102 protein-coding genes and 1 tRNA gene (2 of these 103 cut by a window edge) are annotated in these 115,343 nt (G+C 67.5%); 65 read left to right on the top strand and 38 right to left on the bottom strand.

The window, feature by feature from the left end; all coding sequences use genetic code 11:
* From G3T36_RS18490 to G3T36_RS18545, 12 genes are all read left to right on the top strand, one after another.
* Positions 1–254 carry the 3' portion of a DUF3892 domain-containing protein gene (locus G3T36_RS18490; RefSeq protein WP_163291333.1) on the top strand. Its footprint begins 7 nt before the window's first position, so only the last 254 of its 261 coding nucleotides appear in the window; its start codon lies off the left edge, out of view; the stop codon is at positions 252–254.
* Entirely contained in the window at positions 232–747 is a 516-nt protein-coding gene (locus G3T36_RS18495) for a hypothetical protein (RefSeq protein ID WP_163291334.1), read from the top strand. The genes G3T36_RS18490 and G3T36_RS18495 overlap by 23 nt, the downstream gene beginning before the upstream one ends.
* A 219-nt stretch (positions 748–966) precedes the next feature.
* Positions 967–1,461 carry a hypothetical protein gene (locus G3T36_RS18500; RefSeq protein ID WP_163291335.1) on the top strand — a complete coding sequence of 165 codons (495 nt, stop codon included), beginning with the start codon at positions 967–969 and terminating at the stop codon, positions 1,459–1,461.
* A gap of 192 nt (positions 1,462–1,653) precedes the next feature.
* Positions 1,654–2,529, top strand: coding sequence for a hypothetical protein (locus G3T36_RS18505; protein WP_163291336.1), 876 nt, complete (start codon positions 1,654–1,656; stop codon positions 2,527–2,529).
* A gap of 212 nt (positions 2,530–2,741) precedes the next feature.
* The gene (locus G3T36_RS18510; protein WP_163291337.1) at positions 2,742–3,941 is read left to right on the top strand and encodes an ABC-three component system protein; all 1,200 of its coding nucleotides are present in this window, start codon (positions 2,742–2,744) and stop codon (positions 3,939–3,941) included.
* Entirely contained in the window at positions 3,887–4,432 is a 546-nt protein-coding gene (locus G3T36_RS20275; protein WP_420811059.1) for a three component ABC system middle component, read from the top strand. Before G3T36_RS18510 ends, G3T36_RS20275 begins: the two co-directional genes overlap by 55 nt.
* Entirely contained in the window at positions 4,433–6,445 is a 2,013-nt protein-coding gene (locus G3T36_RS18515; protein WP_163291338.1) for a DUF3732 domain-containing protein, read from the top strand.
* 726 nt (positions 6,446–7,171) lie between these two features.
* Complete coding sequence (locus G3T36_RS18525) at positions 7,172–7,618, top strand: FAS1-like dehydratase domain-containing protein (protein ID WP_163291339.1); 447 nt, start codon at positions 7,172–7,174, stop codon at positions 7,616–7,618.
* The gene (locus tag G3T36_RS18530; RefSeq protein ID WP_163291340.1) at positions 7,618–8,040 is read left to right on the top strand and encodes a MaoC family dehydratase; all 423 of its coding nucleotides are present in this window, start codon (positions 7,618–7,620) and stop codon (positions 8,038–8,040) included. Before G3T36_RS18525 ends, G3T36_RS18530 begins: the two co-directional genes overlap by 1 nt.
* 1 nt (position 8,041) lies before the next feature.
* Positions 8,042–9,190 (top strand): UDP-N-acetylmuramate dehydrogenase, encoded by a 1,149-nt coding sequence (locus G3T36_RS18535; RefSeq protein ID WP_163291341.1) that lies wholly within the window; start codon positions 8,042–8,044, stop codon positions 9,188–9,190.
* A gap of 99 nt (positions 9,191–9,289) precedes the next feature.
* Positions 9,290–10,255 (top strand): ATP-binding cassette domain-containing protein, encoded by a 966-nt coding sequence (locus G3T36_RS18540; RefSeq protein ID WP_163291342.1) that lies wholly within the window; start codon positions 9,290–9,292, stop codon positions 10,253–10,255.
* Positions 10,256–10,295: 40 nt separating this feature from the next.
* Positions 10,296–11,060, top strand: coding sequence for an ABC transporter permease (locus tag G3T36_RS18545; protein WP_163291343.1), 765 nt, complete (start codon positions 10,296–10,298; stop codon positions 11,058–11,060).
* A gap of 23 nt (positions 11,061–11,083) precedes the next feature.
* On the opposite strand, the gene G3T36_RS18550 is transcribed toward G3T36_RS18545, so the two are convergent.
* The 4 genes from G3T36_RS18550 to G3T36_RS18565 form a co-directional block, all read right to left on the bottom strand.
* Complete coding sequence (locus G3T36_RS18550; protein WP_163291344.1) at positions 11,084–11,896, bottom strand: ABC transporter permease; 813 nt, start codon at positions 11,894–11,896, stop codon at positions 11,084–11,086.
* Positions 11,893–12,786: an ABC transporter ATP-binding protein gene (locus G3T36_RS18555; protein ID WP_163291345.1), complete on the bottom strand. Its 894-nt coding sequence runs from the start codon at positions 12,784–12,786 to the stop codon at positions 11,893–11,895. The genes G3T36_RS18550 and G3T36_RS18555 overlap by 4 nt, the downstream gene beginning before the upstream one ends.
* A gap of 153 nt (positions 12,787–12,939) precedes the next feature.
* Complete coding sequence (locus G3T36_RS18560; RefSeq protein ID WP_163291346.1) at positions 12,940–13,329, bottom strand: hypothetical protein; 390 nt, start codon at positions 13,327–13,329, stop codon at positions 12,940–12,942.
* On the bottom strand, positions 13,326–14,915 hold the full coding sequence (locus G3T36_RS18565) for a PspC domain-containing protein (RefSeq protein WP_163291347.1): 1,590 nt from the start codon (positions 14,913–14,915) through the stop codon (positions 13,326–13,328). Before G3T36_RS18565 ends, G3T36_RS18560 begins: the two co-directional genes overlap by 4 nt.
* A gap of 113 nt (positions 14,916–15,028) precedes the next feature.
* Between G3T36_RS18565 and G3T36_RS18570 the strand changes: the two genes are divergently transcribed.
* Both G3T36_RS18570 and G3T36_RS18575 read left to right on the top strand, forming a co-directional pair.
* Positions 15,029–16,231: a PspC domain-containing protein gene (locus tag G3T36_RS18570; RefSeq protein ID WP_338031636.1), complete on the top strand. Its 1,203-nt coding sequence runs from the start codon at positions 15,029–15,031 to the stop codon at positions 16,229–16,231.
* On the top strand, positions 16,228–17,013 hold the full coding sequence (locus G3T36_RS18575) for a LuxR C-terminal-related transcriptional regulator (protein WP_163291349.1): 786 nt from the start codon (positions 16,228–16,230) through the stop codon (positions 17,011–17,013). Before G3T36_RS18570 ends, G3T36_RS18575 begins: the two co-directional genes overlap by 4 nt.
* 56 nt (positions 17,014–17,069) lie before the next feature.
* On the opposite strand, the gene G3T36_RS18580 is transcribed toward G3T36_RS18575, so the two are convergent.
* Together G3T36_RS18580 and G3T36_RS18585 are read right to left on the bottom strand one after the other, a co-directional pair.
* Positions 17,070–18,011 carry an endonuclease domain-containing protein gene (locus tag G3T36_RS18580; protein ID WP_163291350.1) on the bottom strand — a complete coding sequence of 314 codons (942 nt, stop codon included), beginning with the start codon at positions 18,009–18,011 and terminating at the stop codon, positions 17,070–17,072.
* A gap of 129 nt (positions 18,012–18,140) precedes the next feature.
* Complete coding sequence (locus G3T36_RS18585) at positions 18,141–19,343, bottom strand: aminotransferase class I/II-fold pyridoxal phosphate-dependent enzyme (protein ID WP_163291351.1); 1,203 nt, start codon at positions 19,341–19,343, stop codon at positions 18,141–18,143.
* 219 nt (positions 19,344–19,562) lie between these two features.
* Between G3T36_RS18585 and G3T36_RS18590 the strand changes: the two genes are divergently transcribed.
* The 7 genes from G3T36_RS18590 (at position 19,563) to G3T36_RS18620 (ending at position 23,934) form a co-directional block, all read left to right on the top strand.
* Positions 19,563–19,635: transfer RNA gene (locus G3T36_RS18590), tRNA-Trp, on the top strand.
* Between the two features lie 41 nt (positions 19,636–19,676).
* Positions 19,677–19,949 (top strand): preprotein translocase subunit SecE, encoded by a 273-nt coding sequence (gene secE / locus G3T36_RS18595; protein ID WP_163291352.1) that lies wholly within the window; start codon positions 19,677–19,679, stop codon positions 19,947–19,949.
* Between the two features lie 32 nt (positions 19,950–19,981).
* Positions 19,982–20,908: a transcription termination/antitermination protein NusG gene (gene nusG, locus G3T36_RS18600; protein WP_163291353.1), complete on the top strand. Its 927-nt coding sequence runs from the start codon at positions 19,982–19,984 to the stop codon at positions 20,906–20,908.
* A gap of 99 nt (positions 20,909–21,007) precedes the next feature.
* On the top strand, positions 21,008–21,439 hold the full coding sequence (gene rplK / locus G3T36_RS18605; RefSeq protein ID WP_163291354.1) for a 50S ribosomal protein L11: 432 nt from the start codon (positions 21,008–21,010) through the stop codon (positions 21,437–21,439).
* 87 nt (positions 21,440–21,526) lie between these two features.
* On the top strand, positions 21,527–22,216 hold the full coding sequence (rplA, locus tag G3T36_RS18610; protein WP_163291355.1) for a 50S ribosomal protein L1: 690 nt from the start codon (positions 21,527–21,529) through the stop codon (positions 22,214–22,216).
* Between the two features lie 102 nt (positions 22,217–22,318).
* On the top strand, positions 22,319–22,945 hold the full coding sequence (locus G3T36_RS18615; protein WP_163291356.1) for a MerR family transcriptional regulator: 627 nt from the start codon (positions 22,319–22,321) through the stop codon (positions 22,943–22,945).
* Complete coding sequence (locus tag G3T36_RS18620; RefSeq protein ID WP_163291357.1) at positions 22,942–23,934, top strand: hypothetical protein; 993 nt, start codon at positions 22,942–22,944, stop codon at positions 23,932–23,934. Before G3T36_RS18615 ends, G3T36_RS18620 begins: the two co-directional genes overlap by 4 nt.
* Before the next feature lie 50 nt (positions 23,935–23,984).
* Here G3T36_RS18620 and G3T36_RS18625 read toward each other — a convergent pair whose 3' ends face one another.
* From G3T36_RS18625 to G3T36_RS18640, 4 genes are all read right to left on the bottom strand, one after another.
* Entirely contained in the window at positions 23,985–25,481 is a 1,497-nt protein-coding gene (locus G3T36_RS18625; RefSeq protein WP_163291358.1) for an APC family permease, read from the bottom strand.
* Positions 25,482–25,733: 252 nt separating this feature from the next.
* Positions 25,734–27,104, bottom strand: coding sequence for an NAD-dependent succinate-semialdehyde dehydrogenase (locus tag G3T36_RS18630; protein WP_163291359.1), 1,371 nt, complete (start codon positions 27,102–27,104; stop codon positions 25,734–25,736).
* 89 nt (positions 27,105–27,193) lie between these two features.
* Complete coding sequence (locus G3T36_RS18635; protein ID WP_163291360.1) at positions 27,194–27,943, bottom strand: cache domain-containing protein; 750 nt, start codon at positions 27,941–27,943, stop codon at positions 27,194–27,196.
* Positions 27,936–28,709, bottom strand: coding sequence for a FadR/GntR family transcriptional regulator (locus tag G3T36_RS18640; protein WP_163291361.1), 774 nt, complete (start codon positions 28,707–28,709; stop codon positions 27,936–27,938). The genes G3T36_RS18635 and G3T36_RS18640 overlap by 8 nt, the downstream gene beginning before the upstream one ends.
* A 108-nt stretch (positions 28,710–28,817) precedes the next feature.
* Between G3T36_RS18640 and G3T36_RS18645 the strand changes: the two genes are divergently transcribed.
* From G3T36_RS18645 to G3T36_RS18655, 3 genes are read left to right on the top strand one after another with little or no spacing between them, the layout of a single operon-like run.
* The gene (locus G3T36_RS18645; RefSeq protein ID WP_163291362.1) at positions 28,818–30,041 is read left to right on the top strand and encodes a CaiB/BaiF CoA transferase family protein; all 1,224 of its coding nucleotides are present in this window, start codon (positions 28,818–28,820) and stop codon (positions 30,039–30,041) included.
* A gap of 18 nt (positions 30,042–30,059) precedes the next feature.
* Positions 30,060–31,223, top strand: coding sequence for an acyl-CoA dehydrogenase family protein (locus G3T36_RS18650; RefSeq protein WP_163291363.1), 1,164 nt, complete (start codon positions 30,060–30,062; stop codon positions 31,221–31,223).
* Complete coding sequence (locus G3T36_RS18655) at positions 31,220–32,680, top strand: aldehyde dehydrogenase family protein (protein WP_163291364.1); 1,461 nt, start codon at positions 31,220–31,222, stop codon at positions 32,678–32,680. Before G3T36_RS18650 ends, G3T36_RS18655 begins: the two co-directional genes overlap by 4 nt.
* A gap of 84 nt (positions 32,681–32,764) precedes the next feature.
* On the opposite strand, the gene G3T36_RS18660 is transcribed toward G3T36_RS18655, so the two are convergent.
* Both G3T36_RS18660 and G3T36_RS18665 read right to left on the bottom strand, forming a co-directional pair.
* Entirely contained in the window at positions 32,765–34,150 is a 1,386-nt protein-coding gene (locus G3T36_RS18660) for an aspartate aminotransferase family protein (RefSeq protein WP_338031650.1), read from the bottom strand.
* Positions 34,151–34,245: 95 nt separating this feature from the next.
* Positions 34,246–35,730, bottom strand: coding sequence for a CoA-acylating methylmalonate-semialdehyde dehydrogenase (locus G3T36_RS18665; RefSeq protein ID WP_163291365.1), 1,485 nt, complete (start codon positions 35,728–35,730; stop codon positions 34,246–34,248).
* Between the two features lie 219 nt (positions 35,731–35,949).
* Between G3T36_RS18665 and G3T36_RS18670 the strand changes: the two genes are divergently transcribed.
* Positions 35,950–37,515 carry a PucR family transcriptional regulator gene (locus tag G3T36_RS18670; protein WP_338031637.1) on the top strand — a complete coding sequence of 522 codons (1,566 nt, stop codon included), beginning with the start codon at positions 35,950–35,952 and terminating at the stop codon, positions 37,513–37,515.
* Between the two features lie 112 nt (positions 37,516–37,627).
* Here G3T36_RS18670 and G3T36_RS18675 read toward each other — a convergent pair whose 3' ends face one another.
* The 3 genes from G3T36_RS18675 to G3T36_RS18685 all read right to left on the bottom strand — a co-directional run bounded on the left by G3T36_RS18675 (position 37,628) and on the right by G3T36_RS18685 (position 41,090).
* Complete coding sequence (locus G3T36_RS18675) at positions 37,628–37,972, bottom strand: cupin domain-containing protein (protein ID WP_163291367.1); 345 nt, start codon at positions 37,970–37,972, stop codon at positions 37,628–37,630.
* A 40-nt stretch (positions 37,973–38,012) separates the two neighbouring features.
* On the bottom strand, positions 38,013–39,440 hold the full coding sequence (locus tag G3T36_RS18680) for an NAD(P)/FAD-dependent oxidoreductase (protein ID WP_338031638.1): 1,428 nt from the start codon (positions 39,438–39,440) through the stop codon (positions 38,013–38,015).
* Between the two features lie 183 nt (positions 39,441–39,623).
* A complete protein-coding gene (locus G3T36_RS18685; RefSeq protein WP_240148649.1) occupies positions 39,624–41,090 on the bottom strand; it encodes a helix-turn-helix domain-containing protein in 1,467 nt (488 codons plus the stop codon).
* 127 nt (positions 41,091–41,217) lie between these two features.
* On the opposite strand from G3T36_RS18685, the gene aceA reads away from it, so the two are divergent.
* From aceA to G3T36_RS18700, 3 genes are all read left to right on the top strand, one after another.
* Positions 41,218–42,534, top strand: coding sequence for an isocitrate lyase (gene aceA / locus G3T36_RS18690; protein ID WP_163291369.1), 1,317 nt, complete (start codon positions 41,218–41,220; stop codon positions 42,532–42,534).
* A 23-nt stretch (positions 42,535–42,557) separates the two neighbouring features.
* Positions 42,558–44,183 carry a malate synthase A gene (gene aceB, locus G3T36_RS18695; RefSeq protein WP_163291370.1) on the top strand — a complete coding sequence of 542 codons (1,626 nt, stop codon included), beginning with the start codon at positions 42,558–42,560 and terminating at the stop codon, positions 44,181–44,183.
* 107 nt (positions 44,184–44,290) lie between these two features.
* Complete coding sequence (locus tag G3T36_RS18700) at positions 44,291–44,824, top strand: GNAT family N-acetyltransferase (protein WP_163291371.1); 534 nt, start codon at positions 44,291–44,293, stop codon at positions 44,822–44,824.
* Between the two features lie 7 nt (positions 44,825–44,831).
* On the opposite strand, the gene G3T36_RS18705 is transcribed toward G3T36_RS18700, so the two are convergent.
* On the bottom strand, positions 44,832–45,800 hold the full coding sequence (locus tag G3T36_RS18705; protein WP_163291372.1) for an NADP-dependent oxidoreductase: 969 nt from the start codon (positions 45,798–45,800) through the stop codon (positions 44,832–44,834).
* Positions 45,801–46,042: 242 nt separating this feature from the next.
* Between G3T36_RS18705 and G3T36_RS18710 the strand changes: the two genes are divergently transcribed.
* The gene (locus tag G3T36_RS18710; RefSeq protein WP_163291373.1) at positions 46,043–46,798 is read left to right on the top strand and encodes a DUF998 domain-containing protein; all 756 of its coding nucleotides are present in this window, start codon (positions 46,043–46,045) and stop codon (positions 46,796–46,798) included.
* On the opposite strand, the gene G3T36_RS18715 is transcribed toward G3T36_RS18710, so the two are convergent.
* Positions 46,782–47,414: a YqaJ viral recombinase family protein gene (locus tag G3T36_RS18715; protein WP_338031640.1), complete on the bottom strand. Its 633-nt coding sequence runs from the start codon at positions 47,412–47,414 to the stop codon at positions 46,782–46,784. The two genes, G3T36_RS18710 and G3T36_RS18715, sit on opposite strands and share 17 nt — an antisense overlap.
* Positions 47,415–47,418: 4 nt before the next feature.
* Positions 47,419–48,468 (bottom strand): Gfo/Idh/MocA family protein, encoded by a 1,050-nt coding sequence (locus G3T36_RS18720; protein WP_163291374.1) that lies wholly within the window; start codon positions 48,466–48,468, stop codon positions 47,419–47,421.
* 298 nt (positions 48,469–48,766) lie between these two features.
* Between G3T36_RS18720 and G3T36_RS18725 the strand changes: the two genes are divergently transcribed.
* Positions 48,767–49,318, top strand: a complete 552-nt coding sequence (locus tag G3T36_RS18725) for a hypothetical protein (protein WP_163291375.1) — start codon at positions 48,767–48,769, stop codon at positions 49,316–49,318.
* Here G3T36_RS18725 and G3T36_RS18730 read toward each other — a convergent pair.
* From G3T36_RS18730 to G3T36_RS18740, 3 genes are read right to left on the bottom strand one after another with little or no spacing between them, the layout of a single operon-like run.
* Complete coding sequence (locus tag G3T36_RS18730; RefSeq protein WP_163291376.1) at positions 49,284–50,018, bottom strand: ThuA domain-containing protein; 735 nt, start codon at positions 50,016–50,018, stop codon at positions 49,284–49,286. The two genes, G3T36_RS18725 and G3T36_RS18730, sit on opposite strands and share 35 nt — an antisense overlap.
* Positions 50,015–51,142, bottom strand: coding sequence for a Gfo/Idh/MocA family oxidoreductase (locus tag G3T36_RS18735; protein ID WP_163291377.1), 1,128 nt, complete (start codon positions 51,140–51,142; stop codon positions 50,015–50,017). The genes G3T36_RS18730 and G3T36_RS18735 overlap by 4 nt, the downstream gene beginning before the upstream one ends.
* Before the next feature lie 51 nt (positions 51,143–51,193).
* Positions 51,194–52,387 (bottom strand): ROK family transcriptional regulator, encoded by a 1,194-nt coding sequence (locus G3T36_RS18740; RefSeq protein ID WP_163291378.1) that lies wholly within the window; start codon positions 52,385–52,387, stop codon positions 51,194–51,196.
* A gap of 139 nt (positions 52,388–52,526) precedes the next feature.
* Here G3T36_RS18740 and G3T36_RS18745 point away from each other — a divergent pair, with 139 nt between their 5' ends.
* From G3T36_RS18745 to G3T36_RS18765, 5 genes are all read left to right on the top strand, one after another.
* Positions 52,527–53,270 carry a sugar phosphate isomerase/epimerase family protein gene (locus G3T36_RS18745; RefSeq protein WP_338031641.1) on the top strand — a complete coding sequence of 248 codons (744 nt, stop codon included), beginning with the start codon at positions 52,527–52,529 and terminating at the stop codon, positions 53,268–53,270.
* A complete protein-coding gene (locus G3T36_RS18750) occupies positions 53,267–54,391 on the top strand; it encodes a Gfo/Idh/MocA family protein (protein ID WP_163291380.1) in 1,125 nt (374 codons plus the stop codon). Before G3T36_RS18745 ends, G3T36_RS18750 begins: the two co-directional genes overlap by 4 nt.
* Positions 54,392–54,396: 5 nt before the next feature.
* Complete coding sequence (locus G3T36_RS18755; protein ID WP_163291381.1) at positions 54,397–55,476, top strand: Gfo/Idh/MocA family protein; 1,080 nt, start codon at positions 54,397–54,399, stop codon at positions 55,474–55,476.
* Positions 55,477–55,487: 11 nt separating this feature from the next.
* Positions 55,488–56,525 carry a sugar phosphate isomerase/epimerase family protein gene (locus G3T36_RS18760; RefSeq protein ID WP_163291382.1) on the top strand — a complete coding sequence of 346 codons (1,038 nt, stop codon included), beginning with the start codon at positions 55,488–55,490 and terminating at the stop codon, positions 56,523–56,525.
* 98 nt (positions 56,526–56,623) lie between these two features.
* Positions 56,624–57,211, top strand: a complete 588-nt coding sequence (locus G3T36_RS18765; protein WP_163291383.1) for a pentapeptide repeat-containing protein — start codon at positions 56,624–56,626, stop codon at positions 57,209–57,211.
* A gap of 140 nt (positions 57,212–57,351) precedes the next feature.
* Here G3T36_RS18765 and G3T36_RS18770 read toward each other — a convergent pair whose 3' ends face one another.
* Positions 57,352–58,023: an ATP-binding cassette domain-containing protein gene (locus G3T36_RS18770; RefSeq protein ID WP_163291454.1), complete on the bottom strand. Its 672-nt coding sequence runs from the start codon at positions 58,021–58,023 to the stop codon at positions 57,352–57,354.
* Between the two features lie 32 nt (positions 58,024–58,055).
* Entirely contained in the window at positions 58,056–59,624 is a 1,569-nt protein-coding gene (locus G3T36_RS18775; protein ID WP_163291384.1) for an ABC transporter permease, read from the bottom strand.
* Between the two features lie 207 nt (positions 59,625–59,831).
* On the opposite strand from G3T36_RS18775, the gene G3T36_RS18780 reads away from it, so the two are divergent.
* Positions 59,832–60,593: a response regulator gene (locus G3T36_RS18780; protein ID WP_163291385.1), complete on the top strand. Its 762-nt coding sequence runs from the start codon at positions 59,832–59,834 to the stop codon at positions 60,591–60,593.
* Positions 60,590–62,236 carry a sensor histidine kinase gene (locus G3T36_RS18785; protein ID WP_338031642.1) on the top strand — a complete coding sequence of 549 codons (1,647 nt, stop codon included), beginning with the start codon at positions 60,590–60,592 and terminating at the stop codon, positions 62,234–62,236. Before G3T36_RS18780 ends, G3T36_RS18785 begins: the two co-directional genes overlap by 4 nt.
* Positions 62,237–62,250: 14 nt before the next feature.
* Here G3T36_RS18785 and G3T36_RS18790 read toward each other — a convergent pair whose 3' ends face one another.
* The 3 genes from G3T36_RS18790 to G3T36_RS18800 all read right to left on the bottom strand — a co-directional run bounded on the left by G3T36_RS18790 (position 62,251) and on the right by G3T36_RS18800 (position 66,138).
* Positions 62,251–64,041, bottom strand: a complete 1,791-nt coding sequence (locus G3T36_RS18790; protein ID WP_338031643.1) for a class I mannose-6-phosphate isomerase — start codon at positions 64,039–64,041, stop codon at positions 62,251–62,253.
* Positions 64,038–64,997 carry an ROK family protein gene (locus tag G3T36_RS18795; RefSeq protein WP_163291386.1) on the bottom strand — a complete coding sequence of 320 codons (960 nt, stop codon included), beginning with the start codon at positions 64,995–64,997 and terminating at the stop codon, positions 64,038–64,040. The genes G3T36_RS18790 and G3T36_RS18795 overlap by 4 nt, the downstream gene beginning before the upstream one ends.
* A 100-nt stretch (positions 64,998–65,097) precedes the next feature.
* On the bottom strand, positions 65,098–66,138 hold the full coding sequence (locus G3T36_RS18800; protein ID WP_163291387.1) for a LacI family DNA-binding transcriptional regulator: 1,041 nt from the start codon (positions 66,136–66,138) through the stop codon (positions 65,098–65,100).
* Positions 66,139–66,514: 376 nt separating this feature from the next.
* Here G3T36_RS18800 and rplJ point away from each other — a divergent pair, with 376 nt between their 5' ends.
* The 3 genes from rplJ (at position 66,515) to G3T36_RS18815 (ending at position 67,880) form a co-directional block, all read left to right on the top strand.
* Entirely contained in the window at positions 66,515–67,030 is a 516-nt protein-coding gene (rplJ, locus tag G3T36_RS18805; RefSeq protein ID WP_163291388.1) for a 50S ribosomal protein L10, read from the top strand.
* A 61-nt stretch (positions 67,031–67,091) separates the two neighbouring features.
* A complete protein-coding gene (rplL, locus tag G3T36_RS18810; RefSeq protein ID WP_163291389.1) occupies positions 67,092–67,478 on the top strand; it encodes a 50S ribosomal protein L7/L12 in 387 nt (128 codons plus the stop codon).
* A gap of 252 nt (positions 67,479–67,730) precedes the next feature.
* Positions 67,731–67,880: a hypothetical protein gene (locus G3T36_RS18815; protein WP_163291390.1), complete on the top strand. Its 150-nt coding sequence runs from the start codon at positions 67,731–67,733 to the stop codon at positions 67,878–67,880.
* Between the two features lie 123 nt (positions 67,881–68,003).
* Here G3T36_RS18815 and G3T36_RS18820 read toward each other — a convergent pair whose 3' ends face one another.
* Positions 68,004–68,831 (bottom strand): hypothetical protein, encoded by an 828-nt coding sequence (locus tag G3T36_RS18820; RefSeq protein WP_163291391.1) that lies wholly within the window; start codon positions 68,829–68,831, stop codon positions 68,004–68,006.
* Positions 68,832–68,852: 21 nt separating this feature from the next.
* Positions 68,853–70,802 (bottom strand): S8 family serine peptidase, encoded by a 1,950-nt coding sequence (locus G3T36_RS18825; protein WP_163291392.1) that lies wholly within the window; start codon positions 70,800–70,802, stop codon positions 68,853–68,855.
* A gap of 275 nt (positions 70,803–71,077) precedes the next feature.
* Here G3T36_RS18825 and G3T36_RS18830 point away from each other — a divergent pair, with 275 nt between their 5' ends.
* Both G3T36_RS18830 and G3T36_RS18835 read left to right on the top strand, forming a co-directional pair.
* The gene (locus G3T36_RS18830; protein WP_163291393.1) at positions 71,078–71,545 is read left to right on the top strand and encodes a MarR family winged helix-turn-helix transcriptional regulator; all 468 of its coding nucleotides are present in this window, start codon (positions 71,078–71,080) and stop codon (positions 71,543–71,545) included.
* A gap of 4 nt (positions 71,546–71,549) precedes the next feature.
* Complete coding sequence (locus G3T36_RS18835; RefSeq protein WP_163291394.1) at positions 71,550–72,788, top strand: MFS transporter; 1,239 nt, start codon at positions 71,550–71,552, stop codon at positions 72,786–72,788.
* A gap of 86 nt (positions 72,789–72,874) precedes the next feature.
* Here G3T36_RS18835 and G3T36_RS18840 read toward each other — a convergent pair whose 3' ends face one another.
* The 5 genes from G3T36_RS18840 to G3T36_RS18860 all read right to left on the bottom strand — a co-directional run bounded on the left by G3T36_RS18840 (position 72,875) and on the right by G3T36_RS18860 (position 77,478).
* Positions 72,875–73,888, bottom strand: coding sequence for a substrate-binding domain-containing protein (locus G3T36_RS18840; RefSeq protein WP_163291395.1), 1,014 nt, complete (start codon positions 73,886–73,888; stop codon positions 72,875–72,877).
* A gap of 19 nt (positions 73,889–73,907) precedes the next feature.
* Positions 73,908–74,141, bottom strand: coding sequence for a hypothetical protein (locus G3T36_RS18845; RefSeq protein ID WP_163291396.1), 234 nt, complete (start codon positions 74,139–74,141; stop codon positions 73,908–73,910).
* A gap of 3 nt (positions 74,142–74,144) precedes the next feature.
* Positions 74,145–75,065 carry a carbohydrate ABC transporter permease gene (locus G3T36_RS18850; protein WP_163291397.1) on the bottom strand — a complete coding sequence of 307 codons (921 nt, stop codon included), beginning with the start codon at positions 75,063–75,065 and terminating at the stop codon, positions 74,145–74,147.
* Positions 75,062–76,099 carry a carbohydrate ABC transporter permease gene (locus G3T36_RS18855; protein ID WP_163291398.1) on the bottom strand — a complete coding sequence of 346 codons (1,038 nt, stop codon included), beginning with the start codon at positions 76,097–76,099 and terminating at the stop codon, positions 75,062–75,064. The genes G3T36_RS18850 and G3T36_RS18855 overlap by 4 nt, the downstream gene beginning before the upstream one ends.
* 95 nt (positions 76,100–76,194) lie before the next feature.
* The gene (locus G3T36_RS18860; RefSeq protein ID WP_163291399.1) at positions 76,195–77,478 is read right to left on the bottom strand and encodes an ABC transporter substrate-binding protein; all 1,284 of its coding nucleotides are present in this window, start codon (positions 77,476–77,478) and stop codon (positions 76,195–76,197) included.
* 121 nt (positions 77,479–77,599) lie between these two features.
* Here G3T36_RS18860 and G3T36_RS18865 point away from each other — a divergent pair, with 121 nt between their 5' ends.
* The 3 genes from G3T36_RS18865 to G3T36_RS18875 all read left to right on the top strand — a co-directional run bounded on the left by G3T36_RS18865 (position 77,600) and on the right by G3T36_RS18875 (position 82,668).
* Complete coding sequence (locus G3T36_RS18865; protein WP_163291400.1) at positions 77,600–79,297, top strand: glycoside hydrolase family 13 protein; 1,698 nt, start codon at positions 77,600–77,602, stop codon at positions 79,295–79,297.
* 145 nt (positions 79,298–79,442) lie between these two features.
* On the top strand, positions 79,443–81,305 hold the full coding sequence (locus G3T36_RS18870; protein ID WP_163291457.1) for an ABC transporter ATP-binding protein: 1,863 nt from the start codon (positions 79,443–79,445) through the stop codon (positions 81,303–81,305).
* A 97-nt stretch (positions 81,306–81,402) separates the two neighbouring features.
* Positions 81,403–82,668 (top strand): Nramp family divalent metal transporter, encoded by a 1,266-nt coding sequence (locus tag G3T36_RS18875; RefSeq protein ID WP_163291401.1) that lies wholly within the window; start codon positions 81,403–81,405, stop codon positions 82,666–82,668.
* Positions 82,669–82,760: 92 nt separating this feature from the next.
* Here G3T36_RS18875 and G3T36_RS18880 read toward each other — a convergent pair whose 3' ends face one another.
* Entirely contained in the window at positions 82,761–83,438 is a 678-nt protein-coding gene (locus G3T36_RS18880; RefSeq protein WP_163291402.1) for a metal-dependent transcriptional regulator, read from the bottom strand.
* 72 nt (positions 83,439–83,510) lie between these two features.
* On the opposite strand from G3T36_RS18880, the gene G3T36_RS18885 reads away from it, so the two are divergent.
* The 11 genes from G3T36_RS18885 to G3T36_RS18935 all read left to right on the top strand — a co-directional run bounded on the left by G3T36_RS18885 (position 83,511) and on the right by G3T36_RS18935 (position 99,690).
* A complete protein-coding gene (locus G3T36_RS18885) occupies positions 83,511–84,875 on the top strand; it encodes a cystathionine beta-synthase (protein WP_163291403.1) in 1,365 nt (454 codons plus the stop codon).
* A gap of 32 nt (positions 84,876–84,907) precedes the next feature.
* Positions 84,908–86,062, top strand: coding sequence for a cystathionine gamma-synthase (locus G3T36_RS18890; protein ID WP_193571369.1), 1,155 nt, complete (start codon positions 84,908–84,910; stop codon positions 86,060–86,062).
* A gap of 65 nt (positions 86,063–86,127) precedes the next feature.
* On the top strand, positions 86,128–87,471 hold the full coding sequence (locus G3T36_RS18895) for a bifunctional glycosyltransferase family 2/GtrA family protein (protein WP_163291404.1): 1,344 nt from the start codon (positions 86,128–86,130) through the stop codon (positions 87,469–87,471).
* Positions 87,468–89,609 carry a glycosyltransferase family 39 protein gene (locus G3T36_RS18900; RefSeq protein ID WP_163291405.1) on the top strand — a complete coding sequence of 714 codons (2,142 nt, stop codon included), beginning with the start codon at positions 87,468–87,470 and terminating at the stop codon, positions 89,607–89,609. Before G3T36_RS18895 ends, G3T36_RS18900 begins: the two co-directional genes overlap by 4 nt.
* Before the next feature lie 42 nt (positions 89,610–89,651).
* Positions 89,652–91,079, top strand: coding sequence for an APC family permease (locus tag G3T36_RS18905; RefSeq protein ID WP_163291406.1), 1,428 nt, complete (start codon positions 89,652–89,654; stop codon positions 91,077–91,079).
* 194 nt (positions 91,080–91,273) lie between these two features.
* On the top strand, positions 91,274–92,263 hold the full coding sequence (locus tag G3T36_RS18910) for a LacI family DNA-binding transcriptional regulator (RefSeq protein WP_163291459.1): 990 nt from the start codon (positions 91,274–91,276) through the stop codon (positions 92,261–92,263).
* Between the two features lie 451 nt (positions 92,264–92,714).
* The gene (araB, locus tag G3T36_RS18915) at positions 92,715–94,541 is read left to right on the top strand and encodes a ribulokinase (protein WP_338031644.1); all 1,827 of its coding nucleotides are present in this window, start codon (positions 92,715–92,717) and stop codon (positions 94,539–94,541) included.
* Positions 94,538–95,275 (top strand): L-ribulose-5-phosphate 4-epimerase, encoded by a 738-nt coding sequence (locus tag G3T36_RS18920; RefSeq protein WP_163291408.1) that lies wholly within the window; start codon positions 94,538–94,540, stop codon positions 95,273–95,275. The genes araB and G3T36_RS18920 overlap by 4 nt, the downstream gene beginning before the upstream one ends.
* Positions 95,275–96,792: an L-arabinose isomerase gene (araA, locus tag G3T36_RS18925; protein WP_163291409.1), complete on the top strand. Its 1,518-nt coding sequence runs from the start codon at positions 95,275–95,277 to the stop codon at positions 96,790–96,792. The genes G3T36_RS18920 and araA overlap by 1 nt, the downstream gene beginning before the upstream one ends.
* Positions 96,793–96,943: 151 nt before the next feature.
* Positions 96,944–98,359, top strand: coding sequence for an MFS transporter (locus G3T36_RS18930; protein WP_163291410.1), 1,416 nt, complete (start codon positions 96,944–96,946; stop codon positions 98,357–98,359).
* A 203-nt stretch (positions 98,360–98,562) separates the two neighbouring features.
* Positions 98,563–99,690, top strand: a complete 1,128-nt coding sequence (locus tag G3T36_RS18935) for a glycerate kinase (protein WP_163291411.1) — start codon at positions 98,563–98,565, stop codon at positions 99,688–99,690.
* A gap of 142 nt (positions 99,691–99,832) precedes the next feature.
* Here the strand turns inward: G3T36_RS18935 and G3T36_RS18940 are convergent, their stop codons facing one another.
* From G3T36_RS18940 to G3T36_RS18950, 3 genes are all read right to left on the bottom strand, one after another.
* Positions 99,833–101,275, bottom strand: coding sequence for a xylulokinase (locus G3T36_RS18940; RefSeq protein ID WP_163291412.1), 1,443 nt, complete (start codon positions 101,273–101,275; stop codon positions 99,833–99,835).
* A gap of 101 nt (positions 101,276–101,376) precedes the next feature.
* On the bottom strand, positions 101,377–102,573 hold the full coding sequence (gene xylA, locus G3T36_RS18945; RefSeq protein WP_163291413.1) for a xylose isomerase: 1,197 nt from the start codon (positions 102,571–102,573) through the stop codon (positions 101,377–101,379).
* Between the two features lie 83 nt (positions 102,574–102,656).
* Positions 102,657–103,655: a LacI family DNA-binding transcriptional regulator gene (locus tag G3T36_RS18950; RefSeq protein WP_163291414.1), complete on the bottom strand. Its 999-nt coding sequence runs from the start codon at positions 103,653–103,655 to the stop codon at positions 102,657–102,659.
* A gap of 227 nt (positions 103,656–103,882) precedes the next feature.
* Between G3T36_RS18950 and G3T36_RS18955 the strand changes: the two genes are divergently transcribed.
* The 7 genes from G3T36_RS18955 (at position 103,883) to G3T36_RS18985 (ending at position 112,476) form a co-directional block, all read left to right on the top strand.
* A complete protein-coding gene (locus G3T36_RS18955; RefSeq protein WP_163291415.1) occupies positions 103,883–105,169 on the top strand; it encodes an ABC transporter substrate-binding protein in 1,287 nt (428 codons plus the stop codon).
* An 11-nt stretch (positions 105,170–105,180) separates the two neighbouring features.
* Entirely contained in the window at positions 105,181–106,206 is a 1,026-nt protein-coding gene (locus tag G3T36_RS18960) for a carbohydrate ABC transporter permease (protein WP_163291416.1), read from the top strand.
* Entirely contained in the window at positions 106,203–107,078 is an 876-nt protein-coding gene (locus G3T36_RS18965; RefSeq protein ID WP_163291417.1) for a carbohydrate ABC transporter permease, read from the top strand. Before G3T36_RS18960 ends, G3T36_RS18965 begins: the two co-directional genes overlap by 4 nt.
* 35 nt (positions 107,079–107,113) lie before the next feature.
* Positions 107,114–109,444 carry a beta-xylosidase/alpha-l-arabinosidase gene (locus tag G3T36_RS18970; protein ID WP_163291418.1) on the top strand — a complete coding sequence of 777 codons (2,331 nt, stop codon included), beginning with the start codon at positions 107,114–107,116 and terminating at the stop codon, positions 109,442–109,444.
* 70 nt (positions 109,445–109,514) lie between these two features.
* Positions 109,515–110,699, top strand: coding sequence for a Gfo/Idh/MocA family protein (locus G3T36_RS18975; RefSeq protein WP_163291419.1), 1,185 nt, complete (start codon positions 109,515–109,517; stop codon positions 110,697–110,699).
* The gene (locus G3T36_RS18980; protein ID WP_163291420.1) at positions 110,696–111,394 is read left to right on the top strand and encodes a ThuA domain-containing protein; all 699 of its coding nucleotides are present in this window, start codon (positions 110,696–110,698) and stop codon (positions 111,392–111,394) included. The genes G3T36_RS18975 and G3T36_RS18980 overlap by 4 nt, the downstream gene beginning before the upstream one ends.
* Positions 111,379–112,476 (top strand): Gfo/Idh/MocA family protein, encoded by a 1,098-nt coding sequence (locus tag G3T36_RS18985; RefSeq protein WP_163291421.1) that lies wholly within the window; start codon positions 111,379–111,381, stop codon positions 112,474–112,476. Before G3T36_RS18980 ends, G3T36_RS18985 begins: the two co-directional genes overlap by 16 nt.
* 10 nt (positions 112,477–112,486) lie before the next feature.
* Here the strand turns inward: G3T36_RS18985 and G3T36_RS18990 are convergent, their stop codons facing one another.
* Positions 112,487–113,452 carry an acetylxylan esterase gene (locus G3T36_RS18990; protein WP_163291422.1) on the bottom strand — a complete coding sequence of 322 codons (966 nt, stop codon included), beginning with the start codon at positions 113,450–113,452 and terminating at the stop codon, positions 112,487–112,489.
* Between the two features lie 129 nt (positions 113,453–113,581).
* On the opposite strand from G3T36_RS18990, the gene G3T36_RS18995 reads away from it, so the two are divergent.
* Both G3T36_RS18995 and G3T36_RS19000 read left to right on the top strand, forming a co-directional pair.
* Positions 113,582–114,838 carry an ROK family protein gene (locus G3T36_RS18995; RefSeq protein ID WP_193571371.1) on the top strand — a complete coding sequence of 419 codons (1,257 nt, stop codon included), beginning with the start codon at positions 113,582–113,584 and terminating at the stop codon, positions 114,836–114,838.
* Between the two features lie 221 nt (positions 114,839–115,059).
* A protein-coding gene (locus G3T36_RS19000) for a Bcr/CflA family efflux MFS transporter (protein ID WP_163291423.1) crosses the window boundary here: on the top strand, positions 115,060–115,343 show its 5' end (the start). 946 nt of this gene lie beyond the right edge of the window; the window shows 284 of its 1,230 coding nt (coding positions 1–284); it begins with the start codon at positions 115,060–115,062; the stop codon falls past the right edge of the window.

Raw genomic sequence — 115,343 nt, forward strand, 5'->3', positions numbered from 1 at the left:
CCCGAGCTGTAACCCACACCCGAAAAGACCAGGCCGGCAACATCATCGGGCTGGGCAAACCGGGCGAATACTGGTCCGTCCGTTCCTCAGCTGACGCGATAAGCGACATCACCGCGGGGACGCACAGCTACTACGTCCCGTGGGCCACCGGATCAACCTGGATCGAGGTCGTCCGGGGCCATTACGGCCCCTACTTGCGGACGGACGCCGACAACACGACCCGGAACAACCTTGACGACCTCCCCAACATCTGACAGGTCGTGGCTTCGCCGACGGAAGGAGACTCCGTCGGCGAAGCCGGTTGAACAGCAGCGCCTGATCCTCGACGAGCTGGCCAGGCAGATCGACGTCATCAACGCAAAGCAATCCGCGATTGTCGACCGGGCGGCGATCGTTGTTGCTGGCGACGTAGTCGTTTCTGTGCTCGTTGTCACCCAACAGGGACTCGGATGGCTGGCCATCCCGATCCTGCTATCGGTCGTGAGTGCGGTCTTTGCGCTGATCGGTATCCGGCTTTGGAAGTCGACGGGTTCCCGGCTGAACAAGTCGACGATAGACACCCTCTTGACCAGTCCGCCCTACTCCGTTGGATATGGCTTCATCCGGGACCGACTTGCCGAGTTGGACGCAGCCGTCCGGGACCTTGAACGGAAACAGAGATACATCAAACCTGCAACCTGGTGGCTCATCAGCGCGTGGGCGGCTGCCCTCGCCGTCGGCGTCCTGCAACACCTACATCTCGTATAGAAAGGACTACCCAAATTGGGAAACGAGAAACCGACCGGCGAATGGGACCCCACGCCGGAAGTTGAAACCCCATCAATGACCGCTAACGTCCTCACTCACGGTGCGAACACGACTTCATTCGCGACCCGGATCGTCGAACAGGGGGAAACTCGCGACCGCTGAACGACCACGCACGCGCCGGAGGTCAAAGCTCCTGTGGGCTCCCAATAGGCTTCGAGCATGGATTTCTGGTCGCAGTTCTGGGCAACGATGTGGGGTGCCCTAGCCGGGGCTGTCGTGGCGGGCGTGCTCTCTTGGTGGGTAGCGACGAGCACTCTGAAGTCACAGGCCTCACAGCGCTACGAGGACAACTTGGACACTGCGCTGGCGAAACTGTTCGAAGCGATCGCGCGCCACATTTCTGACATCGAACGTTGGCTTCGTAGCGGCATGCGCGACATCACAATGGCGCCCTTCGTCTCCCGGCTGCAGGTTGACGTTGACATCGCCTGGATGGCTGCAAAGTCGAAAGAGGACGCCACCGTGATGCTGTTCGTCGCGAAGGTTCTTTACGTCTTACCGAAGACCAAGTTGGAGTGGCGATTAACCGAGCTTCCCAATCTGGTCGAGAATGTCCGCGCCTGGAGGACCGACGAGGTCACAACGGATCAAATCGTGGGCTACCTTGATCGGCTCGCCGAAAGCGCCGACAGAAACGTGCGACTCGAACTCTAGTCGAGGTGCGCTGGTCGATGTCGGTGGGGTACGGGCTGGTTGCTGTGTCTTCAAATTGCCGTTTGGTCGTAGTTCCGGTGTAGATCGATTCATGCCTGCCGACGACGGCCGTGCGCTCGATACGGTGTCCCTACGCGGACAAGCGCCTCGAATCGAGAGTCGAGCGAGCAGCGGGCGTGCGATCATCGACCCGTGGGCATCCTCGATCGATTCCGTAAACAGTCGGCAACTACTGCGGTGGCGCCACCTCAGGCAGAGTCATCGGCCGAGAGCGATACGGCACAGATCAAGTTCCAGTTCTCGATCGAATACAGCCCACTGCTACCCGTCTCCGGGACGACGACGATCGCCCGCGACGAAGCTCGAGCTCTCTTTGAACGCCATCAGCAACCCAACCTCGGGTACCTGGAATTGACGGCGGTACTTCAACGCGAGCCGTCAAACCCTGTCAACCCGGCGGCGGTCGCGGTCTTAGTCGAAGGGGAACGCATCGGATACTTGCCGTCCTATGCCGCGGAAACAGTCGACCTGAGTGTCCAGGGTTCACGCCAAGCACCGGTTCAGCTGTTCTCAGCTCTGAAAGCTGACGGGGTCCGCGTTGAAGGTTGGATCTGGATCGGCGACGAGCCGGCTCAATGGGAGTACAACTCCAACAACCGGCCGCCGATGACGCCTGAAGAGAAACGAACGGCGGCCGCGAAAGGCGCCGACCGAATGGTTGCTGAAGCCCTCACTGAGGGTGGTGCCAGGGCAGAGGCGTTCAAGGCAGGACAGGTGAACGGAATCCACTACCTGCAAACAGTCGAGCCAATCAAACAACTTAAGCGAGAAGGACGACTCGCAGAAGCCCTCCAACTCTGCTACATCGCTATCGAAGGCGCTGAGCGTGCCCGCGAAGGACGAGAACCCGCGCCCTGGTACACAGAGCAGGCGGCCATCATCCTCCGAAAGCTTGGAAGGCGCGACGAGGAGATCGCGGTGCTTGAGCGATGGCTGGGTGCGACTCCGGCGGCACACCGGGAAGGCGGGATACAACAACGACTTGCCAAGCTTCTTGAGGCCAATTGAGGGGTCACCCGCCAACAGGCACAACGGACGACGTGCAAAGAGCGCCCAACTTGAACCCCGAACGTGGACCTTTGCCGACCATGAGGAGTCTGCGAGTGTAGGTTGGGCCGCAAGGAGTATCACCCAGCGCCCAGGAACGTCACCCCGAACGCTCCACGCCGCCGCATACAACATCGGTAGCCACACAACGCAGAACACGAATGGGGAACGAGATGGCTCAGTTCGACGCCTCCGCGTCCGCAGTCGGATTCATGCACCAGATCAGGTGGGGGCTCCTCGAACTTCTACGAGCCAGCCGACGGGATCCGACACTCCGCCTGTCGCTGGAAACATATGACGATGTCTCGTTGCTTACAGCAGACGGATCAGTTGAGACTGCGCAACAACTAAAGCATCACGGTTCACCCTCTCCGCTCACCGACGGCAACAAGGACCTCTGGTCGACCCTTCGTGTGTGGCTGGAAACGCCGGCGCTCAAAGACCCTCGTGGACCCGAACTGTTGCTGCTCACCACGAGCGAAATTCCCGACGACACGGCAGCGGCCCTTATCAGTGTGACCAATCGTGTGGAACAAATCGCGAGCGCGAAACTGACAGACGCTGCGACGACACTAAAGGCGGAGGCAACCGAGAAGGGACGTCGAGCTTGGCTTGACGCGACCGACGCGGAACGTCTCGGGCTCCTCAAACGGGTCCGCATCATCGGTAACAGCCCCAGTATCAACGACGTCGACAACCTCGTTCGCGCAGAGCTATACACAAACGTCCGAGCAGAGCACTTGGACAGCTTTCTCGAACAGCTCTGGGGATGGTGGCTCGAGATGAGTGTTCGACTTCTGACTACCGAGAAGGGCAAGGGGAAGACCGTCTCCGCCAGCCAGCTGAGCGCAAAAATGCAAAGCCTGCGAGACAAGTACGTCGACGGCATGCTTCCTCTGGATCCGGCGTATGAATCCTTTGGCGAAGAGGAGCTCAGCGTCCACAGAGACAAAGCATTTGTCAAGCAGATGACGTGGGTGGGGATCAGCACGACCGGGCGGAACATGCGGAAAGCCCTTCTCGACTACCACCGCGCATTCGCTCAAACCGCAAAATGGGCCGATGACGGAGACCTGTTAGACGGAGAGCTCACTACCTACGAGAAGCGACTGGTCGAGGAGTGGGAAATTCAATTCGAGAACATGATCGACCAACTCGCCCTGAGCGGACAGGACACAGAAACCGCCCGAATCCAGGCGGGCCGAGACCTCTTCAACAGACTCTACGACATGCAAGAAGTCGTAATCCGGCCAACTTTCACCGAACCTTTCCTCACAAACGGGATGCGACACCTGATTGCTGACAAAGGCGACCTAGGATGGCACCCAGAATTCCGCGAGAAGATTCGCGAGCTCGTAGGGGCACCAGCGTGACGGCACTACGCGGATGGGACGAGCGGCCGCAAGCAACCGCGGCAATCCTCAACCCTGCACTCACGGCCGCAACGATCACCTGGGCTGCAGCGCGGTACCGGACAACACTGAAGCAGGCAATGCCGTGGGAACTCAGCTTTCTTGTGGTGCCGATCATCCTCCACCGTCGTACACGACAGGATTTGCCAGGCAACTCAAACACGCACCTCCCATCGTGGATCACACGCAGTCAAGTCACACTCGCTGGCCTTCCCGAGCGGGCAACCCAGTTCGCGCCCCACGTTCGCGAAGGCCTCCGTTTCGGACTCCGAACCGACTTGTTCGCACTCACGACCGACGGAGGGATCCACGCCACTATCAAGGCGAACATGAAACCACCCAAAGACACTGAACTGCGCACTATCCTCACCGCCGCAGCGACACTCGGGGCTATATTCGCGAAAGCCGGAACCCCTATCAATGTGTACGCCCAATTTGGAGTCACCCCCTAAATGCAGCTCGTCGGCATAACGATCTATAGCGGCGACGGCCGCACACGCGACGTTCCATTCCGCCTCAACCAGCTCAACATAGTCACCGGTGACTCCAAGACAGGGAAAAGCTCCCTGCTAAACATCGTTGACTACTGCCTCGGCCGGAAAGAACCATCAATTCCCACCACCGCGTGGTTCCAAGCGATCGCTTGGTACGCCGCAGTCTTCCAATTCAAAGACGGGAGTCGCGCGCTCGTCGCCCGCGAAGCGCCGACCGCGAACTTGACCAGCCAGCGGGCGATGCTCGAACTCGGGGGGAAGGACCTCACCGCGCCGCCATTCGAACTGCTCAGGCTGAATACCGACACGGACGCGCTCCGCGCCCAAATCGGCGCACGCATCGGACTCGCCGACATCCAACTCGAAAGTGAAGCGTCGCTCCGCGGGCCGATCAGCGTCGGCCTCGGCAGTGCCATCCCATACACGCTCCAAGAACAACACGAAATCGACAGCAAAGTCACCCTCTTCCACCGACAGGAAGAACTCGCCCAGAACCTCAAAGACACAATCCCGTTCTTCCTCGGCGCAGTAGATGGCAAGCAAGCGGCCAAACGTGCGCAACTTCGAGAGGCCCGCCAAGCCCTCCGCCGCATCGAAAACGCCCTCGCACTCGCGACGCAAGAAACCCAAGAACAAGAGATCCAACTTCGGGAACTCCTCTCCGAAGCGCGCGCAGTGGGGCTCGTCAACACCGCATCCGACAACCGCGAGACATCAACGCTCGACATCCTCAACGCGCTCCGACTCGAACGTCGAGCCGCCATTATGCCCCGCGGCGCCGATACGCGTGCGCAAGACGAAAGGCGCGCAGCCGAGTCGCAACGTATCGAGCTATCGCAACGGCTGAATCGTCTGATGGCCACCCGTGACGTTCTCCTGGACGCTCGCGACGGGGAAGGCGGATACGACGACTCCTTGAAAATCCAGGCGAGCCGACTTCGCGTACTCGGACTTATCCCTGACCACGATGGCGATGCGGAATTCTGCCCGCTCTGTGAGCAGCAGATGGAGCACCCCGATCCGACAGTCGCACAGTTGAACCAGCGCTTGACCGACATTCGTACGGAACTCGCCACTGTATCAGCCGTTCGACCCAAGCAGCAGCAGGCACTGCGAGAAGTCGACGCCGCTATTAGAGAGGTGCGTGAAGGCCTGAATGTGGTTCAATCCGCGATCTTCTCAAGTGGATCAACTGATGTCGGCTCCGACCCTAGCTCGATCGGCGAAGCTCAGTCATTTGTCCGGGGGCGAATCGATGCGACACTCGACAAGCTGCCAGACCGTGACGACTCGACGATTCGAAGGCTCGAATCCGAAAGAGAGACCGCCCGCGCACTCGTCAATGCGCTTATGTCCGAGCTTGACGGAGGTGATGCGCGCGAGCAACTCACTTCACGACTAAACGCACTAGGCATCTATCTCGGTGACTACAGTCGACGGCTCCACCTTGAACAGTCCGACCGTCCCATCAGACTCGATGTGAACAAGCTCACGGTCGTGGTCGACTCAGAGACGGGTCCGCTGCCGTTACGCAACATCGGAAGCGGCGAAAATTGGGTCGGATACCACTTGTCGGCCCACCTGGCTCTTCACCACTTCTTCCTCAAGCAGAATCGTCCGGTGCCTCGGTTCCTGATGTTGGATCAGCCCAGCAAGGCGCATTTCCAATCAGATCGACCGGCCGGCGCAGATGACAACTACTTCGACCCAGATCGCGAAGCAGTGCGCAACATGTTCAAGCTATTCGCTGACTACCCAGACGAGCTGCAAGGTGGCGTTCAACTGATAGTCGTCGACCACGCGAACTATACGGACGCGAAATGGTTCACAAACGCTGTGGTTCACAATTGGAGGGAGGGTACCAAACTCATCCCCGCCGACTGGTTAACCCCTGAGCAGGCCGCAGCAGCAGACAGAGAAGAACGGCGCCTCCGACAAAGCTTGATGGATCAAGCGCAAACCTTGCACTAGCCTCTGTGACTCTAGGTCACGCATATCTCGACTTACGGCCCGAGTCAGAAGAGCAGGGTTATCCCCTGCGAGACTGAACGTTTGGTGCGCGAGCCGTTCGACCGGAACGAGTTCGGCCATAGGGCAAGGTGCTCGTCTACGAAATCCACGCGTGAAGTGGCATTGCTTCAGTACGCAGAAATCGACAATCCTCTGGTCTCAACTGACTAAGAATCGGGGCTCGTGACGTCTCAGGTGAGAAAAATGTCAGGTCGACTGAGTCAGATGTCATCGAAGGTGCGAGCTGTCAATGTCGGTGGTCGGGCCTACTCTGGAAATAGTCCAAAAAAAGTTCAAAACACTACATGTAGTGGAATGACAATCGTGTCATTCACGTTATATAGTGGGCAGACACCGCAACCAGCGGCTCACACAGACTTCAAGGGGAGGCCATCATGGAATACGAAAGCGACTCAGTTGGCGGCTACGCAGTTCCCGTCGACCCCATGGATCTTCTGCAGTGCGACAGCTGCCAGTAGGCACATAGCGAACACTCTGCAGTACACGAACTGCACGGACCCCGGCAGGCCAGATGGCCTCGCCGGGGTTCGTCGTTTCTGCGCCGCCACAGCCCGCTCGCCGCACTCGTTCCGTCCCAGCGCACTACGTATGACACGTGCGGTGGGAAGCAACGAGTGCGGCGAGACCCAGCAGAGCACGCCGCAAGCGCATCCGTAGAATGGACCGGTGCCAGTGAACCCAGAACTGCAGGGGCGTGTCTTCCCCCCGACCAGTCCGTACCTCGTCGGGCGCGAGAAGATCCGCGAGTTCTCGCGCGCCGTGTTCGCCACCAGCCCGCTCAACGTCGACGTCGACGCCGCCCGGGCAGCGGGCCACGCCGACCTCGTCGCACCCCCGACCTTCCCGGTCGTCGTGCAGGAACTGACTCTCGCCCAGCTCCTCGCTGAACCGGACGCCGGCATCGACTTCAGCCGCGTCGTCCACGGCGACCAGCGCTTCAGCTACACCCGCCCCGTCGTCGCCGGCGATGAGCTCACCGCCACCCTCACGGTCTCGAGCGTGAAATCGCTCGGCGCGCATTCGATGGTGACCGCCGAGTCCGTCATCACGGATGCGCGGGGAGCACACGTCGTCACGGCGGTCTCGACGCTTGTGGTCAGGGGGGACGAGTAATGGCCCCCCAGTTCGACGACCTGACCGCAGGCGACGTGGTCGCCGAGCGCGACGTGACCTTCTCCCGGGATTCCCTCGTGCGTTACGCCGGCGCGTCCGGCGACTTCAACCCCATCCACTACCGCGACGACATCGCCACCTCCGTCGGGCTCCCCGGCGTCATCGCACACGGGATGCTCACCATGGGCGCCGCCGTGCAGCCGGTCGTCGACTGGGCGGGCGACCCGTCGCGTGTCGTCGACTACCAGGTGCGTTTCACCCGGCCCGTCGTCGTCGACCCTGCCGACGGCGCGACGGTCTCGGTCGTCGCGAAGGTCGGTCAGCTCGATGCCGAAGCGCAGGTCGCGCGCATCGACCTCACCGTCACGTTCAACGGCGAGACGGTGCTCGGCAAGGCGCAGGTGCGGGTCTCGCTCGCCTGACATGACCGACCCGTCCACGGCATCCGCCGCTCCTGCACTGGCCACTCTCACGACAATGAGGGTCGGAGGTGTTCCCGACCGTCTGCTGGAGCCCGCCACCCGCGACGAGCTCGTCGCCACCGCGCTGCAGGTGTGGGGCGAGGGCGGCGACTGGCTGCTGCTCGGCGGCGGTTCGAACACGATCGCGAGCGACGACGGCTTCCCGGGGACGGTCATCCACGTCGTCACTCGGGGAATCGAGCGGCTGGATGCGCCGCCCGGCCGGGTGCGCATCCGCGTCGAGGCGGGCGAGCCGTGGGACGAGGTGGTCGCCCACGCGGTGCGGAACGGATGGTCGGGAGTCGAGGCCCTCTCGGGCATCCCCGGTTCGACCGGCGCGGCTCCCTTCCAGAACATCGGAGCCTACGGGCAGGAGCTCGCCTCGAGCCTGGTGGCGATCGACTTCCTCGACTACGCGACGGGGGATGCGCGCCGGATGACGAAGGCCGAGCTGGCTCTCGGTTACCGCACGTCGGTGCTGAAGCGCGGTCTCGCCGGAGTGGTGCTCGCGGTCGAGCTCGAGCTGGCCGACGCCAACGAGCCGATGGGCGCGCCGCTCAGCCAGCCGGTCGCCTACGCCCAGCTCGCCGATGCCCTGGGGGTTCCGCTCGGTTCACGCGTGTCGGTTGCTGAGCTGCGACGCGCAGTCATCACGCTGCGCGCATCCAAGGGGATGGTGCTCGACCCCGACGACGTCGATTCGGTGAGCGCGGGGTCGTTCTTCACGAACCCGATCGTGTCCGAGAATTTCGCGAGGTCGTTGCCGGCGGCCGCTCCGCGCTGGCCGGTCGAACCCGCTGAGCCCGATGTCGTGCGGGCACTCGGCCCAGGCGGCGTGCATCCGGATGACGTGCCTCGGCTGGCCGAGGGGCCTTACGAGGTGAAGCTGAGCGCGGCGTGGCTGATCGAGCAGGCGGGCATCCGGCGCGGGTTCGCGCTTCCCGGCTCGCAGGCGGCGATCTCGACCAAGCACACGCTCGCATTGACGAATCGTGGCGGCGCCGGCGCCGACGAGATCGTCCAGCTGGCCTCGTACGTGCAGGGGCGCGTGCAGTCGGAGTTCGGCGTGATCCTGCATCCTGAGCCTGTGCTGGTCGGTCTCTCCCTCTGAGGCTTTCCCTCTTCCACCACACCGTGTCCGAGGCTTGTGGTTTCCTTGGGTTGCGCCCGGCGCAACACCCACAACGTCCGACCCGACCAAGGAGCCACGGTGATTCACGCCAGAGGACTCGCACGAACGTTCGACACCAAACGGGGGCGCGAGCGCGTCGCCGTCCAGGCGGTAGCCGGCGTCGACATCGACGTCGAAGAGGGGGAGATCGTCGGCTTCCTCGGCCCCAACGGAGCAGGCAAGACCACCACGCTCCGCATGCTGACCACTCTGCTCAAACCGACGAGCGGCACCGCGACCGTCGCGGGGTACGACCTCGCCACAGAGGCGATCCAGGTCCGCAAGAGCATCGGCTACGTCTCGCAGAGCGGCTCGACCGCCGGTGAGGCGCGCGCCGGCGAAGAGATCGTCGACCACGGCCTGCTCTACGGCATCAGCGCGTCGCAGGCCGAGAAACGCGGGAAGGAGCTCTTCGACCAGCTCGACCTGGAGGGGATGTGGAAGCGGCAGCCGAAGACGATGTCCGGCGGCCAGCGCCGGCGTCTCGACATCGCGATGGGTCTCGTGCACGACCCGAGGCTCGTCTTCCTCGACGAACCGACGACAGGGCTCGACCCCCAGGCGCGGGCGAACCTGTGGGTGCACATCTCCGACCTGCGCACGAAACGCGGAAGCACGCTGTTCCTCACGACCCACTACCTCGACGAGGCCGACGCGCTCTGCGATCGCATCCTCGTCATCGACCACGGTTCCATCGTTGCCGCCGACACACCGGATGCGCTCAAGCGCCAGGTCGCAGGAGACCTGATCGAGCTGGTCGTGCACGACGAATCGCACGTGTCGACGGCAGCGGCCCAGCTCGCGCGAATCACCAGCGATGCGGCGACGGATGTGAACGGCCTGGTCGTGAGCGTCAGGGTGCCGAGCGCGGGCGGCGAGCTGCCCTCGCTGTTGCGATCGCTCGACGCCGCAGGGGTCGGCCTCGCGTCGATCGAGGTGCGCCGGCCGACGCTCGACGACGTCTTCCTGACCATGACCGGCCGCTCGCTTCGCGAAGACGCCTGAGCGCCCGGCCCCGCGCATCCACCGACCAGGAATTTCGACCATGACCTTCGCACGCCAGACCTGGATCATCTTCCGCCGCCAGATGCGGCTCGCCCTCCGCAACCCCGCCTGGGTGATCATCGGGCTCGCCCAACCCGTTCTCTACCTCGCCCTCTTCGGACCTCTGCTCGTGCCCCTCGCCCAGCAGATCGGAAACGTCAACGCCTACACGTTCTTCGTCCCCGGCCTCCTCGTGCAGCTCGGACTCTTCGGAGCGCTCTTCGCCGGCTTCGGGCTCATCTCCGAATGGCGTGAGGGCGTCGTCGAGGCCGAACGCGTGACGCCGGCGAGCCGCACGGCGCTGCTGCTCGGGCGGGTGGCCCGCGACATCGTGCTGCTCACGGTGCAGGGCATCCTGCTGATCTCGCTCTCGTTCCTGTTCGGGCTCACCGGGTCGATCCCCGGAATGGTCTTCGGGCTCTTCCTCACGATGCTGCTCGGCGGCGCCTGCTCGGCCTCGTCGAACGCTCTCGCGCTGTCGACGAAGAGCGAGGATGTGCTGGCGCCCGTGCTCAACAGCATCGCGCTGCCCGTGCTGCTCCTGTCGGGCATCCTCCTCCCGATCAGCCTGGAGACCGGCGCTCCGCAGTGGCTGGTGACGCTCAGCGATTTCATGCCGATCAAGTACATCGTCAACGGCATCCGCGACGCGTTCAAGGGCGACATCGCCACGCTGACGACCCTGTGGGGCCTGCTGTGGACGCTGGTGCTGTTCGCGGCCGGGCTGTGGATCGGCACCCGCACGTTCCGCAAGGACAACGCCTGACGTGTGGGCCGACCCCGGCGGCGCTACGTGTCCTTGCGGATCCAGCGGAACGTCAGACGGCACGCGATGATGCCGACGACCAGCCAGATCAGCAGCACGATGGCGGTCAGCCCGTGCTGCCAGCTCCCGCTCGGCTCGAGACTCTCGAAATAGTCGGGAAGGAACACGCTCCGCATCCCCTGGGCGATCCATTTCAGCGGGAAGATGCTGGCGATGTTCTGCAGCCACGTCGGCAGCAGGTTGAACGGCAGGTAGACCCCGGAGATGAACTGCAGGATCAGCACGATCGGAATGATCACCGCCGTCGCGCTGCCTCCCGACCGTGGCACCGACGACAGCGCGATCCCCAGCACCGCGGAGGTCGTGATCCCGAGCAGGTACACCCACACGAACGTGACCCACTTCGCCGGATCGGTCGGCAGCGCGACGTTGAAGGCGAACCGTGCGACCACCAGCAGCAACGCGATCTGCAGCACACTCGTCGCCAGGACCTGACCCATCTTGCCCATGAAGTAGGAGACCACGGGCAGAGGCGAGCCGCCGAGTCGCTTCAACGTGCCGTCGCCCTTCTCGCCCGCAATGTCCACGGCGAGGTTCTGCACCCCGCTCAGCAGGATTCCGGCCGCGATCATCGCCGGGAGGTAGTACGCGGCCTGGGGGACACCGCCCGTTCCGTCGGGTTTGACGCCGACGTTGCCGAGCCCCTGGAACGCCACCGAGAAGATCCCGAGCATGACGACCGGGAACAGGAAGGTGAAGAAGATGGTGTCTCCCTGGCGGAAGTACACGCGGGTCTCGTAGCCGACGCGCCGGGCGCCGAGCGTCAGCGTCCTCACGCCGCGACCTCGGCATCCGCATCCGCGTCCTTGACGAGCTCGAGGTAGATGTCCTCCAGGCTCGGCCGGATCACTTCGAGATCGAGGGGCTCCCCGTCACGCGCAAGGAGAGCCGCCACCGTTGCCGCCGGATGCTCGGTCCGCTCTTCGTGCTGCTGACCGATGGCGTCGCGCCAGCGCACGATCGGTATGCGTGCATCCGCACCCCCGATCTCGTGCACCGCGCCGATGTCGACGAGCCGGCCATTCGCGATGACGGCGACCCGATCGCTCAGTTGCGCCGCCTCGTCGAGGTAGTGGGTGGTGAGCAGGATGGTCGTGCCTTCGCGTTTCAGGCCCCGGATGAGCTCCCAGAACTCGCGCCTGGCCTCGGGGTCGAACCCGGTCGTCGGTTCATCGAGGAACAGCATCTCGGGTCGGCCGACGAACCCGAGAGCCACGTCGACCCGGCGTCGCAACCCGCCTGAGAGGTTCTTGATCCGGGTTTTCGCGTTGTCGGTCAGCCCGACGGCCGCGATGACCTCGTCGACGTCGCGCGGATGCGGATAGAAGCCGGCGAAATGCGCCAGCTGTTCATGCACGGTCACGTTGCCCGGCTCGCCGCTCGACTGGAGCACGATACCCAGGCGGGCCTTCCACGATACGCCGCCTCGATGGGGGTCCATCCCGAGCACCTGGGCGCTTCCGGCGGTTCGGTCGCGGTAGCCCTCGAGGATCTCGATCGTCGTGCTCTTGCCTGCGCCGTTCGGTCCGAGGAGGGAGAACGTCTCGCCTTTCGCGATGTCGAAACTGACGCCGTGGAGTGCGGTGAACGATCCGTAGTCCTTGCGCAGGTCGCGCACCGAGACCGCGGCAGCCGGGTCGGGTGCGGGACTCTCGTCAGCGGTCATGGCTCAATGATGCACGTGCGGTGCCCCGGCCGCCTAGAGCCGCCGTCGATCGCCGGCACAGGTGTGCCCGCCAGGTCGGGGCATCTCAGCCCGCTCGAGGTGGCGGGCATGCACCCTGCTGGCGGGCACACGCGCCCGGAGGGACCGGGCGGGTCAGACAGCGCTGCGGCGCTGGGCGCGCCGGATGAGCGCGAGCACCGCCAGGACGAGGATGAACACACCGACGACGAGTACGGAGAGAATCCAGAAGGCGCCCGGCGTCAGGGTGGCCGCCCAGTCCGATACGGCCTGTCGGCGCTCGGGAGAGCCCACGATCGCGAGTGTGGTCGCCGCGATCCCGGCGATGATCAGCCCCCAGACGATCGCGGCCCAGCGGGTGCGGGGGCGACCGTGGCTCACTGAGGGAGCGTCGGTCGTCATGGCGACCATCCACGGCGCGCTCGGCGCAGGGTCGGCCTGCAGGGTGGGTGCGGTCGCATCCGGTTGCGGTGCCGCATCCGCCAGTGGTTCCAGCGGAACGGTCTTGTCGTCGCTGTCGCTCATCCCTGTACTCCTGTCGCTTCCTGGTTGCGTCGCAGCTGAACTTCGCCGCCGGTCTGCTCAATCCGCACGATGACGTCGGGGGTGGCCTTCGGGCCGTCGACGAAGTCGTAGCTGCAGGCTCCGCTCGGCGTCCGCACGCACGCGGGGGCGGTCACAATACCCTGTCCCTCGACGAACGAGTAGACGCTCGCGCCGCGCAGGAGCAGCTCCATCCGAACCGTCGTCTGCTTGTCGGTGAGGACGTAGGTGGTCCCCGGCCCCTTCTCGAGGTCGACCACCGGTGTGCCCGGAGCGCCCCCGGCGCTTGCCGAATCGACGACGAGCGTCGTTTCGCCGAACGGCTGGGCGTACGACGCGGATGCGCTGGGCACCAGCCACGCGCCGACCGGCTGCAGCACCAGCTGGCGGTCGCGCGGGAGGAACGCCGTCGTCACGGTCGCCACCAGCAGAAGGATCGACAGGAAGCCGAGGAATCCGCTGCGCCTCCGCAGGGCGCCGGCGAGCACGCCGGCAAGGGCGAACACGATCGTCGCGACGGCGAGCGAGGCAGTCACCTCGTAGCCGTCGAACTCCGGCCCGCGGCTCACGACGATCGCCGTGATAGCCGATGCGATGAGGGCCAGTCCGATCGTGGCGAAGACGTAGGCCGCGCTGGTGCGGGGGTTGGCCAGCCGGTACTCCCGGCGCCGGGCCTCCGCCTCGGCCCGGTACGCATCGGAGCGGGCCCGGTTCTCGGCCGCGCGCTGTGCCCGGATAGCCCGCATATCCGCGTCGTGCCGCGCCTGCCAGGCGTTGTGCTGAACCTGCCAGGAGGCGTGACGAGCTTTCCACGCGGCGTAGTCGTCGGCAGGAGCATCGGTCGGGGGAGCGGGCGGTTCAGTCGGCTCGGTGGTCGTGTCGACCGGAGGAAGGGGAACGGTCGGAGCCGTGGTCGCGCCCGTGGCGGTGTCGGATGCTGTCGCCGCGGACGACGCGACGGTCGTCGCCGTCGCCGTTGCGGCGGTCGCGGCCGGCGATCCGTACCCTGGGCCGGCGGAACCCGCGGAAGCCGTTCGCGGGTTCTGTGTCGAACCGCCGGCCCAGGGAGGCATTTGGGCGCCGCGCGCGGCCCAGATGACGAACGCGACGATGAGTCCGATGACGAGCAGTGTCCACAGGGACCGGAGGATCGCCTCCGGCCAGGTGGGCGCGCCCCAGAATTGGGCCCCCGCCCACCACACGCCCTGCGTGAAGGGGAGGAGCGAGAGGAGCGCGAGCACGCCGATCCCGACCATCGCCGTGTCGAATTCGCCGTGGACGAGCTTCTCCGCGTGGATGGTGCCGTTGCGATCAGGCAGGAGCGCCCAGGCGACCGCATAGAAGAGGAGGACCGGCGCGCCGAGCACGGCGGCGACGACGGCGATGCCGCGCACGATCAGCGGGTCGATGCCGATGCGTTCCGCGATGCCTGCGCACACACCCCCGATCCACCCGTCGGTGCGGGTGATGCCGAGGCTGCGCATCCACCCGAAGAAGCGGTTCGAGCCCGTCGCGCTGCTCGCGCCCGGTGTCGCCGGCGAACCCGGCGGAGTCTGCTGCTGTGACATGTCTCGATGCTCCCGCCGGAGCGAGGGCGGGCGCTATGGGGTATCACCCTGAGCCGACCCTGAATCATGCGACTGCGCGTGCCGGGAGCGCAGAAACCTGCTTGGATTCTGACGTGACCCCGACATCCGCTCCAACCGCATCCACGCGTGGTGCGCGCCCGCTGGCGCGTCCCCGCGACTGCGTGCTCGGCGGTGTCTCGGTGGCGCTCGCCGACCACCTCGGCTGGCCGGTGGCGGTCATCCGGTGGAGTTTCGTCGGGCTCGCCTTCGTCGGCGGCGCAGGTGTCCTGCTGTACCTCTGGCTGTGGGCACTGACCCCGCTTCGCGAACCGGACCCGACCGCGCCCGACGGCGGCGCGGTCCACCGTCGCGTTCCCGTCGCGTGGCTGCTGGTGGCGCTCGCCGCCGTGACCGGGATCGTGGGGGTGGCTTCGGCCGCTCTGACCGGGTCCGATCAGGGGCTCGTGCTGTCGGTCGCAGTGATGGTCGCGCTCGCAGTGGGCGGCGTGGCCTGGGACCAGTTCGCGGACAGCAGCGACGTGATGCCGCGGCCGGCGTCCTCGACCGCGTTGCGGATCACGGCCGGGGCTTTCCTGCTCGCGATGGGCGCCGTCCTGACCGCCGGCGCCGGACGTGCCGACTCCGGCTGGGTGTGGCTGCTGGTGATCGTGACGGTGTTCGCCGGCGCTGCCGTCCTGCTCGGGCCCTGGGCGCTGAAGCTCTGGCGGGAACTGATCGCCGAACGGACGGCGCGCGTGCGTGAGGAGCAGCGTGCGGAGATCGCCGCCCACCTGCACGACTCGGTGCTGCAGACGCTCGCGCTCATCCAGAACCGCGCCGGCGCGTCCAGCGAGGTGGCCCGCATCGCTCGGGCGCAGGAACGCGAGCTGCGCGACTGGCTGTACGCGGGAGCGGAGACCCCCGACCGGGACCTGGCCACAGAGCTCCGGGACTTCGCCGCCGCGCTCGAGCTCGACCATCCGGTGCGCATCGAGGTCGTCGCCGTCGGCGAACCGGTCGACACCGTCACGTCGGAGCTCGCGGCGGCCGCCCGCGAGGCGATGCTCAACGCGTCGCGCCACGCCGGCGGTGACGTCTCGGTCTACCTCGAGAATTCGGAGACCTCCGTCGACGTGTTCATCCGAGATCGCGGGCCGGGATTCGACCTGACGGGTGTGCCGGACGACCGACTCGGGGTGCGTGAGTCCATCATCGGCCGCATGAGGCGCGCCGGCGGCCAGGCCACGGTGGTCACCGGAGCCGGCGGGTCGGGCACCGAAGTACACCTCCACCTCGACCACGGGAGCGAGCCATGAGCGAGAACGTGACACCGGAGCCGCCAGAGGCGGTCGAGCCTGAGCCGGCCGAGCTTGAGCCGGCCGAGCCTGAGCCGGCCGAGCAGGAGCCGGCCGAGCCTGAGCCGATCACGCAGGAGCCGGCCGAGCCTGAGCCGATCACGGTGGCGATCGTCGACGACCATTCGATCTTCCGTTCGGGGCTGCGAGCCGACCTCGATCGTCGCCTCGTCGTCGTGGCGGAGGCGGCGGATGTGGATGCTGCGGTCGCTGCGATCGTCGAGACGCGGCCGGCGGTCGTCCTGCTCGACGTGCACCTGCCCGGTGGGGCGGGTGGCGGTGGCGCCGAGGTGGTTCGGCGCACGATCGGCGATGTACCCGAGACGCGGTTCCTCGCGCTGAGCGTGTCGGACGCCGCCGAGGATGTGGTGGGGGTGATCCGCGCCGGCGCGCGCGGCTACCTGACGAAGGGAAGCTCGGGGGACGACGTCAGCCGAGCTGTCGTCGCCGTCGCGAGTGGCGACGCCGTCTTCTCGCCCCGGCTGGCCGGCTTCGTCCTGGATGCGTTCGGTGCTGCGGCAGGGGAACAGGCGGAGGCGGGGGATGAGCTCGACCGCCTCTCCGCGCGCGAACGCGAAGTGATGCGGCTGATCGCACGCGGCTACGCCTACAAGGAGGTCGCGGCGGAGCTCTTCATCTCGGTCAAGACCGTCGAGACGCATGTGTCGGCCGTGCTGCGCAAGCTGCAGCTCTCTTCCCGCCACGAGCTGACCGCCTGGGCTCTCGAGCGCAAGCTCCTCTGACGCGCCCGGCGGCCGCCTACTGCCTTTCGCTCCCGCCGAGTCGTCGGTAACTCCTCTCATTTCCGCCCGGTTCGGGGACTTACCGCCGACTGGATGCTCGTTAGGGTGCGCGCGCCGAGGATCGACCGGATGCGCGACACGAGGTCTTCTGGAAGACGGAGGTCGTCCGGCCCGATCTGCACGACGGTCCATCCCTCGGCCTGGAGTCGCATCGTTCGCGTGAGATCGCGACGGTATTGGTCGCGCTCCCGGTGATGATCGCCTTGATACTCGAGAAGGACACGCTCCTCGGCGAAAGCCAGGTCGGCGCGGAAACGGTGCCCAGACAAGGTGGTGATCTCATGGTTGACGGAAAGCCGAGACAGGCCCGCTTTGAGGAGCATGAGCCGTAACACGGATTCCTGCGGCGATTCCGACCGATCGTGGAGCAAAGGCAGGGCCTCCCTCAGTCGCGTACGTCCCCGTGAGCCAGGGTACGCGTCCAGAGCTCCGGCAAGTCCGGCGACAGTGGTCGACCCGTGCGCCTGGTGAACGAGGTGATCTCCCGCCGCAACGAGGGATGCCACGTCGAGCAGAGCACCGAGTTCACACCACGTGCGCGAAGGCGTGCTGAGCGGCAGGTCGGCGAGCGTAGTCAACTCGTGCTCGGCGATGCGTACGGAATGAGCGACGACTCCTTTCACGCGAGGCGCTCTCGCCGGATGCGGCACCGATACATGGATGCGCTCATCGGTCGCAAACCGCAGAGGAAGCGGTATCCCGTGCAGTAGCGCCGCAGTCGTGCAGCTGAAGAAGCCGCCCACCGGCATCCGCTGACCGTAGGCCGCGCACCTCGCCTGCAGGGAGTCCGGGGCAGAGGCGTGCACGCGGACGCCCCGGAACGGGCGCCGGAGGTCGCGGCCTTGGAGTCGCCGCACCGTGAGCCCTTCCTGGAGCGCAGTGCGGAGCGCGAAGGGCGCGTCTTCGTAGCGGTCGGGAAGTGGTGTCGGCCTGCGCATCCACCCAGCGTGCCGTGCTTGCGCGCCCCCAAAACGTTATCCACAGCCCCCTTCCCTCGCGCGGCAGTCGAGTCGTCGGGAAGTGACCGAAAGATCGCTTGTCGAGGGGAGTTGGTGACGACTCGAGAGCTAGGCGACGAACAGGCGCTGCAGGCGGCGGACGCCCTCGAGGAGCTCGTCGTCGCCGAGGGCGTACGAGAGGCGCAGGTAGCCGGACGGCCCGAACGCCTCGCCGGGCACCGTCGCGACCTCGGCCTGCTCGAGGATGAGGTCGGCCAGCTCGAGCGATGTCGTCGGCGTCACGCCGCCCCAGGTGCGCCCGAGGAGGCCGGTGATGTCCGGGTAGACGTAGAACGCCCCGAGCGGTGTCGGTGTGAGGACGCCGGGGATCGCGTTCAGTTCGGCGACGATCGTCTTGCGCCTGCGGTCGAAGGCCTGCCGCATCTGCTCCTCGGCCTCCTGCGGCCCGGTGAGCGCCTCCAGGGCAGCTCGCTGCGAGATGTTCGACACGTTCGACGAGAGGTGCGACTGCAGGTTGCCGGCGGCCGCGATGACGTCGGCCGGACCCACCATCCACCCGACCCGCCACCCGGTCATCGCGTACGTCTTGGCCACGCCGTTCACGAGGATCGTGCGGTCGGCCAGCGCAGGGACGGCCTCGACGATCGACACGGCCTTCACGCCGTCGTAGGTGAGGTTCTGATAGATCTCGTCACTGATCACCCACAGCCCGTGCGCATCCGCCCATTCGCCGATGGCTCTGGTCTGCTCGGGGGAGTGGACGGACCCGGTCGGGTTGGACGGCGAGACGAAGAGCAGCACCTTCGTGCGGTCGGTGCGTGCGGCCTCGAGCTGGTCGACGGTGACGAGGTAGTCCTGGTCTGCACCGGCGAAGACGTCGACCTGCGTGCCTCCGGCCAGCTTGATCGCCTCGGGGTACGTGGTCCAGTACGGCGTCGGCACGAGCACTTCGTCGCCGGGGTCCAGGAGTGTGGCGAAGGCCTGATAGACGGCCTGCTTGCCTCCGTTGGTGACCACGACCTGGGATGACGCGACCTCGAGTCCCGAATCACGCAGCGTCTTCGCTGCGATGGCCTCACGCAGCTCCGGCAGCCCCGCCGCAGGCGTGTAGCGGTAGTTGCGGGGGTCGCGGACGGCCGCGAGCGCAGCCTCGACGATGTTGTCCGGCGTGACGAAGTCGGGCTCGCCCGCGGCGTAGCTGATGACGGGCCGGCCCTGAGCTTTGAGCGCTTTCGCCTTGGCGTCGACCTTGAGGGTGGCGGACTCCGCGATGGAGCCGATCCGTGTCGAGATTCGCGATGATCCGGTCACCGCTCCAGCATAGGCTGGACGGTGGATGCCCGGCCGCGGCCCCCGACTTTGCAGTGCTGCATCCCGTCGCCTACACTTGTTCGAGGTAGTTGAAATCTGCCATGCTTTTTTGCGCCCTTTTTTTGGCAGAGCAACCCGTTGCTCCGTAAGAAACTTCGGAGCTTCTTCGAGTAGCCTGAAGCCTGAGACGAGTGCGAGAGTGTGTCGCGTTTCATCCCTAGGGCGGTGGCTCAATTGGTAGAGCAGCGGTCTCCAAAACCGCAGGTTGCAGGTTCGAGTCCTGTCCGCCCTGCAAGTCGGCATTCACGTGTCGGCCCACGAAAGGTGAACTAGGTGGCCCGAAAAGTTATCGACGAGCCGAGCGAGGAAATCGTCGCGAACGCGAAAAAGGACCGTGCTGAGAAGCGTGGACCCTTCGCGAAGTTCGCCCTGTTCATCCGCCAGGTGATGCTGGAGCTGAGGAAGGTCGTCACGCCGACGCGCCGGGAACTGTTCAGCTACACCGGCGTCGTGCTGGTTTTCGTGGTCATCATGATGGCCCTGGTGTCGCTGCTCGACTGGATCTTCGGGCTCGGTGTCGTGTGGGTGTTCGGTAACCCGAAGTAGCCCGCTACAACAAGAGAAATGGAATGAATTCAGTGTCTGAGACAAATCGCGACGACGTGGACTGGGCGACCGCAGCCGAGCAGTCCTCCGAAGACGATGAGGCGCAGACCGGTAACGTTCTGGCCTCTCAGGAGGACTCGGTCGACCCGGCCGAGCACGAGGCCCTTCACATCGTGGCAGAGGACGGAACCGAGATCGACCTCGACGCCGTGCTCGACGCCATGGCGGAGGCGGTCGACCCCGAGGCCGACCGCGTTGTGGACGAAGCTCTCGAAGTCGACTCTGCCGAAGAGGCCGAGGCCGCGGTCGAGGCCGTCGAAGACGAAGAGGCCAGCCCGGTCGACCCGTACGAAGAATTCCGCGCCGAGCTTCGCAGCAAGCCGGGCAAGTGGTACGTCATCCACTCCTACGCCGGCTTCGAGCGCCGCGTGAAGTCCAACATCGAGAACCGCATGATCTCGATGTCGATGGAGGACTTCATCTTCCAGGTCGAGGTTCCGATGGAAGACGTGGTCGAGATCAAGAACGGCCAGCGCAAGATGGTCAACCGCGTGCGCATCCCCGGCTATGTGCTGGTGCGCATGGACCTGAACGAAGACAGCTGGTCGGTCATCCGTCACACTCCGGGCGTCACGGGCTTCGTCGGCAACTCGCACAACCCCACGCCGCTGCGCTTCGAAGAGGCGTTCTCCATGCTCAAGAGCCTCGTCCAGATCCAGGAGGCCCCGGCCGCCAAGGGTGGCGGCACGAAGGGTGGCAAGGCTGCGGCTCGCGTCATCCCCGCAGAGATCGACTTCGAGATCGGCGAGACGATCACCATCAAGGAAGGGTCGTTCGCCGGCCTTCCCGGTTCGATCAGCGAGATCAAGCCCGAGAGCGGCAAACTCACGGTCCTCGTCTCGCTCTTCGAGCGCGAGACCCCCGTCGAGCTCAGCTTCGACCAGGTCACCAAGCTCTGACACGATTTTCAGTTCACCGGGTCTCGGAAAGGCCGAGAGACCGGGAGAGCGGACCGGGTTCGCCCGTGAAGCTCGAATACCCACAAAGAAGGAAGAAACATGGCACCGAAGAAGAAGGTAACTGGTCTGATCAAACTTCAGATCAACGCCGGCGCCGCCAACCCTGCACCGCCTATCGGCCCGGCGCTCGGTCAGCACGGCGTGAACATCATGGAGTTCTGCAAGGCGTACAACGCGGCCACCGAGTCGCAGCGCGGCAACGTCATCCCGGTTGAGATCACCGTGTACGAGGACCGCTCGTTCACGTTCATCCTGAAGACGCCGCCGGCCGCCGAGCTCATCAAGAAGGCTGCAGGCGTCGCCAAGGGGTCCGGCACTCCGCACACCGTCAAGGTCGCGAAGCTCAGCCAGGAGCAGGTCCGTTCGATCGCCGAGCAGAAGATGGTCGACCTGAACGCGAACGACATCGACGCCGCGTCGAAGATCATCGCCGGCACCGCCCGCTCCATGGGCATCACGGTCGAGGGCTGAGCCTAACCGGCTCACCTCCCACCAAGGAAACACGTGGCAGAGCCAGCCAGGCTCATCCAGACCACAATCTCGAATCAGGAGAAACACATGGCACAGAAGTCCAAGGCTTACCGGGCCGCGGCCGAGAAGATCGAACCCGGAAAGTACTACACCCCCAGCGAAGCTGTCGAACTCGCACGCGAGACAGGCTCCGCCAAGTTCAACTCGACCGTCGAGGTCGCCCTCAAGCTCGGCGTCGACCCGCGCAAGGCGGACCAGATGGTCCGCGGTACCGTCATTCTTCCTCACGGTACCGGCAAGACCGCGCGCGTCATCGTGTTCGCGACCGGCCCCGCAGCCGAAGCCGCGATCGCTGCAGGCGCTGACGAGGTCGGCGGCGCCGAACTCATCGAGAAGGTCGCCGGCGGTTACACCTCGTTCGACGCTGCGGTCTCGACCCCGGAGCTCATGGGCCAGGTCGGCCGTCTCGGTAAGGTCCTCGGTCCCCGTGGCCTCATGCCGAACCCGAAGACCGGTACGGTCACGCCCGACGTCGCGAAGGCCGTCTCCGACATCAAGGGCGGAAAGATCGAGTTCCGCGTCGACAAGCACTCCAACGTGCACTTCGTCGTCGGCAAGGCCGGCTTCACCTCCGAGCAGCTGAACGACAACCTGCGCGCAGCGCTCGAAGAGGTCGTTCGACTGAAGCCGTCCGCTTCGAAGGGCCGGTACATCCAGAAGGGCGCCGTGTCGACCACGTTCGGCCCCGGCATCCCCCTCGACGTCAACGCGATCTAGTCGCAACCACGTCGCGAAGGCCCGCTCCTCTCGGGGGCGGGCCTTTCGCATGCCCGAAAGTGCCACTGGTAGTGCCGCTACCGGTAGTGGTACTATCACTGCATGGTCATCACGGAACTCGCAGAACTCTCCGGCACCCCGGCAGCCACGATCAAGTACTACGTGCGCGAAGGTCTCCTGCCGGCGGGGGAGCGCGTCGGGGGCAACCGGACGGAATACGACGACTCCCACGCACACCGCCTGAGGCTCATCCGGGCGATGCTCGAAGTCGGCAAGCTCTCGATCGGCTCGATCTCGAGCGTGCTCGCCGCGCTCGACGATCCGGATGCGCCGATCGTACACACCTTCGACATCGCCCAGCGTGCGTTGTCCCGCGACTCCGTGACGGGTGTCTCGCAGGGCTCCGCCCCGGCGCTCGAGCGCATCGATGGGGTGATCGATCGCGCCGGTTGGGGCGACTGCGGCGACAATCCCGGCCGCGAGATCGCCGCCCGGGTGGTCGATGCGTTCGACCGTGCCGGCTATCCGCTCCCGGACTCCTATCTCGACGCCTATGCGGCGGCGGCGCAACACGTGGCCGAGGCCGACCTGGGCGCCATCGCCGAGCTCGACGATCCGACCGATATGGCCGAACTCATGGTCGTCGGAACCGTGCTCGGCGACGCCCTCTCCTCGGGCCTGCGCCGTATCGCGCAGGCCTACGTCACAACTGAAAGGCGCATCTCATGAAAGCCGTCTTCGCGTGGCACCGTCCGTTGATGACGGTCGCGGCGCTCATGGTGGTCTGTGCCGCCGTCTGCCTCGTCGGGCTCGTATTCGACCACCGCGTCGTGACCGGCGTGGACACCTGGCTGAAACCGCTGAAGTTCTCGATCTCGATCTTCCTCTACAGCGTCACCTGGGCCTGGCTGATCGCTCACCTGCCGCGCTGGCGCCGGTTCGCCCACACCGTCGGAACGGTGATCGCCGTCGCCCTGATCGTCGAGCAGATCGCGATCGTCGGGGCGGCGGCGGCCGGGACGACGAGCCACTTCAACGTCAGCACCCCGTTCGCCACGACCGTCTGGACGATCATGGCCACCTCCATCACGACTCTCTACGTGTGTACGTTCCTGACGACCATCGCCGTGTTCTTTCTGAAGCTGCCGACGGCGTCGACCACCTTCGCCGTGCGCGTGGGCGCCGTCATCGCCCTCATCGGCATGGGGCTCGCATACCTGATGACGAGCCCGACGGCCCAGCAGTTGTCGAACTTCCAGGGGATCGCCGGCGCGCACACGGTGGGGCTTCCGGATGGCGGACCCGGCCTTCCGCTCCTCGGCTGGAGCACGGTCGGAGGCGACCTGCGCATCCCGCATTTCGTCGGGATGCACGCCTTGCAGCTGCTCCCGCTCTTCGCGATCCTCCTGGGCTGGCTCGGCCGGCGGTGGAGCCTGCTCGCCGACGACCGCGTGCGGCTGCGTCTCGTCGTCGTCGCGGCACTCGTCTACATCGCGGTGCTCGCGTTGGTCACGTTCCAGGCACTGGCCGGCCAGTCGATCGTGCATCCGGCCGGGGTGTTCCTCGTCGGCGGCTGGCTGATCGCGGCCCTCGCCGTCGCCCTCGGCGCCGGTGTGTTGCTCGCCCAGCCCCGTGCATCCGCCCCCGCCCCTGTCGCCCCCGTCCCCGCCCCCTTAACGAAGGCGAGTGTCGCCGCTACCGCCGAGAATCACCGCTGAAGCGGGTCATCTCGACGTGAGCGGCGACACTCGCCGTTCGGTGCGGCCGCTTAGCGGCGCGCGCGGAGCAGTTCGGCGACGTGGATGGCGTCGCCTTCGGGCGCGGTCGACTTGCGGTCGGGGCGTGCGGCGAACAGGTAGATCAGCCCGGTGCCGGCGACGATGCCGAGACCGATCAGCACGATCCAGTCGTTCAGGAACACACCGGTGTGACCCGGCCACGCGAGCAGGATCATCGCGAAGATCCCGTAGGCGAGGGCGATCACGTTGACCGTGAAACCGGCCTTGCCCAGATTGAACGGGCCGGCAGGCTTCCATCCCTTGACGCGCTGCCGCAGCGAGGCGAGCACGACCGACTGGAACGCCACGTAGATGCCGAGCACGGCGAACGAGGTGATCTGGGTGAGCAGCTCGGGGGGCCCGGCGTAGATGATCACGCAGATCAGGAGCGGGATGACGCAGGCGACGATCAGGGCGTTGGTCGGAACCTTGCTGCGCGGCGACACCTTCGCGAGCCACTTGTGCCCGGGGACCATCCCGTCACGTGCGAACGAGAACAGCAGGCGGCTGGCGGCCGCCTGGAGGCTCAGCACGCAGGACAGGAATGCGGTGAGCGCGACGATGAGGAAGATCTTCGCGCCGACATCGCCGAGTGCGGCCTGCAGAATCCCGGGGATCGGGTCGGCGTCCTTGCCGTTCACGATGGACTGCAGGTCGGGGGCGGCCATGACGTAGCCACCGAACGCGAACAGCGACGAGACGCCGCCGACGAGGATGGTCAGGATCATCGCGCGGGGGATGCGGCGGGCCGGGTTCTCGACCTCTTCCGCGACGTCACCGCACGCTTCGAAGCCGTAGAACAGGAAGAGCCCGGCGAGCGCTGAACCGAGGAATGCCGTGATGTACGGACCGTTGCCCTGGACGCCCATCGTGTCGAAGAACACGCTGAACGACTGGTGGCGCTGGAAGATGAGCAGGTACAGGCCCACCCCGATGACGCCGATCAGCTCGGCGGCGAGCCCGATCCGGGCGACGCGACCCAGGGTGCGGGTTCCCGAGAAGTTGAAGCCGAGGGCGACGACCAGGAACACCACCGAGAGGAGCAGGGTCACCTCCTTGGTGACCGGGATGTCGAACAGGCTGGCGAGGAAGCCGCTGCCGAACTCGGCGACCGCGGTGACCGTGACGATCATGGCCCAGATGTAGATCCAGGCCGCCATCCACGCATACCGGCGACCCCAGAGGCGCCGTGTCCACGGATAGATTCCGCCGTGGATCGGGTACTGCGAGACCACTTCGCCGAACACGAGCGAGACCAGCAGCTGGCCTGCGCCCACGATGACGAGCCAGAAGATCGAGGGCGGGCCGCCTGTGCTGACGGCGAGCGCGAAGAGCGAGTACACGCCGACGAGCGGTGAGAGATAGGTGAAACCGAGGGCGAAGTTCGCCCACAGTGACATCGATCGGTTGAAGGAATCCTCGTACCCCAGGACCGCCAGATGCTCGCCGTCGGCGAGGTGGTCGGAGGTGGACGGATTAGCTGACATCGTTGCCTTCCGGGTTGGACCAGAGGCCTTCAACGGTCGCCATCGACCGCTGGGCACCTCATTGTGTGTGCCCAATATAGTGGAGATCGGCCTAAAACCTATAAAACAAGATGTTTGGGTCCCCGGAGTGTCGATTTCGATAGTAGTTTGCCCCCGAAACGGCCCGTTCCGGCCGAGAATCGCCGTTGGAACGGGTCATCTCGGCCGGAACGGTGATTCTCGGCAGCAGAGAGATCGGGCGGGAAAACGGGCTCAGCCGCCGATGCGGATCATCTTCTTGTTGACGAACTCGTCGGCGCCGAAGCGGCCCAGCTCGCGGCCCGATCCGGAGCGCTTGACGCCGCCGAAGGGCAGCTCCGCACCGTCGGCGCCCACCACGTTCACGAAGACCATGCCGGCCTCGATGCCGTCGGCGACCCGCAGCGCCTGGTCCTGGTCGGTGGTGAACACGTACGAGCCCAGGCCGAACGGGGTGTCGTTCGCGAGCGACACGGCTTCGGCCTCCGACCCGACCTTGTAGACGGCTGCGACCGGCCCGAAGAACTCTTCCCGGTAGGCGTCGTTGTCCGGCTTCACGTCGGTGAGCACCGTGCTCTCGTAGAACGTGCCGTTGCGCTTGCCGCCGGCGACGAGCGTGGCTCCCTGCGAGACGGCGCGCTCGACCTGCTCGGCGAGCCGGTCGGCGGCTGCGACGGACGAGAGCGGGCCGAGGCCGGTCTCCGCGGAGGTCGGGTCGCCCGCAGCCACGCCGGTGAGGGCGGAGGTGAACTTCTCGAGGAAGGGCTGGTACAGCTCGTCGATGACGATGAACCGTTTGGCTGCGTTGCAGGACTGCCCGCTGTTGTCGAGGCGCGCTGCGACCGCGGCGTCGACGGTCGCATCCAGATCGTCCGTCGACAGCAGGATGAACGGGTCCGAGCCGCCCAGTTCGAGCACGACCTTCTTCAGGTTGCGGCCGGCGATCTCGGCCACTGCGGCGCCGGCGCGCTCAGAGCCGGTGAGCGAGACACCCTGGACGCGCGGGTCGGCGATGACGACCTCGATCTGGTCGTGCGAGGCGTAGATGTTCGTGTAGGCGCCCTTCGGGAAGCCTGCGTCGTGGAAGATCTGCTCGATCGCAGCGGCCGACTCCGGGCACTGCTCGGCGTGCTTGAGGAGGATGGTGTTGCCGATGATCAGGTTGGGTCCGGCGAACCGGGCGACCTGGTAATAGGGGAAGTTCCACGGCATGATGCCGAGCAGCACACCGAGCGAACTGCGGCGGATGAGCGCGGAGCCTTCGCCGGCCAGCAGCGTGATCTGCTCGTCCTTCAGCAGGTCCGCGGCGTTGTCGGCGTAATAACCGTAGATGTCGCCGCAGAAGTCGACCTCGCCGAGCGCCTGCTCGATGGGCTTGCCCATCTCGCGCACGATGATCTCGGCGAGCTCCTGGCGGCGCTCGACGTGGAGCTCGCCGACCCGGCGGATGAGGGCGGCGCGCTCGGCGACCGTCGTGGAGCGGGTCCACGTGCGGTGGGCTTCATCGGCGCCCGCGATCGCCGCCTCGAGTTCGGCGTCCGTGATGGTGGGATAGGTCTTCACCGTCTCCCCGGTGGCAGGGTTGATGACTGCGTAGTTGGTCATGGGAGTCTCCTTTTCAGGTGCACGCACGCCCTCAGGGTCTGCCGCGATGCACACTCTCGTTCGTCAAAGATATAACACAGGATGATTAATCAGGACCCGTCCGTCTCGACCGCCAGGGCGAACGGGGTCCCCGCGCAGGGGAGCAGTTCGTACCGGCCTCCGGCGGAGGCGGGCGGATGCGCGGGCAGCAGGGTTCCGGCGGCCAGCGTCGGGTCGGTCGAGACCATCACCCGCCCCTGCTCGTTGACCAGCGTGACCGGCCGCTCGATCGCGAGCAGCGTCGGGAGCAGTTCGCGCTCGAGCCGCTTGACGTAGATGTCGGCCCCCACGACGCCGATCATCGTGCCGTCCACTTCGGTCGGCATCGTCAGGGTGACGATGTAGTCGCAGGTGCACAGGTGGTCGACATACGGGCCGGTGATGTGGGTCTGGTGGGTCGTCTCGGGGATGCTGTACCACTCGAGGGAACGGAAGTCGCGCAGGTAGTCCGCATAGCCCCGGGTCGACAGGTCGAGTTTCGTCGGACCATCGGTCGTGCCCATCAGCGGGTTGTCTTCGAGCGGCCCCAGCCACCAGGCGAAGTGCACGTCGCGACCGTGCACGTAGTCGGGAGCGGCGATGAACCCGGCGCCGATGAGGACGGCGTCGTCGGCGGTGAGCGACGGAAGCACCAGGGCCGCCACCAGTTCGTCGAGTTTCGCGGGCGTCGTCTCGGCGGGACCGGCCGCTACCGCTTCGCGCCACTGCGCGAGCTGACCGAACACCCCGTCGAAGAGCGAACTGACGAGCCCGGCTCCGTCGTCGACGCCGGGGTGGCCTGCAGTCCCCTGCTCAGGCATCGAGGGCACCGCCCTTCTCGAGTCGGGCCTTGGCGGCGAGCAGCCATTCCGCGATCGACCGGATGAGCCCGGTGACCTGGGAGCGGGCGGCCTCCCCGTCGCGTGAGGCGATGGCGTCGGCGATGGAGCGGGTCGCGGCGGCCGTCCGCTCGCGCATGACGGGGTCGGTCATCCCGAGCCAGAGAACGGGACCGAACTCGGCCTGGAGCCTGATCTGCTCCCGGACGAGCCGGGTCGACTGGCTGAGGACGGCGAGTTCGAGGAAGAAGCCGCCGGCGTTCCGGCGCGCTTCGGCGGGCGTGGTGAAGTCTGCGTCGTCGAGCCAGCCGCGGAGGCGTTCGTCGTCCGCCGGCGCCGATCGTTCCGCTGCGCGATCCGCACACGCGGCCGCGATCGCCGTGATGTAGACGGCGAGGTCGGACAGTTCGACCTGCGAAATGCCCCGCAGCCGGGCCCGCAGGAGTGCGGCGTGAGGAGCCGCCGACCGGATCACGAAGCTGCCCCCGTCGCGGCCACGGCGCGTCTCGACGAGGCCGGCTTCGCGGAGGATGCCGAGCCCCTCTCGCGCGGTGACGAGCGCGACCCCGAAGCGTCGAGCCAGTTCGGCTTCGCTGGGGAGGCGTTCGCCGGCCACGAGAAGTCCCAGGACGATCGCATCCGTCAGTCGCTGGGCGACCAGCTCAGCGCGGCCTGCGCCGGCGAGCTGTGCGAAGACAGCGTCGCGCGCACCTGGCGCCGATCGGGTCGACCCGGCGAGACTGGTCATGCGTGCACCATGGATTCACACTATCCGCAGGAGCCCCCGGTGGCTGCACCGAGGGCCAAATCATTCGATATAGAATGAATAACTCTGGGCATCGACGAGGAGGATCGGATGGGCGACACTGCGTCCCCGGGTGCGCTCACGGGAATCCGCGTAGCCGACTTCTCGCGGGTGCTGGCCGGGCCGTATGCGACCATGATGCTCGCCGATTTCGGGGCCGACGTCATCAAGATCGAGAGCCCCGGCGGCGACGACACCCGCGCATGGACCCCACCGGTCGACGCGAACGGGCAGTCGACCTACTTCGGCGCGGTCAACCGCAACAAGCGATCTGTCGTCTGCGACCTGCGCACCGCTGAAGGCCTCGCCGCAGCCCGTGCAATCGCCGAGACGGCAGACGTGGTCGTCGAGAACTTCCGGCCCGGCGTGATGGAACGCTACGGGCTCGACGCGGCGACACTGCAGGCCGCCAACCCCGGTCTCGTCTACTGTTCGATCTCCGGTTTCGGGCGCGAACAGGGCGCAGCACTCGCCGGGTACGACCTGCTCGTCCAGGCGGTCGGCGGCCTCATGAGCATCACCGGCCATCCCGACACCGCCCCGACCAAAGTCGGGGTCGCTGTCGTCGACGTGCTCACCGGGCTGAACGCGTTGTCGGGCATCCTCCTCGCCTTGCGGGAGCGGGATCGCACCGGCGTCGGCCAGCGCGTCGACGTCGACCTGCTCACCTCACTGCTCGCCGGGCTCACCAACCAGGCGTCGAGCACTCTCGCGACCGGGGTCGCACCGCAACGACTCGGCAACGCGCATCCGAGTATCGCCCCCTACGAAGTCTTCGAGGCGTCCGACCGCGAGCTCGTGGTCGCCGTCGGGAACGACCGGCAGTTCCGTTCGTTCGCCACCATCCTCGAGCTGCCCGAACTCGCCGACGACCTGCGCTTCGCGACCAACGAGTCGCGCGTGGCGCACCGCGCCGAACTGCGCACGGCCATCAACGGAGCGCTCGGAGTCGGAACGGCTGCGCACTGGGTGTCGGCGTGCGCCGCGACCGGTGTTCCGGCGGGGATGGTCAACAGCGTCGCCGAGGCGTTCGACTTCGCGGCCTCCCTCGGGATCGATGCCGTGGCGCAGGTCTCGGATGAAACGACCGGCCGCATCCAGGTGCAGCCAGCCAACCCGATCCACCTGTCGTCCGTGCCGGCGCGCTACCAGCGCGTGGCGCCGGCGCTCGGCGAGCACGACGGCGCCGTCTGGCTCGACGAGACGGGACGTGCATCCGTCGCAGCAGCACCCGGCACGACGTCGACCGACGGCATCGACTCCGCAACACCATAGAACGGAAGAAGGAACACCGTGGGCACCCTGCTCGACGACGCTTTCAGCATCGACCCCCTGCTCAGTGACGAGGAGCGCGACTGGGCGGCGAAAGCCCGCACGTTCGCGACGGAACGCATCCTGCCGGTCATCGAGCAGGACTTCGAAGACAAGCACTTCCGTCGCGAATTCGTCGGCGAACTCGGTGCGCTCGGCCTGCTCGGGATGCACCTGAAAGACGAAGGATGCGCGGGAGCGGGCGCCGTCAGCTACGGCCTCGCCTGCCTGGAACTCGAAGCGGCCGACAGCGGCTGGCGCACCTTCGTGTCGGTGCAGGGATCGCTTGCGATGAGCGCGATCTCGAAATTCGGCTCCGACGAGCAGAAACGGGAATGGCTGCCGCCGATGGCGCGCGGCGAACGGATCGGATGCTTCGCCCTCACCGAGCCCGGAGGTGGAAGCGACCCCGCGGCGATGCTCACCTTCGCCCACCGTGACGGCGACGACTGGGTGATCCGGGGCAGCAAGCGGTGGATCGGACTCGCCAGCATCGCCGACGTCGCGGTGGTCTGGGCGGCCACCGACGACGGCGTGCGCGGGTTCCTCGTGCCGACGTCGACGCCCGGGTTCACGGCCACGCCGATCGAGGGCAAGCTGTCGATGCGTGCATCCATCCAATGCGACGTCGTTCTCGACGACGTTCGGGTGCCGAGCGACGCCCTGCTGCCGGGCGCTCGCGGGCTGTCTGGGCCCTTCAGCTGCCTGAACGAGGCACGGTACGGAATCGTGTGGGGCGCGATGGGCGCTGCGCGTTCGTGTCTCGAGGCGGCGCTCGGGCGTGCGACCAGCCGTGAGGTCTTCGGCAAGCCGATCGGGGCCAACCAGCTGGTGCAGCAGAAACTGGCGAACATGTTCGTCGAATACGAGAAAGGTGTGCTGCTCGCCCTGCACCTCGGCCGGCTCAAGGAACGCGGCGCGTTGACGCCGACGCAGATCAGTGTCGGAAAACTGAACAGCGTGCGAGAGGCGCTGGCGATCGCCAGTGAGGCGCGCAGCATTCTCGGCGGGGACGGGATCACCAACGAGTTCCCGGTCATGCGCCACCTCGCGAACCTCGAATCGGTACGGACCTATGAGGGGACGGACGAGATCCACACCCTCGTGCTCGGGCGCGCACTGACCGGGCTGGCGGCGTTCGCGTGAGCTCGGTCGACGTCGCGGCGAACCGCGCGGCGGAATCCGGGTTCGGTTCGACCTCGCGCGTCGACCGCGCCCGCTGGCTGGAAGCCCTCGCCGATGCTCTCGAAGCCGATCGGACCGCACTCGTCGCCGTCGCCCACCGGGAGACTCACCTGAGCGAGGCGCGACTCGACGGAGAGGTGACTCGCACGGCGTCGCAGCTGCGGTTCTTCGCCGGGGTCGCGCGCGAGGGAAGCTATCTGGAGGCGACGCTCGACTCGCCCGATCCGACGACGATCCCGCCGCGACCCGACCTGCGCCGGATGCTGAGGCCCATCGGTCCGGTCGCCGTGTTCACCGCATCCAATTTTCCGTTCGCGTTCTCCGTGCTCGGCAACGACACCGCCTCGGCGCTCGCCGCCGGGTGCCCGGTCGTGGTGAAGGCGCATCCGGGGCATCCGGAGCTGTCGCGGCTGACAGCGGACCTCGCTGTTGCCGCTCTCGCTGCGGCCGGCGCCCCGGACGGCGCCTTCTCGCTCGTCGAAGGTGTGGAGGCCGGCGTTGCGCTGGTGCAGCATCCGTCGATCTCGGCCGTCGGCTTCACCGGATCGGTCCGCGGCGGCCGGGCCCTCTTCGACCTGGTCTGCGCGCGGCCGGCGCCGATCCCGTTCTACGGGGAGCTCGGCAGCATAAACCCGGTCGTGATCACCGCCGCGGCGGCGCGGTCGCGTGCCGTCGAACTGGCGAGCGGTCTTGTCGGATCGTTCACGCGCGACGGCGGCCAGTACTGCACGAAACCCGGGCTCGTGTTCGTGCCGGCGGGTACCGGTTTCGAGGATGCGCTTGCTGAGCTGCTGGCGGATGCGCCTGCCCAGCGCCTGCTGACGGACGGGATGAGCGACGCGTTCGCACAGGGGGCCGCTAGCCTCGCGCATCGCGACGACGTCGAGGTGATCGGGACGGTGCGGGCCGAGGGCGGTGGGGCCGGTGCGAACGCCGGTTCCGTGGCCGGCACGGGGATCGAGGCCGGGAGCGCCCCCGTGGTCGTCATCGTGGATGCGCCGAGCTTCCTGGCGTCGAGTGAAGAGTTCCTGACGGAGCGCTTCGGCCCGCTGACCGTCGTCGTGCGTTACGCCGACGACGCCGAACTGGCCGAATCGGTCGGCCTGCTGGAGGGCTCGCTGACGGCGACGATCCAGCACGCCCCGGATGAGGATGTCGCCGTGCTCGCCGACGCCCTGTCCCGCATTGCCGGCCGGGTCGTGTTCAACGGATGGCCCACGGGGGTGGCGATCGCCTGGGCTCAGCATCATGGCGGGTCGTGGCCGGCGACCACCGCATCCATCCATTCGTCTGTCGGCGCGACCGCGATCCGGCGGTTCCTGGTGCCGTTGGCGTACCAGAACGCCCCGGCATCCGTGCTTCCGCCGGAGCTGCGCGACGGCAACCCGCTCGGCATCCCGCGCCGGGAGAACGCTTAGCCCGGTGCGCGAAAGTCACCCTTCGCGCCGAGATGACCCGCTGTGCTGGTGACTCTCGGCGGGAAAGGCGACTCTCGGCGGCTTCTACCCCGCGAAACGGTCGGCGACGGTGAGGGCCGCGTCGATGGCGGCGAGGCCATGGCGCAGCTCGCCTTCGGTGATGATCAGCGGCGGCGCGATGTGGATGCGGTTGAAGTGGGTGAACGGCCACACCCCTGCTGCCTTGCAGGCCGCGGCGACTTCGGCCATCGGTGCGGCGTCGGCGCCGGCCGCATTGAACGGCACCAGGGGTTCGCGGGTTTCGCGCGACCGCACGAGCTCAAGCGCCCAGAACATCCCGCGTCCGCGTACCTCGCCGAGCGACGGATGGCGTTCGAGCCACGACGCGATCTCGGGTTCGATGACACGTTCACCCAGGTCGCGGACTCGCGCGAGGATGCCGTCGCGCTCGAACACGTCGAACGTCGCGACGCCGGCGGCACAGGCGAGCGGATGCCCGGAATAGGTGAGTCCCCCCTGGAACGACACCGTGTCGAAGAACGAGGCGATGCGGTCGGAGATGACCACGCCGCCGAGCGGTACGTAGCCGGAGTTGACTCCCTTGGCGAACGTGATCAGGTCGGGGGTGACCCCGAACGCATCGACCGCGAACCACTCGCCGAGCCGTCCGAAACCGACCATGACCTCGTCGGCGATGTAGACGATGCCGTACGTGTCGCACAGTGCCCGCACCCCGGCCAGGTAACCGGGCGGCGGTACGAGCACACCGTTGGTGCCGACGACCGTCTCGATGATGATCGCCGCGACGGTTGGCGCGCCTTCGAGCACGATGACGTTCTCGAGGTGTTCGAGGGCGCGCTGGGTCTCCTCCTCGGGGGTGGTCGAGTGGAACGCCGACCGGTACAGGTACGGGCCGAAGAAGTGCGCGACGGATGAGTCGCTCGGCTCGTTCGCCCAGCGGCGGGGGTCGCCGGTGAGCGAGATGGCGGTGGACGTTCCGCCGTGGTACGAGCGGTACATCGAGAGCACCTTGCGGCGGCCGGTGACCCGACGTGCCATCCTGACCGCGTATTCGTTGGCGTCCGCGCCGCCGTTGGTGAAGAAGACCTTGTTGAGGTCGCCGGGAGCCACCCCTGCGATGAGGCGGGCCAGTTCGCCGCGCACGTCGCTCGCCATCGACGGCTGGATGGTGGCGAGTCGCCCTGCCTGGTGCTGGATGGCGCGGACGAGATCGGGGTGCTGGTGGCCGAGGTTGAGGTTGACGAGCTGCGAGCTGAAGTCGAGGTAGGCGTTGCCCTCGTAGTCCCAGAAGGTCGAGCCTTCGCCCGCGGCGACGGGAAGCGGGTTGATCTGGGCCTGCGCGCTCCAGGAGTGGAAGACGTGGTTGCGGTCGTCGGAGCGAACCCGCTGTTCGGCCGCGGCGTCCCCGAACGGATGCACGGTGCCGAGCCTGTCGCTGTATCCGGTCACGGCTCCCGCCACCGCATCCGTCACGGTATCCGTTGCGGTATCCGCCACTGCGTCCGCCGCGCTGGCCTGCATGGTGTCTGTCATCGTGGTGCCTTTCAGGAGTTGCCGGGGAACGCGAGTTCGATCTTCGAGTGGACCGGGTCGGGCCAGCGCGAGGTGACGACCTTGCTGCGCGTGTAGAAGTGGAACGATTCCGGCCCGTAGATGTGCGCGTCGCCGAACAGGGAGTTCTTCCACCCGCCGAACGAGAACGAACCGATCGGTACGGGGATGGGAACGTTGATGCCGACCATGCCGACTTCGATCTCGAACTCGAACTGGCGGGCGGCGCCTCCGTCACGCGTGAAGAGCGCAACGCCGTTCCCGTACGGGTTGGCGTTGACGAGGGCGATCGCCTCGTCGAAGGTGTCGACGCGCACGACGGAGAGGACCGGGCCGAAGATCTCGTCGGTGTAGACGCGCATGTCGGTGCCGACGTTGTCGAGGAGGCTGACGCCGATGAAGAATCCGTCGTTGTCGAACGATTTCTGGGAGCCGTCCACGACGACGGTCGCGCCTTCCGCGGCCGCTCCCTTCACGTAGGAGCAGACCTTGTCGCGATGTTCGCGCGTGATCAGCGGACCCATCTCCGAGTCGCCGTGCGTGCCGTCTCCGATGACGAGGGAGCCGAGCCGCCGCTCGATGGCGGCGACGAGCGGATCGCCGATCTCGCCGACGGCGACGAGCACGCTCACGGCCATGCAGCGCTCGCCGGCCGAGCCGTAAGCGGCGGAGACGGCCGCATCCGCGGCAGCTTCGACGTCGGCGTCTTCGAGCACGACCATGTGGTTCTTCGCGCCGCCGAGCGCCTGTACGCGTTTGCCGTTGGCACTCGCGCGCTGGTAGATCGACTGCGCGATCGGCGTCGAGCCGACGAAGCTGACCGCGTCGACGTCGGGGCTGTCGAGAATGGTGTCCACGGCGACCTTGTCACCGTGGACGACGTTGAGCACACCGGCGGGGAGCCCTGCTTCGAGGAACAGTCGAGCGAGGTAGACGGACGCGGAGGGGTCCTTCTCACTGGGCTTGAGCACGACGGTGTTGCCGCACGCGATCGCGCTGGCGACCATCCACAGCGGAACCATCACCGGGAAGTTGAACGGCGTGATGCAGCCGACCACTCCGACAGGCTGCTTGACGCTGTGCACGTCGATGCCCGTTGAGACCTGCTGGCTGTATTCGCCCTTGAGGAGGTTGATGAGCCCGGATGCGAACTCGACGTTCTCGAGGCCGCGACCGATCTCGCCTGCCGCATCGGAGAGCACCTTGCCGTGCTCGCTGGTGACGATCGCGGCGAGCTCGGGCGTGCGCTCCTTGAGGAGGTGGCGGAGCCGGAACATGACGTCTGCGCGCTTGGTGAGGCTGGTGGCGCGCCATGCGGGCAGCGCCGCTTTGGCGGCAGCGATGGCGGTTTCGACATCGGAGACCGAGCCGAGGATGACCTCGTGCTGCTGCACTCCGGTGGCAGGGTTGAAGACGGGTCCGGTGCGTTCGGCTGTGCCGAATTCTTCACCGTTGACGACATGGCGAATGAGGGCCACGAGCGGCCTTCCTCTCTGAACGGGCCGGCCGTGCACGCGTTCGTGCAACACTGCCGGACAAAATGCCCGGGCTGGGCACTAGGCTTACATGCCAATGATTGCAGAGCAGTTCGGGAGGACTCCTTGCCAGATCGTCGCAGCTTTGGGGCTGACCATACACATCGTCCGGCGTCCGGTGACCCAGCGGGGGAGGGCGTTGTCCTCCCGACCATCCGCGAGGTGCTGCGTTTCGATGACGTCGCGGCGGCGCTGCCCGAGGTGCTCGCCGGTGCCGACCACCTGGATCGGCCGGTCCGCTGGGTGCACGTGACGGAGACGGCTTCGGTCGCTCACCTGGTCAGCGGGGGCGAGCTTCTGCTCTCCACCGGCGTGGGCTGGCCGAGCGACGATGCCGGTCTCGGCGGATTCATCGCACAGCTCGTGAGTGCCGGCATCGCAGGTCTCGTCCTGGAGCTCGGTGTTCGTTTCGACGCCGTTCCCCGCGCCCTGGTCACGGCGGCAACGGCGCTCGGCCTCCCGTTGATCGTGCTCCACCGTGAAGCACGGTTCGTTGCGATCACCGAAGCCGTGCACTCGCGGATCATCTCGGATCAGATGGCCGCGTTGCGTGCAAGGGACGACATCCACGCCCTCTTCACCGACCTGAGCCTGCGCGGAAGCCCCGCGGACTTCATCGTCTCCCAGGTCGGGCGGGTGCTCGGAGCCCCGGTCGTGCTCGAGAATCTCAATCACCACGTTGTGGCGTTCGAGGCGCTCGACGCGGGCGACGACGTGCTCGACGCGTGGGAGCAGCGCTCGCGGGTCGCTCACCGCTCCGCGGACACCGACTGGCTGATCACCCCTGTCGAGGCGCGTGGGATCCGCTGGGGCCACCTGATCGCGCTGCCCGGCGCTCCGCACCCGGCCGGCCGCTCGAACGTTCTCGAACAGGCCGCGGTCGCCCTCGCTCTCAGCCGCCTCGCCGATCGCGATGCCGACGAATGGACGCGGCAAAGTCACGAGTATCTGTTGAGGGCACTCATCGGCGGCCGGTTCAGCAGTGAGAGCGGACTCGTCGCGCGATTCGAGGCAGCGGGGATCGCTGTGCGCGGGCGCAGGCTTGTCGGTCTCGCGCTCGTCTCGCGGTCGGACGGCGCGACGGCATCCGCCGCGCAGAGCGCGCCCGCCGCGCTGGCCGCAGCCAGGGACATCGGTGTGGATGCTCTGGCCGGCGCGCATCCGGCATCCCCCGGCGCCCAGCTCATCGTCGCCCTCTCGCTCGGCCAGAACCAGCAGCTGACCGACCACGCGATCGATACGTTCGCCCGTCGTTATGCTCATGCAGCCAGTCTTGCCGTCGAAGAACTCGTGGTGGCGGTCGGGGCGGAAGCTGTGGATATCCCGGGCCTTCTCGCCTCTGTGGAGGAGGCGACGGAGCTCCTGGCGCGCAACGGGGGAAGCCGGCGGCGGAACCTGTCGGTGTACCGCGTCGACAGCAGACCGCTGCTGCGCTTCATCAACTCGTTCGGGAGCGACCCTCGGCTTCAGGCGCACAGCGAGCAGATGCTCCGACCCTTGATCGAGTACGACCTCGACAACGGGAGAGACCTGCTGTCGGTGCTCCAGGCCTACGCGTCGAACCCCGGCAACCGGACGAAGGCGGCTGCCTCGAGCCACCTCTCCCGCTCCGTCTTCTACCAGCGGATCGCCCTCATCGAGGATCTCCTCGGAGCCGACCTCGACGACGGCGAGACCGTCAGCGCCCTCCACGCCGCTCTCCTCGCGCGCCGCACGTCGGCCCACTGATAGCGGGCGCAGCCGCGTCCCCGCCAGTTCGAGTCGTCCCGGCCAGCTCGAGGTGGCCGGGACGTACCGACGTGGCCGGGGCGCAACGAAGTGGCGACAGGCCGCAGCGACCTCAGCCGAGGTAGACCTTCCGCAGCGTCTCCGTCACCGTCCAGATCGTGCGGTCGCCCGCGTGAAGCTGCACCACATCCCCGGGTCCCAGCAGCAGCCACGCTCCTGTCTCGACGAACTCGACCGTCGCACGCCCCGACACCACCACGAACACCTCGTCGGCTTCGACATCGCTCATCGCACCGGGCGTCATCTCCCACACGCCCACCTCATGACCGTCGAAGCTGCCGAGCGCGCGCGATCCGGTCGCCGGCGAACCGGTCACGACCTGGCCGACCGGCACGGGCTCGTGGTCGAGTTCGACGTCGACCGCGCCGATGCGGCCGACCCTTTCGAGTACATCCATGTGAAACAGTGCTCCTCTGCGCTGCGTGGGTGAGAACGGGTCAGGAGTCGAAGCCGAGGCCGACCGCGTCGAGGGTTTTCAGGTACAGGTTGCGCCTGCCGCCGTCGTGGTCGGCCCGGTCGAGCGCTCGACGGGTCAGGTTGATGCCGATGGATGCGGCCGGCTCGGGTGGGAACGGCAGCGGGCGGCTCTTCACCATGGCCAGTTCCGTGCGTTCGGTCGGGCTGCCCTCGAGCAGGTCGAGCATCACCTGGGCGCCGAAATGGGTGGATGCGACCCCCAGCCCCGTGAATCCGGCTGCGTAGGCGACCCGACCGTCGCGCGCACTGCCGAAGAACGCGCAGAAGCGGCTGCAGGTGTCGATCGCGCCCGCCCATTTGTGGGTGAAGCGGATGCCCTCCAGCTGCGGGAACGTCGTGAAGAAGTGGCTCGCCAGACGCCGGAACGTCCGTGGCCTGTCCTCGTATTCGTCTCGCACGCGCCCGCCGTAGTGGTAGATCGCGTCGTAGCCGCCCCAGAGGATGCGGTTGTCGCGGCTCAGCCGGTAGTAGTGGAACTGGTTGGCGGAGTCGCCGAGCCCCTGCCGGCCTTTCCAGCCGATGGACGCAAGTTGCGAATCCGTCAGCGGTTCGGTCATGAGCACGTAGTCGTACACGGGCACCGTCGCGAACCGGTTGCGCTTCAGCAAGGAGGGGAAGACATTCGTGGCGAGTGCGACCTTGCGGGCCCGCACCGTTGCGCGAGGGGTGCGGAGCTCGGCGCCGTCCGCCACGCTCAGGCCCGCCGTGTCGAGGCGGGTCACGGGCGTGTGCTCGTGAAGCTCCACGCCGAGCTCGGCGCACGCACCCGCGAGGGCACGGGTCAGCTTGGCCGGGTGGATGAGGGCCGAGTCGCGGATGCGGAAGAGTCCGGCCTCGAACGTGGGGGAGTTCACCTGCGCTCGCACCGCATCCGTGTCGAGGAACAGGGCGTCGACCCCGTTCGCGGCCTCGCGAAGCCAGTCGACCTGGTACGGTTCGGTCGCGATGTCGATCGCGCCGTTCCGTTCGAAGTCGCAGTCGAGGCCCAGCTCACCGATGGTGCGCTCGATGTCGTCGAGGTTGGCCTGGCCCAACTCCTGGAGCCGTTCGAACTCGTCGGGGAAACGGCTGAGGCCGTTCTCGTCGCCGTGAGTGAGGCTGGATTCGCAGAAGCCGCCGTTGCGGCCGGAGGCAGCCCAGCCGATGCGCCGCGCCTCGAGCAGCATGACCCGCGCCGAAGGGTTCCGCCGCTTGGCGAGCAGGGCCGTCCAGAGACCCGAGTAGCCGCCCCCGACGACGGCGAGGTCGCAGTGCGTATCCGCCGTCAGGACGGCATAGCTGTCTGCCGGCGCGTCCTCGATCCAGAATGGGGACTGGCGGGTCGCCGCCAACGCGTGGTTGACCACGGATGGGTCCGGCCGCATCCTCTCGAAAACCGTGGTGCCCACGTCGATCCTCGCCTCTTCGCGTCGTTGCTGACATTCTCTCCGGTCCGGGCCGCTTTCAGCGGCGGATTCCGTCGTGAAATCGTGATTTTCCGACCATTCCGTTCGAGGCGATTGCCGAGCACAGTGCTATTCCCGAAAAGGTGCCCTGATAACGCGAAGAACCCTGTGCTCGCCGACGACAGCTCAGTGCGGCTGATGCCGCTCGAGGAACGTGTAGACCTCGGTGGCGTCGACACCAGGGAATGTGCCGGTCGGCAGCGCTGCGAGAAGACTGGTGGGAGTTCGGGCGCTGGGCCACGACTGGCCTTCCCACTTCTCGGCGAGCACTGCGGGCGCGCGCCGGCAGCACGTCTCGTCGGGGCAGCGTGACAGCGCCCGATGCTGCGTGTCGCGGCCGCGGAACCACTTGACGTGTTCGAACGGCACGCCGACGCTCACCGAGTAGTCGCCCTCTTTGGCCTTCTCGATGCGCGACGTGCACCAGAACGTCCCGCGGGGTGTGTCCGTGTACTGGTAGTACGGGCTGAATCGGTCGTCGACGTCGAACACGGTGCGCGCGGTCCAGCTGCGGCAGACGGTGGTTCCCTCGATCGCGCCGAGCGCATCCGACGGGAAGGAGACGGAGTCGTTCTCGTACGCCTTGATGATCGTTCCGGACTCGTGCACCTTCATGAAATGCACGGGGATGCCGAGCCGAGCGGTCGCCAGGTTGGTGAAGCGGTGCGCGGCCGTCTCGTACGAGACCGCGAAGGCGTCGCGCAGGTCTTCCATCGAGATGCGCCGGAAGTTCTTCGCTTCGGAGAGGAATGCCACAGCATCCTTCTGGGGAAGCAGGATGGCGGCCGTCAGATAGTTCGTCTCGACGCGCTGGCGCAGAAAGTCCGCATAATTTCTGGGCTCATCGTGGCCACACAGATGGGAGGCGAACGCTTGCAGGATCGGCGAGCGCGAGTCACGGGACGCTGACGGCTCGGTCGGAAGGTAGATCCGGCCGTTGCGCTTATCGGTGACCGAACGTGTCGAGTGCGGCAGGTCGCCGACGTAGTGCAGGGAGAAGCCGAGGTGGTTCGCCATGTCGGCGACCACCTGGTGGGAGACGGGCCCGCCGGTGTGGCCGACCGCCGTGAGCAGTTCGGTGGCCATGTCCTCGAGTTCGCCGAAGTAGTTGTCACGGGCGCGCATCGTGCGTCGCAGCTCGGCGTTCGCCCGCCGCGCTTCCTCGGGTGTCGCCGCGCGCTCGCGGTGCAGTCGTTCGACTTCCTGGTGAAGCGCAAGGATCGTGCGCAGGTTCTCGTCGCTCTGGCCTTTGGAGACGCGCACAGGTTCGAGCCCGAGGGCCGCGAACACGGGGCCGCGCTGTGCGCGCTCGACCGCGATCTCGAGCGCGGCACGCTCGTTCGGGGGCTCGGGCGAGAGCAGGTCGTCGACGGAGACGGCGAGCGCGGATGCGATGGCACGAAGCAGGGCGAGCCGGGGTTCGCGGTTGCCGTTCTCGATGGTCGAGACCTGTGACGGCGCCCGGTCGATCGCGGTCGCGAGCGCGTCGAGCGTCAGACCCCGCTCGATGCGGTACGCCCGGATGCGCCTGCCGAGGTTCAGCGCGTCGACGGCCGCATCCGCCTCCTCTTCCGTCTCGGTGGTGATCGTCATGCACGTCATGGTGACACGGCGCGGAAGTTCTGACAAACAGAAGAACAGCAAAAGTTCTGCAAACCAATTCGCTCTGCCGGGGTTGCGCACCCCGAATGATCGATGCAACAGCCCGCGAACGACACCGATGGAGGACCCCGTGAGCACCGCAGACAACACACCTCGCCGACCGGGCGATGTGACGCAGACCGCAGCCGAACTGCAACTCGAATGGGATGCCGACCCACGCTGGGAGGGCATCCGCCGCGACTACACCGCCGCCGATGTTGTCGCCCTCCGCGGGACGGTGCGGGAGGAGCGGACGCTCGCCCGCCGCGGCGCCGAGAAACTGTGGGAGCTCATCCAGACGCCCGGCAGCGCCGACGACCCGCACTGGGTCGCGGCGCTCGGCGCGCTCACCGGCAACCAGGCCGTGCAGCAGGTGCGGGCCGGCTTGAAAGCCATCTACCTCTCCGGCTGGCAGGTCGCCGCCGACGCGAACCTGTCGGGCCAGACCTACCCGGACCAGAGCCTCTACCCGGCGAACTCGGTGCCCGCGGTCGTGCGGCGCATCAACAACGCGCTGCTGCGCGCCGACCAGATCGAGCCCGGCGACTGGCTCGCACCGATCGTGGCGGATGCGGAAGCCGGCTTCGGCGGCCCCCTCAACGCCTACGAACTCATGCACTCGATGATCGAAGCCGGCGCTGCCGGCGTGCACTGGGAGGACCAGCTGGCGAGCGAGAAGAAGTGCGGCCACATGGGAGGCAAGGTGCTCGTGCCGACGGGGCAGCACATCCGCACCCTGAACGCAGCGCGGCTCGGTGCCGACGTCGCTGGTGTTCCCACCATCGTGATCGCCCGCACCGACTCGCTCGCCGCGACGCTCCTCACCAGCGATCACGACGAACGCGACCGCCCGTTCCTCACCGGCGGGCGCACCGCCGAAGGGTTCTACGAGGTGAGGCACGGAATCGACCCGGTGATCGCGCGTGGCCTCGCCTACGCGCCATACGCCGACCTGCTGTGGGTCGAATCCGCCGAACCCGACCTCGAACTCGCGCGGACCTTCGCCGAGCGCATCCACCGCGACTTCCCCGGCAAGAAACTCGCCTACAACTGTTCGCCGTCGTTCAACTGGAGATCCCACCTCGACGAAGACCAGATCGCCCGGTTCCAGCGTGAGCTCGCCTCATACGGGTACGCATTCCAGTTCATCACGCTGGCCGGGTTCCACGCCCTCAACCACTCGATGTTCACGCTGGCGAAGGACTACGCCGAGCGTCACATGAGTGCGTATGTCGATCTGCAGGAAGCCGAGTTCGCCTCCGAGCGCGACGGCTACACCGCGACCCGCCACCAGCGGGAGGTCGGCACGGGCTACTTCGACCGCATTGCGACCGCGCTCAACCCCGGCAGCGCAACCCTCGCGCTGGTGGGCAGCACCGAGTCCGAACAGTTCTGACACGTCTGAGAAGGAGAAAGACCATGATCGAGATCACGGGAGCGATCGAGGATCGCTTCGACGAGATACTGACGCCCGAGGCGATCGAGTTCCTACGGGAGCTGCACGAGCGCTTCGCAGCGCGACGGCACGAACTGCTCGCCGAACGCCTGCGCAAGCGCGTCGACGCGGCGAACGGTCGCGATCCGCGATTCCTGTCCGAGACGGAGCACATCCGGGCCGATGCGTCGTGGCAGGTCACGGGCGCGGGACCTGGCCTCGAGGATCGCCGCGTCGAGATCACCGGGCCCACCGACCCGAAGATGACCATCAACGCGCTCAACTCGGGTGCGAAGGTGTGGCTCGCCGATCTCGAAGATGCGACGAGCCCGACCTGGGCGAACATCATCGGCGGGCAGCTCTCCCTGCTCGACGCAACACGGGGCGAACTCTCGTACACGGGCCCGGAGGGCAAGCAGTACCGCGTCACGGCGGGGGCGACCCCGACGATCGTGGTGCGGCCGCGCGGCTGGCACCTGGTCGAGAAGCACATCGCGTTCACCGACCGGGCGGGGCGGTCGATGGCGGCGTCTGCGAGCCTCGTCGACTTCGGGCTGCACTTCTGGCACAACGCGGCACGTCTCGTCGCCGCCGGCCGTGGCCCGTACTTCTACCTGCCCAAGCTCGAAAGCCGCGAAGAGGCACGGCTCTGGAACGACATCTTCGTGTTCGCGCAGGCGTACATCGGGATGCCCGCAGGCACGATCCGTGCGACCGTGCTGATCGAGACCATCCAGGCCGCATTCGAGATGGAGGAGATCCTCTACGAACTGCGCGAGCATTGCGCCGGCCTCAACGCAGGGCGCTGGGACTACATCTTCAGCATCATCAAGACGTTCCGTTCGCGCGGTCGCCGGTTCGTCTTCCCCGACCGCAAGCAGATCACCATGACGGTCCCGTTCATGCGGGCGTATACGGAGCTGCTCGTCGCGACCTGTCACCGGCGCGGCGCGTATGCCATCGGCGGCATGAGTGCGTTCATCCCGAACCGTCGGGATCCGCTCGTGACCGAGCAGGCGCTCGAGAAAGTCGGGGCCGACAAGCGGCGTGAAGCGGCCGACGGGTTCGACGGCACCTGGGTCGCGCATCCTGACCTGATCGCGACCGCGAGGGCCGAGTTCGACGCGGTGCTCGGCGCCCGGCCGAACCAGCTTGACCGCCTGCGCGAAGACGTCCACGTCGACGGCGCCCAGCTGCTCGACATCGGCTCGATCGGCGGCGAGGTCACCTTCGACGGTGTGCGCGACAACGTCGTCGTCGCCTTGCGCTACATCGAGTCCTGGCTGCGCGGCATCGGCGCGGTCGCGATCGACAACCTCATGGAGGATGCCGCCACGGCCGAGATCTCGCGCTCGCAGCTCTGGCAGTGGATCGAGAACCGCACCGTCACGGCGGAAGGTGTGCTCGTCGACCGTGAGGAGGTCTCGCGCATCCTGAACGATGAGCTCGCTCGCCTCGGCGGAACGCCGGGCGACCGCTTCGCGGAGGCGGCGGATGTCCTCACCGACGTCGCGCTGCAGCCCGAGTTCCCGACGTTCCTGACCATCGGCGCCTATGCGCGCTACCTCGTCGACGACGAGACGTCACCGGCGCTGGCTCTCGCGAGCTGAGGGGCGGCCGCCCGCCCGCGAAAGGTGCGAGAAGTGCCCTCTGGGGCAGCGATTCCCCGCTTCTCGCACCTTTCGCGGCGCTCACGGTCGGTCGGTAGAGTGGGCGGATGACCGTGAACGTCCGGCCGGCGACCGCGGAGGACGCGGCCGCCCTCGCGGCTGTCGCAGCCGTCACCTTTCCGCTCGCGTGCCCTCCGCACACGACCGACGATGCCAAGGCGCAATTCATAGCGAACGTCCTCTCGGAGGAGCGATTCGCCGAGTATCTCGCCGACCCGGCCCGCGACCTTCTACTGGTCGAGACGGCCGAGGGCGCGGTCGCGGGTTACGCGATGCTCGTGCACGGTGAACCGTCGGATGCGGATGCAGTGAGCGCGATCCGCGTGCGTCCCACCAGCGAACTGAGCAAGTGCTATGTGCTGCCCGGCCACCACGGCGCAGGCGTCGCCGCGCTGCTGATGCGCGCGAGCCTCGATGCTGCCGCCGCACGCAAGGCCGGCGGAATCTGGCTCGGCGTCAACGAGGAGAACGCGCGGGCCCAGCGCTTCTATGCCAAGCACGGCTTCGAGCGGGTCGGGTCGAAGCGCTTCCTCGTCGGCGACCGCCTCGAGCGCGACTGGGTGATGGAGCGCGTGCTCTGACGCCGCGTCAGCCCTCGGCGACTTTCACGACGAGCTTGCCGCGGGTGTGTCCCAGCTCGAGAAGGCGGTGGGCGTCGGCGACGTCGCACAGGCCGAAGATCCGGTCGACATGGACCCGGACGGCGCCCGACTCGAGCAGACGAGCGATCACCGCGAGACTGTGCCCGTCCGGCGCCACCTTGAACCCGGTCCCGCGCACCCCGGCCGCGGCGGCATCCTCGGCGAAGGTCGGCCAGCTGCCGGTCGGGACGTTGACGATCAGCCCGCCAGAGCGCAGCACCTGCAGCGAGCGCGTGCCCGTGTCATCGTGGACGTTTCCGACCAGGTCGATGACGACGTCCACATCCGAGACCACGTCCTCGAATCTGGTGCTCGCGTAGTCGATGACTTCGGATGCGCCCAGCTCGCGCAGCCAGCCGAGGTTCCGTTCCGACGAAGTCGCGATCACGTACGCCCCGAAGTACGAGGCGAACTGCACCGCGAAATGCCCGACGCCGCCGCTGCCGGCATGGATGAGCATCCGCTGCCCTTCGTGGGCTTTGGCCACCTCGACCACCATGCCCCACGCGGTCAGCGCAGCGAGCGGGGCGCCCGCGGCCTCGATGTGCGAGAGCGTGCTCGGTTTGCGTACGACGCTGATGCTGGGGACCGTGACGTATTCGGCATACGATCCGCGGAAGCGCGGCACCATGACCATTCCGAACACCTCGTCGCCCGGTTTGATCGGATGCGCCTCGTAGGGTGACTGCACCACGACACCGCTGAAGTCCTGGCCGAGGACGCTCGGGAACTCGCGGATCGAGTCGAACACTCCGCGCCCTGCCCGCGTTTTTGCGTCGATCGGATTCACGCCTGCCGCGACCACTTTGACGAGGAACTCCGCGCTGACGCGATCGGGCACCGCGAGCTCGGTCACGCGGAAGACCCCGGGTTCTCCCGCCTCGTCGATGACCGCGGCCTGCATCGTCTTGCGCATGGATCGTCCCCTCGTCGTCGCCGGTGACAGCCTCGACCGGCGTCTGGGGCCGAATCTCGTGTCTATCCCAGTCAAACCCGCCAATGCGTCACCCGTGTTACGGTCGCGTCACCGGATGTGAACAATCCGTTTCGGATACCCCCGCTCGGTGTCACGAGAACCGCTCAGGTCTGCACGCTACGATCCTTGACCGAACGCCGCGCGGGTCCGCCGCCGGCCGGTCGCCGGCGAAAGGTTGCAGGGTGAGAGGTCCGTCCGGTCTGCTGACCCGTGGATGGCAGCGAGTGACCCCCGCCCTCGTCGTGTCCGGCACGGCCGCCGTCCTGTCGGGCCTGGTGATCATCTGGGCCGCCCGCCTGACCGTGCCGTATCCCGTGTATGTCAGTGAGCTGGGGGCCGTCGGCACTCCGACCGCTGGGCCGTTCCAGGTGGCGCTGCTCTGCATCGCTGTCGGCGGGCTCGCCATCGCGCTCGCCGCGGGCCACGCTCGCGCGCAGGTCAGGATGCTCGGCCGCTGGCTGCCCGCAGTGACGATCGGTTTCGCAGGCGTGTGCTTCGCGGTCGCTTCGCAGGTCACCTGCACGGCCACGTGCCCGGTGCCGATCGTGGACCCCCGGTCGACCACCCAGGATCTTGTGCACACCACGTTCGCGGTGCTCGGGTTCGCGGCGGCCTGCTACGCCATGCTCCAGGTCGCGTTCTCGCGCCGGCGGCCACGTATCGCGCGATTCTCGCTGGTGTCCTGCATCGCGGTCGGCGTGATCTCCGGGGTCGGCGGGCTGCTGGCGCTCGTTCACGTCGCCGTCGATTTCGGGTCGTGGCTGGAGTTCGCCGGAATGACGGTGGCGATCGCATGGCTCGCGACCTACGGGCTCGCGCTCGTCGTCGAAGGCCGCGAGCGCAGCAGCGCGGGCGAGTCCGCTGTTCCGGATGCGCGTGAGCGAGTCCACGGCGAGTCCCCGTGGACGCGCGGGTCGGGCCTCAGCGAGTCCGCATAAGTGTCGCGATCAGCTGGTCCGCGAGGTTGACCAGGATCGCGATCTCGTTCTCATCGCGGTCGATCCAGCGGCATTCGGGCTCGCCGTCGACCGGAATGAAGTCGTGGTGCTGCTCCCAGACGAACAGCGTTCGCTCGGCGCCGAGGACGTACTGCTGCCACCAGACCTGCCGGAGGTAATGGCGGGGGATGCTCCGCCAGCCCTTGTTCGTCGTCTTGATCTCTGCCAGCTCGATGGTGCCGTTGTCGCGGACGACGAGTCCGTCTGGCGTCGCGAGGTGCTTGCGGCTTGCTTCGGCGTGGAAGAGTGCGTCGCTGGGCTCGATGCCGTAGTTGGCGCGGACCCACGAGGCGATCTGCGGCTCCCGCGCACGGCCGTGCTCGGTGTAGACGTTGCCGGTGAAGCCGGTTCCGTGCAATTTGTCGAGTGCGGCCTTCCGCACCGAGAGCTGCGTCGACAGTTTTGCGACGTCAGTGGCCGTGATGCCCCGGCTTCGCGCCCGCAGCCAGGCGACGCGGTCGCTGGCGCGGGCGACGATGCGCGTCTCGTGGGAGAGGTGGGCGGGTTTCGCCGTCACGTCGACCTCCCAGGGAAAGGTCAACATCAGGTCGGTCACCTGTCTATTGTGCCCCGCCGGGAGCGCTCCAGTAGCCCACCTGGCGGCGCGCCTCGTCGATCGTCTCGAGTGTGGTGATCGCCTCGTCGAGCGGATGCAGCGGCGAGTCGGTCAGGCCGTCGGTGATGTAGCGCGCAAGGGCCGCCGCCTCATACGACATGCCCTGGCGGTAGGGCCTGCCGTAGGGGTCGATCCAGTGTGCGACGGTGCCGCCGGGGCCGTGAAACCGGATGCCGCTCGGGCCCCAGAAGGGAGCATCCATTTCGATGCGGCCGGCGGTTCCGCTGATCGTGGCGAGCGAGGGCGTGCCAGCCAGCAGGCTCGTGCTGAGCAGCGCCTGCCCGCCGCCGGGGGAGGTGAGCAGGAGCGCGACCTGGGCATCGACACCGGTCGGCGCAAGCTCCCCGGTCGCGACGACGCTCTCGGGCGCGCCGAGCGCGAAGGATGCCCACGACACGACGTACACGCCGAGGTCGAGGAGCGCGCCTCCGGCGAGCGCCGGGTCGTACAGGCGGCTCGCGGGGTCGAAGGGCGCGGCGCCGCCGAAGTCGGCCGTGACGATTTTCACCTCGCCGAGCATCCCATCGGCGAGGAGCTGCCGGGCGATGTCGGTCTGCGGCAGGTACCGGGTCCACATCGCTTCCATGGCGAAGACGCCCGCCGCGCGCGCGGCCTCGGCGATGATGCGCGCGTCGGCCGCCGTGACCGCCATCGGCTTCTCGATCAGGACGTGCTTGCCCGCAGCGATCGCGAGGAGCGCGTGGGCGGTGTGCTCGCTGTGCGGCGATGCCACGTAGACGATGTCGACCTCGGGGTCGGTGACGAGCTGCTCGTACGATCCGTAGGCGCGCTCGAAGCCGTGCCGTGCGGCGAATGCGACGGCGCGGTCGAGGGTGCGCGAACCCACGGCGACGACCTTCTGTCGCGTGTGCATCCGGACGGCCTCGACGAAGTCGTTCGCGATCACACCGGGTGCCAGGATGCCCCAGCGCAGCGCGGGAGCGTCCGACGGGTCGGGGTGGCGCGGCGCGGGAAGGGTCTCGAGATTCGTCATATCACCAGTTTTCCATAAACTTCGATAGTGAAGTTACGCCCGAGGTGTATATGCACTACAGTGAAGATGAATCGCATCACAATGGTGATTCATTCGGACCGGGATGCGCCGATGTGTCCCCCTTGCCATCATCCGCGCGTCCCGGTCTGTCAGGCCATGTCGATCAGTGAAGAACAGGCAACAGTTGAAGAAGCTTCTTGGGGCAGTACCGATCTCGGTATGCGCAATCATCTCGCTCGCTGCACTCTGCGGTTGCACAAGCCAACCCTCATCTTCTACGGGGAGTCACCCTTCGGACGTGAGCATCTCCCTTCCCGAGTTCTCCGGGCCGTGGGCCGGAGATCTCACTTATGCCTTTAGAAAGGCGAGCTCCGACTTTGAGCGGAACGCACTGTCCGACGGGACGATCTCAGAGGCGGAGTTTGCCGAAGTCGAGAACAGATTCATCACCTGCCTCCGGGCCGGCGGCCTAACGACTGCTGGCATCAATCCGGGCGGCTCGCTCGAGTTCGGCTTTCCCCCTGAAATGGGACCGGACAAGGCGAACCGGATATCCGACAACTGCTCCGCGTCGTCGGGCTACGACACGGTGGGCTCGCTCTACTTCGCTATGCGGAGGAACCCACAGAATCTTGACGAGGCAAAGATCGCAGCCGCATGCCTCGGAAGGAAAGGCGTAGTCCCTCGCGGCTACGACGCGAGCGACTACAAGCGAGACGTACCCACCATGGCATTTCCGTTTTCAGACCCAGACGAGGGTCGGGAAGCACTCGAAGCGTGCTCAGCCGATCCCTTGGGTTTGCTGCCAAAGAAACTCAGCGCGCGAACCAGTCCGCCGACGGGTTCGTGACCTCGGGTTCTCGCCTCTCACCGGCAACCGGCGCGGCCCAGCGAACACCGTTGGCGAGCACTCGCCTCACCTGCGGATGGAAGTACACCGGGTACTCCTGGTCGCCGGGGCTGAAGTAGAAGATCTTGCCGCGGCCCCGGGTGAACGTCACCCCGGAGCGGAACACCTCGCCGCCCGCGAACGAACTGATGAACACGAGGTCGTCCGGTTTCGGGATGTCGAAGAACTCCCCGTACATCTCCTGGTGGTCGATCACGATCGGCTGCTCGATGCCGTGAGCGATGGGATGCGTCGGTGCGACCGTCCACACCACCTCGCGTTCCGCTTCGTTCCGCCACGCGAGCGAACAGGTGGTGCCGAGCAGGCGGATGAAGATCTTCGAGAAGTGACCCGAGTGCAGCACGATCAGGCCCATGCCGCCGAGCACGTGCCTGCGCACTCGTTCTACGACGTCGTCGGCGACCTGATCGTGGGCGATGTGCCCCCACCACAGCAATACGTCGGTGTCGGCGAGCACGTCTTCGCTGAGGCCGTGTTCAGGGTCGGCGAGCGTGGCGGTGCGGATGCGCGCCCCGTCCAGCAGGCCGGCCAGCCCATCAGCGATGGCGCCGTGGATGCCGTCCGGGTAGATCGCAGCGATCTCCGGCTGGGTGGTCTCGTGCACGCCTTCGTTCCAGACGGTGACGCTGAGTGCGCTCATCGTTCCTCTCCTTTTCCTGCGACCGAGGCAGGCTCGAGGACGACCTCTGCCCCTGCGGCGGCGGATGCGTAGCACGCGTCGATCACGCGCGCTCGTTCGAGCGCCAGCGACCCGTCGTAGTGCGCCCAGTGCTCTGTGTCGCGCACGTGCTCGATAAACGTCTCGATCACGGCGTGATGTCCTCGGCCCGGATCAGCCTTCACCACGACATCCTCGCTCGTCTCGTCCTGTCCCGTGAAGATCGTCAATTCGCCGACGGGCGCGTAGTCGACCACCCGCAGGTCGGCGCCGCCTTCTGTGCCGTAGATCGTGATGCCGAATTCGTCGCCGGCCGGCCGGTAGGCCGCCCAGCTGGTCTCGATCATCAGGGAGCCCCCGCCCTCGAGGCGGAGCAGCACACTCGCGAGATCCTCGACCTCGTAGGCCGAGCCCACCTGCTGCTTGGCCGCGACTGCGCCGCCGAGGCCCCGCGTCCCGAGCTCGGCGTGGGTGACGGCCGACACGGCGGTCACCTTCGGTTCGCCGAACAGGTGCAGAGCGTAGTCGAGCACGTGCACGCCCAGGTCGATCAGGGGTCCGCCCCCGGCCATCTCGCGGTTGGTGAACCAGCTGCCGAGTGCGGGGATGCCCGCCCGGCGCAGCCAGATCGCGCGTCCGTGGTAGGGGCGACCGATCGTGCCCGCGTCGATGGCGGCCTTGAGGGCTTCGATGTCTCCGCGACGCCGGTGGTTGAAGGCGATCTCGAGCACGCGCCCGGCCGAGCGGGCCGCATCCACCATCGCCTGCGCTTCCACGGCACTGCGCGCGATCGGCTTCTCGCAGAGGACGTGCAACCCTGCTTCGAGCGCGCCGACAGTGATCGGGGCGTGCAGGAACGTCGGGACGGCGACGCTGACGATGTCGAGGCCGCCTTCGGCGACGAGGTCCTTCCAGTCCCGGTACAGCCGCGTCACGCCGTAGCGCTCGCCGAGCTCCGCCCGCGCCTCGTCCTCCATCCCGGCGAGTGCGACGAGTTCGACGCCGTCGAGCGACGCGTACGCGTCCATGTGCTGCTGGCCGGCCCATCCGAGCCCGACCACTCCGACGCGGAGTGCTGGTTTCCTGTCATTCGACTTCGTGCTCACGACGAATCCTTTCGTGTGCGTGTGCGTGTGCGTGTGCCCGGCTGGTGACGGCTAACGCCGGACGGGCGTGGAATGGGCGGTCTCGGGGTCCAGCACATGCTGGATGACCATGATTGCTGCCCCGAGCACGCCGCCGGTCTCTCCCGCCTTCGACTGGGTGATGGTCACATGCTGGGTGGCGAGTGGCGTCGACCGCTGGTAGACGACTTCGCGGACGCCGGCGAGAAGCTGTTCGCCGACGCGTGAGATGCTGCCGCCGATGACGACGACGGACGGGTTGAGGAGGTTGACGCAGGTGGCGACGACCTCGCCGAGGTCGCGCCCCGCCTGACGGATGGCCTGGAGCGCATCCGGGTTGCCGGAGCGTGCGAGTGCCACGACGTCCTCGCTCGTGGTCGCGGGGATGCCGGCTGCCGAGAGTGAGCGGGCGATGGCAGGGCCGCTGGCGAGTGCCTCGAGGTCCGCATCCTTCGCACTGTGACTCGCGGTCTCGTTCGTGAACGGCACGCGCACGTGCCCGAGGTCGCCCGCCGACCCCTGGGCGCCGCGCTGGAGGCGCCCGCCGTTGATGATGCCGGCGCCGATGCCGGTGGCGACCTTCACGAAGAGCAGGTCGGACTGGTCGCGCCACGCGGTCGCCTGCTCGCCGAGCGCGAGAAGGTTGACGTCGTTGTCGACGAGGACGGGCACCTCGGCGAAGGAGGCAGCGACGTAGGCGGGAATGTCGAAGCGGTCCCAGCCGGGCATGATCGGGGGGTTGATGGGCATCCCGGTCGAGTGCTCGACCGGTCCGGGAACGCCGATACCGACACCGACGAGGTCGGCGAGCGGCCGGCCGGTCTCGGCGACCAGCCGCTTCGCTGTGTCGAGGGCCCAGTCGAGGATCGGCTCCGGACCGTCGGCGATGGCGAGGCGGCGGGACTCGCTGTCGAGAATCGTGCCGGCGAGGTCGGCGATGGCGACCACCCCGTGGGTCGCGCCGAGATCGATGGCGACGATCATGCGCGACTCGGGTTTGAACGCGATGCGCGCGGGAGGGCGGCCGCCGGTGGAGACAGCGTCGCCGGCCGGACTGATCAGGCCGGATGCGGTCAGCGAGTCGATGCGGGTCGAGACCGTCGAGCGGGCGAGGCCCGTCAGCTCCGCGAGCTGTGCGCGCGTCCGCGGCACGCCGTCGCGCAGGATCGCGAGCAGCGACGCGGCCTCGGGCGCCACGAGGGGCCGTTCCCGCACGATGTCGCTCATGCAGTCATTGAACCACATTGTCCAGCCGGGCACAGTAAAGACGGCGATCGACGATGGACTTTTGATTGACAAGCGGCAGAAGTCTGATTGAATGGGACACGCGCAGCGCGCAATCCAGCAACACTCGACGAGGAGAATCGTGACGCAGTCCAAACTTTCCGTTCAGCTCTACACCGTGCGGGAACTTCTACAGGAAGACACGGCCGGAACGCTCAAGCGGCTGGCCGAACTCGGCTTCACCCAGGTCGAGCCGTTCGCTTTCGTCTCCTTCGGCGACGCCCTCGCGCGCGGACTCGCCGATGCGGGCCTCTCAGCTCCCACCACGCACCAGAGCTTCATCGGCACCGACGCTGCGCCCGTGTTCGAAGCGGCCAAGGCGCTCGGCATCGAGACGGTCATCGACCCGTACGTCACGCCCGACCGCTGGACGCAGAAGGCCGACATCGACGAAACAGCCGCCCAGCTGAACGCGGCGGCCGAGGTGGCCGCCGGCTACGGAGTGCGCGTCGGATACCACAACCACGCCCACGAGATCGAGAACACGGTCGACGGCGTCACCGCCCTCGAATACTTCGCGAGCCAGCTCGACGACCGGGTCGTGCTCGAGGTCGACACCTACTGGGTCGCGGTCGGCGGCCAGGACCCGGTGGCGCTGCTGAAGCGCCTCGGCGACCGCGTCGTGGCACTCCACATCAAAGACGGCCCCGGTACCACCGAGACCAAGGACCAGGTCGCCGTCGGCCAGGGTTCGCTGCCGATCGCCGACATCATCGCGGCCGCACCGGATGCCCTCCGGGTCATCGAACTCGACGACTCGCGCGGCGACCGCTTCCAGGCCATCGCCGACAGCTACGCCTTCCTCACCTCGGACGTTTTCGCGTGAGCGCGGCAGGCACCCGCACCGGAAGGGTCGGCGTCGGCCTCATCGGCGCCGGTGTGATCAGCACGCAGTACCTCGAGAACCTGACGGCGTTCCCCGACCTCGACGTGCGCTTCATCGCGGACATCGACGAGGAGCGGGCGAGCAGCCAGGCGGCCGCGTTCGGCGTGCCGGGCTCGGGTTCCGTCGCCGAGCTGCTCGCCGACGACGCCATCGAGATCGTCGTGAACCTGACGATCCCCAAGGTGCACGTCGAGGTGGCGCTCCAGGCGCTCGCCGCGGGCAAGCACGTCTGGAGCGAGAAGCCGTTCTCCCTCGACCGCGAGAGCGGACGCGAGCTGCTCGACGCGGCCCACGCTGCAGGGCTCCGTGTCGCCACGGCGCCCGACACGTTCCTCGGAGCGGGGATCCAGTCGGCCCGCCGTCTCGTCGAGAGCGGCGCCATCGGTGCACCGCTGACCGCGCTCACGCTCATGCAGAGCCCCGGGCCCGAGTCGTGGCACCCGAACCCGGACTTCCTGTTCCAGGAAGGCGCTGGCCCGCTGTTCGACATCGGCCCGTACTACATCACCACGCTGGTGCAGCTGTTCGGCCCCGTCGCCAAGGTGAGTGCGGTCGTCTCCAAGGCGCGCGAGACCCGCATCATCGGGTCCGGGCCGCGCGCCGGCGAAGAATTCACCGTGACGGTGCCGACGCATGTCAGTGCCCTCTATGAGTTCGAGAACGGCCAGACCGCGCAGTGCGTCTTCAGCTTCGACTCGAAGCTCTCCCGCACGCAGTTCGAGGTCGCCGGCGCCGAAGGCACCCTGGTCGTGCCCGACCCCAACGGCTTCGACGGGGAGCTCGTCATCCACCGCAGCCGCGATGAAGTCGAGACCATCCCGGCGCACGGTTCGACGACTTCGCGCGGTACCGGTGTGCTCGAGCTCGCGCGTGCCATCCGGGCCGGTCGCCCTGAGCGCGCATCCGGTGAGCAGGCGTACCACGTGCTCGACGTCATGGTCTCGACGATCGAGGCCGGCACCTCCGGCACCCCGGTCGTCATCGAGAGCACCGTGACGGTCGCGCCGAGCCTCCCCGAGGACTGGGACCCGCGAGCGGCGACGCTCGCACCCGGAGCCTGACGCGCATGGGAGCCGACCAGCTCGGCGTCGCCGTCGTCGGCGGCGGATTCATGGCGACCGTGCACTCGCGGGCCGCGCGGGCGGCACGGGCACGGCTCGTCGGGATCGCGTCGTCGACGGCGGAGAAGTCAGCGAAGGCAGCGGATGAACTCGGCTTCGACAGCGGGTACGCATCCTTCGACGCGCTGCTGGCCGACGACTCCGTCGACGTCGTGCATGTGACCACGCCGAACGCGCTGCACGCCGACCAGGCCGTCGCGGCGCTCGCCGCCGGAAAACAGGTCGTCTGCGAGAAGCCGCTGGCAACGACGGTCGCGGATGCCGAGCGGATGCTCGAGGCAGCGGGCACGAGCGTCGCGACGGTGCCGTTCGTCTACCGCTTCCACCCGATGGTGCGCGAGGCGCGAGCGCGGTTCGGCGACGGATCCGCGGGCCGGGTGCTGAGCATCCACGGCTCCTACCTCCAGGACTGGCTGCTCGGTGCCGACGACGACAACTGGCGCGTCGACTCGACGCAGGGCGGCCGGTCGCGCGCATTCGCCGACATCGGATCGCACCTCGTCGACCTCGTCGAATTCGTCAGCGGCGACCGCGTCGCACGCGTCGCCGCCACGAAGAAGACGGTGTTCGCCGAGCGCGCTGCCCATCGCGACATCGCCACGGAGGACGCCGTCGCGGTGGTGCTCCAGACGGAGTCGGGCGCTATCGGAACACTGCTCGTCTCGCAGGTGGCTCCCGGCCGCAAGAACAGGCTGCACCTCGAGATCGCGGGAAGCGCCGAGAGCGTCGCGTTCGACCAGGAGCATCCGGAGACGCTCTGGGTCGGGCGCCGGTCGGGCAGCCTGCTCATCCCGCGCGACGCCGACCAGCTGCACGACGACGCGGCGCGCCTGTGCGTCGTGCCCTCCGGGCATCCGCAGGGATACCAGGACGCGTTCAACGCGTTCGTCGCCGACACCTATGCCGCCATCGGCGGCACCACACCCGACGGACTGCCGCAGTTCGCAGACGGACTACGCGCAGTGCGCGTGACGGATGCGGTGCTCGACGCAGCCGAGTCGGGCTCCTGGATCGAGATCGAGTAAGGACCACGCACATGACCACCGAAGCATCCACCGAACTGAAGTCGACCCATCCGGTCACGCTGTTCACCGGCCAGTGGGCCGACCTGTCGCTCGAAGAAGTCGCGAAACATGCCAGCGAATGGGGCTATGACGGCCTCGAGATCGCGTGCTCCGGCGAACACCTCGACGTGTGGCGTGCCGCAGAGGACGACGACTACCTCCAGGGCCGACTCGACATCCTCGACCGGTACGGCCTCAAGGTCTGGGCGATCTCGAACCACCTCAAAGGCCAGGCCGTCTGCGACGACCCGATCGACTTCCGGCACCAGGCCATCGTCGGCTCGAAGGTGTGGGGCGACGGCGACCCGGAGGGCGTGCGGCAGCGTGCGGCGGAAGAGCTCAAACTGACCGCGAAAGTCGCCCGGCGCCTCGGCGTCGACACCGTCGTCGGCTTCACGGGCTCGAAGATCTGGCCGTACGTCGCGCAGTTCCCGCCGGTGCCCGCCGACGTGATCGACGCCGGCTACCAGGACTTCGCCGACCGCTGGAACCCCATCCTCGACGTGTTCGACGGCGAAGGGGTGCGGTTCGCGCACGAGGTTCACCCGTCGGAGATCGCGTACGACTACTGGTCGAGCGTGCGGTCGCTCGAGGCGATCGACCATCGTCAAGCGTTCGGGTTCAACTGGGACCCGAGCCACATGATGTGGCAGGACATCGATCCGGTCGGGTTCATCGTCGACTTCAAGGACCGCATCTACCACGTCGACTGCAAGGACACACGGCTACGTCCGAAGAACGGCCGGGCCGGCGTGCTCGGCTCGCACCTGCCGTGGGGCGACCCGCGGCGCGGCTGGGACTTCGTCTCGACGGGGCACGGCGACGTTCCCTGGGAGGACTCGTTCCGTGCGCTGACGTCGATCGGCTACACGGGACCCATCTCGATCGAGTGGGAGGACGCGGGCATGGACCGCCTGCACGGCGCCGAAGAGGCCGTCGGGTACATCCGCTCGCTCCTCTGGAAGCTGCCCACCGCATCCTTCGACGCCGCCTTCTCCAACCAGGACTGAGTCGAGGCACTGCCGAGAGTCACCGTTGCCGCCGAGTGTCGCCGTCCAGCCGGGCGGACTCGGCGGCAGCGGTGACTCTCGCTGCCTAGGATGGGCGGATGGCCGATACGACGATCAGGGGTGAGGACTGGTACGGGCGCGACCTCGAGAAGGTCGAGTACACGCGGGTCGCCTGGGTCGACGTCGACATGACCGAAATCTCCAGCACGTCCGCGGTGTTCACCGAGTGCAGCTTCACCAATGTGCGGTTCAACGTGTCGAAGCACACCGAGAGCGCCTTCATCAACTGCACGTTCAGCCGCTGCAACTTCTTCGACGCGTCATTCACCCGGTGCAAGCTCACCGGAAGCGTGTTCGACGGGTGCTCGTTCGACCTGGTGGACGTCGCCGCCGGCGACTGGTCGTTCGTCGGGCTGGCCGGCGCGAAGCTGAGCGGGACGACGTTCCACGGTGTGAAGCTGCGCGAAGCCGACCTGAACCGTGCGCGCTGCGATGGCGCGACATTCAGCGGATGCGACCTGTCGGGGGCATGGATGGAAAGGGCCGACTTCACCGGCGCCGACCTGCGCGGCAGCGACCTCAGCTCGCTCGACCCGCTCACGGCGCAACTGAAGGGCGCGGTCGTGGACGCCCGCCAGGCCGCCGTCCTCGTCGGCTCGCTCGGCCTCACCGTGCTGCCCGAGTAGCGCCCCGGCTGCCTGAGTAGTTCGCCGAGAGTCACCCTTCATGCTCAGAGTCGCCGTTCCGCCGAGTCATCTCGGCGGGAACGGCGACTCTCGACGGCACGCTCGACCGGAACGGTCACACTCGCCGGCAGGTCGCGCCGCTAGGCGACCTCCTTCACCTGGCCGTGCTTGATGTGCAGGCGGCGCTGCGCCCGCTTCGCGATCGCCGAATCGTGGGTGACGACGATCAGCGTGAGGCCGCGGTCGCGCCAGAGCCCCTCGAGAAGGTCCATGATCTCGTCACGGGTCTCCTCGTCGAGGTTGCCCGTGGGTTCGTCGGCGAGCAGCACATCCGGGTCCTTCACCAGGGCCCGCGCGATCGCGACCCGCTGCTGCTGGCCGCCGGACAGTTCGGACGGCAGGTGGCTGCCGCGATCGCCGAGCCCGACCGAGACGAGTGCCTCGGCCGCACGCCGCTTGCGCTCCGCTCCGCTGATCTTCAGCGGAGCCAGCGCGGTCTCGACGTTCTCCTGCGCCGTCAGCGTCGGGATCAGGTTGAAGCCCTGGAACACGAAGCCGATGTCGGTCGCTCGGATCTTGGTCAGCTTGCCGTCGCCCAGCTTCGACAGGCTCGACTTCTCCAGTTCGACCGAACCCGAGGTGGGCCGGTCGAGCGCGCCGAGCATCTGCAGCAGGGTCGACTTGCCGCCGCCGGTCGGGCCCTGGATGACCACCATCTGGCCATCCGGGATCTCGAGGGTCACATTGTTGAGTGCGGTGACGTTGCGGCGGGACTGGGTGTACGTCTTGGTGACGTTGGTGAGGGTGTACACGGATGCTCCTGACAGGCGTTCGACGAAGGTGATCAGTTGACCGAGCGGAGTGCTGCGGCGGGGCGCAGGCGCGAGGCCCGCCATCCGCCGAACGCTCCCGCGAGGAGGCCGCCGAGAACGGCGAGGCCGACGGCGATGACGATGATCCAGACGGTCACCGGAGCGTGCAGAGCGATGTCGGTGGTGGATGCGGCCGCCTGGCGTGCGGCCGCACCGAAGCCGCCTCCGCCGAAGCCGCCGCCCCCGAAGCCACCCGTCCCCGCGCCGGTGCCTGCGCCGCCGGTTCCGGTCGCTGCACGTCCGACTCGACCGGCGGCGTTGGCGAAGCCGTTACCAACGCCGCCGGTGAGGGTCGGCGCCATCGCGTTGACGATGGCGATTCCGACGAGGCCGATCGCGATGCCGACCACGCCCCCGATGAGACCCTGGACGACCGATTCGCCGGCGACCTGGCCGACCACTCGGCGGTTGCTCCAGCCGATCGCCTTCAGGGTTCCGAACTCACGGGTGCGCCGGGTCACGCCTGAGATCGTGAAGAGGATAGCGATCAGGAATGCGGCGGCCAGCACGATGATCGACAGCCAGGTGCCGAGGTTGGAGACGAGCTGACCGGCCGTGCCGAGGGAACCGGAGACACTGGATGCGAGATCGGCCTGAGTGCTGACCGTCGCCGTGGGAAGCGCCTTGGTCAGGTCGGCCTTGATCTGGTCGATGTCGCTCGCCGACGCCGCCTTCACGTATACCGCGCTGATCTTGCCGGTCTCGGCGGAGAGCTTCTGGGCGACATCGAGGGGGATGTACGCGTTCGATGCGGTCGTGGAGTCGGCGCCGGTCGCCGAGACGATGCCGATGACGGTGAAGGTGGTGCCGCCGATCGTGACCGTGTCGCCGCTGACTTTCGAAGCCGTCTTAGCGTAGGTGGAGTCGAGCACGACCACGTCCTTGCCGACGTCGGCCTTGGTGAAGGTTCGGCCGCTGGTGAGCGTGACCGACGACAGCGGCCCGACGGCGTCGCCCGCCGGATCGAGACCCAACACCGAGAAAGAGTCGACGGTGAACGAGCTGCCCCCCGCGCCATCCGCCCCGCCCGTCGGCGCCGGCGTCGAGCCGGCCCCGCCCGCCTGGGCCTGCTGCCGCTGTTCGCGCAGCTGCTGGAAGTTGGGAAGGGTGCCGTCGAACGTCGTGTTCGTCAGCGAGAGCACGCCGGCCGCGCCGGCGACGTTCTGCACGCCCCGTGTGGTGGTGATGGCGGTCGCGTCCATCGTGGTCGCGCCGCGCGACGACGCGAGACGCGAGGTGTGGACCGTGCGGCCGGTATTGCCGCTGTTCGCCGTTCCCGCTCCCGCCCCGAAGTCGAAGCGGGGGCCGCCCCCGCCGCCCTGCGTCGTCGTCGCCCCCTGGGCGGTCGCGGGCTGGGTGACCGTGATGTCGGTGCCGACGCCGTAGACCGACTGCAGGACGGTCGCCTGCGCGTCCTTCACGCCGGCCGAGACCGCATTGACGATGATCACGAGCGCGATCGCGAGCGCCATGCCGACAGCGATGATGATCGTCTGTCTGCGGCGGTTGACGAGTTCGCGCCGGAGGTAGGTGCCGAACATTCTTCTCCTCGACGGCAGGCGCGTCCAGATGCCACCCATGGCGGTCCACGGCCTGATGATGCGACGTTAGGACCGCGTCTTTTGGGGTCTCTATGGCAGACCTGTGGTTCCGCTGTGGGCTGGATGCGCAATCTGAGACTTCTCGCTCACAGGTTTCGCAAAGCTTTCCCAAAGGCCAGTTCGAGGCGTCTCACGATAATGGGAGATGTGACGATCAACTCCCGCGCCAACACGAGCGCCCCCAGCCAGCAGCGAACCGTCCTGCGTCGTGCCGACGGCAGTTCCATCCGCGTGCTCGTCGTCGACGACGAGTCCACGCTGACCGACCTGCTCTCGATGGCCCTTCATTACGAGGACTGGGAGGTCAGGACGGCGGCGACCGGCCAGCAGGCGCTCACGATCGCGCGTGAGTTCCGTCCCGATGTGGTCGTGCTCGACATCATGCTGCCCGACATCGACGGGCTGCAGGTGCTGTCCCGGATGCGCGCAGATGGCACCGAGGCTCCTGTGCTCTTCCTCACGGCGAAGGATTCGCTCGACGACCGGATCGCCGGACTCACGGCCGGCGGCGACGACTATGTCACCAAGCCGTTCAGCCTCGAGGAGCTCGTCGCGCGGCTGCGCGGCCTGCTGCGGCGTTCCCGCAGCGCCGTCGCCGACACGAACGACCCGGTGCTGGTGGTCGGCGACCTCGTGCTCGACGAGGACAGCTACGAGGTGCACCGCGACGGTTCGCCCATCTCGCTCACCGCGACCGAGTTCGAGCTGCTGCGTTTCCTCATGCGCAACCCGCGCCGCGTCCTCAGCAAGACGCAGATCCTCGACCGGGTCTGGAGCTACGATTTCGGCGGGTCCTCGAGTGTCGTCGAGTTGTACATCTCTTACCTTCGCAAGAAGATCGACTCCGGCCGCACGCCGATGATCCACACCGTCCGCGGCGCCGGCTACATGGTCAAGGCTGCGACGTGACGCAGACCGCTCCGACGGCAGGCGGCGCCGGCACCCCGGGCACGCGACGCCGGTGGGAGTGGCTGCCGCGCATCCGCCCGTTCCGTTCCTGGACCCTGCGCAGCAGGGTGGTGCTGGTCGTCGTTGCCATGCTCGCCGTGCTCGGCACCGTCATCGGAGCGATCAGCGTGTTCGCCCTGCAGACCTATCTGCTCAACCGGCTCGACACCCAGCTCACGAGTGCGGTCGACCGCGGCCAGCACGCGGCCGACCTGGTCTACGGTCCGTCGCCCAGCGGCCCCGAGGTGACGCGTATCGTGAACACGCCCGGTCAGCCGGTCGGAACGTTCGGCGTCGTGCGCAGCGGCGACATGCTCATCTATCCGGTCATCCTCGCCAAGCGACCCTCGGCGGCGGCTCCGAACGAGCCGGTCTCGCCCCAGAACGTACCCGTGCCGACGGCTGACCTGCTGTCCCTTCCGGCTGACGGCAAACCGCGCACGGTCAACCTCGGGCCGGCCTTGGGCGACTACCGGGTGGCGGCGGCCGAGCTCATCAACGGCGACAGTGTCATCATCGGGTTGCCCCTCTCCGAAGTGAATGCGACCGTGACCCAGCTCACGTTCGTCATCGTGCTGGTCACGCTCGCGGGCCTCATCTTCGCGTTCCTGATCGCGAGCTTCGTCGTCCGCCTGGCGATGCGTCCGCTGGCGCGCGTCGCCGGCACGGCCCAGGAGGTCGCCGAGCTGCCGCTCGACCACGGGGAGGTCGCCCTCTCGGTCCGCGTGCCCGAGAAGGACACCGATCCGCACACCGAGGTGGGCACGGTGGGCGCCGCGCTGAACCGGATGCTCGGACACATCGGTTCGGCGCTGACGGCCCGGCAGGCGAGTGAGAAGAAGGTGAGACAGTTCGTGGCGGATGCGAGCCACGAGCTGCGTACGCCCCTCGCGTCCATCCGGGGTTACGCCGAGCTCACGCGCCGCAGCCCGCACGACCTCCCTGAGGACGTCACCCATTCGATCGGTCGGATCGAATCGGAGGCGACGCGGATGACCTCCCTCGTGGAGGACCTGCTGCTCCTTGCCCGCCTCGACGAGGGCCGCGACCTGGAGCACGACCCTGTCGACCTGTCGATCCTCCTCGTCGACGCCATCAGCGACGCGCATGCCGCGGGCCCGGACCATCGCTGGACGCTCGACCTCCCGGATACACCGGTCGAGGTCACGGGCGACGAGGCCCGTCTGCACCAGGTGATCATGAACCTCCTGGCGAACGCGCGGGTCCACACGCCGGCGGGAACCCACGTGACGGTGAGCCTGGCGGTGGACGAGGGCGCGGATCGCGCGCGGGTGTCGGTGACGGATGACGGCCCCGGCATCCCGGCGGAATTCCAGTCGACGCTGTTCGAGCGCTTCACCCGCGCCGACAGCTCTCGCGCCCGCACGACCGGCAGCACCGGTCTCGGCCTCGCGATCGTCCAGGCGGTCGTCGAAGCCCACGGCGGTGAGGTCGACGTGTCGAGCGTGCCCGGAGAGACGACGTTCACCGTGTCGCTGCCGCTCGAGCACCGGGGTGCCGCTGACGCGGACGTTGTCGTGGCCGATGAGGTCGCGGCCGCGGATGACGCCGCATCCGTGTCGGTGTCGCCCCCGCTCCACTGACTGCGGCCGGCGCGTCAGTCGTCGACGTCGCGGGTGCCGCGCACATATGCCTTCACGGTGGCGAACTGCTCGCTCTTCGACTGGGCCGTGCGGCGGATGATGTACGGCCCGACCGCGGCCGGCACGATGAAGGTCTCTGCGTAGTGGATGCGATAAGGGGCGAAAGCGCCGGTCGGGCTCGCGATCTCCACTTCGTCGCCCTCTACGAGGTTGAGCACGTTGACGGTGCCTTCGGAGTCGTGGTGGACCTCGTCGGTGAACCAGTGGCGGCGGACCTCGATGAACTCGAGTTCGTGGAGGCCTGTGCGCTCCTCGCGCACGCCCTCGCGCTCTGAGATCACTTCGACGTGCCCGAGCAGGTTGCTCTCGACCCAGGTGGTGTCGCGGTCCCATTGGATGTTCCGGATGCCGTGGTCGAGGTGGATCGGCCGGGGGATCCCGTCGATGCCGACCCGCCCCCAGTCCCACAGCTTGAAGGTGAAGATGAACGGCGTCGCCGATATCTCGAGGACCATCGAGTTCGCCCCGGACGCGTGAACGGTTCCGGCCGGGATGGAGAAGTGGTCATGCTTGCGGGCCGGGATGCGGTTGACGTACTTCTCCGCGTCGAACGGATGTGCGCCATCCGTCGCCGCCTGCAGCGCCGCTACCACCTCGTCCGGGTCGATTCCGGTCTTCAGCCCGAGGTAGACGACCGCGTCGTCGTCGGCGTCGAGCAGGTAGTAGCTCTCGTCCTGGGTGTAGTGCATGCCGAACGTGGTCTGGATGTAGTCGGTGAGCGGGTGCACCTGCAGGGAGAGGTTGCCGCCGCCCATCGTGTCGAGGAAGTCGAACCGGATGGGGAACTCGGCCCCGAATCGCGCGAACGTCTTCGCGCCGAGCAGCTCGCGGGGCTGGCTGAGCACGAGGTCCATGGCCGGGATCTCCACGACGCGGCCATCGGCTTCAAGCAGCAGTGAGTTCTCTTCGGGCACGCAGTCGAAGCACCAGGCGTAGTTCGCGGCCGACCGGTCGAGGTCGAGGCGGTCCTTCATCCACTGCCCACCCCAGACGCCGGGGTCGAAGAACGGGACGACGCGCAACGGCGCGGCCGCCGCGTTCGCCAGCGCGGTTCGGAAAGCGTCCCCGGTGATCAGGCCGGCGTTGCGGATGCTCGTGTTGGTGTCGAGCAGGAAATCGATGCGGTCGAAGAGGTCGCGCTTGTGCAGGTCGGCGACCCGCCACTCGACGAAGAAGCCGCGCTTGTACTTGCGGAGGTTGTCTTCGCCGGCGTTGTCGGTGCGCCAGTTCGTCGCCCCGCGACGCTGGCGGAGCTGGATCTCCCAGCGGGCGAGGTCGGCGAGTACCAGGACATCGGGGGTGACCGGGGTGAGCGCGGCGCCCCAGCCGACGAGGATGACCGGGCGGGCGGTGTCGGCCACGGACGCTGCGAGGGCGGCGAGCCGGTCGGCGTCGTAGAACTCGTCGAGCGTGAAGTGCCCCATCACCCCGAACACCCGGTCGTCGGTCAGGTTGCGGCCGATCAGCGCGTCGATCTCCTCGATCGGCCTCGCGGCGGCCTCCTCGACATCGATGACGTCGTAACCGGGCAGGTTCGCGCGCAGTTCGGCGATGAGTGCCGGCAGATCGACGCCCGGGTAGGTGTCGATCGCGATCACCGCAGGCCGGCCGGTCGTGGCGGCACGGGCGGCCGCATCGAGTTCGCTCCACGCCTCAGCACCGGACCAGACGACACTCCCGGGGGGCAGCTCGACCGACGGCTGTTTGTCGTAGGTCGTGTGCATATGGTGATCGGCGGGTGTCACTGAGCGTCCTTTCGATGTGTTGCGGCGTGGTCGCCGGGGTTGACGGCCAGCGCGGAGAGGCCGAGCAAGACCGAATATTCGGGGGCGGATGGGGTCACGAAGGCGGGACGGTGTGACGACGACCAGAGGTGCGCGTGCACGTAGTCCGCCAGGGGTGGGAGGATCACGTCGGCGGAGCGCATCACTCCGCCGGAGACGATGACGATGTCGGGGTCGTAGGCGTGGCACAGAGTGACGATCGCGGCGCCCCAGGCGCGCAGGTACCGGTCGAAGAGGGCGCCCACTGCCGGTGCGTCCCGGGTCTCGAGGAGATCCCGGAGTCCGATGGCCCCTCGTGCGGCGCGTTCGCCGAGCGGGGATGCAGCGAGGACAGGATCGGATGCGACATCGCGCTGGAGGGCCCAGGTGCTGGCGACCGCCTCCGCGCATCCCACATTGCCGCAGTTGCAGCTGGGCCCGTCGAGCGCCACGGTCACATGTCCGCCGAGGATGGCCGCATGGTCGTGGACGCCGCGGAGGACCTGCCCGTCGATCAGTGCGGCGGTGCCGATGCCGGTGCCGAGTGTGATGAGTACAGCGTCGTGTGTTCCAGCTGCGACTCCGTAGGTCGTCTCGCCGACGAGGGCGGCGCGCGCATCGTTCTCGACGACCGCGGGCACTCCGAAGGACTGCGCCGCCCATTCGCGGAGGTCGCGGCCCTGTGCGTAGCCGTACTTGTCGTGAGCGGCGATCAGGCTCCCGTTCGCGCGGTCGACGACGCCCGGAAGGGCGATCCCGACACCGGCGATGTCGCTCCGGCCCGCGGATTCCGTCAGTTCGTCGAGCGCCTGGCGCACGTGGTCGAGGTCGGCGTCGCTGCCGGAATTGGGACGTTCTGTCGTCGCGAGGATGCGCGGACCGTCGAGGATGCCGAGCTTGACCTCGGTCCCGCCGAAATCGATGCAGAGTACCGGCATGGTTCTCCTTTCAGTCGGCGAGCGGTGCGCAACGGTTGATCCTGGTTGGTATCGTTACCATAGCGCACGCGAGAGCACTTGGCCAACAGGCGGGTACTGCTCAGGCGCGGACGACCCGCACCTGGGTCGGCATCTCGATCTCCCGGATTCGGCCGGGCTCCGCCTCGCCGAGCAGGCGGTCGAACAGCAGGCGTGCCGCCTCCCGGCCGAGCTCGCGTGCGTCGTGGTCCACCACGGTCACCGGGACCGGCATCATCTCCGCGAGTTCGAAGTCGTCGAAACTGACGATCGCGGGAAGGGCGCCGACCTCTCCGTCGGCGGAATTGAGACGGGCGCCGATCTCCTTGAGCGCACCGATCGTGTTGCGGTTGTTGGCGCTGAAGACGGCCGTCGGAGGGTCTGCCAGGTCCATCAGTTCGCGCATCGCGACCGATGCCGTCTCGACATCCTGCTGCCCGCGCCTGACCAGGTCCGGATCCACCTCGATCCCCGCCTCCTCGAGAGCCCGCAGGTATCCTTCGTACCGGCGACGGCCCGTGAAGACACTCGTGACATTGCCGAGGTAGCCGATCCGGCGATGCCCGGCATCCAGAAGGGTGCGCGTACCCCGGTACGCTCCGCCGACATCGTCGAGCACCACGGCATCCGCTGCGACTCCTGTGACGCTGCGCGACGCCAGCACGAGGGGCGTGCCGCGGAGGCTCTCCGGCTGGAGATGGGTCGCCTGGTCGCCCGTGGGCACGACGATGAGGCCCTCGACCTGGCGCCCGATAAGGTCGGCGATGAGCTGGCGTTCGCGCCCCGGGTCCTCGCCGGTGTTGCCGAGCACGATCCGGCGGCCGTACTGGGCGGCGACCTCCTCGACGCCCAGCGCGAAGTTGCCGTAATAGGGGTTGCCCAGGTTGGTGATCGCGACGCCGATAAGACCGCTCGCCTGGCCGGGACGGATGCTCCGGGCGTTCTCGTTGCGGTAGTAGCCGAGTGCGTGAACGGCCTCGAGCACGCGATCCTGTACTTCGGGGCGCACGTTCTTGCCGCCGGCCAGCGTGCGCGAGACGGTCATGGGGCTGACGCCGGCGAGCTTCGCGACCTCCTTGACCGTCGGCTGCCGCGCCGGGCTCGACTGAGCGGCTGAATCCATGGTCGCTCCTCGAGCCCGTATCGTCGCTGGTGGACGACCTCGCGGTCCGAACCGTCCGGTCGTCATTGATAACGATACCGGGATCCGTGCCCGATGACGGGATGCGCGGATTTGCATCCGGCCGGGCGCATCCCGTAGCCTGTACGGAGCCAAAGACCGCCGGTTATCGGTGTGCGCGCAATCGCACCCGATCGAAGCTCACCCAGGTGAGGGCCCGCGCAGGTGTATGAAGATGTTTTCGCAGGAGTGTTTCACACCGTCTGCGTTTCCAGCTCCGTGCCACTGCGCCGGAGCTTTTCTTATTGGGCCTTCAACTCCGGTGGACGAGGCGCACATCGCTTCCGCGGTGTGCGACGTAAACATTTAGGAGTAGGCCATGGCGAACAAGGAAGCCACGGTTGCCGAGCTCACGGAACTTTTCGAGAGCTCGACCGCCGTTCTGCTGACCGAGTACCGCGGGCTCACCGTTGCTCAGCTCAAGACGCTGCGCACGTCCATCAGTGAGCACGCAACGTACGCCGTGGTGAAGAACACGCTGACCAAGATCGCGGCCAACAACGCAGGCATCTCGTCGTTCGACGAGGAGCTCGTTGGTCCGTCCGCTATCGCTTTCGTATCCGGTGACCCTGTCGCCGTCGCGAAATCCCTGCGCGACTTCGCCAAGGCAAACCCTCTCCTCGTGGTCAAGGGCGGTTACTTCGACGGTAACCCGCTGACCGCAGCAGAGGTAGGCAAGCTCGCCGACCTCGAGTCCCGTGAGGTTCTGCTGGCCAAGCTGGCCGGCGCCTTCAAGGCCTCGCTGTTCGGAGCCGCATATCTGTTCAACGCACCGCTCTCGAAGGCCGTTCGCACGGTCGACGCGCTGCGTGAGAAGCAGGAGTCCGCGAGCTAGTCATCCGTTTCTACGGATGCCTGCACCGCGGTGAGTTACTAAGAAAACTAAGGAGAAAATCATGGCAAAGCTGTCGACTGACGAACTGCTCGACGCGTTCAAGGAGCTCACGCTCATTGAGCTCAGCGAGTTCGTGAAGAAGTTTGAAGAGACCTTCGAGGTCACCGCCGCTGCCCCGGTTGCTGTCGCAGCCGCCGGCGCCGGCGCCGCAGCCCCCGTTGAAGAGGTCGAGGAGAAGGACTCCTTCGACGTCGTCCTCGAGGCTGCCGGTGACAAGAAGATCCAGGTCATCAAGGAGGTGCGCGCACTCACCAGCCTCGGCCTGGGTGAGGCGAAGGCACTCGTTGACGGCGCTCCGAGCAACGTGCTCGAGGGCGTCAACAAGGAGACCGCAGAGAAGGCTAAGGCTCAGCTCGAAGAAGCTGGCGCCACCGTCAACCTCAAGTAGTCTGCGCCCCGGCATCGGGGCACTTTCCACTGGCTGACAGGCGCTCGTCTCGAGCCGCCTGACGCTTGCAACGCGGATTCTCCTCACCGGGTATTCCGCGTTACGAGGGCGTCGCCCCCGCAACGGGGCGGCGCCTTCGTGCGTTTAACGGACCTTTCGTCCGTGCGACGCGCGAGGTGGGCGGATGCTCGGCACCCACGCACGCACATCCCGCGTGCGCTTACCCAGCATCAGCAACCGGAAAGTACCACGATGAATACCACGACGAGGTGGCGATCCTTCGCGACCTATTGGCGGCAGGTCTTCCATGCCGCGCTGTCCCGGGGTCCCGGTGTCGCGCATGCCGCGCATCCGCCGGATCTGTACCGCAGCACGCCCCAGCATGGGCCGTTCCTGCGGTAGACCCGACCCTTCGGCGCGCCCGCGATGGCGTAGCCGAACGCACTCGTGCCCCCGACCGCTGTTGCGGGAGGGGGCACGAGTGTTTGGGCCGCGTTCGACGTCTTTCGCGGACCTCCGATTCGGTCAGGCGCGACGCTGCCTGAACTGATACGCAAGTCGGGCGAGGAGTGCGATCAGGCCGGTGCTGATCAGTCCGACGCCTACCAGCTCGAGGCCTCCGGCGGCCTGGCCTGTGTTCGCCAGCGCCTTCGTCTGAACCTGCGCGGCATTGTTCCTTGTGCTCTCATCGAGAGTGGCCTCGGCGGCCGCAATGGCACCGGAACCGGCCGAGCTTTCCGCCGCTGCATTGGTAGTGACGTTCTCCGAGCCTTCGACGGGCGCTGAACCGCTCGAATTTCCCGTTGCGTTCGCCGCCGCTTCCGAGCCTGCGCCGCTTGACGAGTTCATTGTCGCTGCCGCCTCGGGGCCGAAATCGAACTCGGGTGCAGGGGCGACGCCCGGGGTGACGAACCTCAGCATCGGTGTTCCGGCCATGCTCCCGTCGGAGCAGATGTAACTGACACCAACCGCGTAGTGAGTGCCGGGCTTGATGTCGAGGCCGATCGCCTCGGTGAACGGAAAGTCGCCCACGGGGAGCACGTAGGCGCCGAGCCCATCCAGGATGTAGTTGGTGTACTCGGGGTGATTGTCGGGAAGAGTCCACCGGAGTTTGAACCCTGTTTCGGTCAGATCGTAGACCTCGAAATTCTCGAGGGGTGCGGCACACTCCATCTCTTTGGCCTCTGAGCCCTCAGCGACGCTCACGCTCCTAGATGTGGCGAGAAGGCCGTCGACCGAGGTGTCGCTGTTCGGGTCGGCCTGTGCGGGCAGGGCGCCGGCGCTCGTCACCCCGCCGATGCCGAGCGCGATCAGGCCTGCGGTGAGCAGGACACGGCTAAAGAGTCTGGACATTCGAACTGCCTTTCGTTGTGGCTATTTGGTGGAAGCTGCGAAGAACTCGACGCCCGCGACATAGGGGGTGGACATCCTGAAGGCGCTGGCGTCGATGACGCGACCGGTCGCGTCGAGCCGGAAGCCGACGGTGTTGCCGTCCGGAACCCGGTAACCGATCAGAGGCGCGCCGTCGATGAAGCAGTCGAGGACGAAGAGCTGGTCCTTCGAACTCCAGTAGGACTGCGCGGTGAGTTCCTGGCCGACCGAAGCGAACGGGCTGACAGGCGATCCGGTGCCCCACCACGCCCAGGGACGACCCGTGCCGGGGTGTCGCAGCACGAGGTCGGGCCGTCCGTCGCTGTTCAGGTCTGCGATTCCGACAAGGCGCATGCCCGCCGTGTCCTTCGCGCTCATCAGGGTGCTGGCCTCGCCGAGCGTCGTGCCTCGCTCGGCCTTCGCCCGGATGATGATCGATCCATCTGTCGTCTGGGCCAGGATCGCAGCAATGGTGCCGGGGATATCGCGCGCATACGCGAGGGCGACCACATCGGTCGCCGCGCCTTCGGCGATCACGATCGGGCCACCAAGCTTGTTGGTCCGCGGGTCATATTGGCTGTAGAAGATGTCCCGTCCTCGAATGCCGATCAGGCCGTTGGAGCCCATCGTGCCGAAGTCGTGCACGGCGACCGTTCGGCCACGGTCTCGCCATTCGGATGAGATGAACTGCCCGCCAGTGAGATCGATCATGCCGCTCTTCGACGGATACATCACGACGGTGTTCTTGTCGGCGGCCAGGATCAGCCAATCGGCGCGCGCATCGCCGTTCCAGTCGTGAGCCGGGCGCGTTCCGCGCTCGTTGAGCGCATCGCCCAAACGGATTCGCGGCGCGACGGCGGCGGCGTTTCCCGAGCGAGTATCGGCCACCGCTACACCGGTACGGCGAAGCCGCCCCAGCAGTTGATCGACGGATGCGTCGGGATAACGAGACCGGAGGACGGCGAACGCTCCCGCGACCTGTGGCGCTGCGAATGACGTTCCCGACAGCGGTCCCGTCGTCGGGATACCGCTCGAGGTCATCCAACCACCCCAGATGGCATCAGGGTTGTCGAGCCCACCGCCCGATCCGACGGGAGCGAGAAGATCGACCCGGGCCGATGCATTCGAGTAGTCGGTGAGCGTGTTCTTGTCCGTCACCCCGCTCGCGCCTACCGCGATGACCTCGTCTGCACACGCCCACGACCCGATCGCGTTCCGGGCGCCGAGGTTGCCGGCGGCGACGACCACCGCGATGCCTGCCGCGCGTAGTCCCGCGGCTGACTCGGCAAAGCCCATGCCCTGCGCAGTCGGACACTCCGTGCCGTCCTGAACCAGTGTGTTCGCCGCCGAGATGTTGACGGCTGCAACGTGGTGCTTCTTCGCCAGCACGTTCAGCGTGTAGTCCAGTGCAGCGACAACCCCCTCATAGGCCCAGCCGACGCGGTTCCCCACTTTCAACAGGGCCAGCTGCGCTTTCTGCGCCACACCGGCGGCCGTGACAGCGACCTGGCCGTTGCTCACTGTGCGCGGCGTCCCGGCTGCGATCGATGCGGTCATCGTGCCGTGGGTCTCATGGCAGCTCTGACCGGGACCGGCGACGCACTCCCTGCTGTACTGCGACGTGCCCGGACCGATGGTGCGCACGTAGGGAACGTCGGCTGTCGACTGTGCCGACGGCCCGCAGAGGTGTCGATCCCGGGGGTCGATTCCCGGTTGCTCACGCGCGCCGAAGCACGCTTCTTCGACAACCCGGCCGGCAAGCATCGGGTGAGACGTATCGAACGCTCCATCGATGACGACGATCATCTGCCCCGCCCCGGAGTATGGCTTTCCGTCGTTGCCGGGAAATGTCCCGTCCCCGCCACCGCCGAGGTTCGTGTTCACAGAGGCAACAGCCGCCCAGGTCGCCGCGGTTGCGGTGGTAGCACCGCTCAGCACCTGGAACGCGGTCACCAGGACAGCGGCCGTTAGGCCGAGCCGCCGTCGACGCGAATGACCGCGAGCAGACGGTTCAGCGTTTGATCGGGCGGCGCGGCTGTGCATGTAGGACATTCAAGCACAAGGTACATACACATCAAAACGCTTGTAATTAATTTGCGGGCATAACAGTGGGCGCGAACGTGTTACATAGCCTGGCTCTTGAATTAGATAGTCAAGCTATATATACTTGGAGACGACACATGAACACAGCACTCACATCCCCGGTAACACAGGAGGGGGCACCCGCCATGGCCACCGACACAGAACTCCAGAGGATCCTGGGCGACCTCGTCGTCACCAGCCACCGCCTCGCCCGCCTCGCGGCCCGCGTCACCGGCAACACGGAATCGCCGGCAACCTGGCGCACGCTCAGCGTGCTCACGACCAGCGGCCCCCTGCGCCTCGGCGAACTCGCCTCGCACAGCCGGGTCTCCCAACCGACGATGACCAAGATCGTCCGCAACCTGGTCGAGACCGAATGGATCAAGCGCATCGCCGACACCGACGACGCGCGAGCCTGGCAGATCGCCATCACCCCGAAAGGCGCCGAGGCGCTCGAGAGCTGGCGCAACCAGCTCGCCAACGCCCTCCTGCCGATGTTCGCCGACCTCTCAGACGATGAGGTCGATTCACTGCGGCGCGCCGTCGAGATCATCGGCTCACGCGTCGAACTGACGGATGCCGCATCCGCCGCACTCCGAGGGAGCAGCACGTAACCGCATGGCACACGACAAACCCGCAAGCATCCTTTCGCAGCCCACCGCCGTGTGGGCGGTGGCATTCGCCTCCGTGATCGCATTCATGGGAATCGGTCTCGTCGACCCGATCCTCCCCGCCATCGCCGAGAGTCTCAGAGCCACACCCACCCAGACGGAGATGCTGTTCACGAGCTACCTCCTCATCACCGGCGTAGCGATGTTCTTCACCAGCTGGCTCTCCAGCCGGATCGGCGCGAAGCGGACGCTCCTGATCGGGCTCGCCCTGATCGTCGTCTTCGCGCTCGCGGCCGGCCTCTCCCAGAACGTGGAATCGATCATCGGGTTCCGCGCGGGCTGGGGTCTCGGCAACGCCCTGTTCATCTCCACCGCTCTCGCCACGATCGTGGGCGCGGCGTCCGGGGGAACCTCCTCGGCGATCATCCTGTACGAGGCGGCCCTCGGGCTGGGCATCGCGATCGGCCCGCTGCTCGGCGGCCTTCTCGGCAGCTGGAGCTGGCGGGGTCCGTTCTTCGGCACCGCGACACTCATGGCGATCGGTTTCATCGCGATAGCCACACTGCTGCGCAAGGATCCCGAGAAGCTCACGCCCACACCCCTGTCCGCGCCGTTCCGGGCCCTCGCGAACCCGTCTCTGGGTTTCCTGGCGGCCGCCGCCCTGTTCTACAACATCGGCTTCTTCGTGCTGCTCGCCTACACGCCCTTCGCGCTCGTGCCCCTCGGGGTCTCGAGCGCTATCAGCCTGGGCTTCATCTTCTTCGGCTGGGGGGTGTCGCTGGCGGTCACGTCCGTCTGGGTCGCGCCATTGCTCACCCGCTGGCTGCCGCGCACCCGGGTTCTCTGGATCGTGATGCCGCTTCTCGCCGTCGACCTCGCGGCGGCCGGCCTCGTCATCGGGTCGGTGTTCGGGCTGATCGTCTGCGTCATCGTGGGCGGCCTGCTGCTGGGCATCCTGAACACCGTGCTCACCGAGTGCGTGATGGAGGCGACCGACCTGCCGCGCGCCGTCGCATCCAGCGCATACTCCGGTGTGCGGTTCCTCGGTGGGGCGATCGCGCCGCCCGCCGCGACGCTGCTGGCCGCGATGTTCACCGCAGCGACGCCGTTCTACGCCGCCGCGATCTCGGTGCTCGTGGCGACCGCGCTCATCATGATCGGCCACCGCCACCTCAAGCGCGTGGACGGAGTCGAGGGGTCGCTCCTCGAAGAGGCCGAGGCCCTCACCCTCGCCGACGCCTCCTGAGCCGCCTCGCGCCCGACTCTTGACGCCGAGCACAGAGTTCTTCCCGTTTCAACGCACTCATAACGGGAACAACCCTGTGCTCGGCGTCAGTCGCGGCGCGGGGGAGCGGTGCTGGCGCGCTCGATGAGGGTGACCGGCATCTTGAGGGAGCGGGCACGCGGCTCGCCGCCGTTCAATTCGTCGAGCAGGATGCGCGCGGCGACCGCTCCCTGTTCGAACGGATCCTGCGCCATCGTGGTCAGGCCGAACGACTCCGCAAAGTCGTGGTTGTCGATGCCGATCACCGACAGGTCGTCCGGGACGCGCAGCCCGTGGTCGTAGGCGGCGAGGATCGCCCCCATCGCCATCTCGTCCGAGCCGGCGAACACCGCAGTGGGGCGCGGGCCGGGCCGGTCGAGCAGCGTGTTCATCGCCGCGCGGCTGAGCGGGAGGGAGAAGCCGCCCGGGATGATCCACTCGCGGCGCACCGGGATGCCGGCATCCCGGAGCGCATCCTGGAACCCGTGCATCCGCCCGATCGGAACCTGGCGGTTGAGACCCTCCTCGTCCTCGCCGCCGAGGTGTGCGATGTCACGGTGCCCGAGGGCGATCAGGTGCTCCGTCGCCCTCCGTGCCGTGCCGCGCTCGTCGATGCCTACACTGCGCAAGCCGCGGACGGGACCCCCGACGACGATCGTCGGATGCCCGGTGGATGCGAGCTGGTGGCGCTCGTCCGCCGTGAAATCCAGGCACATCGCGAGGAGTGCATCCGTGCGCTTCCGCAGGATCGTGCGGTGGAAGACGCGCTCGCGATCCCCGCGATGACCGCCCAGGTTGAACAGGATCATGTCGTAGCTCGCCGAGCGGAGCTCAGCGTCGACGCCTTCGAGCACAGAGGTGTAGAACCAGCGGCTCACCGACGGGACCACGACGCCCATCGCGAGGGTGCGGCCGCTCGCGAGACCCGACGCGCTCGAGGACGCGACGTAACCGAGCTCATCCGCCGCCCGGCGCACCCGCGCGCGGGTCTTGTCGGAGACGTTCGGAAGCCCGCGGAGGGCGCGCGACACCGTCGCAGTCGAAACGCCCGTCGCTCGCGCAACCTCGTCGATGCCAGCCACGTGACTCACCGATCCGTCGTCAGGAACCCTTGTGAAGCCGGTCCCCGGACTCCTGCTGGGCGGCGCGCAAACGGATGCGCGCGCGCCATAGCAGGCCGAGGATGATGACGAGAGCGAGCAGCGTCAACGCCCAGCCGAGGGCATCGGCGCCCGTGAGTTCGCTCACGATCGTAACGACGAGCATCACGAAGGCGAAGAAGCCCACGAAGCCGATTCCCACGTCCACGTAGTAGGCGGGATCACTCCTGCGCATCGGTCAGCCCTTCACGCCCCCGGCGGTCAGGCCGGCAACGATGCGACGCTGGAAGATCAGCACCAGGATGATGATCGGGATCGTCACAATGGTCCCCGCCGCCATCACCGCTGTGTACGGCTCCTGGTGCGGCTGGCTGCCGGTGAAGCTCGCGATCGCGACCGTCACCGGTTGCGTCGCGTCACTGGACAGCTGGCTGGAGATCAGGAACTCGTTCCAGGAGGAGATGAACGCGAGGATGGCCGTGGTGAACACGGCCGGGGCGGCGAGCGGAAGGATGATCTTGCGGAACGCCTGGGCCTGGGTGCACCCGTCGATCCTGGCCGACTCCTCCAGATCCCACGGCATCTCGCGGAAGAACGAGGTGAGCGTGAAGACCGTCAGGGGGAGGACGAACGAGATCTCCGGGATGATCAGGGCCTGGTATGTACCGATCCAACCGATGTTCGTGAACAGCTGGAACAGCGGCGTGATCAGCGCGACGCCGGGGAACATCGAGGCGCCCAGGATGATGCCGAGCACGATGCCCTTGCCGAGGAAGTCGAGCCGGGCGAGCGCGTACGAAGCGAAGATGCCGACCAGAAGCCCGACGATCGTCACGCAGATACCGATGAAGAGGCTGTTCAGGATCGCCTGGACGAGGTGGTTGCCGCCGCTCGTGGAGAGCGCATAGGCGTAGTTGTCCAGGGTCCAGTGCGTCGGGACAGGCGTCGTCTCGAACGTGTAGCCGACGTCGCGGAACGACGTGACCACCATCCAGTAGAACGGGATGACGCACCAGAGAACCACGACGAGCGCGCTGACGCCCGTGCGGATGCCCTGGTTGCGGCGCCGGCGGTGGAACTTCTTCTTCGCTTCGACGTCGAGCGTGTGCGAGGGGCCTTTGCCCGCGGTGGCCGTTGAGGGGCCGGCGACGGTGGTCATTGTGCCTTCACACCCTTCTGCTGGTTCTCGGTCGTTCGCACGACGTTCGCTCCGAGGAACCGGACGAAGACGAACGCGACGAGGAAGATGATGAGGAACGTGATCGTCGACAGGGCGGACGCGGCGTTGAAGCCTTGCCTGATCTGTTTGACCACGAGTATCGACAGGGTGGTCGTGGCATTACCGGTGCCACCACCTCCACCGGTGAGGATCTGCGGGAGGTCGTAGATACGGAGCGCGTCGAGCGTGCGGAACAGGATCGCTACGAGAAGCGCCGGTTTCACGAGCGGAAGCGTGACTCTCATGAATCGCTGGAAGGTCGTCGCTCCGTCCATCTTCGCGGCCTCGTAGACCTCCTCGGGGATGATCTGCAGTCCGGCGAGGATGAGCAGCGCCATGAACGGCGTCGTCTTCCACGTGTCGGCGATGATGACGGCGAATCGGGACGCCCATTCGTCGCTGGTCCAGAGGACGTGCAGACCGAGGAGGGCGTTGGCGGCGCCGGCGACCGAGAAGATGAAGAACCACAGCTTCGCGGTGACTGCGGTCGGGATCGCCCACGGGATCAGGATGGCGGCGCGGACGAGGCCGCGTCCGCGGAAGGTGCGGTTCATGATGAACGCGAACCACATTCCGAGGATGGTCTCGAGGATAACCGTCGTGACGGTGAAGAAGAAGGTCACGAAGACCGCGTTCCAGAACTGCGAGCCCAGGCTGCCTGGGGGACAGCTGACGGTGGTGCCGTTGGGGCCGGCGCACTGCTGGAGCAGCCAGTGCGTGTAGTTCTGGAAGCCGGCGAACCCGCCCTGCACGAACAGCCCGGTCGCGGGATCGAGGCCGGCGTCTTTCTGGAAGGACATGATGATCGCGCTGACGACCGGATAACCGATCACGATGGCCAGCATGACCATCGTCGGCGCGATCAGATAGATCGCCCACCGGGCCTCACGCCCACGGGCCTTCTTGGCCCCCGCCCGGAGTGTCGGCTTCTTGGTGGGTGTCTCGGGTGGTGCGGCGACTTTCGAGGTAGACATCGGCGTCTCCTTGAGGTGAGGAAGCTAGTGGTTGGGGATGTCCCGGGCGGCGGAGCGTGAGACTCCACCGCCCGGGATCGATCGGTTCCCTTGGATCAGCCGCCAGAGGTAGCCGACTGGATGGCGGCCGCCATGTCCTTCAGCGCCTGGTCGACCGACTTGTCGCCCTTCAGGGCAGCGTAGGCGTTGTCCTGAACAGCGGTGGTGATGGCCGGGTAGAACGGCGAGACCGGACGCGGTACCGCGTTCGCAATCGACGTCTTCAGCGTGGACAGGTACGGCAGCTGGGTGTTCAGCGCGGCGTCGTCGTACAGGGCCGAGAGCACCGGAGCCAGCGAGCCCTGGGTCACGAAGAACTTCTGCGATTCTTCGCTCTGCAGGAACTTGAGGAACGCGAATGCGGTCGCCTTGTGCTTGGAGTACACGCTGATCGCGGCGTTGTGTCCACCGAGGCTGGAGACACCCGGTCCGCTCACACCCGGGAGGGGTGCGATGCCGAAGGTGTTCTTGACCGTCGAGCTACCGTCGGTCTTGGCCAGGTTGTACACGTACGGCCAGTTGCGCAGGAACAGGAGCTTGCCCGCTTCGAAGGCGATGCGGCCCTGCTCCTCCTGGTAGGTGATGGCTTCGGCGGGGATGTCACCGTTCTTGAACGCATCCGTCAGACGGGTCAGTCCGGCGTTGGCTTCGGCGCTGTCCACCTTCACGGTCTTGCCGTCGTCGGCGACGATGGCGCCTCCGTTGGTGTTGATGGCTTCAGCGGCGTTCACCGTGAGACCCTCGTACTTCGCGAACTGTCCCGCGTAGCATCCGATTTTGTGCGCCTTCGCGATCGCGCAGTCCTTGATCATGTCGGCCCAGGTGGCGGGCGGCGTGGGTACCAGGTCTTTGCGGTAGTAGAGAATGCCTCCATCCGAGGTTTGCGGTGCTGCGTACTGTGTGCCGTTGTAGGTACCGGACTTGACGGTCGGCGCGAGGAGCGCCGAGTTGTCCATCTTCAGGCTTCCGGTCAGGGGCTGCAGCCATCCCTTGGCGGCGAACTCACCCGTCCACACCACGTCGACATCGACGACGTCGTAGTTCGGGTCCTTCGCCTGGAAGTGCTGCACGAGGTCGTCGTGCTGCTGGTCGGCCTGGTCGGTCTGCTCTTTGAACGTGACCTTCTCGTCAGGGTGTGCTGAGTTCCACTTGTCGAGAAGAGGGCGTACGACGTTGCTGTTGTCCTTGCCCTGGACATAGGTGATCGGACCCTTGCCCGTGAGGTTGGCGCCGGCGTCTCCGCCTGACGATCCACCAGATGACCCCCCGCCGGTACATCCGGCGAGTGCGATACCGAGGACGGCGACTCCGGCTATGACGGAGAGACGTGCTGCTTTCATTTCACTCCTCGTTGAGCTGCTTGGTGCAGGCGCGGTTGCGTCTTGGTTCGTCACGCTATACCGTGACCCGGTGATGTGCAAGCGTTTTACGTAAGCGCTTGCATCACGATTTGGAGCCGAAATGATTGAGAAACCAGACGGCTGGTCCTCTCCCCGGACGGGGGCCGCCGAGTTGGCGGACTGGTGGCGGGATGCGGTGATCTACCAGATCTACCCGCGGTCGTTCGCCGACTCCGACGGCGACGGGATCGGAGACCTGCGCGGGGTCGTCGAGCATCTGGATTATCTCGCCGAGCTCGAGATAGATGCGGTCTGGCTCTCGCCGTTCTATGTCTCGCCCCAGGCCGATGCTGGGTACGATGTCGCCGACTACCGCGATGTCGATCCCCTCTTCGGCACACTGGCCGACTTCGACGCCCTCCTCGCCGCCGCCCACCGCCGAGGACTGCGGGTGATCATCGACCTCGTGCCGAACCACACGTCCAATGAGCACCCCTGGTTCCGGGAGGCGGTCGAATCCGTGCCGGGCAGCGTCGCCCGTGACCGTTACCTGTTCCGCGACGGTCGGGGCGAACGCGGTGCACTCCCGCCCAACAACTGGACATCGGTCTTCGGCGGATCCGCGTGGACACGTGTCGACGATGGCCGCGCCGATCCGCAGTGGTACCTGCACCTGTTCGACCCCAGGCAGCCCGATCTCAACTGGCGCAATCCGGCAGTGGTGCGGGAGTTCGACGACATCCTCCGGTTCTGGCTGGATCGCGGAGTGGATGGCTTTCGCGTCGACGTCGCACACGGACTGATGAAGCACGAAGACCTTCCCGACTGGCACGAGAAGTCTGCCGAGCTCGAAGGCGGCGGCAATCGCGGCCCGATGTGGGATCACGACGATGTGCATGACATCTATCGCGGCTGGAACAGTGTGCTCTCCAGTTACGGTGATGACCACATCCTCGTCGCAGAGGCGTGGGTTGCGCCTGCCGAACGTCTCAGCCGCTACGTCCGCAGCGACGAAATGCAGCAGGCGTTCAATTTCGACTTCATGACGGTCGGGTGGGATGCGCTCGCCATGCGGGCATCCATCGACCGTGCTCTCGAGACGAACGCCGCCGTCGGCGCGACGACCACCTGGGTGCTGTCGAACCACGATGTCGTTCGGCACGCCTCGCGGTTCGGACTCGCCGATCCGACCGCCTGGCCAAAAGGGATCGGAGCGCACGAGGAACAGCCGGATGCAGCGCTCGGCCTTCGTCGCGCCCGCGCCGCCAGCCTGTTCGTCTTCGCGCTGCCGGGATCCGCCTATCTCTATGAAGGCGAGGAACTCGGATTGCCGGACCACACCCTCCTCCCCGACGAGCTTCGGCAGGATCCCAGCTTCTTCAGAACCGGGGGAGATGAGACCGGCCGTGACGGCGCCCGCGTCCCCTTTCCCTGGCGATCGGATGCTCCCGCGTTCGGCTTCAGCCCGTCGGGGGCGGCCTGGCTGCCGCAGCCGGAGAGCTATGGAGAACTCGCCGTCGACAAGCAGGATGGGGATCCCGCCTCGACCCTCGAGCTGTACCGCACGGCCCTCGGACTTCGGCGCGCGTCGGGACTCGGCCGCGGCACACTCGTCTGGAACGAGAACGAGACGGACGTGTCGCGACTCGCCTTCACCAACGGCCGGATGCACGTGCTGATGAATTTCGGGGCGATTCCGATCCCCGTGCCGGACGGAGCGACAGTCGTCGTCGCCAGCGCCCCTGACGCGATCGTGGAAGGCCGCCTGGCCGCCCATTGCACGGTGTGGTTCACGGTCCAGCCCGTCGCGGGGCGCTGAGGGCGAACGGGATGGTCTGGGTAAGGACGCAGGAGTGACCTCGCGAGCGCAGCTCGCTCGGCGCTGGCGTCGCGGGATCGCGGTGCGATCCCTTCAGCTCCAGCGCGCAGCGTAGGCTCGAATCGTGAGTACTGCGCGCGGTGGAATGGTCGGACGAGGCGGGCGGGTGAGCGGCGGAGACGTCGCCGCACAGAAGGCGCTCAACGCAACCGCGCCCAGGATCCCGCACCTGATGCGACGCATCAGCGGGCTCTTCGCACCACATAAGGCGGCCCTCGTCATGACCGTGGTGCTCGTGCTCATCGGCGCAGCCCTCTCGGTCATCCCGCCGCTGCTCACGCAGCGTGCCTTCGACGACGGGCTGTTCCCCCCGAACGGCACGCCGAACATGCCGGTGCTGATCTCGATCGTGAGCGCGATGATCGTCGTCTACGTCACGTCGGCGCTGCTCGGGGTCTGGCAGACGTACCTGACCGCATCCGTCGGCAACAAGGTGATGGGCGCCCTTCGCGTGCGGCTCTTCAGCCACCTCCAGTCGATGGAGCTGAGCTTCTTCACCAAGACCAAGACGGGCATCATCCAGTCCCGCCTGCAGAACGATGTCGGCGGTGTGGCGAGCGTCCTGACGAACACGGTCTCCAGCGTGCTCGGCAACACCGTCACCGTGATCGCGGCCTTCGTCGCCATGCTCCTCCTCAACTGGCAGCTCACCATCATCGCGGTCATCCTCATGCCGATCCTCGTGATCGCCCAGCGACGTGTCGGCCAGGTCAGGGCGCGCATCGCGACCAAGACCCAGGAATCGCTCTCCGACATGACGGCGATCACCCAGGAGACGCTGAGCGTCTCGGGCATCCTGCTGTCGAAGAGCTTCAACCGACAGGCGACCGAGGTCGCGCGGTACGACGACGAGAACCAGAACCAGATCCGCCTGCAGGTGAGCCAGTCGATGAGCGGCCAGTGGTTCTTCGCCATGGTGAACGTGTTCCTGTCCAGCATCCCGGCCATCGTCTACCTGATCGCCGGCTGGCTCGTACTGGGAGGCGCGACCAATATCAGCGCGGGAACGATCGTCGCCTTCACGACGGTGCAGGCGCGGCTGCTGTTCCCGCTGCTCGGGCTCATGCGGGTCGCCCTCGACCTCCAGACCTCCGGAGCGCTCTTCGCCCGCATCTTCGAGTACCTCGACCTGAAGCCCGCTATCGCCGACCGGCCGGGAGCCGTCCCCGTCGACACCACGCGCGACCTCGGCCGGGTGGAGTTCGACCACGTGACCTTCCGTTACCCGGATGCTCGACCGGGCGAACGGGCGACGCTCGACGACGTCTCGTTCGTGATCGAACCGGGGGAGTTCGCCGCATTCGTCGGGCCCTCCGGCGCCGGCAAGACCACGGTCTCCTATCTCATTCCACGGTTCTACGACGCGACGGCCGGGCGGATCGTCTTCGGCGACACCGAACTGCGCGACCTGCAGCAGGAGTCGCTCGTCTCCCATATCGGCGTCGTCAGTCAGGAGACCTACCTCTTTCATGCGACGATCGCCGAGAACCTCCGGTATGCGCGGCCGGATGCGACGCAGGCGCAGATCGAGGCGGCCGCGCGCCAGGCGAACATCCACGAGACGATCGCGGGCTTCCCCGACGGCTACGAGACGATCGTCGGGGAGCGCGGCTACCGGCTCTCCGGCGGCGAGAAGCAGCGAATCGCGATCGCCCGCGTCTTATTGAAGAACCCCGAGGTGCTCATCCTGGATGAGGCCACGAGCGCCCTCGACTCGATCTCGGAGCGGATCGTGCAGGCGGCACTCGACACGGCGTCGCGCGGTCGCACGACGATCGCCATCGCGCACCGGCTGTCGACGATCGTCGCCGCAGACGTCATCTTCGTGATCGATCATGGCCATGTCGTCGAACGCGGAACGCACCGAGAGCTCATGGATGCCGGCGGCGTGTACGCACGGCTCTACGCGGAACAGATCCAGGGCTCAGCGCCGGTGGTCCTCGACTGAGGCGAGCGGGCGATCCGCGGGTGATGTCCGGGTCTTCGGCTCGGCGAGTGCAGATGTTAGGCTGGGCTAACAATCTGCCTCATCGTGGGGGAGCGCCATGGCCGTCGACGTCGCGCGTGGCACCCGGCGCCGTTCGCCGGGTGGCCGTGCATCACGTGCACGCGCGCTTCTGCTGCTCGGTCCAGCCTTCGTGGCGGCCATCGCCTACGTCGACCCCGGCAATGTAGCCGCGAACCTGACCGCCGGAGCGGAGTACGGGTACCTGCTGGTGTGGGTGCTGGTCGTCGCCAACGCCATCGCCGTCTTCGTGCAGTACCAGTCGGCGAAACTCGGGATCGTCACCGGGTCGAGCCTGCCCGAGCTGCTCGGCCAACGGCTGTCGACGGCGCCGCGGCGCGCGTTCTGGGTGCAGGCCGAACTCGTCGCCGCCGCGACCGACCTGGCCGAGGTCATCGGCGGCGCCGTCGCGCTGAACCTGCTGTTCGGCGTTCCGCTGCCGCTCGGCGGACTCATCGTCGGTGTGGTCGCCATCGGCATCCTGGCTGTGCAGTCCCGGCGGGGGCAGCGCACCTTCGAGGCCGTCATCGTCGGCCTCCTCGCGGTGATCGCGATCGGCTTCCTCGCCGGGCTCTTCGTGAGCCCCGTCGACTGGCGGGCCGCCGCCGGAGGTCTCGTTCCACGGTTCGACGGCGCCCCCACCGTGCTGCTCGCCGCGAGCATGCTCGGAGCGACCGTCATGCCGCACGCCATCTACCTGCACTCCTCCCTCGCGCGCGACCGTCACGGCCATCACCTCGACGAGAAGATCGTGTCACGGCTCCTGCGCGTCACGCGGTGGGATGTGCTGGGCGCGCTCGCCGTAGCGGGCGCGGTCAATATCGCGATGCTCCTCCTGGCCGCCGCGAGCCTCAGCGGCCAGGACGGCACCAACACCATCGAGGGAGCGCACGCCGCGATCGTCGCGTCCCTCGGCCCGGTGATCGGCGCGATCTTCGCGATCGGCCTGCTCGCATCCGGTTTCGCATCCGCCTCGGTCGGCAGCTACGCGGGCGCGACGATCATGTCCGGTCTGCTGAGGGTGCGCGTTCCGTTGCTTCTGCGGCGGGTCGTCACGCTCATCCCGGCCATCGCGATCCTCTCGGCGGGCGTGGAGCCGACATGGGCTCTGGTGGTCAGCCAGGTGTTCCTGAGTCTCGGCATTCCGTTCGCGCTGGTGCCGCTCATCCGCCTCACCTCCGACCGGGCGGTCATGGGCGACCGGGTGGACGGCAGGGGGATGCGCATCCTCGGCTGGACCATCGCGTCGCTCGTCGTCGTGCTGAACGCGGCCCTCGTCGTCTTGACCATCGTCGGCTTCACGTAGCCGCGCGGCCGAACGACGTTTGGTTGCCACGAATTCGGCTTCCTTGTCACCGAGAAGCGAAATCTGTGGCACCTAATCGGGTCGCCGGGCGCCTAAGCCCGCGGGGTCACCCACACCGCGGCAGCAGCGGTCGCGCCCAGGTCGACCGCCACCGCTGAGCCGTCGAGCGTCACCGCCGCATCGCCCGCGAACGCCCGCTGCTCGGCGACCGAGAGCACGGTGTCCAGGCGGATGCCGCGGTCGGCGAGGTAACGGAGGACGGCCGGGTCGGCATCCGAGATGCGCGTGACGACGAGCGGGATGCCGGCTGGCGCGTCGACGAGCGGGACCGCATCCGGTCGGTGAGGCGTGCCGTCGGCGCCCGGGATAGGGTCGCCGTGCGGGTCGCGCGACGGGTAGCCGAGCCGGCGATCGATCCGATCGATCAGGGTGTCCGACACCGCGTGTTCGAGCACCTCGGCCTCGTCGTGCACTTCGTCCCAGCCGTATCCCAGCACCTCGACGAGGAAGGTCTCGATGAGCCGGTGCCGGCGGACCATCGCCACGGCGTTCCGGCGACCCGTCTCGGTGAGTTCGATGCTCCCGTACGGCTCGTGCGCGAGCAGGCCCTGCTCGGCCAGCCGCCGGATGCCGTCGGATACGGTCGCCGCCCGCACCCCCATGCGTTCTGCGAGCTGTTTGACCGTGATCGGCGTCGTCGACCATTCGGTCGCGGTCCAGATCACTTTGAGGTAATCCTGCGCGGTCGTCGAGAGGTCGGACACGGGCATGGGCACCATCCTAGGAGCAGGTGCCGCTGCGGCGGCCTCTGTCAGGCCGGTGCCCCCTGTTAGGTTTGCAGGGTGAAGTATGCGGAGACCATCATCGATCTGGTCGGCAACACCCCCCTCGTCAAGCTCCACAAGGTCGCTGAGGGGACCGCGGCGACGGTGCTCGTCAAACTCGAGTACCTGAATCCCGGCGGTTCATCGAAGGACAGGATCGCGACGCGCATCATCGATGCCGCGGAGCGGGACGGCCTGTTGAAGCCCGGCGGGACGATCGTCGAGCCGACAAGCGGAAACACGGGTGTCGGACTGGCGCTGGTGGCACAGCAGCGCGGGTACCGCTGCGTGTTCGTCCTGCCCGACAAGGTCGGCGAGGACAAGCGGAATGTGCTCACGGCATACGGCGCCGAGATCGTCGTCACGCCGACATCCGTGCCGCCTGAGCATCCGGACTCCTACTACAGCGTGTCCGACCGCCTCGCCGCCGAGATCCCGGGCGCGTTCAAGCCGAACCAGTACGCGAACCCGAACGGGCCGCTCAGCCACTACGAGACCACCGGTCCAGAGATCTGGAGCGACACCGACGGCCGCGTGACGCATGTGGTCGCCGGTGTGGGCACGGGCGGCACGATCAGCGGCGTGGGCCGGTACCTGAAAGAGGTGTCGGCCGGGCGCGTGCGTGTCATCGGCGCCGACCCGGAAGGCTCCGTGTACTCCGGGGGATCCGGCCGCCCCTACCTCGTCGAAGGCGTCGGCGAGGACTTCTGGCCGGCAGCGTACGATCCGAGCGTCGTGGATGAGGTCATTCCCGTCTCCGACGCCGACTCGTTCGCGATGACCCGGCGCCTCGCCCGCGAAGAGGGCATCCTCGTCGGCGGGTCGAGCGGCATGGCCGTCGTCGCAGCCCTGCGTGCCGCCGCCGACCTCGGCCCGGACGACATCGTCGTCGTGATCCTGCCGGACGGCGGCCGTGGCTACCTCGGCAAGATCTTCAACGACAAGTGGATGCGGTCCTACGGCTTCAGCGACGTCCCGCACGAGTCGACCGTGCACGACATCATCGGGACGAAGAGCCGCGACCTTCCCGATCTCGTCCACGTGCATCCGAGCGATACCGTGCGCGACGCGATCCAGATCATGGCGAAGTACGGCGTCTCGCAACTGCCGGTGCTCACCGCGGAGCCGCCGGTCGTGATCGGCGAGGTCGCGGGCGCGATCGACGAGACCGCGCTGCTCGACGCCGTCTTCACCGGGCGCGCGCAGATGAACGACGACGTCGGCGCGTTCACGGGCGAACCGCTCGGACTGATCGGCGCCAACGAGCCGGTCTCCGCAGCGCGCTCGGCGCTCAGCGGCGCGACTGCGCTTCTCGTCACCGACGGAGGCAAACCGGTCGCCGTGCTCACCCGCCAGGACCTCCTGAACTTCCTGAGCGCCTAGCTCGGGCGAACCAACGTAAGGACACCACCACCATGGCCGACATCCGCCAGGGCTTCGACACGCGCGCCATCCACGACGGACAGGAGTTCGACCCGACCACCGGCGCGATCATCCCGCCGATCTACCAGACCTCGACCTTCGTGCAGGACGGCATCGGCGGCCTCCGCGGCGGCTACGAGTACGGCCGTTCCGGCAACCCGACGCGCTCCTCCCTCGAAACGCTGCTCGCCTCCCTCGAGGGCGGCCGGCGCGCTTTCTCGTTCTCGTCGGGTCTGGCCGCCGAGGATGCGCTGCTCCGCGCTGTGCTGAAGCCGGGCGATCACGTCGTGCTCGGCAACGATGTGTACGGCGGAACGCACCGGCTCATCAATCGGGTGCACGGCGCGTGGGGCGTGCGGAACACGACGGTCGACCTGGGCGACCTGAATGCCGTCGAGGGCGCGCTCGCGACCCCCGGCACCCGCATCCTCTGGATCGAGACGCCAAGCAACCCGCTCATGAAGATCAGCGACATCGCTGCCCTCGCCGACCTGGGCCACGCCGCCGGCGCGCTCGTCGTGGTGGACAACACCTTCGCCTCGCCCGCCCTGCAGCAGCCGCTGGCTCTCGGCGCCGACGTGATCGTTCACTCCACGACCAAATACCTGGGCGGCCACTCCGATGTGATCGGCGGCGCGCTCGTCATCGACGACGAAGAGCTCGCCGGCAACGTCGGGTTCATCCAGTTCGCGGCCGGCGCCGTCTCGTCGCCGATGGACGCGTGGCTCACGGTGCGGGGGATCAAGACGCTGGGCGTGCGGATGGCCCGCCACTCCGAGAACGCGCAGGCCATCGCAGAGGCGCTGGTCGGCCATCCGGCGATCGAGGCCGTCTACTACCCGGGCCTGCCGACGCATCCAGGGCACGAGCTCGCAGCCAGGCAGATGAGCGGGTTCGGCGGAATGCTGTCCGTCGCGCTCGCCGGAGGCGCCCCGGCCGCCCGCCGGTTCGCCGAGTCGACGACCGTGTTCCAGCTCGCCGAATCGCTCGGCGGGGTTGAATCCCTGATCGGCTACCCGTCGGAGATGACCCACGCGTCGGTTCGGGGAACCGAACTCGAAGTGTCCGACAACGTCATCCGCCTCTCCGTCGGAATCGAGGACGTCGCCGACCTCCTCGCCGACATCGAGGGCGCGCTCCCGCGTTGAAACGACTTAGGGCGCTCACAGCGACGTCATAGGGCCGGGGAATGTAGCCCGCACAGAGTGTGGGCATGTCGAACACATCACCCCCTCTCGCTCTCGACATCGTCGTGCCCGTGTACAACGAGCAGGCGACGCTCGACGCCAGCATCCGCCGGCTCCACGAGTACCTGACCGCGCAGCTCGACACGAGCTGGCGCATCACGATAGCGGACAACGCGAGCACCGACGCCACCGCCGCGATCGCCGACGACCTCGTGGCCACGTTGCCGGGCGTCATGGCGGTGCACCTGGCCGAGAAGGGGCGCGGGCGCGCCCTCAAGTACGTGTGGGGCAGGTCGCCTGCGGAGGTGCTCGTCTACCTGGACGAAGACCTCTCCACCGACCTCGCCGCGCTCCCGCCGCTCGTCGCCCCACTGCTCTCCGGCCACTCCGACCTCGCGATCGGCACCCGGCTCGGCCGCAGCGCCAGGGTCGCCCGCGGCGGCAAGCGGGAATTCATCTCGCGAAGCTACAACCTGCTGCTGCGGCGCACGATGGCGGTCGGGTTCACGGATGCGCAATGCGGCTTCAAGGCGATCCGGCGCGACGTCGCCGACCGCCTCCTGCCGCTCGTGGAAGACAATGCGTGGTTCTTCGACACGGAGCTGCTCATCCTCGCCGAGCGGGCCGGGATGCGCATCCACGAGATCCCCGTCGACTGGGTGGACGATCCCGACAGCTCCGTCGACATCGTCGCCACCGCGGTCGAAGACGTCCGGGGGATGCTGCGGGTCGGCACCAACATCGCGCGCGGACGGATCCCGCTCGAAGCGATCTATGCCGAGTTCGGGCGAAGGCCCTTCGAACCTCCGCGACCGCCGGGCTTCTTCGGCCAGGTGGTGCGGTTCGGCGCAGTCGGGCTCCTCTCGACGGCCGCGTTCGCACTCCTCTATCTCGTGTTGCAGGCCGTGATGGCGGCTCAGGCGGCGAACTTCGTCGCGCTGCTGCTCACCACCATCGCCAACACGTGGGCGAACCGCCGCTTCACCTTCGGTGTGCGCGGGAGGCCCGGCGCGGTCCGGCACCAGTTCCAGGGGCTGATCGTGTTCGGGATCGCGTGGGCCATGACGAGCGGGTCCCTGATGCTGCTGAACCTGGTGGTACCGAATGCGTCAGCTCAGGTCGAGCTGATCGTGCTGACCGTCGCCAACCTGCTCGCGACGCTCGTCCGGTTCGCGCTGCTCCGGCTCTGGGTGTTCCGGGCACAGCTGCGGAACGGCCGGCAGGGACCGATCGAGGCCGCGGGCGGCAGCCCGGATGCGAGTGCAGCACACCAACCTCATCCCCGTGCGCAGCTCGCGCACATACCCCCCACATCCGATCGCACGACAGCCGTCGCAGACGGTCTCCGACAGGAAGCGAACCCCTCATGAGCACGACGACCTCGACGCCTTCGGGCGTGACAGTGACACGTCCCGTTCCGGCACCCTCCGGGCCGCCGCCGGGGAGCCCGGCGCCAGCACGGCCCAGGAGCAGACCGGGCGGCGTCGGCGACCGCATTCGGTCCGCCGGCCGCTGGGTGGTGCGCGGCCGCGCGGAATCGGCGGCCTGGGAACGGCCGGCCCTCCTCGGCTTGCTCGCCCTTACCGCCATCCTCTATCTGTGGGACCTCGGCGCGAGCGGCTGGGCGAACTCGTTCTACTCGGCGGCCGCACAGGCCGGGTCGGTGAATTGGGAGGCCTTCTTCTACGGGTCGAGCGACGCGGCCAACTCGATCACGGTCGACAAGCCGCCGGCGAGCCTGTGGATCATGGCGCTCTCGGTGCGGCTCTTCGGACTCAGCTCGTGGAGCATCCTCGTTCCCGAGGCCCTGATGGGTGTCGTCACCGTCGCCCTCGTCTACTGCATCGTGCGACGCAACTTCTCCGCGCAGACCGCACTCCTCGCCGGCGGCGTTCTGGCGATCACCCCGGTGGCTGCGCTCATGTTCCGTTTCAACAACCCGGATGCACTCCTCGTACTCCTGCTCACAGCGGCGAGCTACTTCACGCTCCGGGGGATCGAGTCCGGTCGTCTGCGCTGGGTGGTCTGGGCCGGTGTCGCCGTCGGATTCGGCTTCCTGACCAAGCAACTGCAGGCGTTCCTGATCCTTCCGGTGCTGGCGGGCGTGTACCTGGCGGTCGCGCCGGTCTCACTGCGCAAGCGATTCGGACACCTGTTCGCAGCCCTGGGGGCGGTCATCGTCTCAGCCGGGTGGTGGGTCGCGATCGTCGAACTCGTGCCGGCTTCGCTGCGCCCGTACATCGGGGGTTCGCAGACGAACAGCTTTCTCGAGCTGACCTTCGGCTACAACGGTCTCGGTCGCCTGACCGGCAATGAGACGGGAAGTGTCACCGGCGGCGGGGCCGGGGCAGGCGGGGGAGCGGGGATGTGGGGAGCGACCGGTATCCTGCGCCTGTTCGAGAACGAGATCGGCGGGCAGATCGCCTGGCTGATGCCTGCCGCGCTCGTGCTCTTCGCTGCCGCCCTGGTGCTGGCGCGGCAGGCGAAGCGAACGGATGCGCGGCGGGCGACACTCCTGCTGTTCGGCGGCTGGCTCATCGTCACCGCCCTCGCCTTCAGCTTCATGGCCGGAATCTTCCACGCCTACTACACGGTGGCCCTCGCTCCGGCCCTCGCCGGTGTTGTCGCCATCGGTGCCGGTGCCCTGTGGGCGGCGCGCGACCGGCTGTGGGTGCGCATCCTGTCCGCTGTTACCGTTCTCGGCACCGCGGTGTGGGCGTACGTGCTGCTGACCCGTGCGGGCACCTGGCTGCCGTGGCTGAAGTTCGTGGTCGTCGCGTTGGCGGTCGTGGCCGCTGTACTTCTCGTGCTCCCGCGTCGTGGGCGGATGATCGCCGGCATGACGATGGCGGTGGCGCTGGTGAGCACCCTGCTCGCACCTGCCGCGTACTCGCTCGAGACGGTTACGACGCCGCACTCCGGGTCGATCGTGACGGCGGGTCCGGCGGTGAGCGGAGCGATGGGCGGTTTCGGCGGGAGGCCGGGAGGTGCGCCCGGAGGTGCGGCCGGTGGTGTGCCCGGTGGCGCGGTCGGTGGTGCGCCCGGTGGCGCCGGTGGGCCCGGTGGGCCCGGCGGGTTCGGTGGCGGGACAGCAGGCGCGCAGCCTGGCCGTGCCGGTGGCGCTGGCGGACTCCTCGAGTCGAGCACTGTCAGCTCCGCGGTCAAGGCTGCGCTTGTGAAGAACGCCGGATCGTACGAGTGGGTCGCGGCGGCCGTCGGGTCGAACAGCGCCGCCGGCTACCAGCTGGCGACGGGCGAGGCCGTCATGCCGATCGGCGGCTTCAACGGCAGCGACCCTTCCCCGACGCTCGCGGAGTTCAAGGCCGACGTCGCCTCCGGGAAGATCCACTACTTCATCGCTGGGTCCGGGGGAGGGGGAGTCGGCGGCCAGGCGAACGGCGGAAGCAGAGCCTCGAGCGGCATCGCGGCCTGGGTCGAGCAGAACTTCACGGCCAGCACGGTCGGTGGAGTGACCCTGTACGACCTGTCGGCCGGTTCCACGAACTAGCCCGATTCGCCGGATGTCGGTGGCCCCGACCATCATGGAGACATGACGGAAACCGGGCCACCGACTTCTGGTGGAACCCAGGCGACGACCGGCACCCCTCACGGCCATCTCGGGTTGGCCGGCGGCACAGCCCTGTACGTGGCAGCGGTGCTCGGCACCGGCATCCTGGTGCTGCCCGCGCTCGCCGCGGAGGCGGCCGGGCCCGGCGCCATCCTGGCCGTCGCCGCACTCGCGATCATCTCGATCCCGCTCGCGGCGACGTTCGCAGCGCTCGCCCGTCGCTATCCGGATGCAGGCGGGGTCGCCACCTTCGCCCGTCGCGCCTTCGGTCCGACGGCGGCCCGTGTGATCAGCTACTGGTTCTTCTTCGGCACGCCCATCGGCGCCCCGATCGCCGCGCTCATGACGGCGGAGTACGTCGTCGCCGTGATGGGCGGCACGCGCACGACGACCGTCGTGATCGCAATCGCGCTGATCGCGATCCCTGTCGTCGTGACAGCGTTCGGCGTGCGGTTCGCCGGGTGGCTGCAGCTGGTGCTCTCCGCGGCACTGGTCGCCGTACTCGTCTTCGTGCTCGCCTCCGCGCTCCCGCACGCGGAGACGGCGAACCTCACCCCCTTCCTCCCGCACGGGCTGGCCGGCGTCGGAGCGGCGATGAGCCTCTACATCTGGGCTTTCGCGGGGTGGGAGGCCGTTGCGGGCATCGGCGGCGAGTTCCGCAACCCGCAGCGCGACATTCCCAGAGCGACAGCGCTGGCGCTCGTCATCGTCTCGGTCGCGTATCTTGCGATCCAGACCGTGACGATCGCGGTGCTCGGCACCGATGCCGCCACGAGCGCGGTGCCGTTGCTCGACCTCGTGGTCGTCTCGACCGGTCGAAGCGGGGGAATCGTCGTCGCAGCGATCGCTGCGATCGTCGTCACCGGTGTCTTCAATGCCTACCTTGCAGCGTTCAGCAAGCTCGGAGCCGCGATGGGTCGCGACGGCGATCTTCCGCGCTGGTTCGGGCGCGGCGTCGAAAACGGTGGGGTGGCCCGCCGCGGCCTGTTGCTGTCCGCTGTGATCATGGCGGTGTATTCGGTTTTCGTGATGTCGATCGGGGAACTGCAGCCGGTCATCCTCGTGCACACCAGCATCGCGGCATCCGTCTATGGCGTGGGCGTCGCGTCCGCGATCGTGCTCCTGCCGCGCTGGTCGGTGGGGTGGTGGATGGCCGTGGCGTCGTCGCTGTTCGCGGCCGGGCTGCTGGTGCTCGCCGGTCCCAACCTGGTCTACCCGTTCGGCATCGCGCTGGTCGCCGTGCTGGTCGGCGTCGTGATCCGGCGCCGGGCGCGGTCGGGTGCGGGTCGTCGCGTGGTCGAGGCGCCGCCGGCCTCCATACTCGCTCCGTCGGCCCACTCGGTGTCGTCGGATGAATCGTGCGAGGCCGCAGATCGTGCGGCCGGCATGCTGTCGGCTGAGCGTCCGTAGCATCGCACTCCCACATCGGCGAGCACAGGGGAAAGCATCTCCGGGCCCGATGTCGACGTGCTTTTTCCTGTTCTCGCAGGGCGTGTACGAGTCGTGGGCATAATGGAACGCATCAGCGACTGGCGCTGGAGCGAATACCGATCGATCGGGTTGACTGCGTGACCGAAGAGCCGCCCAAAGGCCGCGCGCCGAGCATGCGTGATGTCGCACGGATCGCAGGGGTGTCGCACCAGACCGTGTCCCGGGTGATCAATCACCACCCGAGCATCCGGGAATCCACGAAACAGCGCGTGCTCGCCGTCATGGACGAACTGCAGTACCGGCCGAACCGTGCAGCCCGTGCCCTCGTGACCAGCCGGTCGAACACGATCGGGGTTCTCGCCGCGTCGGCAGCGTCGCTCTACGGCCCAGCGAGCAGCATCACCGCAATCGAGGATGCAGCTCGCGAAGCGGGGTACTACGTCACCGTCGCGCATCTCGGCAGCCTCGACCACGAAGACATCGTGGCGGCGATCGATCACCTCATGGCGCAGGCTGTGGAAGGCGTGGTGGTTGTGGCGCCCCAGGCGCCGGTGCTCGAAGCGATCTCGGCAGTGTCGATCGACGTGCCCTACGTCACGATGCAGACGGCAGGCGTCATCGAAGGCCACGAACTCTCGGTCGACCAGATCGCCGGGGCCCGCGAAGCCACGCGTCATCTCATCGATCTGGGTCATCGGCGCATCGTGCACGTGGCGGGACCGCAGGACTGGCTCGAAGCGCGCGCGAGAATGAAAGGCTTCTTCGACGAGCTCGAATCGGCCGGGCTTCCGCGCACCGAAGCCATCCTCGGCGACTGGACCGCGGACTTCGGCTACGAAGCGGGGCGTAGGCTGCTGGCCGACCGGAATGTGACTGCTGTGTTCTCGTCGAACGATCAGATGGCGCTCGGCCTGCTCCACGCGATCCGCGACGCTCGGCTGGAGGTGCCCGGTGACATCAGCGTCGTCGGCTTCGACGACATCCCGGAAGCCGCCCATTTCTGGCCCCCGTTGACGACGGTGCGCCAGGACTTCGGCGAACTCGGGCGGCGGTGCATCGCACTGCTGCTTGCCGATATCGACGGCATAACGTCGCCGGTCGGCGAGGTCGTGCAGCCCCAGCTCATCGTGCGCGCGTCGACCGCGCCCCCGCCTGCGCGATAGTCGCGGCCTGCTGCAAAGGGCCTCGATTCGAACTCGAACTGTAGACGCCCCGGGGGCGCTGTTCATAAAACATGAGTTCGTGTGAACAGAGTGACGGACGTGCATCCGGATGCCTTCCTGAGGGCGGATTCCGTCGCATCCGTCACACGATCTCCTGTTGTGTGAACGTTGGTCGCAACCGCGCCAGTAATTCAGGAATCTGTGTGAACAGAGTGACGGACGTGCATCCGGATGCGCTCCCGGGGGCCGTTTTCTGCCACCTCCGCCGCATGACGTCCTGGATTCCTGAACGGGCTGGACGGGCCGAACAGGCTGGACAGGCAGAGACCCCGCGGCCGGACTTGACAGCCCGAGGGGGAGCGTGTGTACCATTGAATTGCAAATGTTACCGTTCACATTAACGAACGGACCAACAATCCACGCGACCTGCGGCCGCGACGAAGGAGTCATCGTGACGAACACCGAGCTCGCGACTACGCCCCAGGAGCGCTACGTGATCGGCATCGACTACGGCACGCTCTCGGGCCGAGCGGTGGTCGTTCGCGTCTCCGACGGGGCAGAGCTCGGTTCGGCCGTCCTCGACTATCCCCACTCCGTCATGGATGCGACGTTGGCGTCGACCGGCGCCGCCCTCCCGCCCGACTGGGCACTGCAGGTGCCGCGAGACTATGTCGAGGTGCTCCGCACCGCTGTTCCCGCAGCCGTCGCGCAAGCGGGCATCGACCCGGCCGACGTGATCGGCATCGGCACCGACTTCACCGCCTGCACCGTGCTCCCTGTCACGGCAGACGGCACTCCGCTCAGCGAGCTCGCCGAGTTCGCCGACCGCCCGCACGCCTACGTGAAGCTGTGGAAGCATCATGCAGCCCAGCCGCAGGCCGACCGCATCAACGCTCTTGCGGCCGAGCGGGGTGAGAGCTGGCTTCCCCGGTACGGCGGACTGATCTCCAGCGAGTGGGAGTTCGCCAAAGGGTTGCAGCTTCTCGAAGAGGACCCTGAGATCTACGACCGCATGGACCACTGGGTCGAGGCCGCCGACTGGATCGTCTGGCAGCTGACCGGCCGTTACGTCCGCAACGCTTGCACAGCCGGCTACAAGGGCATCCTGCAGGACGGCCAGTACCCGAGCCGCGACTTCCTCGCGGCGCTCAACCCGGCTTTCGAATCGTTCGCCGACGACAAGGTAGCGCACGAGATCGGCCAACTCGGCGACGCCGCGGGAACCCTCTCCGCTCAGGCCGCCGAGTGGACCGGCCTGCCCGAGGGCATCGCCGTCGCCGTCGGCAACGTCGACGCGCACGTCACCGCGCCGGCGGCGCAGGCGGTGGAACCCGGTCAGATGGTCGCCATCATGGGGACATCCACGTGCCATGTGATGAACGGCGACGTGCTCACCGAGGTCCCGGGCATGTGCGGCGTCGTCGACGGCGGCATCGTGTCCGGGCTGTACGGATACGAAGCGGGACAATCCGGCGTGGGTGACATCTTCGCCTGGTACGTCGAGAACCAGGTTCCGCAGGCCCACGCAGAGGCGGCGCGCAAGGCGGGGCTGAGCATCCACCAGTACCTCACCTCGCTCGTCCAGGACCAGCCGGTCGGCGGTCACGGACTCGTCGCCCTCGACTGGCAGTCCGGCAATCGTTCGGTGCTGGTCGACCACGAACTCTCGGGCGTCGTGCTCGGTACGACGCTCGCGACCCGGCCGGAGGAGGTGTACCGGGCGCTGCTGGAGGCGACCGCGTTCGGTACGCGCACCATCGTCGAGACGTTCACGGCGAGCGGAGTGCCAGTCACCGAGTTCATCGTCGCGGGCGGCCTGCTGAAGAACGCCTTCCTCATGCAGGTCTACTCGGACGTCCTGCGTCTGCCGATCTCGACGATCGCCAGCGAGCAGGGCCCTGCGCTCGGTTCCGCGATCCACGCGGCGGTCGCCGCCGGCGCCTACCCCGACGTGCGCGCGGCCGGGGCAGCCATGGGCAAACTCGATCGCGACGTCTACACGCCGAACGAGGAATCCGCGGCCGCGTACGACCGCCTGTACGCGGAGTATCGCGAACTTCACGACTATTTCGGTCGCGGCGGCAACGACGTGATGCACCGTCTCCGCGCGCTGCGGCGCGAAGCCCTCGCGGGGCGTTCGGCGGATGCGGACACCCGGCGCCCCCGCCAGGCGGATGCTGTCGACGGCGCGGCTGTCGACGCCGCGATTCGTGCAGGGTCGGTCGACCAAGCCGAGACCGATACCGAGACGCCTGCAGTGGAAGGCGCAGCGCTGTGACCGCCGCGATCACCTCAGAGGTCGAGCACGCGATCGAGCGCACCCGCAACGAGGTCGCCGCCCTCCATGCGCAGCTCGTCACGAACGGTCTGGTCGTCTGGACCGGTGGCAACGTCTCGGGCCGCGTTCCCGGTGCGGAGCTCTTCGTCATCAAGCCGAGCGGTGTCGACTACGACGATCTCGCGCCTGACACGATGATCCTCTGCGACCTCGACGGCGCAGTGGTCCCCGGCACGCCCGGCAGCGACCGCGCCCCCTCCAGCGACACCGCCGCGCACGCCTTCGTCTATCGCAACATGCCCGAAGTGGGCGGCGTCGTGCACACCCATTCGACGTACGCGACCGCGTGGGCTGCTCGCGGCGAGTCCATTCCGTGCGTGATCACGGCGATGGCCGACGAGTTCGGCGGCGACATCCCGGTCGGCCCGTTCGCCATCATCGGCGACGACTCGATCGGGCGCGGCATCGTCGCCACCCTTCGCGGTCATCGATCGCGCGCCGTGCTCATGCAGAACCACGGCCCGTTCACGATCGGTCGCGACGCCCGCGACGCCGTGAAGGCTGCGGTGATGCTCGAGGATGTCGCGCGCACTGTCCACATCGCTCGCCAGGGCGGTCCGCTCATCCCGATCCCGCAGGATGCGATCGATTCGCTCTTCGCCCGCTACCAGGGTGTCTACGGGCAAACCCCCGAAGCCGTCGTCGAACACCCCACTGATAAGGAATCCGACTAATGCCGAAACCCCCCACCACCCTCGACCACTATGAGGTCTGGTTCCTCACCGGCAGCCAGAACCTGTACGGCGAAGAGACCCTGCGCCAGGTCGCCGACCAGTCCCGCGCGATCGCCGACACCCTGGGTGCGGCGGCCGACGTGCCGGTCCGCATCGTCTGGAAGCCCGTGCTGACCGGCGCCGACGCCATCCGCCGTGCCGCCCTCGATGCGAACAGCGACGACTCCGTGATCGGACTGATCGCGTGGATGCACACCTTCAGCCCGGCGAAGATGTGGATCGCCGGCCTCGATGCGCTCCGCAAGCCGCTGCTGCACCTGCACACCCAGGCGAACGTCGAGCTGCCGTGGGCCGACATCGACTTCGACTTCATGAACCTCAATCAGGCCGCGCACGGCGACCGCGAGTTCGGGTACATCCAGACCCGGCTCGGCGTGGACCGCACGACGGTCGTCGGCCATGTCTCGGACCCACGGGTCACCAGCCGTGTCGGCACCTGGATGCGGGCGGCGGCCGGATGGGCGGCCACCCGTTCCCTGAAACTCGCCCGCTTCGGCGACAACATGCGTTACGTCGCGGTGACGGAGGGCGACAAGACCGAGGCGGAGCTCCGCTTCGGGGTGCAGGTGAACACGTGGGGCGTCAATGAGCTGGTGGATGCGGTCGACGCGGCCGCCGCATCCGACATCGATGCGCTGGTGGCCGAGTACGAGGAGTTGTACGACGTCGTCCCCGAACTGCGGAGGAGCGGCGAACGCCACCAGTCACTGCGTGACGGCGCCGCCATCGAGCTGGGGCTGCGGTCGTTCCTTGAGGCCGGCGACTTCGGTGCTTTCACCACCAGTTTCGAGGATCTGGGCGGCCTCAAGCAGCTGCCCGGCCTTGCCGTGCAGCGGCTGATGGCCGACGGGTACGGCTTCGGCGCGGAAGGCGACTGGAAGACGGCGGTGCTGGTACGCGCCGCGAAGGTGATGGGCGCGGGCCTGCCCGGTGGCGCATCCCTCATGGAGGACTACACGTACGACCTCACCCCGGGAGACGAGAAGATCCTCGGCGCCCACATGCTCGAGGTCTGCCCGACACTGACGAGTGGGCGCCCGACCCTGGAGGTGCATCCGCTCGGGATCGGTGGCAAGGACGACCCGGTTCGCCTCGTCTTCACCGCCGATTCGGGGCCGGGCGTCGTCGTGGCGCTGTCCGACATGCGCGACCGGTTCCGGCTGGTCGCCAACGTCGTGGATGTGGTCCCGCCGACCGCGCCGCTCCCGAAACTTCCGGTCGGTCGCGCGGTCTGGGAGCCGCGGCCCGATTTCGTGACCAGCGCATCCGCGTGGCTGCAGGCCGGTGGCGCACACCACACGGTCATGTCGACCGCGGTCGGCGTCGAGGCGTTCGAGGATTTCGCGCGGATGGCACGCACCGAGCTGCTCGTGATCGACGAGACGACCACCCTGCGCGAGTTCGCCAAAGAGGTACGCTGGAACGCTGCGTACTACCGGCTGGCCTCGGGGATCTAACGGTCGCCTGAAGCTCAGGCGTTGACTCACCGGCGGGGGCCGGAACCCTCGGCCGCCAGCGCGTCGGAGGGGTTCTGCAGCGCACACGTGCGGAGGCTCAGGCAACCGCATCCGAGGCCCTGCCGTTCGTAGAAGTGAGATGCACGACCCGATGAGCGACTCGCCCGCCGACCTTCCGCCTCTGGTGCTCGGAGAGGCGCCGCGTGGCGGTGTGCTGAGCCCGCACTACCGGTGGATCAGCATCGGGATGTGCGCACTCATCATGCTGTCGGCGTTCGAAGCGCTCGCCGTCACGACGATCATGCCCACGATCAGCCGTGAGCTCGACGGAGCGTCGCTGTACGCATTCGCCTTCGCCGGCCCGCTCGCGGTGAGCGTCGTGGGGATGGTGCTCGCCGGAGCATGGTCCGACCGCGGTAATCCGCGCAACGCACTGTTCGCATCCGTCGCCTTGTTCGTCGTCGGGCTGCTCATCGCCGGGCTCGCGCCGACCATGGGCGTCTTCGTCGCCGGGCGGCTCGTCCACGGGCTCGGCGGCGGGGCGCTCACGGTCGCACTGTATGTGATCGTCGCCCGCGTCTATCCGCCGGTGCTCCACCCGCGGATCCTCGCCGGGTTCGCCGCGGCGTGGGTGATCCCGTCGCTGATCGGACCGCTGATCGCGGGGATCGTGGCCGAATCCGTCGGGTGGCGCTGGGTGTTCCTCGGCGTCATCGCGCTCGTGCTGCTGGCCATGATCATGGTGGTGCCGGTGATGCGGTCGATGCACTCGCCTGCGCCGGGCGCCGACCGGCCGCCGTGGGACGCCCGGCGCATCGGCTGGGCGGTGCTCGTCGCCGTCGCCGTGCTCGCCATCAACCTCTCGGCGGAAGCGCGCGGGCCCGTGCAGTGGATCATCCCCGTCGTCGCCGTCGTCGTCGCCGGGTTCGCGCTCCGGCCGCTCCTGCCGGTCCACACACTTCGAGCGGAGCGCGGGCTGCCGAGCGTGATCCTGCTCCGCGGCCTCGTGGCCGCCACATTCTTCGGGACAGAGGTGTACATCCCGTACCTGCTGACGAGCCAGTTCGGCCTGTCGCCGGCGATCGCGGGCCTCGCGCTCACGGCGGCGGGCCTTACGTGGGCGACGGCGTCCTGGGTGCAAGGGCGGTTCCCCGGCATCAGCCATCTGGCGACCATCCGGATCGGTGTCGGCCTGATGACCATCGCGATCGCCGTGTCGCTGGCCACAGCCGTGCTCGCGCTCGACCCGGTCGTCCAGATCGTCGGGTGGGCGTTCGCGGGTGCCGGGATGGGCCTGATGTTTCCGAGGCTGACGGTGATGACTCTCGAATACTCGACGATCGCCGACCAGGGATTCAACAGCTCGGCGCTGTCCATCGCCGACTCGATCGGGTCGGCCGTCGCGCTCGCCGCGACTGCGATCGCGTTCGCAGCGCTCGAGCCGGCGGGCGGGGCGTGGCCGTTTGCGGGCGCCTTCGCCGTCACCGGGGCGATCTGCCTCGTGGCACTGGTGCTGGGCGGGCGTGTGGTGCAGGGTCGGGGGCGCGGGGCGCCGCGCTCGCACTAGCCCGCTCGAGCCTCCCGGCGGCCCGCCGCACGTACTTGTTCCCGCGGCACCCGTTTCGTCCCACCGCACGTGCTTGTTCCCACCGCACGTGCTTGTTCCCGCCGCACTCCGTAGAACGAGTGCGGTGGGACGAAACGGGTGCGGCGAGACGTTGTCCGACGTGGCGGCTGCGCTGAGCGGCCCGACCCTGCCACGCTGGTGTCATGAATGAGCCCCGCACGATCGTGATCGCGCCCGACTCCTTCAAGGGGTCGGCGACCGCTGCCGTGATCGCGCGCGCGATCGCCGACGGGTGGACATCGGTCCGCCCCCGCGACCACGTCATCCTCGCGTCGATGGCGGACGGCGGCGAAGGCACGATCGACGCCTTCGAACTCGCGGTCCCCGCAGCTCGGCGCATGCCTGTGATCGTGAACGGCCCGGACGGCAGACCGGTTTCGACATCGTGGCTGCTGCTCCCGCCGACCGACGAGTTCCCCGGGGGCGTCGGCGTCGTCGAACTGGCCTCGACGAGCGGCATCACCCTCCTCGACGAGCTCGTACCTCTCGACGCTCACACGCTCGGCTTCGGTGAAGCGATAGCGGATGCGCTCGATCACGGGGTCTCGCGTCTCCTGCTCGCGATCGGCGGCAGCGCATCCACCGACGGAGGCGTCGGCGCCCTGGCAGCCCTGGGTGCGCGGTTCGCAAACGCACAAGGACGACCCGTCCGACTGGGAAACCGAGGCCTCGGGTCGCTCGCGCGGGTCGACCTCGACGCCCTGCGGACGGTTCCGGATGGGGGCGCCGTCATTCTGAGCGACGTCACCAATCCCCTGCTCGGTCCGCGCGGCGCCGCTGCGGTGTTCGGGCCTCAGAAAGGCGCGAATGGTCAGCAGGTTCTCGGCCTCGAGTCGGGTTTGGTCCGGCTGGAGCGTCTCATGCGCGCGGCGCGTCCGGGTGTGCGCGCGAGCACACCCGGCGCCGGTGCGGCGGGCGGCACGGGCTTCGGCCTGCTCGCCTGGGGCGCTACGCCGGCAGCGGGTGCGGAGGCGGTCGGCTCGGCGCTCGGTCTGCCCACCCTCGTCGCCGGGGCGGACATCGTCGTGACCGGTGAAGGACGTTTCGACGCGCAATCGGCCGCCGGCAAAGTGCCCGCTTACGTGGCGCGACTCGCCGCGTCGGCTGGCGTACGCGCATTCCTCGTCGCAGGCGCAATAGAGACCGAGGAGGTTCCCTTCGACGCGGCGATCTCGCTCACCGACCTCGCGGGCGGGCCGGCGGATGCGATGGCCGACCCGGCCCGGTGGGCACGCGCCGCCGGCGCGCACCTGGCCGAGCGCACCTCCTGAGCTGCGGCGCCCCGGCGCCGAGGCCGCCTGTGCATCGAGTGTCACCGTTGCGGCCGAGTGTCACAGCTGTGCCGAGAACTCTCGACGGTAACGGTGACACTCGGCGGCCAAGGGGGCCGCGGGCGGCAGGCGGGCGGCGCGGCTACGCGGCCGGGGCCGCGTAGCGCGCGTACTGCTCCCGGATGAGCGGCCGGTGGTCCGGCGCTGGCTCGGCGACGATTGCGAGCGGCCACGACGGGCGCGTGCCCGTCAGCACCCAGGCGGCCTGCACGGCGCCGCCGTCCGCGACGTATTCGCCGGGTTCTGGGATCACGACGGGTGCGTCGAAGACCTGCGCGGCGACGGCGGCCACGGCGGGGTTCTGTGCAGCCCCGCCGATGAGGAGGATGCGCGTCTCCCTGACGCCGACCGCGCGCACCGCGTCGAGACCGGCGGCCAGGCCGCACAGCATTCCTTCGACGGATGCCCGGGCGAGGTTGGCCCGCCGGGTGGACGCGAGCGTGAGTCCATGGAGGCTCGCCTTCGCGTCCGGAAGGTTGGGTGTCCGCTCGCCTTCGAAGTAGGGCACGAGTACCACGCCGTCGGAGCCCGGTTCGGCGGACAGCGCCAGCTCGGCGAGGCCGGTGTGATCGACGTTGAGCAGGCGGGCGACCGCGTCGAGCACGCGCGCGGCGTTCAGCGTGGCGACGAGGGGGAGGGAGAGCCCGCTCGCGTCGGCGAAGCCCGCGACGGCTCCGCTGACATCGGCGGTCGGATGCGCGGTGACCGCGAACACCGTCCCGCTCGTCCCCAGGGACACCACGACGTCGCCGGCCCCCGCACCCAGCCCGAGCGCGGCGCCGGCGTTATCGCCCGCGCCCGGCCCCACGAGAACTCCGTCAGGCGTGGTCCCGGCGGACTCGGCCGGGCCGAGCACCCGCGGAAGCACGACGGCGCCGGGTGCACCATCGGTCCCGGCCTCTCGACCCGGGCGCCCGAGGGCCCGCTCGAACAGGTCGAGGTCGTACGCCCCGGAGGCGGCGCTCCAGTAGGCCGTGCCGCTCGCGTCGGACCGGTCCGTGCGCAGTTCGTCGAGCACCGGGCCGAGCGGGCTCTCGCCGGCTGGGCCGTACCCTCGAAGTCGCCAGGTCAGCCAGTCGTGGGGGAGGGCGACGGCGGCGACGCGCGCCGCGTTCGCGGGCTCCACGTCACGCAGCCACCGGAGTTTGGTCGCGGTGAACGATGCGACCGGTACGAGTCCCGTGCGGCGCGCGTACTCGTCGGCGCCGACTTCGGCGATCAGGTCGAGCGCAGCCTGGGCGCTGCGTGTGTCGTTCCACAGCAGCGCTGGGCGGATGACCTGGCCGGCTTCGTCGAGGACGACCATGCCGTGTTGCTGACCGGCCACTGCGATCGCAGCCACATCGCCGACACCGCCGGCGTCGGCGATCGCGGCCTGCAGCGCATCCCACCAGAACCTCGGGTCGACCTCGGTGCCTTCCGGGTGGGTCGCTCGGCCCGACCGCACGTGCGCGCCCGACTCGAGGTCGCGCACGACGACCTTGCAGCTCTGGGTGGATGAGTCGACTCCGGCGACGAGCGTCATGCTGTTTCCTTAAGGGCTTTCGACGCCGAACGGTGAGTTCTGCGCGTGACACAAGGGACGCATGGAGCAGAACTCACCGTTCGGCGGTTGTGTCGAGTGGGTTAGGAGCGGGCGCCGATCAGGTGTTCGAGGGCCAGCTGCTGGAGGCGCACGAACCCGAAGCCCTTGCCGCCGAAGTACACCGACGGGTCGAAGTCTTCGTACGAGGCGCGGTCTGCGAGCAGATCGTCGTACGACTCACCGGCGCCGAGCGTCGGGAGCGAGAGCTGCGGGACCCGTGAGGCCTCGAGTGCTGCCTGGACCTCGGGGTCGGCGCGGAAAGCCTTCGCGCGCTCCTTCAGCAGCAGGTAGGTGCGCATGTTGGCCGCGGCCGAGTCCCACACGCCGGTGATGTCTTCGGTGCGGGAGGGCTTGTAGTCGAAGTGGCGCGGGCCGTCGTACGACGGTCCTCCGTTGGGGCCGCCGTTCTCGAGCAGGTCGACGAGCGCGAACGCGTTCTGCAGGTCGCCGTGGCCGAAGACGAGGTCCTGGTCGTACTTGATGCCGCGCTGGCCGTTGAGGTCGATGTGGAACAGCTTGCCCTGGTACAGCGCCTGCGCGATTCCGGCGGCGAAGTTCAGTCCGGCCATCTGCTCGTGACCGACCTCGGGGTTCACACCGACGAGCTCAGGGCGCTCGAGGGTCTCGATGAACGCGAGCGCGTGCCCGAGGGTGGGGAGCAGGATGTCGCCGCGGGGCTCGTTGGGCTTCGGCTCGATGGCGAAGCGGATGTCGTAGCCCTTGTCCGTGACGTACTGGCCGAGCAGGTTGACGGCTTCGCGGTAGCGCTCGAGCGCTGCACGGATGTCTTTGGCTGCGTCGTACTCTGCACCCTCGCGGCCGCCCCACATCACGAAGGTCTTCGCACCGAGTTCGGCGGCCAGGTCGAGGTTGCGCAGGACCTTGCGGAGCGCGAAGCGGCGCACCTCACGGTCGTTGGAGGTGAAGCCGCCGTCCTTGAAGACCGGCGCGCTGAACAGGTTGGTGGTGACCATCGGGATGATGAGGCCGGTGTCGCTGAGCGCCTGCTTCAGCCGGTCGATCTGCTTCTGGCGCTCGGCGTCCGTCGAACCGAAGGCGAAGAGGTCGTCGTCGTGGAAGGTGAGGCCGTACGCACCCAGCTCGCTGAGCCGGGTCACTGCCTCGACGACGTCGAGCTGGGGCCGGGTGGGGCCACCGAACGGGTCCGTGCCGTTGTAGCCGATGGTCCACAGACCGAAGGAGAATTTGTCGTCGCGGGTGGGAGTCGTCGTGCTCATGTGTGTGCTTCCTTCAGCATCATTGGTGATTTGTTGCGAGAATAAACATATAGCGTCGAAGCCGGGAATGCAATCCCGAACCGTCAGCGCGGAGGTGCGGTCGTCGCTCGCACGACGAGCCGCGTGGGCATCCGGATGTGGGTGGGCGACGGCGTCTCGCCCCTCATGAGCCGGACGAGCAATTCTGCGGCCGTGGCCCCGAGAAGCTGCATAGGCTGGGCCACGGTCGTCAGCTGCGGGGCGTGCGCCGATGCCTCCGGAACGTCGTCGAAACCGACCACCGACAGGTCCCTCGGCACGTCGAGGCCGAGTTCGGCCGCCGCCTTGATCACGGCGATCGCGGAGAGGTCGTTGGCCGCGAACACCGCTGTGGGCCGATCCGCCCGTGACAGCAGCCGCGTCGCTGCTTCGTGGACGGTGTCCTGCTCATAGCGGCCGAGGCCGACGAGCGACGCGTCGAACGCGATCCCCGCCTCCGAGAGTGCCCGGCGGTATCCGGCGTCACGGAGGATGGATGATCGCAGATCAGGTCGTCCGGCCACGAACCCGATGCGGCGGTGGCCGAGCTCGATGAGGTAGCTCGTCGCCTGGCGGGCGCCGGTGAAGCTGTCGGACTCGACGGTCGGGAGGTCCGCGTCGCCGGTGTGCGGGTCGACGGCGACGATCGGTACGTCGGCCGAGACATTCACGATCGTCGGGGTGACCATGATCACGCCGTCGATGAGCGTGCCGCTCAGCCGGCTCAGGGAGCGACGCTCCCAGCCTTCGCTCGAGTTCTGGCGCGATCCGCTGTAGGCCAGCAGGTCGTAGCGCGAGTCGTGCAGGGCGGTCCCGACACCTTTCAGGATCTCGGCGCTGAACAGCTCGAAGTCAGCCACGAGCACGCCGATGACACCGGTGCGCCTCGACCGCATACTGCTCGCGACGAGGCTCGATTCGTAGCCGAGCTGCTCGACGACTTCCAGGACCCGCTCAACGGTGTGCTCGGCTATGCCGTATCGTCCATTGACCGCTTTCGAGACGGTCGATACGGAAACCCCCGCGGCCGCAGCCACGTCATGAATGGTTGGTCTTCGTCCCATGACCCTAGACATTAGCGCAATGGAAACTGTTTTCGAAAACGTTTGACACACTCAGATGCGTTTGTAACACTGATGAACCATCCGGGCCCGAGTCCGGAAACCCTCCGGGATCGCGGCCGACTGAATTGCTACGAGGCAGTCGCACACGTCGGCTCAACGCATCCCAGCACACGGGAACCTCGAACTGTCGAGGTCCTGCTCAACGAAGAGAACAGGTTGGAAATCACATGAAAGCCAAAAAGCTCCTTGCAGGGGCGGCTGTCCTGGTTGCCGGCATGATGGCACTGAGTGCCTGTAGCGCTCCCAGCAGCAACTCCAGCAACGGCAAGGTCACCATGACCCTGTGGCAGAACTCGACGACTGGCCCCGGCCAGAAGTTCTGGACTGACGCGGTGGCCGCCTACCACGCGAAGAACCCGAACGTCACGATCAAGGTGCAGTCGGTCCAGAACGAAGCCATGGACGGCAAGCTCCAGACGGCGCTGAACTCCGGCAACGCGCCCGACATCTTCCTCCAGCGCGGCGGCGGCAAGATGGCGGCGATGGTTCAGGCCGGCCAGCTGATGGACATCACCAGCAAGGTCTCCTCCGACACCAAGGCCAACATCTCCTCCGGCTCGTTCAAGGCGGAGACGTATCAGGGCAAGGTCTGGGCGATGCCGCTCTCGGTGCTCCCGGGTGGACTGTTCTACAGCAAGGACCTCTTCAACAAGGCCGGCATCACCCAGGCTCCCGCGACGATCGACGACCTCTCGGCCGACGTGACGAAGCTGAAGGGCACCGGAGTCGCTCCGGTCGCGCTCGGCGCCAAGGACGCGTGGCCGGCTGCGCACTGGTTCTACTGGTTCGCACTCCGCGAGTGCTCCGGCGACACCATGCAGAAGACCGCTGACTCGAAGGACTTCTCCGACCCATGCTGGCTGAAGGCGGCGAACGACCTCCAGAGCTTCGCTTCCCAGAAGCCGTTCAACGACGGATTCCTCACCACCGCGGCCCAGCAGGGCGCGGGCAGCTCGGCCGGTCTCGTGGCTAACCACAAGGCCGCGATGGAGCTCATGGGCGCTTGGGACCCGGGAGTGATTGCATCGCTCACCCCCGACCAGAAGCCGCTTCCCGACCTCGGTTTCTACCCCTTCCCTGAGCTCTCCGGCGGCAACGGCCTGCCAGGCTCGATCATGGGTGGTGTCGATGGATACTCCTGCTCCGCGAAGGCCCCGAAGGAGTGCCCCGACTTCCTGAACTTCGTCGCGAGCACGCCTCAGCAGACCGCCTACTACAAGGCGTTCAACTCTCCGCCCGTCAACACCGAGGCTCAGAAGGCCGTCACCGAGCCGTACCTGAAGGATGTCCTGGTCGCCTACAACAAGGCCCCGTTCGTCTCTCAGTGGCTTGACACGATCCTCGGACAGAACATCGGTAACGCGCTCAACGTCGCTGTCGTCGACATGCTGGCAGGCAAGACTGACCCCAAGGGGCTCGTCCAGGCCGCCAACGACGCAGCCAAGAAGGGCTAAGAGGCCACCCGATGAGCGACACCCGCGAGAACACTTTGGCAGCTAGCGTGTCGAAGGCCGATCTCGCGCAGCGAGGCGGGGGCGACGTGAAAGCGTCGCTCCCGCCGAAGCCGCGGCGTAGCCGCCGCGGCTTCGGCTGGGCGGGGCGCATGGAGATCGCCATCCTGGCGGGGCCGGCGATCATCGTCTTCCTCGGCTTCGTGATCTTCCCGGTCGTCATGGCCGCGTACTACGGATTCTTCCGCTGGAACGGTTACGGGCCGCCGACCGACTTCGTCGGTCTGCAGAACTACCTCGTCATCGTTACGGACAAAGCGTTCCAGGAGGCGCTGGGTCACAACTTCTTCATCCTGGTCATGTCCATCATCCTCCAGGGGCCCGTCGCGATCCTCCTCGCGCTGCTGCTCAACCGCAAGATGCGCGGTCAATCGGTCATCCGCATCCTGATCTTCGTCCCCTACGTCATCTCCGAGGTCGTGGTGGGTACCGGACTCAGCCTGATGCTCTCGACCAACGGAGCGCTGAACGGCTTCCTGAAGGACATCGGCCTGAGTTCGTGGGCACACGACTGGCTTGCTGATCCGAGCATCGCGATCTGGACCCTGCTGGGCATCCTCACCTGGAAGTACATCGGTTTCGCGGTCATCCTCTTCCTTGCAGGGCTGCAGGGCGTTCCTGAGGAGCTGTACGAAGCCGCGGCCCTCGACGGTGCGTCGTACTGGCAGATCCAGCGAAGGATCACCCTGCCGTTGCTCGCGCCCACCCTGCGCATCTGGGCGTTCCTCTCCGTCATCGGCGCGCTCCAGCTGTTCGACCTCGTCTACATCATCTGGGGCCAGTACGTGGCCTCCACGGCCGGAACGTCGACCATGGCGACCTACATGGTCTCGAACGGTCGCGACGCCGGCAACTTCGGGTACGGCAACGCCGTAGCCGTCGTGATCTTCCTCATCTCCCTCATCGTCGCGCTCTTCTACCAGCGCTTCGTCCTCCACCGCGACACTCAGGGCGCGCTGACAGAAAGGAACGCGAAATGAGCGCCATCGCCAGCGTTCGCGCAGCACGCCTGCAGCGGCGGAAGGAGCGGACGGCCCTGCCATGGGGTTCGCCTGCGGTGTATTTCGTAGCGCTCGTCGTCGTCGCCCTGATGCTGGTGCCCATCGCGTACATCATCATCGGCGGCTTCCGGACGAACTCGCAGATCACCGTCGACCCCGCCGGCCTCCCGAACCCGTGGAATGTGCAGAACTACATCACCGTGCTCACCGGCGGCGTCTTCTGGGCCCAGGTGGGGAACTCGCTGATCGCTGCCCTGGGGACGACGATCGGAGCAGTCGGCCTCGGCCTTGCGGCCAGCTATGTGCTGGCACGGTACGAATTCAAGGGCCGCGGGGCGTTGTACGCGTTGTTCGCCGCCGGCCTCATGTTCCCGATCACGGTCGCGATCACGCCGCTGTATATCGTCGTGCGCAACCTGGGACTGACGAACTCGCTCGCAGGCGTCATCATCCCGCAGATCGCCTTCGCGCTCCCGACGACGATCATCATCCTCGTGCCATTCCTCCGGGCGATCCCGGATGAACTCCAGGAGGCGGCCTTCATCGACGGCTGCAGCCGGCTCGGATTCTTCTGGCGGATGGTGCTGCGCCTCTCGCTGCCCGGCGTGATCACCGTCGGCATCCTGGCCTTCATCGGCAGCTGGAACAGCTACCTGCTTCCTTTGTTCATCCTGAACGACCAGTCGACCTACACGTTACCCCTCGGTGTGCAGGCGTTCTCATCGCAATACTCCTCGGACACGGCCCAGGTGCTGGCGTTCACGTCCTTGTCGATGATTCCGGCCCTGGTGTTCTTCAGCTTTTTCGAGCGCCGCATCGTCGGCGGACTCACCGGAGCGGTCAAGGGCTGAGCGCCCGACCGCCCCAGAGAGAAGTGTGTCTTTTCATGATCAGCCCCGATCTTCCTATCGTTTCAGACCGCGTAAAACGCCTGTTCGACTCGATGACCCTCGAGGAGAAGCTGGCCCAGCTCGTCGGGTTCTGGGTCGACAAAGGTGATGAGGTCGTCGCCCCGATGGCCGGTGAGATGGCCAACTCGGCGAAGTACGAGGACGCCACCGAGCACGGCATCGGACACCTCACGCGTGTCTACGGCACCCGACCTGTGGACCCCGCGGAGCGCGCGGGCTGGCTCTGGTCCGAGCAGCGGAGGCTGAAGAAGGAGACCCGGCTGGGCATCCCCGCTATCGTCCACGAGGAGTGCCTGACGGGCCTGGCGGCGTGGAAAGCTGCGACGTTCCCGACTCCGCTGGCGTGGGGTGCGTCGTTCGACCCTGAGCTCGTGGAGCGGATGGCACGCCTCATCGGCGCGTCGATGCGCGAGCTGGGCATCCACCAGGGGCTTGCGCCCGTGCTCGACGTCATCCGCGACCCGCGCTGGGGACGCGTGGACGAGTGCATCGCCGAGGACCCGTATGTGGTCGGCACCATCGGCACCGCCTACGTGCGCGGGCTGCAGGAGTCGGGCGTGCATGCCACGCTCAAGCACTTCGTCGGCTACTCGGCCTCGCAGGCGGGGCGCAACCACGCGCCGGTCCATGCCGGCCGGCGTGAGCTCCGCGATGTGCTGCTCCCCCCGTTCGAGATGGCGCTTCGCGATGGCGGCGTGCGTTCCGTCATGAACTCGTACGCCGAGATCGACGGCGTTCCCGTCGCCGCGACGCCGGAGTATCTCGAGGGCATCCTCCGCGACGAGTGGGGCTTCGACGGCGTCGTCGTCTCCGACTACTTCGCGGTCGCGTTCCTCCACACCATGCACGAGGTGGCGGCAGACCTCGGCGAGGCGGCCGAACTGGCCCTCGCTGCGGGAATCGACGTCGAGCTTCCGACCGGCGACGCCTTCCTCGAACCGCTGGCCGCCCGGGTCCGTGCGGGGCTCCTCGACGTGACCCTCATCGACCGCTCGGTTCTGCGCGTCCTCGCGCAGAAGGAGGAGCTCGGCCTGCTCGACGAGACGTTCGACGAGCCGCCGACGTCGATCGACCTCGACACCCCGGCCCACCGCGAGACCGCCCTTCAGCTCGCCGAAGAGTCGCTCGTGCTCCTGACCAACAACGGTGTGCTCCCGCTCGCGCCGCGCGCAGAGCCCCTGCGGATCGCGGTCGTCGGCCCGAACGCGGAGTCGTCCGAAGCGCTCATGGGCTGCTATTCGTTCGTCAACCACGTGCTCGCCCATTACCCCGGTGTCGAGCTCGGCGTGAGCATCCCTTCTGTGCTCGAGTCGCTCCGGGAGGAGTTCCCCGAGGCCGCGATCACGCATGTGGTCGGCTGCGAAGTCGAAGGTGATGACGCATCCGGGATCGCGGATGCGGTGACCGCTGTGGAGTCGGCCGACGTCGCCTTCGTGGTCGTCGGCGATCGCGCGGGCCTGTTCGGTCGCGGGACCGTCGGCGAGGGCAACGACGTGGAGTCCCTGTCGCTCCCGGGCGTCCAGCGCGAACTCGTCGAAGCGGTCACAGCCGTCGGCAAGCCTGTCGTGATGGTCGTGCTCTCCGGGCGTCCGTACGAACTCGGCTGGGCTGTCGGCGGTCCGACCGCTCCGGATGCGCTGCTCCAGGCCTTCTTCCCGGGCGAGGAGGGCGGTCGCGCCATCGCCCAGGTGCTGTCGGGTCGCGTGGCTCCTTCGGGTCACCTCCCCGTCTCGCTTCCGCGTTCCGCGGGTTCGCAGCCCTACTCCTACCTGCACCCGAAGCTCGGGGGCTCATCCGAGATCACGAGCGCCGACAGCACGCCGGTGCTGCCGTTCGGCCACGGGCTCACGTACACGACGTTCGACCGCTCGGAGCTCACCGTCGAGGCGGAGGCTGCGACGAGCGGAACCTTCGTAGCGAGTGTGCGCGTGCGGAACACGGGCGATCGTGCGGGCACCGACCTGGTGCAGCTGTACGCCCACGACGTCTTCGCGAGCGTCACGCGCCCGGTCGCCCAGCTCGTCGGGTACGCCCGGGTCGACCTGGAGCCGGGCGATGAGGCCATCGTCGAGTTCGCGGTTCCGACCGCACGCCTCGCCTTGACGGACAGGCAGTTCGACCGCATCGTCGAGCCCGGCCGGATCGATCTCTGGGTGGGTCCGTCGTGCGACGAGCGCGAGACGACCGCCACGGTCACGCTGGTGGGGGAGAACCACCTGGTGAGCGCAGCAGACGGTCGCCTCGTCGGAGTACGCGTCGAGATCCTCGAGGCCGACGCCGTGGCAGCCGGGATCTCCGCCGAATAGCCCGACCTCGGTCGCGTGGCATTTGTGGTTGCATAGTACAAATTCGGATGCACGTGAGGGAGCGAATCGGATGAGCGGGACGAAGCCCCGGCTGCGCGTAGCGATGGTCGGCTACGGATTCATGGGTGCCGCGCACTCGCAGGGGTGGCGGGTCGCCCCGCGCTTCTTCGAGCTGGATGCTGAGCCCGAGTTGACCGTGATCGTCGGCAGGGATGCGGCGCGGGTCGAAGCGGCACGTGAGAAGTTCGGCTGGATGCGGGCCGAGACCGACTGGCGCCGTGTCGTCGAGGATTCGGCCATCGACGTCGTGGACATCTGCTCGCCGGGCGACTCGCATGCCGAGATCGCCATCGCCGCCCTTGATGCGGGCAAGCACGTCCTCTGCGAGAAGCCCCTGGCGAACACCGTCGAGGAAGCGGAGCGGATGGTCGCTGCGGCCGAGCGCGCAGCCGCCCGCGGCATCCGCTCGATGGTCGGCTTCAGCTACCGTCGCGTCCCCGCGATCGGGTTCGCCCGTGCGCTCATCGCCGACGGGCGCCTCGGCGACATCCGGCAGACGCGTGCCGAATACCTGCAGGACTGGCTCGTCGACGAGAACGGCCCGATGACCTGGCGCCTCGACAAGTCGCAGGCGGGGTCCGGTTCACTCGGCGACATCGGAGCACACGCGATCGACATGATCCAGTACCTGACGGGGACGACGGTCGAGGCCGTCAGCGGCACTCTCGCCACGTTCGTGACGGAGCGACCGCTCCTCGGTGAGAGTCGTGGGCTCAGCGGCACCGCATCCGCCGAGCGTGGCCGGGTCACCGTCGACGACGCCGCGTGGTTCACCGGCCGTCTCGCGGGCGGGGCGATCGGCTCGTTCGAGGCGACGCGTTATGCCACCGGCCGCAAGAACGCGTTCCGCATCGAGATCAGCGGGAACCGCGGGGCGATCGCCTTCGATCTGGAGTCGATGAACGAACTCCAGTTCTACGATGCGACAGCGCCCGCGGGGGAACGCGGGTTCACGCGCATCCTCGTGACCGAGCCCGAGCATCCGTACATGGCGAACTGGTGGCCGACCGGTCACCTCATCGGCTACGAACACGCCTTCGCGCACGAGGTCCGTGACTTCGTCGACGACATCACGGCCGGCCGTGACCCGGTGCCGTCGTTCGCCGACGGCCTGCAGGTGCAGCGTGTGCTGGAGGCCGTCGAGCTGAGCGCAGCCAACGGCAGCGCGTGGACCGAGACCGGAGGAGCCCGATGACGGACCGGAAGCACGCCCTCGTCGTCCGCGGCGGCTGGGACGGCCATATGCCGGTCGAGACGACGGCGCTGTTCATCCCGTTCCTCGAAGCGAACGGCTTCGACGTGCGAGTCGAGAACGGCACGACGATTTATGCCGACGACGACTACATGAGCACGGTCGACCTCATCGTGCAGGTCGTGACCATGAGCACCATCGAGCGCGAGGAGTTCGCGGGCCTCCAACGCGCCATCCTCAACGGCGCCGGCATGGCGGGGTGGCACGGCGGCATCGCCGACTCGTACCGCGACAACGCTGACTATCTGCACATGATCGGCGGCCAGTTCGCGCACCACGCAGGCAAGGACCCGGCCGAGCGGGTCGGCGAGCAGTCGGACAACTACATTCCGTACACGGTACATATCACCGAGCTCGGTAAGAAGCACCCGATCACGGCCGGTATCGAAGACTTCGACCTCGTCACCGAGCAGTACTGGGTCCTGAGCGACGAATACAATGACGTGCTGGCGACGACCACGCAGGAGGTCCGGCCCTGGGATGCGTGGAACAGGCCGGTCACGGCTCCTGCGATCTGGACGCGTCAGTGGGGCGAAGGGCGGATCTTCGTGTCAGCGCCCGGTCACCGCATCGACGTGGTCGAAGACCCGAACGTCCGCACCATCATCGAGAGGGGTCTGCTGTGGGCAGCACGCTGAACGTCGGAGTCGTCGGGGTCGGCGTCATCAGCAACCAGTACTTCGCCTCCTTGCCGAGCCTCCCCAACCTCCGTCTCGCGGCCGTGTCCGACGTCGACGTCGCCCGCGCTGCATCCGTCGCAGACGCGCAGGGCACGAAAGCGCTGACCGTGGATGCTCTGCTCAGCGATCCCGGCATCGATGTGGTCCTCAACCTGACGATCCCCGCGGCGCACGCCGACATCGCCCGGCGGGCCATCGACGGCGGCAAGCATGTCTACGGCGAGAAGCCGCTGGCGCTGGCGACCCCGGATGCGGCCGGAGTGCTCTCGCGGGCCGCCGCTGCAGGCGTGCGGGTCGGCAGTGCTCCCGACACGGTGCTCGGCACGGGGATCCAGACGACACGGGCGGTGCTCGACTCCGGTCGGATCGGTGCGCCGGTCGGAGCATCCGTTCACTGGACCGCGCCCGGGCACGAGCTCTGGCATCCGGCTCCGGCGTTCTACTATCAGCCGGGCGGTGGTCCGCTTTTCGACATGGGCCCGTACTACCTGACCAGCCTCGTGACGTTCTTCGGCCCGGTGCGCCGTGTCTCCGGTGCGGTGAGCCGTTCGGCGCGCGAGCGCACGATCGCCACCGGACCGAACGCCGGAGCGGTCATCCCGGTCGACGTGGACACCCACGTGACCGCACTGCTCGAGCACGCGAGCGGAGTCATCAGCACGGTCACCGTGAGCTTCGAGGTCTGGGCGACGAAGGCTCCGCTCTTCGAGATCTACGGCACCGAAGGAACCATCCAGGTGCCGGATCCGAACGCGTTCTCGGACACCGTCTCGGTTGCGACCGCGTCACACCGCGAGTGGGTGGAACTGCCCGCCTCGGCCGGATACGCGGACGCGGGCCGGGGCTTCGGGCTGGCGGACATGGCCCGAGCGATCGAGACCGACCGGCCGCACCGCGCATCCGGAGAACTGGCGTTCCACGTGCTCGAGATCATGGAATCGGTCATCGCGGCGGGTCGGGAGCACCGCGTCGTCGAACTCTCGAGCACGGTCGAACGGCCCGAACCCGTTGCGAGCGGGAGCCGGCCCGAGACCTGGTAGCGGAGCCTTCTCAGAGGCGGTCGGCGAGCCAGGCGGCCTGGCGTTGCCACTGGTGGGTCAGCCCGCCCTCGTGTCCGTTGAATTCGTAGACCGCGATCGTCCTGTCCGTCGACGCCAGATGGTTGTAGGCGGCGAAGATCGTCGAGGGCGGCACGATGTCGTCCATGAGGGCGACGGAGAACAGCGCGGGGACGGTGATGCGCCGGGCGAAGTTCACGCCGTCGAAGTACGACAGGGTCTCGAACACACGGTCGACCTCCGCGCGGTGAACGGCGAGGTAGCGCGCGATCTCGCCGAACGGGTCGGAGGTCGCGATCTCCGCGCCCCGACGGAAGGCGGCGAGGAACGGAACATCGGGCATGACGGCCTTCACCGCAGGTGCAAGTGCCGCCGCCGCGTTCGCGATGCCGCCGCCCTGGCTCCCACCGGTCACCGCGATGCGGTCCGGGTCCACGAAGTCCAGGGTCGAGACAGCGTCGACGAGCAGTGCGGCGTCGGTGAACACACGCCGGTAGTAATACGTGTCGGGGTCGTCGATGCCGCGCGTCATGAACCCGGCTGCAGCGGGGCCCGAGCCGTGCGGGTCGGGAGTATCGCCGCCGGTGCCCCATCCGCTGCCCTGGCCGCGCGTGTCCATGACGACGTGCACGTAGCCGGCGAGCGCCCACAGGACACGCTCGCCCGGCAGCCCCCGTCCGCCGTTGTAGCCCACGTATTCGATGACGACCGGTCGTCGCCCTTCGCCGCGCGGGCGAGTCACCCATCCGGCCACGCGTTCGCCGCCGAAGCCGCCGAACCGCAGGTCGTCGACGATGAGCTCGGTGATCGGCGTCGGCGCTGGGGTGAGGGTCGGCGCCGATGCCAGGCGTCGCGATTCATCGAGCGTTCGGGTCCAGAACGCGTCGAAGTCGCCCGGCTCGGCGACGGTCGGACGGAAGTCGACGAGATCGTCGAGGTTCAGGTCGGTGAGTGGCACGTGGCTTCTTTCTCGCGGTGGGTCAGACTCATTCTCGCAGTTTGTTGTTCGAAGGGACAAAATAGGTAACTGAGACGATCGCGTCTGGATACGAATAAGGAGAACCGTTCGATATCGTACGTGTGGACCATGACATCCTCGACGAAGAGCGCGAAGACTGCGCACACAGCAACGCCGTCCTGGCCGGTGCCCACCGGAGCCGGGGCTGACGTGCCCGTCAGCGCGCGCGGAAACAACCTCGACACCGTTCGCCGCCACAACCTCGGGACCGTGCTGGCAATGGTGCACCGGGGCGGACCGGCGGCGCGGTCCACCCTCACACAGTCGACCGGGCTGAACCGGTCGACGATCGGCGCTCTGGTCGGCGAGCTGGCCGACCTCGGCCTGGTCGTCGAGAGCGAACCGGGCGCAAGCAACAGGGTGGGGCGGCCGAGCCCCGTCGTGACCGCATCGCCGGATGTGGTCGCCATTGCTGTCAACCCCGAAGTCGACGCGATCACGGTCGGCGTCGTCGGGCTGGACGGCACGCTGCACCGGAGGGTCAGGTACCCGACCGGCCATGTGCCGACGGCGGAGGAGGCCGTCGCGATCGCGAGTGCCGTCATCGACGGGCTCCGCACTGACCTGGCGACATTCGCACGAACGATCGGCATCGGCGTGGCGGTGCCCGGTCTCGTGCGCGAGGCCGACGGTGTCGTGCGGCTCGCCCCGCACCTCGAATGGGTCGACGAGCCGTTCACGTCGATGCTCGAAGAAGCCACCGGCTTCGTGACCCGCTCCGCGAACGATGCGTCGCTCGGAGCAACTGCTGAGCGATACTTCGGAGCCGGTCGGCGCGCATCCGACCTCGTCTACATCAACGGCGGCGCGAGCGGCATCGGCGCCGGCGTGATCGTCAACGGCGACCCCCTGACCGGCATCTCGGGGTACGCGGGCGAACTCGGCCACACGCTCGTCAACAGCAACGGGATGCGCTGCCACTGCGGGGCGATCGGATGCCTGGAGACGGAAGTCAACCAGGCCTCGCTCCTGGGCGTGCTCGGCCTCGCATCCGCCGATAGCGACGAACTCGACAGGGCGCTCGCCGCATCCGCCGCCGACCCCGCGGTCGCCGAGGAGATCGAACGACAGCTTCACTACCTGGCCGTCGCCATGCGCAATGCGACCAATGTCTTCAATCCGCAGCTGATCGTGCTCGGCGGGTTCCTCGGCGCGCTGCACCAGGTCGCACCGGAGCGCCTCACGCAGCTGATCGCGGACCAGGCGCTGAAGGCGTCGGGGGAGTCGCTCGCCATCGCGCGCGCTGAGCTCGGCTCGCGGCTGCTGATGGTCGGCGCGGCGGAGCTGGCCTTCGGCCCGCTGCTCGCCGATCCCGCCGGCACCTGAGTCTTCAGGTGAACAGCGGCTGAACCCGCGCGCGAGCCGGATGGGAACGGTCACAATTCGGCCGCGCATCCGCTAAGCTGGTGAAGGCCCCGGAATCGAATCGATTCGATCGAATGGATTCGATTCTCAGCGGCCTTCCTCCGGACCCCGAGTCCGAACGCCCCATCCACTTCTCACCGTGGTCGTCCGCGACCGCGGTGTTCGCTTTCCCAAGGACCCCTGTGACTACCGTCGTCCACCCCGGTGACTCGCTTACTGGCCGCCAGCGGCTCGCGTACATCCTGATCCTCGGCGCGCTGACCGCGCTCGGGCCGTTCACGATCGACATGTACCTGCCTGCCCTTCCGACGCTCGAGAACGAGTTCGGAGTTTCGACGGCGGCGATCCAGCTGACCCTGACGGCGACCACGATCGGGTTCGGACTCGGACAGCTGATCGTCGGGCCGTGGAGCGACAAGGTCGGTCGGCGGCTCCCGCTGATCCTCGCGACAGCCGTACACATCGT

It is taken from the genome of Leifsonia tongyongensis (genome assembly GCF_010686705.1).
In the GTDB taxonomy this organism is placed as follows: domain Bacteria; phylum Actinomycetota; class Actinomycetes; order Actinomycetales; family Microbacteriaceae; genus Diaminobutyricibacter; species Diaminobutyricibacter tongyongensis.

Bases quoted from the DNA above. Each gene is read 5' to 3' on its own strand.
- G3T36_RS18500 (WP_163291335.1), top strand. From the start codon at position 967: ATGGATTTCTGGTCGCAGTTCTGGGCAACGATGTGGGGTGCCCTAGCC.
- G3T36_RS18510 (WP_163291337.1), top strand. From the start codon at position 2,742: ATGGCTCAGTTCGACGCCTCCGCGTCCGCAGTCGGATTCATGCACCAG.
- G3T36_RS20275 (WP_420811059.1), top strand. From the start codon at position 3,887: ATGGCACCCAGAATTCCGCGAGAAGATTCGCGAGCTCGTAGGGGCACC.
- G3T36_RS18515 (WP_163291338.1), top strand. From the start codon at position 4,433: ATGCAGCTCGTCGGCATAACGATCTATAGCGGCGACGGCCGCACACGC.
- G3T36_RS18530 (WP_163291340.1), top strand. From the start codon at position 7,618: ATGGCCCCCCAGTTCGACGACCTGACCGCAGGCGACGTGGTCGCCGAG.
- G3T36_RS18535 (WP_163291341.1), top strand. From the start codon at position 8,042: ATGACCGACCCGTCCACGGCATCCGCCGCTCCTGCACTGGCCACTCTC.
- G3T36_RS18545 (WP_163291343.1), top strand. From the start codon at position 10,296: ATGACCTTCGCACGCCAGACCTGGATCATCTTCCGCCGCCAGATGCGG.
- G3T36_RS18555 (WP_163291345.1), bottom strand. From the start codon at position 12,786: ATGACCGCTGACGAGAGTCCCGCACCCGACCCGGCTGCCGCGGTCTCG.
- G3T36_RS18560 (WP_163291346.1), bottom strand. From the start codon at position 13,329: ATGAGCGACAGCGACGACAAGACCGTTCCGCTGGAACCACTGGCGGAT.
- G3T36_RS18565 (WP_163291347.1), bottom strand. From the start codon at position 14,915: ATGTCACAGCAGCAGACTCCGCCGGGTTCGCCGGCGACACCGGGCGCG.
- G3T36_RS18575 (WP_163291349.1), top strand. From the start codon at position 16,228: ATGAGCGAGAACGTGACACCGGAGCCGCCAGAGGCGGTCGAGCCTGAG.
- G3T36_RS18580 (WP_163291350.1), bottom strand. From the start codon at position 18,011: ATGCGCAGGCCGACACCACTTCCCGACCGCTACGAAGACGCGCCCTTC.
- rplK (WP_163291354.1), top strand. From the start codon at position 21,008: ATGGCACCGAAGAAGAAGGTAACTGGTCTGATCAAACTTCAGATCAAC.
- rplA (WP_163291355.1), top strand. From the start codon at position 21,527: ATGGCACAGAAGTCCAAGGCTTACCGGGCCGCGGCCGAGAAGATCGAA.
- G3T36_RS18615 (WP_163291356.1), top strand. From the start codon at position 22,319: ATGGTCATCACGGAACTCGCAGAACTCTCCGGCACCCCGGCAGCCACG.
- G3T36_RS18620 (WP_163291357.1), top strand. From the start codon at position 22,942: ATGAAAGCCGTCTTCGCGTGGCACCGTCCGTTGATGACGGTCGCGGCG.
- G3T36_RS18625 (WP_163291358.1), bottom strand. From the start codon at position 25,481: ATGTCAGCTAATCCGTCCACCTCCGACCACCTCGCCGACGGCGAGCAT.
- G3T36_RS18630 (WP_163291359.1), bottom strand. From the start codon at position 27,104: ATGACCAACTACGCAGTCATCAACCCTGCCACCGGGGAGACGGTGAAG.
- G3T36_RS18635 (WP_163291360.1), bottom strand. From the start codon at position 27,943: ATGCCTGAGCAGGGGACTGCAGGCCACCCCGGCGTCGACGACGGAGCC.
- G3T36_RS18640 (WP_163291361.1), bottom strand. From the start codon at position 28,709: ATGACCAGTCTCGCCGGGTCGACCCGATCGGCGCCAGGTGCGCGCGAC.
- G3T36_RS18645 (WP_163291362.1), top strand. From the start codon at position 28,818: ATGGGCGACACTGCGTCCCCGGGTGCGCTCACGGGAATCCGCGTAGCC.
- G3T36_RS18675 (WP_163291367.1), bottom strand. From the start codon at position 37,972: ATGGATGTACTCGAAAGGGTCGGCCGCATCGGCGCGGTCGACGTCGAA.
- G3T36_RS18685 (WP_240148649.1), bottom strand. From the start codon at position 41,090: ATGACGATCACCACCGAGACGGAAGAGGAGGCGGATGCGGCCGTCGAC.
- aceA (WP_163291369.1), top strand. From the start codon at position 41,218: ATGGAGGACCCCGTGAGCACCGCAGACAACACACCTCGCCGACCGGGC.
- aceB (WP_163291370.1), top strand. From the start codon at position 42,558: ATGATCGAGATCACGGGAGCGATCGAGGATCGCTTCGACGAGATACTG.
- G3T36_RS18700 (WP_163291371.1), top strand. From the start codon at position 44,291: ATGACCGTGAACGTCCGGCCGGCGACCGCGGAGGACGCGGCCGCCCTC.
- G3T36_RS18705 (WP_163291372.1), bottom strand. From the start codon at position 45,800: ATGCGCAAGACGATGCAGGCCGCGGTCATCGACGAGGCGGGAGAACCC.
- G3T36_RS18720 (WP_163291374.1), bottom strand. From the start codon at position 48,468: ATGACGAATCTCGAGACCCTTCCCGCGCCGCGCCACCCCGACCCGTCG.
- G3T36_RS18730 (WP_163291376.1), bottom strand. From the start codon at position 50,018: ATGAGCGCACTCAGCGTCACCGTCTGGAACGAAGGCGTGCACGAGACC.
- G3T36_RS18740 (WP_163291378.1), bottom strand. From the start codon at position 52,387: ATGAGCGACATCGTGCGGGAACGGCCCCTCGTGGCGCCCGAGGCCGCG.
- G3T36_RS18755 (WP_163291381.1), top strand. From the start codon at position 54,397: ATGGGAGCCGACCAGCTCGGCGTCGCCGTCGTCGGCGGCGGATTCATG.
- G3T36_RS18760 (WP_163291382.1), top strand. From the start codon at position 55,488: ATGACCACCGAAGCATCCACCGAACTGAAGTCGACCCATCCGGTCACG.
- G3T36_RS18765 (WP_163291383.1), top strand. From the start codon at position 56,624: ATGGCCGATACGACGATCAGGGGTGAGGACTGGTACGGGCGCGACCTC.
- G3T36_RS18775 (WP_163291384.1), bottom strand. From the start codon at position 59,624: ATGTTCGGCACCTACCTCCGGCGCGAACTCGTCAACCGCCGCAGACAG.
- G3T36_RS18795 (WP_163291386.1), bottom strand. From the start codon at position 64,997: ATGCCGGTACTCTGCATCGATTTCGGCGGGACCGAGGTCAAGCTCGGC.
- G3T36_RS18800 (WP_163291387.1), bottom strand. From the start codon at position 66,138: ATGGATTCAGCCGCTCAGTCGAGCCCGGCGCGGCAGCCGACGGTCAAG.
- rplJ (WP_163291388.1), top strand. From the start codon at position 66,515: ATGGCGAACAAGGAAGCCACGGTTGCCGAGCTCACGGAACTTTTCGAG.
- rplL (WP_163291389.1), top strand. From the start codon at position 67,092: ATGGCAAAGCTGTCGACTGACGAACTGCTCGACGCGTTCAAGGAGCTC.
- G3T36_RS18815 (WP_163291390.1), top strand. From the start codon at position 67,731: ATGAATACCACGACGAGGTGGCGATCCTTCGCGACCTATTGGCGGCAG.
- G3T36_RS18820 (WP_163291391.1), bottom strand. From the start codon at position 68,831: ATGTCCAGACTCTTTAGCCGTGTCCTGCTCACCGCAGGCCTGATCGCG.
- G3T36_RS18830 (WP_163291393.1), top strand. From the start codon at position 71,078: ATGGCCACCGACACAGAACTCCAGAGGATCCTGGGCGACCTCGTCGTC.
- G3T36_RS18835 (WP_163291394.1), top strand. From the start codon at position 71,550: ATGGCACACGACAAACCCGCAAGCATCCTTTCGCAGCCCACCGCCGTG.
- G3T36_RS18845 (WP_163291396.1), bottom strand. From the start codon at position 74,141: ATGCGCAGGAGTGATCCCGCCTACTACGTGGACGTGGGAATCGGCTTC.
- G3T36_RS18850 (WP_163291397.1), bottom strand. From the start codon at position 75,065: ATGACCACCGTCGCCGGCCCCTCAACGGCCACCGCGGGCAAAGGCCCC.
- G3T36_RS18855 (WP_163291398.1), bottom strand. From the start codon at position 76,099: ATGTCTACCTCGAAAGTCGCCGCACCACCCGAGACACCCACCAAGAAG.
- G3T36_RS18860 (WP_163291399.1), bottom strand. From the start codon at position 77,478: ATGAAAGCAGCACGTCTCTCCGTCATAGCCGGAGTCGCCGTCCTCGGT.
- G3T36_RS18865 (WP_163291400.1), top strand. From the start codon at position 77,600: ATGATTGAGAAACCAGACGGCTGGTCCTCTCCCCGGACGGGGGCCGCC.
- G3T36_RS18870 (WP_163291457.1), top strand. From the start codon at position 79,443: ATGGTCGGACGAGGCGGGCGGGTGAGCGGCGGAGACGTCGCCGCACAG.
- G3T36_RS18875 (WP_163291401.1), top strand. From the start codon at position 81,403: ATGGCCGTCGACGTCGCGCGTGGCACCCGGCGCCGTTCGCCGGGTGGC.
- G3T36_RS18880 (WP_163291402.1), bottom strand. From the start codon at position 83,438: ATGCCCGTGTCCGACCTCTCGACGACCGCGCAGGATTACCTCAAAGTG.
- G3T36_RS18890 (WP_193571369.1), top strand. From the start codon at position 84,908: ATGGCCGACATCCGCCAGGGCTTCGACACGCGCGCCATCCACGACGGA.
- G3T36_RS18895 (WP_163291404.1), top strand. From the start codon at position 86,128: ATGTCGAACACATCACCCCCTCTCGCTCTCGACATCGTCGTGCCCGTG.
- G3T36_RS18900 (WP_163291405.1), top strand. From the start codon at position 87,468: ATGAGCACGACGACCTCGACGCCTTCGGGCGTGACAGTGACACGTCCC.
- G3T36_RS18905 (WP_163291406.1), top strand. From the start codon at position 89,652: ATGACGGAAACCGGGCCACCGACTTCTGGTGGAACCCAGGCGACGACC.
- G3T36_RS18910 (WP_163291459.1), top strand. From the start codon at position 91,274: ATGCGTGATGTCGCACGGATCGCAGGGGTGTCGCACCAGACCGTGTCC.
- araA (WP_163291409.1), top strand. From the start codon at position 95,275: ATGCCGAAACCCCCCACCACCCTCGACCACTATGAGGTCTGGTTCCTC.
- G3T36_RS18930 (WP_163291410.1), top strand. From the start codon at position 96,944: ATGAGCGACTCGCCCGCCGACCTTCCGCCTCTGGTGCTCGGAGAGGCG.
- G3T36_RS18935 (WP_163291411.1), top strand. From the start codon at position 98,563: ATGAATGAGCCCCGCACGATCGTGATCGCGCCCGACTCCTTCAAGGGG.
- G3T36_RS18940 (WP_163291412.1), bottom strand. From the start codon at position 101,275: ATGACGCTCGTCGCCGGAGTCGACTCATCCACCCAGAGCTGCAAGGTC.
- xylA (WP_163291413.1), bottom strand. From the start codon at position 102,573: ATGAGCACGACGACTCCCACCCGCGACGACAAATTCTCCTTCGGTCTG.
- G3T36_RS18950 (WP_163291414.1), bottom strand. From the start codon at position 103,655: ATGGGACGAAGACCAACCATTCATGACGTGGCTGCGGCCGCGGGGGTT.
- G3T36_RS18955 (WP_163291415.1), top strand. From the start codon at position 103,883: ATGAAAGCCAAAAAGCTCCTTGCAGGGGCGGCTGTCCTGGTTGCCGGC.
- G3T36_RS18960 (WP_163291416.1), top strand. From the start codon at position 105,181: ATGAGCGACACCCGCGAGAACACTTTGGCAGCTAGCGTGTCGAAGGCC.
- G3T36_RS18965 (WP_163291417.1), top strand. From the start codon at position 106,203: ATGAGCGCCATCGCCAGCGTTCGCGCAGCACGCCTGCAGCGGCGGAAG.
- G3T36_RS18970 (WP_163291418.1), top strand. From the start codon at position 107,114: ATGATCAGCCCCGATCTTCCTATCGTTTCAGACCGCGTAAAACGCCTG.
- G3T36_RS18975 (WP_163291419.1), top strand. From the start codon at position 109,515: ATGAGCGGGACGAAGCCCCGGCTGCGCGTAGCGATGGTCGGCTACGGA.
- G3T36_RS18980 (WP_163291420.1), top strand. From the start codon at position 110,696: ATGACGGACCGGAAGCACGCCCTCGTCGTCCGCGGCGGCTGGGACGGC.
- G3T36_RS18995 (WP_193571371.1), top strand. From the start codon at position 113,582: ATGACATCCTCGACGAAGAGCGCGAAGACTGCGCACACAGCAACGCCG.